The sequence below is a fragment of the Sinomicrobium halophytocola genome (genome assembly GCF_052983395.1).
In genome coordinates, this window is sequence record NZ_JBRKIT010000013.1 from 1 (window position 1) to 82,752 (window position 82,752).

At 42.5% G+C, this 82,752-nt stretch carries 90 protein-coding genes and 1 pseudogene; 58 read left to right on the forward strand and 33 right to left on the reverse strand.

Annotated elements, in window-relative coordinates:
- Positions 1–14: 14 nt before the first annotated feature.
- The 4 genes from ACVBDY_RS05045 to ACVBDY_RS05060 all read right to left on the reverse strand — a co-directional run bounded on the left by ACVBDY_RS05045 (position 15) and on the right by ACVBDY_RS05060 (position 7,458).
- Positions 15–893, reverse strand: coding sequence for an IS982 family transposase (locus tag ACVBDY_RS05045; protein ID WP_447174384.1), 879 nt, complete (start codon positions 891–893; stop codon positions 15–17).
- A gap of 219 nt (positions 894–1,112) precedes the next feature.
- The gene (locus tag ACVBDY_RS05050; protein WP_447174386.1) at positions 1,113–2,642 is read right to left on the reverse strand and encodes a hypothetical protein; all 1,530 of its coding nucleotides are present in this window, start codon (positions 2,640–2,642) and stop codon (positions 1,113–1,115) included.
- Positions 2,643–2,731: 89 nt separating this feature from the next.
- On the reverse strand, positions 2,732–4,165 hold the full coding sequence (locus tag ACVBDY_RS05055) for a SusD/RagB family nutrient-binding outer membrane lipoprotein (protein WP_447174387.1): 1,434 nt from the start codon (positions 4,163–4,165) through the stop codon (positions 2,732–2,734).
- Positions 4,166–4,179: 14 nt separating this feature from the next.
- The gene (locus ACVBDY_RS05060) at positions 4,180–7,458 is read right to left on the reverse strand and encodes a SusC/RagA family TonB-linked outer membrane protein (protein ID WP_447174388.1); all 3,279 of its coding nucleotides are present in this window, start codon (positions 7,456–7,458) and stop codon (positions 4,180–4,182) included.
- A gap of 587 nt (positions 7,459–8,045) precedes the next feature.
- On the opposite strand from ACVBDY_RS05060, the gene rpsL reads away from it, so the two are divergent.
- The 40 genes from rpsL (at position 8,046) to ACVBDY_RS05260 (ending at position 33,277) form a co-directional block, all read left to right on the forward strand.
- The gene (gene rpsL, locus ACVBDY_RS05065; protein WP_072318088.1) at positions 8,046–8,426 is read left to right on the forward strand and encodes a 30S ribosomal protein S12; all 381 of its coding nucleotides are present in this window, start codon (positions 8,046–8,048) and stop codon (positions 8,424–8,426) included.
- 97 nt (positions 8,427–8,523) lie between these two features.
- Positions 8,524–9,000 (forward strand): 30S ribosomal protein S7, encoded by a 477-nt coding sequence (rpsG, locus tag ACVBDY_RS05070; protein ID WP_447174389.1) that lies wholly within the window; start codon positions 8,524–8,526, stop codon positions 8,998–9,000.
- A 22-nt stretch (positions 9,001–9,022) separates the two neighbouring features.
- Positions 9,023–11,149: an elongation factor G gene (gene fusA / locus ACVBDY_RS05075; protein ID WP_447174390.1), complete on the forward strand. Its 2,127-nt coding sequence runs from the start codon at positions 9,023–9,025 to the stop codon at positions 11,147–11,149.
- A gap of 11 nt (positions 11,150–11,160) precedes the next feature.
- Positions 11,161–11,466, forward strand: coding sequence for a 30S ribosomal protein S10 (gene rpsJ / locus ACVBDY_RS05080; RefSeq protein ID WP_072318085.1), 306 nt, complete (start codon positions 11,161–11,163; stop codon positions 11,464–11,466).
- 262 nt (positions 11,467–11,728) lie between these two features.
- Positions 11,729–12,346 (forward strand): 50S ribosomal protein L3, encoded by a 618-nt coding sequence (rplC, locus tag ACVBDY_RS05085; RefSeq protein WP_447174391.1) that lies wholly within the window; start codon positions 11,729–11,731, stop codon positions 12,344–12,346.
- Positions 12,346–12,975 carry a 50S ribosomal protein L4 gene (rplD, locus tag ACVBDY_RS05090; protein ID WP_447174392.1) on the forward strand — a complete coding sequence of 210 codons (630 nt, stop codon included), beginning with the start codon at positions 12,346–12,348 and terminating at the stop codon, positions 12,973–12,975. Before rplC ends, rplD begins: the two co-directional genes overlap by 1 nt.
- A 7-nt stretch (positions 12,976–12,982) precedes the next feature.
- A complete protein-coding gene (rplW, locus tag ACVBDY_RS05095) occupies positions 12,983–13,273 on the forward strand; it encodes a 50S ribosomal protein L23 (protein WP_447174393.1) in 291 nt (96 codons plus the stop codon).
- A gap of 12 nt (positions 13,274–13,285) precedes the next feature.
- A complete protein-coding gene (gene rplB, locus ACVBDY_RS05100) occupies positions 13,286–14,110 on the forward strand; it encodes a 50S ribosomal protein L2 (RefSeq protein ID WP_447174394.1) in 825 nt (274 codons plus the stop codon).
- A 12-nt stretch (positions 14,111–14,122) separates the two neighbouring features.
- Positions 14,123–14,401, forward strand: coding sequence for a 30S ribosomal protein S19 (gene rpsS, locus ACVBDY_RS05105; protein ID WP_008613595.1), 279 nt, complete (start codon positions 14,123–14,125; stop codon positions 14,399–14,401).
- 9 nt (positions 14,402–14,410) lie between these two features.
- The gene (gene rplV / locus ACVBDY_RS05110; RefSeq protein ID WP_447174395.1) at positions 14,411–14,818 is read left to right on the forward strand and encodes a 50S ribosomal protein L22; all 408 of its coding nucleotides are present in this window, start codon (positions 14,411–14,413) and stop codon (positions 14,816–14,818) included.
- A gap of 7 nt (positions 14,819–14,825) precedes the next feature.
- Positions 14,826–15,536 (forward strand): 30S ribosomal protein S3, encoded by a 711-nt coding sequence (rpsC, locus tag ACVBDY_RS05115; protein ID WP_447174396.1) that lies wholly within the window; start codon positions 14,826–14,828, stop codon positions 15,534–15,536.
- A gap of 19 nt (positions 15,537–15,555) precedes the next feature.
- Positions 15,556–15,975 carry a 50S ribosomal protein L16 gene (rplP, locus tag ACVBDY_RS05120; RefSeq protein WP_447174397.1) on the forward strand — a complete coding sequence of 140 codons (420 nt, stop codon included), beginning with the start codon at positions 15,556–15,558 and terminating at the stop codon, positions 15,973–15,975.
- Positions 15,976–15,988: 13 nt separating this feature from the next.
- Entirely contained in the window at positions 15,989–16,180 is a 192-nt protein-coding gene (gene rpmC, locus ACVBDY_RS05125; protein WP_268223429.1) for a 50S ribosomal protein L29, read from the forward strand.
- A 17-nt stretch (positions 16,181–16,197) separates the two neighbouring features.
- Positions 16,198–16,458, forward strand: a complete 261-nt coding sequence (gene rpsQ, locus ACVBDY_RS05130; RefSeq protein WP_072318077.1) for a 30S ribosomal protein S17 — start codon at positions 16,198–16,200, stop codon at positions 16,456–16,458.
- 2 nt (positions 16,459–16,460) lie between these two features.
- A complete protein-coding gene (gene rplN, locus ACVBDY_RS05135) occupies positions 16,461–16,829 on the forward strand; it encodes a 50S ribosomal protein L14 (protein ID WP_447174398.1) in 369 nt (122 codons plus the stop codon).
- Between the two features lie 11 nt (positions 16,830–16,840).
- The gene (gene rplX / locus ACVBDY_RS05140) at positions 16,841–17,155 is read left to right on the forward strand and encodes a 50S ribosomal protein L24 (protein ID WP_447174399.1); all 315 of its coding nucleotides are present in this window, start codon (positions 16,841–16,843) and stop codon (positions 17,153–17,155) included.
- Between the two features lie 2 nt (positions 17,156–17,157).
- Positions 17,158–17,709, forward strand: a complete 552-nt coding sequence (gene rplE / locus ACVBDY_RS05145; protein ID WP_447174400.1) for a 50S ribosomal protein L5 — start codon at positions 17,158–17,160, stop codon at positions 17,707–17,709.
- A gap of 2 nt (positions 17,710–17,711) precedes the next feature.
- Entirely contained in the window at positions 17,712–17,981 is a 270-nt protein-coding gene (gene rpsN / locus ACVBDY_RS05150) for a 30S ribosomal protein S14 (protein ID WP_447174401.1), read from the forward strand.
- Between the two features lie 58 nt (positions 17,982–18,039).
- Positions 18,040–18,438, forward strand: coding sequence for a 30S ribosomal protein S8 (rpsH, locus tag ACVBDY_RS05155; protein ID WP_447174402.1), 399 nt, complete (start codon positions 18,040–18,042; stop codon positions 18,436–18,438).
- 19 nt (positions 18,439–18,457) lie between these two features.
- Complete coding sequence (rplF, locus tag ACVBDY_RS05160; protein WP_447174403.1) at positions 18,458–19,000, forward strand: 50S ribosomal protein L6; 543 nt, start codon at positions 18,458–18,460, stop codon at positions 18,998–19,000.
- 11 nt (positions 19,001–19,011) lie between these two features.
- Positions 19,012–19,368, forward strand: a complete 357-nt coding sequence (gene rplR, locus ACVBDY_RS05165; RefSeq protein ID WP_447174404.1) for a 50S ribosomal protein L18 — start codon at positions 19,012–19,014, stop codon at positions 19,366–19,368.
- 6 nt (positions 19,369–19,374) lie between these two features.
- The gene (gene rpsE / locus ACVBDY_RS05170; protein ID WP_447174405.1) at positions 19,375–19,899 is read left to right on the forward strand and encodes a 30S ribosomal protein S5; all 525 of its coding nucleotides are present in this window, start codon (positions 19,375–19,377) and stop codon (positions 19,897–19,899) included.
- Between the two features lie 13 nt (positions 19,900–19,912).
- On the forward strand, positions 19,913–20,092 hold the full coding sequence (gene rpmD, locus ACVBDY_RS05175; protein WP_447174406.1) for a 50S ribosomal protein L30: 180 nt from the start codon (positions 19,913–19,915) through the stop codon (positions 20,090–20,092).
- Between the two features lie 14 nt (positions 20,093–20,106).
- The gene (gene rplO / locus ACVBDY_RS05180; protein ID WP_447174407.1) at positions 20,107–20,559 is read left to right on the forward strand and encodes a 50S ribosomal protein L15; all 453 of its coding nucleotides are present in this window, start codon (positions 20,107–20,109) and stop codon (positions 20,557–20,559) included.
- A gap of 13 nt (positions 20,560–20,572) precedes the next feature.
- Positions 20,573–21,916 carry a preprotein translocase subunit SecY gene (secY, locus tag ACVBDY_RS05185; RefSeq protein ID WP_447174408.1) on the forward strand — a complete coding sequence of 448 codons (1,344 nt, stop codon included), beginning with the start codon at positions 20,573–20,575 and terminating at the stop codon, positions 21,914–21,916.
- 93 nt (positions 21,917–22,009) lie between these two features.
- Entirely contained in the window at positions 22,010–22,225 is a 216-nt protein-coding gene (gene infA, locus ACVBDY_RS05190; protein ID WP_123216423.1) for a translation initiation factor IF-1, read from the forward strand.
- Positions 22,226–22,280: 55 nt separating this feature from the next.
- Positions 22,281–22,397 (forward strand): type B 50S ribosomal protein L36, encoded by a 117-nt coding sequence (gene ykgO, locus ACVBDY_RS05195; protein ID WP_074978891.1) that lies wholly within the window; start codon positions 22,281–22,283, stop codon positions 22,395–22,397.
- A 2-nt stretch (positions 22,398–22,399) separates the two neighbouring features.
- Complete coding sequence (gene rpsM / locus ACVBDY_RS05200; protein ID WP_447174409.1) at positions 22,400–22,774, forward strand: 30S ribosomal protein S13; 375 nt, start codon at positions 22,400–22,402, stop codon at positions 22,772–22,774.
- Between the two features lie 13 nt (positions 22,775–22,787).
- Positions 22,788–23,180 carry a 30S ribosomal protein S11 gene (rpsK, locus tag ACVBDY_RS05205; RefSeq protein ID WP_447174410.1) on the forward strand — a complete coding sequence of 131 codons (393 nt, stop codon included), beginning with the start codon at positions 22,788–22,790 and terminating at the stop codon, positions 23,178–23,180.
- 88 nt (positions 23,181–23,268) lie between these two features.
- Entirely contained in the window at positions 23,269–23,874 is a 606-nt protein-coding gene (gene rpsD / locus ACVBDY_RS05210) for a 30S ribosomal protein S4 (protein ID WP_447174411.1), read from the forward strand.
- Positions 23,875–23,895: 21 nt separating this feature from the next.
- The gene (locus ACVBDY_RS05215) at positions 23,896–24,888 is read left to right on the forward strand and encodes a DNA-directed RNA polymerase subunit alpha (protein WP_447174412.1); all 993 of its coding nucleotides are present in this window, start codon (positions 23,896–23,898) and stop codon (positions 24,886–24,888) included.
- Between the two features lie 71 nt (positions 24,889–24,959).
- Entirely contained in the window at positions 24,960–25,535 is a 576-nt protein-coding gene (rplQ, locus tag ACVBDY_RS05220) for a 50S ribosomal protein L17 (RefSeq protein WP_447174413.1), read from the forward strand.
- 206 nt (positions 25,536–25,741) lie between these two features.
- Positions 25,742–26,860, forward strand: a complete 1,119-nt coding sequence (gene carA / locus ACVBDY_RS05225; protein ID WP_447174414.1) for a glutamine-hydrolyzing carbamoyl-phosphate synthase small subunit — start codon at positions 25,742–25,744, stop codon at positions 26,858–26,860.
- Positions 26,861–26,923: 63 nt separating this feature from the next.
- Positions 26,924–28,213, forward strand: a complete 1,290-nt coding sequence (eno, locus tag ACVBDY_RS05230) for a phosphopyruvate hydratase (protein WP_447174415.1) — start codon at positions 26,924–26,926, stop codon at positions 28,211–28,213.
- A gap of 374 nt (positions 28,214–28,587) precedes the next feature.
- Positions 28,588–29,871: a citrate synthase gene (locus ACVBDY_RS05235; RefSeq protein ID WP_447174416.1), complete on the forward strand. Its 1,284-nt coding sequence runs from the start codon at positions 28,588–28,590 to the stop codon at positions 29,869–29,871.
- A 113-nt stretch (positions 29,872–29,984) separates the two neighbouring features.
- Positions 29,985–30,899: a dimethylarginine dimethylaminohydrolase family protein gene (locus ACVBDY_RS05240; RefSeq protein ID WP_447174417.1), complete on the forward strand. Its 915-nt coding sequence runs from the start codon at positions 29,985–29,987 to the stop codon at positions 30,897–30,899.
- 2 nt (positions 30,900–30,901) lie between these two features.
- On the forward strand, positions 30,902–31,852 hold the full coding sequence (ctlX, locus tag ACVBDY_RS05245) for a citrulline utilization hydrolase CtlX (RefSeq protein ID WP_447174418.1): 951 nt from the start codon (positions 30,902–30,904) through the stop codon (positions 31,850–31,852).
- A gap of 69 nt (positions 31,853–31,921) precedes the next feature.
- Positions 31,922–32,338 (forward strand): RrF2 family transcriptional regulator, encoded by a 417-nt coding sequence (locus ACVBDY_RS05250; protein WP_447174419.1) that lies wholly within the window; start codon positions 31,922–31,924, stop codon positions 32,336–32,338.
- Between the two features lie 67 nt (positions 32,339–32,405).
- Positions 32,406–32,645, forward strand: a complete 240-nt coding sequence (locus ACVBDY_RS05255; protein ID WP_447174420.1) for a DUF2061 domain-containing protein — start codon at positions 32,406–32,408, stop codon at positions 32,643–32,645.
- 2 nt (positions 32,646–32,647) lie between these two features.
- Positions 32,648–33,277 (forward strand): phosphoadenosine phosphosulfate reductase domain-containing protein, encoded by a 630-nt coding sequence (locus ACVBDY_RS05260; protein WP_447174421.1) that lies wholly within the window; start codon positions 32,648–32,650, stop codon positions 33,275–33,277.
- Positions 33,278–33,427: 150 nt separating this feature from the next.
- Here the strand turns inward: ACVBDY_RS05260 and ACVBDY_RS05265 are convergent, their stop codons facing one another.
- The 7 genes from ACVBDY_RS05265 to ACVBDY_RS05295 form a co-directional block, all read right to left on the reverse strand.
- On the reverse strand, positions 33,428–34,369 hold the full coding sequence (locus ACVBDY_RS05265) for a hypothetical protein (protein ID WP_447174422.1): 942 nt from the start codon (positions 34,367–34,369) through the stop codon (positions 33,428–33,430).
- 80 nt (positions 34,370–34,449) lie between these two features.
- Positions 34,450–34,872 carry a hypothetical protein gene (locus ACVBDY_RS05270; protein WP_447174423.1) on the reverse strand — a complete coding sequence of 141 codons (423 nt, stop codon included), beginning with the start codon at positions 34,870–34,872 and terminating at the stop codon, positions 34,450–34,452.
- A 3-nt stretch (positions 34,873–34,875) separates the two neighbouring features.
- Positions 34,876–35,544 carry a basic secretory protein-like protein gene (locus ACVBDY_RS05275; RefSeq protein ID WP_447174424.1) on the reverse strand — a complete coding sequence of 223 codons (669 nt, stop codon included), beginning with the start codon at positions 35,542–35,544 and terminating at the stop codon, positions 34,876–34,878.
- A 96-nt stretch (positions 35,545–35,640) separates the two neighbouring features.
- Positions 35,641–37,434 carry a RagB/SusD family nutrient uptake outer membrane protein gene (locus ACVBDY_RS05280; RefSeq protein WP_447174425.1) on the reverse strand — a complete coding sequence of 598 codons (1,794 nt, stop codon included), beginning with the start codon at positions 37,432–37,434 and terminating at the stop codon, positions 35,641–35,643.
- A 35-nt stretch (positions 37,435–37,469) separates the two neighbouring features.
- The gene (locus ACVBDY_RS05285) at positions 37,470–40,856 is read right to left on the reverse strand and encodes a TonB-dependent receptor (RefSeq protein WP_447174426.1); all 3,387 of its coding nucleotides are present in this window, start codon (positions 40,854–40,856) and stop codon (positions 37,470–37,472) included.
- 172 nt (positions 40,857–41,028) lie between these two features.
- Positions 41,029–42,192: a FecR family protein gene (locus tag ACVBDY_RS05290; protein WP_447174427.1), complete on the reverse strand. Its 1,164-nt coding sequence runs from the start codon at positions 42,190–42,192 to the stop codon at positions 41,029–41,031.
- A 147-nt stretch (positions 42,193–42,339) separates the two neighbouring features.
- Positions 42,340–42,909 carry an RNA polymerase sigma-70 factor gene (locus ACVBDY_RS05295; RefSeq protein WP_447174428.1) on the reverse strand — a complete coding sequence of 190 codons (570 nt, stop codon included), beginning with the start codon at positions 42,907–42,909 and terminating at the stop codon, positions 42,340–42,342.
- 135 nt (positions 42,910–43,044) lie between these two features.
- Between ACVBDY_RS05295 and ACVBDY_RS05300 the strand changes: the two genes are divergently transcribed.
- Positions 43,045–44,154: a family 20 glycosylhydrolase gene (locus ACVBDY_RS05300; protein WP_447174429.1), complete on the forward strand. Its 1,110-nt coding sequence runs from the start codon at positions 43,045–43,047 to the stop codon at positions 44,152–44,154.
- A 17-nt stretch (positions 44,155–44,171) separates the two neighbouring features.
- Here ACVBDY_RS05300 and ACVBDY_RS05305 read toward each other — a convergent pair whose 3' ends face one another.
- On the reverse strand, positions 44,172–44,600 hold the full coding sequence (locus ACVBDY_RS05305; protein ID WP_447174430.1) for a hypothetical protein: 429 nt from the start codon (positions 44,598–44,600) through the stop codon (positions 44,172–44,174).
- A gap of 208 nt (positions 44,601–44,808) precedes the next feature.
- Between ACVBDY_RS05305 and argS the strand changes: the two genes are divergently transcribed.
- Positions 44,809–46,590, forward strand: a complete 1,782-nt coding sequence (gene argS / locus ACVBDY_RS05310; RefSeq protein ID WP_447174431.1) for an arginine--tRNA ligase — start codon at positions 44,809–44,811, stop codon at positions 46,588–46,590.
- A 228-nt stretch (positions 46,591–46,818) separates the two neighbouring features.
- Here argS and ACVBDY_RS05315 read toward each other — a convergent pair whose 3' ends face one another.
- Complete coding sequence (locus ACVBDY_RS05315) at positions 46,819–47,730, reverse strand: DUF6607 family protein (RefSeq protein WP_447174465.1); 912 nt, start codon at positions 47,728–47,730, stop codon at positions 46,819–46,821.
- 169 nt (positions 47,731–47,899) lie between these two features.
- Between ACVBDY_RS05315 and ACVBDY_RS05320 the strand changes: the two genes are divergently transcribed.
- Complete coding sequence (locus tag ACVBDY_RS05320; protein WP_447174432.1) at positions 47,900–49,936, forward strand: TonB-dependent receptor plug domain-containing protein; 2,037 nt, start codon at positions 47,900–47,902, stop codon at positions 49,934–49,936.
- Between the two features lie 18 nt (positions 49,937–49,954).
- A complete protein-coding gene (locus ACVBDY_RS05325; protein WP_447174433.1) occupies positions 49,955–50,587 on the forward strand; it encodes an HmuY family protein in 633 nt (210 codons plus the stop codon).
- A 105-nt stretch (positions 50,588–50,692) separates the two neighbouring features.
- Here the strand turns inward: ACVBDY_RS05325 and ACVBDY_RS05330 are convergent, their stop codons facing one another.
- The 3 genes from ACVBDY_RS05330 to ACVBDY_RS05340 all read right to left on the reverse strand — a co-directional run bounded on the left by ACVBDY_RS05330 (position 50,693) and on the right by ACVBDY_RS05340 (position 54,769).
- The gene (locus tag ACVBDY_RS05330) at positions 50,693–53,260 is read right to left on the reverse strand and encodes a TonB-dependent receptor (RefSeq protein WP_447174434.1); all 2,568 of its coding nucleotides are present in this window, start codon (positions 53,258–53,260) and stop codon (positions 50,693–50,695) included.
- Positions 53,217–54,131, reverse strand: coding sequence for a FecR family protein (locus ACVBDY_RS05335; RefSeq protein ID WP_447174435.1), 915 nt, complete (start codon positions 54,129–54,131; stop codon positions 53,217–53,219). Before ACVBDY_RS05335 ends, ACVBDY_RS05330 begins: the two co-directional genes overlap by 44 nt.
- A gap of 125 nt (positions 54,132–54,256) precedes the next feature.
- The gene (locus ACVBDY_RS05340) at positions 54,257–54,769 is read right to left on the reverse strand and encodes an RNA polymerase sigma factor (protein ID WP_447174436.1); all 513 of its coding nucleotides are present in this window, start codon (positions 54,767–54,769) and stop codon (positions 54,257–54,259) included.
- 284 nt (positions 54,770–55,053) lie between these two features.
- Between ACVBDY_RS05340 and ACVBDY_RS05345 the strand changes: the two genes are divergently transcribed.
- Positions 55,054–55,764 carry a hypothetical protein gene (locus ACVBDY_RS05345; protein WP_447174437.1) on the forward strand — a complete coding sequence of 237 codons (711 nt, stop codon included), beginning with the start codon at positions 55,054–55,056 and terminating at the stop codon, positions 55,762–55,764.
- Positions 55,765–56,087: 323 nt separating this feature from the next.
- Here ACVBDY_RS05345 and ACVBDY_RS05350 read toward each other — a convergent pair whose 3' ends face one another.
- Positions 56,088–57,377: a beta/gamma crystallin family protein gene (locus ACVBDY_RS05350; protein WP_447174438.1), complete on the reverse strand. Its 1,290-nt coding sequence runs from the start codon at positions 57,375–57,377 to the stop codon at positions 56,088–56,090.
- 244 nt (positions 57,378–57,621) lie between these two features.
- On the opposite strand from ACVBDY_RS05350, the gene ffh reads away from it, so the two are divergent.
- On the forward strand, positions 57,622–58,959 hold the full coding sequence (gene ffh / locus ACVBDY_RS05355) for a signal recognition particle protein (RefSeq protein WP_447174439.1): 1,338 nt from the start codon (positions 57,622–57,624) through the stop codon (positions 58,957–58,959).
- 118 nt (positions 58,960–59,077) lie between these two features.
- Positions 59,078–59,971 (forward strand): bifunctional 5,10-methylenetetrahydrofolate dehydrogenase/5,10-methenyltetrahydrofolate cyclohydrolase, encoded by an 894-nt coding sequence (locus tag ACVBDY_RS05360; protein ID WP_447174440.1) that lies wholly within the window; start codon positions 59,078–59,080, stop codon positions 59,969–59,971.
- Between the two features lie 97 nt (positions 59,972–60,068).
- Here the strand turns inward: ACVBDY_RS05360 and ACVBDY_RS05365 are convergent, their stop codons facing one another.
- The 3 genes from ACVBDY_RS05365 to ACVBDY_RS05375 form a co-directional block, all read right to left on the reverse strand.
- On the reverse strand, positions 60,069–60,302 hold the full coding sequence (locus ACVBDY_RS05365; protein WP_447174441.1) for a hypothetical protein: 234 nt from the start codon (positions 60,300–60,302) through the stop codon (positions 60,069–60,071).
- Positions 60,292–60,594: a hypothetical protein gene (locus ACVBDY_RS05370; RefSeq protein ID WP_447174442.1), complete on the reverse strand. Its 303-nt coding sequence runs from the start codon at positions 60,592–60,594 to the stop codon at positions 60,292–60,294. The genes ACVBDY_RS05365 and ACVBDY_RS05370 overlap by 11 nt, the downstream gene beginning before the upstream one ends.
- Before the next feature lie 106 nt (positions 60,595–60,700).
- The gene (locus tag ACVBDY_RS05375) at positions 60,701–61,264 is read right to left on the reverse strand and encodes an RNA polymerase sigma factor (RefSeq protein ID WP_447174443.1); all 564 of its coding nucleotides are present in this window, start codon (positions 61,262–61,264) and stop codon (positions 60,701–60,703) included.
- A gap of 394 nt (positions 61,265–61,658) precedes the next feature.
- Between ACVBDY_RS05375 and sigZ the strand changes: the two genes are divergently transcribed.
- Entirely contained in the window at positions 61,659–62,201 is a 543-nt protein-coding gene (gene sigZ / locus ACVBDY_RS05380) for an RNA polymerase sigma factor SigZ (RefSeq protein ID WP_447174444.1), read from the forward strand.
- Positions 62,202–62,209: 8 nt separating this feature from the next.
- Here sigZ and ACVBDY_RS05385 read toward each other — a convergent pair whose 3' ends face one another.
- The 6 genes from ACVBDY_RS05385 to ACVBDY_RS05410 all read right to left on the reverse strand — a co-directional run bounded on the left by ACVBDY_RS05385 (position 62,210) and on the right by ACVBDY_RS05410 (position 67,042).
- On the reverse strand, positions 62,210–62,959 hold the full coding sequence (locus ACVBDY_RS05385; protein WP_447174445.1) for a LytR/AlgR family response regulator transcription factor: 750 nt from the start codon (positions 62,957–62,959) through the stop codon (positions 62,210–62,212).
- Complete coding sequence (locus tag ACVBDY_RS05390; RefSeq protein WP_447174446.1) at positions 62,940–63,989, reverse strand: sensor histidine kinase; 1,050 nt, start codon at positions 63,987–63,989, stop codon at positions 62,940–62,942. Before ACVBDY_RS05390 ends, ACVBDY_RS05385 begins: the two co-directional genes overlap by 20 nt.
- A 211-nt stretch (positions 63,990–64,200) precedes the next feature.
- The gene (locus tag ACVBDY_RS05395; RefSeq protein WP_447174447.1) at positions 64,201–65,187 is read right to left on the reverse strand and encodes an NAD-dependent epimerase/dehydratase family protein; all 987 of its coding nucleotides are present in this window, start codon (positions 65,185–65,187) and stop codon (positions 64,201–64,203) included.
- Between the two features lie 4 nt (positions 65,188–65,191).
- Positions 65,192–65,983, reverse strand: coding sequence for an SDR family NAD(P)-dependent oxidoreductase (locus ACVBDY_RS05400; protein ID WP_447174448.1), 792 nt, complete (start codon positions 65,981–65,983; stop codon positions 65,192–65,194).
- The gene (locus ACVBDY_RS05405; protein WP_447174449.1) at positions 65,983–66,411 is read right to left on the reverse strand and encodes a DUF2062 domain-containing protein; all 429 of its coding nucleotides are present in this window, start codon (positions 66,409–66,411) and stop codon (positions 65,983–65,985) included. Before ACVBDY_RS05405 ends, ACVBDY_RS05400 begins: the two co-directional genes overlap by 1 nt.
- Positions 66,412–66,436: 25 nt before the next feature.
- On the reverse strand, positions 66,437–67,042 hold the full coding sequence (locus tag ACVBDY_RS05410) for an SRPBCC family protein (protein ID WP_447174450.1): 606 nt from the start codon (positions 67,040–67,042) through the stop codon (positions 66,437–66,439).
- Between the two features lie 293 nt (positions 67,043–67,335).
- On the opposite strand from ACVBDY_RS05410, the gene ACVBDY_RS05415 reads away from it, so the two are divergent.
- Positions 67,336–68,850: a choice-of-anchor I family protein gene (locus ACVBDY_RS05415; RefSeq protein WP_447174451.1), complete on the forward strand. Its 1,515-nt coding sequence runs from the start codon at positions 67,336–67,338 to the stop codon at positions 68,848–68,850.
- A gap of 638 nt (positions 68,851–69,488) precedes the next feature.
- Here ACVBDY_RS05415 and ACVBDY_RS05420 read toward each other — a convergent pair.
- The 7 genes from ACVBDY_RS05420 to ACVBDY_RS05450 form a co-directional block, all read right to left on the reverse strand.
- The gene (locus ACVBDY_RS05420; protein WP_447174452.1) at positions 69,489–69,830 is read right to left on the reverse strand and encodes a hypothetical protein; all 342 of its coding nucleotides are present in this window, start codon (positions 69,828–69,830) and stop codon (positions 69,489–69,491) included.
- Between the two features lie 77 nt (positions 69,831–69,907).
- The gene (locus ACVBDY_RS05425; RefSeq protein ID WP_447174453.1) at positions 69,908–70,948 is read right to left on the reverse strand and encodes a hypothetical protein; all 1,041 of its coding nucleotides are present in this window, start codon (positions 70,946–70,948) and stop codon (positions 69,908–69,910) included.
- A 64-nt stretch (positions 70,949–71,012) separates the two neighbouring features.
- Positions 71,013–71,684: a hypothetical protein gene (locus ACVBDY_RS05430; RefSeq protein ID WP_447174454.1), complete on the reverse strand. Its 672-nt coding sequence runs from the start codon at positions 71,682–71,684 to the stop codon at positions 71,013–71,015.
- A 165-nt stretch (positions 71,685–71,849) separates the two neighbouring features.
- Positions 71,850–72,536, reverse strand: a complete 687-nt coding sequence (locus ACVBDY_RS05435; protein WP_447174455.1) for a response regulator transcription factor — start codon at positions 72,534–72,536, stop codon at positions 71,850–71,852.
- Entirely contained in the window at positions 72,533–73,312 is a 780-nt protein-coding gene (locus ACVBDY_RS05440) for a sensor histidine kinase (protein WP_447174456.1), read from the reverse strand. Before ACVBDY_RS05440 ends, ACVBDY_RS05435 begins: the two co-directional genes overlap by 4 nt.
- A complete protein-coding gene (locus ACVBDY_RS05445; protein ID WP_447174457.1) occupies positions 73,282–73,917 on the reverse strand; it encodes a hypothetical protein in 636 nt (211 codons plus the stop codon). The genes ACVBDY_RS05440 and ACVBDY_RS05445 overlap by 31 nt, the downstream gene beginning before the upstream one ends.
- A gap of 8 nt (positions 73,918–73,925) precedes the next feature.
- Positions 73,926–74,699, reverse strand: a complete 774-nt coding sequence (locus tag ACVBDY_RS05450; protein WP_447174458.1) for a hypothetical protein — start codon at positions 74,697–74,699, stop codon at positions 73,926–73,928.
- Between the two features lie 839 nt (positions 74,700–75,538).
- On the opposite strand from ACVBDY_RS05450, the gene ACVBDY_RS05455 reads away from it, so the two are divergent.
- From ACVBDY_RS05455 to ACVBDY_RS05495, 9 genes and pseudogenes are all read left to right on the forward strand, one after another.
- The gene (locus tag ACVBDY_RS05455) at positions 75,539–76,483 is read left to right on the forward strand and encodes a site-specific integrase (RefSeq protein ID WP_447174459.1); all 945 of its coding nucleotides are present in this window, start codon (positions 75,539–75,541) and stop codon (positions 76,481–76,483) included.
- On the forward strand, positions 76,480–77,283 hold the full coding sequence (locus ACVBDY_RS05460; RefSeq protein WP_447174460.1) for a hypothetical protein: 804 nt from the start codon (positions 76,480–76,482) through the stop codon (positions 77,281–77,283). The genes ACVBDY_RS05455 and ACVBDY_RS05460 overlap by 4 nt, the downstream gene beginning before the upstream one ends.
- Positions 77,284–77,425: 142 nt before the next feature.
- Positions 77,426–77,731 carry a helix-turn-helix domain-containing protein gene (locus ACVBDY_RS05465; RefSeq protein WP_447174461.1) on the forward strand — a complete coding sequence of 102 codons (306 nt, stop codon included), beginning with the start codon at positions 77,426–77,428 and terminating at the stop codon, positions 77,729–77,731.
- Between the two features lie 79 nt (positions 77,732–77,810).
- Positions 77,811–78,152 (forward strand): helix-turn-helix domain-containing protein, encoded by a 342-nt coding sequence (locus ACVBDY_RS05470; RefSeq protein WP_447174466.1) that lies wholly within the window; start codon positions 77,811–77,813, stop codon positions 78,150–78,152.
- Positions 78,149–78,910, forward strand: a complete 762-nt coding sequence (locus ACVBDY_RS05475) for a P-loop NTPase family protein (RefSeq protein ID WP_447174462.1) — start codon at positions 78,149–78,151, stop codon at positions 78,908–78,910. Before ACVBDY_RS05470 ends, ACVBDY_RS05475 begins: the two co-directional genes overlap by 4 nt.
- A gap of 203 nt (positions 78,911–79,113) precedes the next feature.
- On the forward strand, positions 79,114–79,704 hold the full coding sequence (locus tag ACVBDY_RS05480; RefSeq protein ID WP_447174463.1) for a BfmA/BtgA family mobilization protein: 591 nt from the start codon (positions 79,114–79,116) through the stop codon (positions 79,702–79,704).
- A 588-nt stretch (positions 79,705–80,292) separates the two neighbouring features.
- Positions 80,293–80,599: pseudogene (locus ACVBDY_RS05485) on the forward strand (site-specific integrase); the annotation flags it as partial.
- A 199-nt stretch (positions 80,600–80,798) separates the two neighbouring features.
- Positions 80,799–81,353, forward strand: coding sequence for an RNA polymerase sigma factor (locus ACVBDY_RS05490; protein WP_447174464.1), 555 nt, complete (start codon positions 80,799–80,801; stop codon positions 81,351–81,353).
- Positions 81,354–81,558: 205 nt separating this feature from the next.
- A partial coding sequence (locus ACVBDY_RS05495) for a FecR family protein (RefSeq protein WP_123218451.1) occupies positions 81,559–82,752 on the forward strand: 1,194 nt, incomplete at its 3' end.

Genomic DNA, 82,752 nt, shown 5'->3' on the forward strand with positions numbered 1-82,752 from the left:
ACCCGTTGTGCATTTTAAACAATGCTGATCTTAATATTATTGATATTTCTGTTGAAAATGAATTTATTGATGTACTGAATCACAGTAAGTGCCGTTATTTTTGACAACACCCTTGTTTTGAGCCCTTCGAAGGATTTAGCATAGTTCCTGCGGATCATAAACTGGTCACATAGCTGTGAAAATAAAGTTTCTATGCGTTTTCTGGATTTTTTAAATACAAAGGGCTGCTCTCTGTAATCACCTTGGTTCTTGCGCATCGGGGTACTCAATTCAATTTGGTGGTTCTCAAAGAGGTTCAACTGGACTTCTGCCGAAAGATACCCCTTGTCCCCGAGCAGGACACAATCAGACAACTGCATCTTGATATCATCGAGGTAATTAATATCATGTACAGAGGCCGGGCTCAGGTCAAAACTTTGAAAGACCCCACCTATAGAGCACACCGCATGTAACTTATACCCATAAAAATAAAGGTTTTGAGAGGCGCAGTACCCTTTGTCGGGGAAAGCATAATCCTCTTCCCTGCATACCTTGCTGCGGGAGGAGCGGGAAAGCTTGCATACTTCCAAAGGCATACTGTCCACTACAAAGTAATCTTCAAACTCATTGAAATGCTTGGCCAATGATCCCCGTATCTTATCCAAATAGGGCATTAAACGTCTACGGCGACGGTTGTACACGCTGCGTTCAATCTTACTGGTAAGATGGTTGGGGAGCATCCGGAAAAGATGGTTTTCGCTGTCAATTGCCATATATTCAGCGGTTAAACATAAGCCAACTACTTCCAAATCACTCATCCGAGGGCTTCGCCTTTGGTAAGGAAGCAGTTGTTCTTCCGATATTTTTCTTAGTACTTCCAATATTCTTTCGTAATTTGCATTTAAGTTGTTCATCGTAAATGTTTTGTGGTAAAAACAATTTACTGACTATCAGTCAAATTGAACAACTTTTTTCTTTTTAAATCATAATGCACAACGGGTTCTTTATATACTCTAATAAAGATTTATTCCCCATTAAAAAGCATCCCTTAGAGATACCGATCTCTAAGGGATGCTTTTTTAAATTTATGGGTAAACTTTTTACATTTAATTTCTGTTGTCTTACCAAAAATTTTAGCCTCTTGGTCTGGGTGGTACAGGAGATTGTGTAGTTTCGGTTTCTGTGATTTCTGATTTAAATGTCTTAACGATGAAAACTTCCGGATCTCCGTTTTTAGGCTTTATTTTGAAGGAAATTCTTACCCCTACTATTGACATGTTCCAATAGCGTACACCTCCGGTATATATATTGGAACCTGTAAAAAAGCTTTGGTTCCCAATTTGTTCTATGGTTGAGTCATTGCCCCAAGGGTCATCTCCGGTCGCGTCTTTAGGTTTTTGAGCAATAATTTCAGTTTTAATGTTCTCAATATCTGCAATTGCAGTAAGTGCTGGATTCCACTTAATCTCATATGAATTTGTAATTATCTTATAGGTGCGATGCTCGTAAGGTAAATATTTTAGAAGGTCATCATCCCAGACCCAGGTTTTATGGACTTCTTTTTTGATTTCAGGATTTTCAGTTAAATAAAATACACCTGGACTTTTGTCATAGGCTATTCCATTCGGAGAAGCACCATAACCAGGGAAGGGAATGTTAGGTCCGCCTCCTCCGTGGCTATTTTCTATGGTTCCGTTCATTTCTATCTCAGTGTTGATATCCAGCTTTACATATTGAACGGTAGGAGTATCTGTCTTTTTGCCAAAGATGCCGCTAAAAAGATTCTTGGCTATACCGCTAATACCACTTTCTATACCTCCGAGAATCCCATCTTTTATAGCTTTTCCTATGTCTTTTAGTATATTGCTATCTTCATCTTCACTTTCATCCCCGGAAAAATTAGCCGCCAGTTTACTTTGGTCATTTGAAGATATATTGTTGTCGGAATTAAAATCCTTACCATCTGATTTTATAGTTCCCTTTATCGTCCCTGTAGAAGTTCCGTTTAGTTTGATAGTGGAAATATTTACAGAACCTATTTTCCATTGTTGCGACAATTGGGAAAAACTCAGGTTTTTAATGTTCTCATCATAAGCCAATTCGTATTCAAAGGCGTACCAACTGGCTCTTTCAAATTGGTAGGGTTGGATCATGGAAGTAACGGTTGAATTTTGTTCCACATCAATTATGGATTGATCAGCAAAGTTCAGTACCGGCGAACTTACATTTCCTCTAAGAGCTAAGGAACTGGTTATGTAACTGGATGATATCTCGGAATCAGCCCTTGTATAATAGTATGTGCGTACAATTCCACGATATTTGTTGTAAAGTGTGAAAAACAAATGTTCTGCCGAAGAGTTTTCTGCAAATGTATTATATAAAAGTTCCCATCCATCTTCTTTTTGATAGTCATGAAGGATATTGTCGTCAATATTGGGAGAGGAAGCTGCCTGCCATGGCATTCTTACTTTGCCATTAGGAGTAGATACTTCACTGACATTTTCCCAATCGAGAGGATAGGATTCAATGGGAAGAGTATTTGCTAAAAGAGCTTCGTGATTGAGTTCCGGATTTATGTCAGATTCTTCAAAATCAGAATCGTTATTACAGGATGTTATGAGTGCCATGCATAATGGTACATAAAGAAATAGTTTTTTATTCATAACTGATTGATTTAGGGTTTAATAAATTCTTTGTTTAAAGAGAAAAAACCTGTGTCTCTTACAGGAAACACAGGTTTTTCAAAATATAATTAATTTACATCCCAGAAAATAGGAGTTTGTTGTTCGTCTCCTCCGATGGCGGAAGCAGCAGCAGAAACACTAGCTTCATTAAGCGTATACTCCCTTACAGGATAAGTAAACCTCAGTGGTATAGGGTTTCCGGTTGACACAGGTAGACGAAGTTCCGGAGAACTAAACCTTCTCCATACATTCCATGCTTCAAAACCTCTGTTGTACATAGCAATCCAAAACTGCATACCAATTTTTTCTTGCCACGTGCCCGGTGCAGTAGCATAATCAACTTCAGGTTTAGCAAGATATGAATCGATTTCGTCAGAACTCAATCCCCAATACTCCATGCTTGCCGTAACACCTTGAGTATAATATTCTTCTGCGCTTCCTGTTACATTATAACCACCTCTTTCAGCAGCTTCGGCTAGAAGAAAGGAAATTTCTGCAAAATCCAACAAATCTCCGGGTAAATCCGGTTCATAAAATGCTCCCCCTATATGAGTAAAGGATGCATAACTATTAAAGTCCCCATAAACTCCTCCAACATAAGTATCTTCACCTAGATTATCATCTAAAAACACAGATTTACGCGGATCTTCTAAATCATTTAAATAATCTACAAAAGTATCTGCAGGAACAAAATCTTGTCTACCACTTAATACTAAATCTGCATATAAGGGATGAGCATTCGTATTACTAGGCTCATACGGAAGTGTAAAGTTGTCGTTATTTGATGCTATTAACCCCCAGCCTAAAGCTTCATTCGCATGTTGTTGGGATAGAGAAGGGTTTACATCAGCAAGCCTCATAGCGAGTTTAAATTTAACGGATGCAGCGAGTTTTTGCCATTGGCTTATATCGCCGTTATAAATAAAATCGTCATCCAAACCTTCAGATCCTGTGTCCAAATTGTTATACGCGGATGTTACACGCGCTAATAGATCTTCATAAATAGTTGCCGCATCATCATAAGTGGCAATAGTATTTCCTGTTCCTTGAAGAGCTTCTGTATAAGGTATATCCCCAAAAGTATCCACCATTTGTTGCCAGGCGTAAACCTCTACTATACTAATTATAGATGCCTGGTTTGCTCTTACACCATCTAACAGATCTGGGTCTTCTTGGACAGATATTTTGGCCTGCTGTAAATCGTATAAAGCAGCATAAATATTATTCCAATGAGCAGAAGGTATAGACCTGTTTGTGAGATCGTAATTAGTCTCTGTAACATACTGGCATTCCGTCCATTGCTGAGCAACTAACCTAAATATGTTATCATTTACGCTAGTAGACCCCATCTGATCAAAAAGAGACTTGACACCACTGGTAAAAAGAAAACTACCAGGAACAGATGTAGCCCCTTTTGGGTCTTGATTTAGTCTTGCATAATCCTCATCAGAACATGCTGATAAAATTAAGACTAAAGTTAATATGAATACTAATTTTCTCATTGTCTTTATCTTTTTTAGAATTCAATTTTTAAACTTGCTCCTATTTCTCTGAAACTTGGGTGTACTCCATTTTGCAAGCCCAATACATTTCCTGCCGACATAGCAGACTCCGGATCTGCATATGGTAAATTCTTATGAATAATCCACAGGTTTCTTCCTATTAGAGAAAGTGTCATATTATCAATTGGTGACCTATCTCCAAAGAAATCCTTGGGCATATTGTAAGATAAGGATACATTTCTCAACTTAACATAAGAAGCATCGTAAACATGCATTTTTTCCGGAGCACTTACTCCTCCAGAGCCACCATTATATCCGTATGGATTATTAGAATTAGAAAAGTCAGCTCTAATGTCATTTCGAGTACCATCTTCTTTAACTCCGGGGAGAAGAACTCCACCACCTGCGGAAACAGGATCTCTTTTTGGATTGCCTAACTCGTTAGGACCGGCAGTTTCGGGATACACACCAGAAGAAAGACCAAATGCCATATCTTGTGAATAAACGTCGCCACCATGTTTAATATCTATCAGGAAACTTAAATTGAGGTTCTTATAAGTAAAAGAGTTGTTCAAACCTGCGATCCAGTCGGGATTGGCATCACCGATAACGGATGTAGGATCGTCATTACGTAAATATTTACCATCCGTGCCAACAACTCTTTCCCCGGTAGCTTCATCGTAAACAAAATCATAACCCCTGATAGTTCCTGTAGATTCGCCAACTTGAGCCCCAACACTTGTATTCCACATCGAACCTAAGAGAAGGAATTCGTTATCACCGAATATTCTTGTCACTTTATTCTCGTTTTTAGCCCAGTTTGTTGTCATTTCCCATCTGAAATCTTCAGACTGTATCGGAACTACCGTAATTCTGGCTTCAATACCTTTGTTCTCTATATCTCCGGAGTTCACCCAAACACCTGTGAATCCACTGGAACCTGAAACTTCAGTATTAGTAATAAGATCAAAAGTTTTACGCTGATATACGGAAAGATCAAAACTTAATCTGCTGGCAAAGAAATTCATCTCAAGTCCTGCTTCAAACTCCTCCATAGTTTCCGATTTTAAATCAGGGTTATTTGAAATGTCAGGAGCAGTGGCATTATATGCTCCACCGAATCCGGGATTAAATGTATAAGTATTTAAAAGTTGGTATGGATCCGTATCATTACCTACACGAGCGTAATTAAATCTAAACTTACCAAAGTTAATAGTTTCTCTGGAATTCAAAAGTTCTGAAAACACAAAACTCACTGATCCTGAAGGATACCAATACCTGTTATTCTCAATTGGCAGGGCAGACGACCTATCTGTTCTCAACGATCCACCCAGATATACCATATTACGCCAACCTAAGTTGAATTGGCCGAAGTAACCATCTACTTTTTTATTCGTATTAAAATCTCGCATGTCTTCCTCTGTCAAAGGATTGGCAGTATTTGTTATGGAATATAAGTTTGGTACTTTAAGCCCTCCATTGGTGACAGCCCAATTTCCATACCTTTTATTCGCTCTTAAGTTCCATCCTACGTTAGCATTTAGATTAAGATCTTCTGTTAAATCTTTATCGATATTGAGTATCAAATCGTAGTTATACTCGCTCACCGTATGATTCATAAAGTAGTATTCTCCGTTACCTCCATGGTCAGATCTCCCAATACCAGAAGTGGACCCCATAGCGACTCTTTCTTCTCTTAACTCGTCAAAAGTGTCGAAGGTAAATCTTCCCATTATCCCCATCCAGTCATTGATTTCATAGTTTAAACCAAAATTACCATAGAATCGATTTTTTCTGTCTGTTTGATAGTTATTATCTCTGGAGAAGTAATAGTTATCCGCATAACCCACATTTTGGGTTTCCCAATCTGCTATATTCCAAGTCATATTTTGCCCCGTAGCCAAGTATGCCTCTTTTTGCTTGGCCATATCTACAGAAGTGTTCCACCATTGCCTAAAACCTTGCATTGGGTTTCTTGCCTCATATCCTGTTAAAACACGACCTTTCCCCCTTGTGTTGGTATAAGTAATATTTCCAAACGCACTTAATTTATCCGTTAAATTATATGTTGAAGAAAAGTTGATGGTATTTCTCGTTATATCGCTATTACGCAGCGCACCTTCCTGCATGAAGTTAGTATACGCCATTCTGTACGTCCCTTTGTCGTCGCCTCCGTTAAAAGAAACAGAATTCACATAAGTTGTTGCAGTTCCCCAAACGTCATTAGGAGTAGAGGCTCCTGCCACAAATGGAGTCGGTTGCAGATAACCCGGTAGCTGGGGATATTGAGAATCCCAGTTATAAACCATTCTGCTTGGATCAAACCTATCACCAAAAGAAGCATCGTCGTAAGTATATACTATATTATCATCAGCTACACCATCCCCATTTATGTCAGGTGTGTTATTATTTGAATTGATTTCGTAAAAAGAAGAACCGCTATAACCACCACCATATTCATTCTGATATTTTGGCAAGGTCTTTTTATTCACGGATCCTACAGTGATCGCACTGTTAAACTGCACTCCGATTTTTTCCGTTGCTTTTCCTTTTTTAGTGGTAATCATTATTACCCCATTCATACCTCTAGAACCATATAACGCAGTTGCAGCAGCCCCTTTTAACACGTTTATGTCTTCAATATCGTTTGGGTTAACATCTGAAAGACCATTTCCATAGTCATAAGCACCGGCCCCTGAGCCAATATTACTGTCGTTATAAGTCTCGTTATTGATAGGTGTACCATCAATAACAATCAAAGCCTGGTTATTACCAACCAATGAACTCATACCTCTCAATATGATATTGGTAGATCCACCCATTGTTCCGGATTGCGTAATATTTAACCCGGCAACAGTACCGGACAGCGCATCGCTCATGTTGGCTACCGGGACCTGAGCAAGCTTCTCGCCACTTACTTCTTGGGAAGCATAACCTAGAGATTTCTTTTCCCTTTTAATACCCAGGGCAGTAACCACAACTTCTTCCAAGGCTTGAGCATCCTCCTCCAATTGTATATTAATAGTAGAGGAAGAACCAACAGTAACCTCAGCAGTTTTCATTCCTATATAAGAAACCTGCAGAGTTTCCCCTTCACTAACATTGATAGTAAAGTTGCCGTCAAAGTCGGTTTGGGTTCCGGTGCTTGTTCCTTTTATAATCACATTCGCCCCGGGCAACGGCATACCCCCTGTATCCGTTACCGTGCCGGAAACCGCTTGTTCCTGTGCAAGACCAATTTGCACCATTAACGCCAAAAACAGCGTCAAGATTCCGCTTAATTTTGTTCTCATGTTTTGAAAATTATTTTGAATTAGTGCCCCAAATATGTGGAAAAAACCTAACGGTAACAATTTATTAACAGAAATGTAGTTGGCATGCTATAGTATTATAATTATTATTTTAAGTTAAAATGTGTTTTGTTTTTCGACTTTGACTTTTTAATAATGATATTTTTTCATTAAAAAGTCAATAATATCGAATATAATGTAAAAATAGCCCTTTTTAGTTAATGTGTTAATTTCTCTTTATTTAATAGGAAAAGTAATCGGTTATTGTGAATTTTTTGTAAAAAAGAGGGGTGTTGTGAGAGTTTTATATTTTGCACGGAAGTGAATAATGTTTTGTAACATTGGACAGGGCAGAAGAATCTTTGTGTTTTTTAGCTTTTTCACTGAAAGCGGACCATCGTTTGAGTCGTGATTATTTATGACTGTTTATCGTTGGTGTTTACTTCCTTTGGTTTCGGGAAAATAAAAAATGGGCTACTTTGAAGAAAATTAATTGTTTATGATTTGAATTGTTGGAAAATATTTCTACCTTTGCCACCCTCTTAAAAAGAGGCTTTATATCAATTTAAACATTTATTGTAAAGTAAATTATGCCAACAATTTCACAATTAGTACGAAAAGGAAGAGCCAGAATTACCAAGAAGAGTAAATCGGTTGCTTTGGATTCGTGTCCTCAAAGAAGAGGGGTTTGTACGCGTGTTTACACTACTACACCGAAGAAACCAAACTCAGCGATGCGTAAAGTTGCTCGTGTGCGTTTGACTAACGGTAATGAAGTGAATGCCTACATCCCTGGTGAAGGACATAACCTCCAGGAGCACTCGATAGTATTGGTAAGAGGCGGAAGGGTAAAAGACCTGCCGGGTGTAAGGTACCACATTGTTCGTGGTGCGCTTGATACTGCCGGTGTGCAAGGAAGGACGCAACGAAGGTCCAAATACGGTGCAAAACGACCTAAGGATAAGAAATAGTCGTTTTTGTGTTTTAAGGTGTGTTGAGCACCTTGCTGTGTAGAAGACGCGTTCCGTCTTTGATGAAAAAATGGTCAAATACAATTAAAGAAAAGAAATGAGAAAAAGAAAGGCGAAAAAAAGGCCTCTTTTGCCGGATCCAAGATTTAACGATCAGTTGGTGACCCGCTTTGTGAATAACCTGATGTGGGACGGTAAGAAGTCGGTAGCGTTTAAGATCTTTTATGATGCTATTGATATCGTTGAAGAAAAGAAACAAAACGAAGATAAAACAGGTTTGGAGCTTTGGAAAGATGCGTTGTCCAATGTTATGCCGCACGTAGAGGTTAGAAGCCGCCGTGTAGGTGGAGCGACATTTCAGATTCCTATGCAGATAAGACCGGATAGAAAAGTGTCTATGGCTATGAAGTGGCTTATCGGGTTTTCCCGTAAGAGAAACGAGAAGTCCATGGCGCAAAAGCTCGCGGGTGAGGTACTAGCTGCAGCTAAAGAAGAAGGAGCGGCGGTTAAGAAAAGGGTGGATACGCATAAAATGGCCGAAGCTAACAAAGCATTCTCGCACTTTAGGTTTTAATTGCTAAGAACATAGATAAGAAATGGGAAGAGATTTAAAATATACGAGAAATATCGGTATTGCCGCACATATTGATGCGGGAAAAACAACGACCACAGAGCGTATCTTGTTTTATACCGGTGTTAGTCATAAAGTAGGAGAAGTGCATGACGGAGCGGCTACTATGGACTGGATGGAGCAGGAGCAGGAGCGTGGTATAACCATTACTTCGGCGGCTACAACTTGTACCTGGAATTTTCCAATGGAAAATGCACAGCCTACTCCGGATACGAAGCCGTATCACTTTAATATTATAGATACTCCCGGTCACGTTGACTTTACGGTGGAGGTAAACCGATCGTTAAGGGTTCTTGACGGATTGGTTTTTTTGTTTAGTGCAGTAGATGGTGTTGAGCCGCAGTCTGAAACTAACTGGAGACTTGCTGATAACTATAAAGTCCCGAGAATGGGATTTGTTAATAAAATGGACCGTCAGGGTTCTAACTTCCTCAATGTTTGTAAGCAGGTGAAGGAGATGTTGGGGTCTAATGCGGTGCCGATTGTACTTCCTATCGGTGAGGAAGCCGATTTCAGGGGTATTGTAGATCTTATTAAAAACAGGGCTGTTGTATGGCATGAGGATAATTTCGGTTCTACCTTTGATGTGGTGGATATACCGGAAGATCTGAAAGAGGAAGTGGATGAGTATAGGGCAATGTTGATCGAAGCTGTTGCTGAGTACGATGAGAGTTTGATGGAGAAGTTCTTCGAGGATGAGGATTCTATTACAGAAGATGAAATTCATGCTGCGCTTCGTGCTGCGGTAATGGATATGAGTATCATACCTATGGTGTGTGGTTCTTCTTTTAAGAATAAGGGTGTTCAGTTTTTGTTGGACGCTGTTTGTAGGTATTTGCCTTCTCCTATAGATAAAGATGCTATTGTGGGAACGAACCCTGATACTGGTGAAGAAATTTCCCGTAAACCGGAAGTGACTGCACCTTTTGCTGCCTTGGCATTTAAAATTGCAACAGATCCTTTCGTGGGTCGCTTGGCATTCTTTAGAGCGTACTCCGGAAAACTGGATGCAGGTTCTTATGTTTTGAATACGCGTTCCGGTAAAAAGGAGCGTATCTCACGTATTTATCAGATGCACTCTAACAAGCAGAATGCGATAGAGTCTATTTCTGCTGGTGATATCGGGGCTGCTGTTGGTTTTAAGGAAATTAAAACCGGAGATACGTTATGTGATGAGAAGCATCCTATAGTGCTGGAGAGTATGGATTTCCCGGATCCGGTTATCGGTATCGCTGTGGAGCCTAAAACAAAGGCCGATGTGGATAAACTGGGTATGGCACTTTCTAAACTGGCTGAAGAGGATCCTACATTCCAGGTTAAAACCGATGAGGCTTCAGGTCAGACTATTATATCCGGAATGGGTGAGCTTCACCTGGATATTATCGTGGATCGTTTGAGACGTGAGTTTAAAGTAGAAGTGAATCAAGGTCAGCCCCAGGTAGAGTACAAAGAAGCTATTACTGCTTCTGCGGACCACAGGGAGGTTTATAAGAAGCAAACCGGTGGACGTGGTAAATTCGCGGATATCGTGTTTACTATGGAGCCTGCTGAAGAAGGGAAAACCGGTCTTGAATTTGTTAATATCATCAAAGGTGGTAACATCCCTAAAGAATACGTGCCTTCTGTAGAGAAGGGCTTCAGGGAGGCTATGAAAAACGGTCCTTTGGCCGGATTTGAAATGGATGCTATGAAGATTGTTCTGAAGGACGGATCTTTCCACCCTGTGGATTCGGATTCGCTTTCTTTCGAACTTGCTGCCAGGATGGGTTATAAGGTTGCTGCAAGAGCGGCAAAAGCTGTCCTGATGGAGCCTATAATGAAGCTGGAAGTTCTTACTCCCGAAGAAAACATGGGAGATATCGTAGGGGACCTTAACCGTCGTCGTGGCCAGGTAAATAACATGGACGACAGGGCCGGTGCCAAGGTTATCAAGGCGGTAGTTCCGCTTTCCGAGATGTTCGGTTATGTGACTTCGCTGCGAACGTTGTCTTCCGGTAGGGCAACTTCTACTATGGAATTTTCTCACTATGCGGAAACTCCTGCGAATATAGCTGAAGAAGTGATTAAGAAAGCAAAAGGAGTTGAAGCTTAAATTTTACGAAAATGAGTCAGAAAATAAGAATAAAATTAAAATCATACGATCATAACCTGGTAGATAAATCTGCTGAGAAGATCGTAAAAACGGTAAAAACTACCGGGGCAGTGGTAACTGGTCCTATTCCGTTGCCTACCCATAAAAAACTTTTTACGGTATTGCGTTCACCTCACGTTAATAAAAAGTCCAGGGAGCAGTTTCAGTTGAGCTCTTACAAAAGGTTGCTCGATATTTACAGTTCCTCGTCAAAGACTATCGATGCTTTGATGAAACTCGAATTGCCGAGTGGAGTTGAAGTGGAGATCAAGGTGTGATGGGAGTTGCGATTTGGGATTTTCGGACGCAATAAAAATGTGTCATTTGTAAATCCGAAGTCGTAGTTTTAAATCATAGAAGACATGTCCGGAGCGTTTCGCAAAGGAAAAACGGAAATAAAAATATATTCAGGGTTGAAATATGTTTTTTGACCCTGAATTTTTTGGAATAGTAATTTAATTAATAACGAGGGTTTGGGTTTTATTTGGTCAGTTTGAAATACTGAAATCTAAAATCTAAAATCCAAAATCTAAAATCAGTATGTCTGGGTTAATTGGTAAAAAGATTGGCATGACCAGCATTTTTGACGAGAATGGGAAGAATGTTCCTTGTACCGTTATTGAAGCAGGTCCTTGCGTAGTTACCCAAGTCAGAACCAAAGAGGTTGACGGGTATGAGGCTCTTCAGCTTGGTTTCGATGACAAGGCAGAAAAACGTGCTAGTAAGGCCGAAGTAGGTCATTTTAAGAAAGCAGGGGTTTCGCCTAAGAAAAAGATCATCGAGTTCCAGGGCTTTGAAGGGGATTTTAAATTGGGTGATACCATTACGGTAGAGCACTTCCGGGAGGGAGAATTTGTCGATGTGACAGGTACATCCAAAGGAAAAGGGTTTCAGGGTGTTGTGAAAAGACATGGCTTTGGAGGTGTAGGTCAAGCTACGCACGGTCAGCATAACCGTCTCAGAGCACCCGGATCTATAGGTGCGGCATCTTATCCTGCCAGAGTATTCAAAGGAATGCGTATGGCCGGTAGAATGGGTGCTGAAAGAGTAACAGTTGAAAACCTGAAAGTGTTGAAAGTGGTTCCGGAAAAAAACCTGATAGTTATTAAAGGTTGTGTTCCCGGGCATAAGAACGCTTACGTAATAGTTCAGAAGTAATGGAAATAGCAGTATTAGATATAAACGGAAAAGAAACAGGTAGAAAGGTTAGTCTTTCTGATGCTGTTTATGCAATAGAGCCAAACAATCATGCTGTTTATCTCGATGTGAAGCGTTACCTGGCAAATCAGCGTCAGGGAACCCATAAGGCCAAAGAAAGAGGAGAGATTACCGGTAGTACCAGGAAGATTAAAAAACAAAAAGGTACCGGTACTGCACGTGCAGGTAGTATAAAATCTCCCATTTTTGTAGGAGGTGGACGAATTTTCGGCCCGAGACCTAAAGATTATACGCAAAAGCTTAATAAAGGACTAAAGCGTCTTGCTCGTAAATCGGCTTTAAGTATTAAGGCGAAAGAAGAGGCGATCGTGGTTTTGGAAAATTTCAATCTGGATACTCCGAAGACCAAAGATTTTACTTCTGTCCTGAAAGCCTTGGGATTAGAGAATAAAAAATCGTTGATTGTATTGGGTGAGCCAAATAAAAATGTATATTTGTCGTCACGCAATTTAAAGGCATCTGAGGTTATAAATGTTTCAGAATTAAGTACTTACAAAATACTTAATGCTAACAATGTGGTGCTTCTGGAAGGTGCCTTGGAAGGAATTGAGTCGAATTTAAGTAAATAAATGGACCATGAGTGTGTTAATTAAGCCTATAATTACGGAAAAAGTGACCGCTGACAGCGAGGTGAATAATCGCTATGGTTTCATTGTGAACGGTAACGCTAATAAGCTGGAGATCAAAGATGCTGTTGAGACTGCTTATGGAGTTTCTGTAGAGAAAGTTCGTACAATGAATTATGGTCCGAAGAGAAGTGTGCGCTATACTAAAGCCGGTATACAATACGGTAAGACCAATGCTTATAAGAAAGCCATTGTTCAGGTAGCGGAGGGAGATACTATTGATTTTTATAGTAATATATAAGGAAAGACAAAAATGTCAGTTAGAAAATTAAAACCGATAACCCCGGGGCAGCGTTTTAGAGTAGTAAACGGATTTGACGCGATTACTACTGATAAGCCGGAGAAGAGTTTGCTCGCTCCGTTAAAAAAGTCCGGGGGGAGAAACAGTCAAGGGAAGATGACCATGCGCTACAGAGGTGGTGGTCACAAAAGAAAGTATCGTGTTATAGACTTCAAGAGAGAGAAGGTTGGGGTTGAAGCTACAGTGGAGTCTATTCAGTACGATCCGAACAGAACAGCGTTTATTGCTTTGCTGAAATACAGTGATGGTGAAAAACGATATGTTATAGCTCAGAACGGTTTAAAAGTTGGTCAGACTGTAGTTTCCGGTCCAGGTAGTGCGCCTGAGATCGGTAATGCTATGCCTTTGTCTGATCTTCCATTGGGTACAGTGATTTCTTGTATAGAACTGCGTCCGGGACAAGGAGCTGTTATGGCTCGTAGTGCCGGTGCCTTTGCTCAGCTAATGGCGAGGGAAGGGAAGTATGCTACGGTTAAGCTTCCTTCCGGAGAAACCAGATTGATTTTAGGGGCTTGTTTCGCTACCGTTGGGGTAGTGTCTAACTCCGATCATCAATTGATCGTGTCTGGTAAAGCGGGTAGAAGCAGGTGGCTTGGCAGAAGGCCGAGAACAAGGCCTGTGGCTATGAACCCGGTAGATCACCCGATGGGTGGTGGTGAAGGAAGGGCTTCAGGAGGACATCCGAGGTCTAGAAACGGAGTTCCTGCTAAGGGATATAAAACCCGTACACGCACCAAGGCAAGTAATAGGTATATTGTAGAACGTAGAAAGAAATAAAAGAAATTACAGATGGCACGTTCGTTAAAGAAAGGACCTTACGTTCACTATAGTCTCGAGAAAAAAGTACAACAAAATGTAGAGTCAGGGAAAAAGACGGTTATTAAAACCTGGTCCAGGGCTTCTATGATAACACCGGATTTTGTTGGGCAGACTATAGCGGTACACAATGGTCGTCAGTTTGTTCCTGTTTATGTTACAGAAAACATGGTGGGACATAAGTTAGGAGAGTTTTCACCGACAAGATCCTTCCGAGGGCATGCCGGTGCGAAAAATAAAGGAAAAAAATAATAGGAAGCTATGGGAGTTCGCAAAAGAGAAAGAGCAGAGCAAATAAAAGCAGCTAAAAAAGAATTAGCGTTTGCAAAGTTGAATAACTGCCCTACTTCCCCCAGAAAGATGCGTCTTGTTGCGGATCTGGTTAGGGGAGAGAAAGTAGAAAAAGCGCTTGCTATTTTGAAATTTAATCAAAAGGAAGCATCCCGTCGTTTGGAAAAACTGTTGTTGTCTGCAATAGCCAACTGGCAATCCAAAAACGAGGATGCAAGCATAGAAGAAGCAGACCTGTTTGTAAAAGAGGTTCGTGTGGATGGCGGAAGTATGCTGAAAAGACTTCGTCCGGCACCCCAGGGCCGTGCTCACAGGATAAGAAAGCGTTCCAACCATGTGACATTGGTGCTTGGAGCTAATAATAACACACAAAGTTAGGAGATAAATGGGACAAAAGACAAATCCAATCGGAAATCGCCTTGGTATTATCAGAGGATGGGAATCTAACTGGTATGGCGGTAAAGACTACGGTGATAAGATCGCCGAAGACGATAAGATCAGAAAATATGTTCATGCTCGTTTGTCAAAAGCTAGTGTTTCAAGGGTGATTATTGAGCGTACCTTGAAGCTTGTAACCGTTACTATCACCACAGCGCGTCCCGGAATAATCATCGGGAAAGGCGGTCAGGAGGTAGACAAGCTGAAAGAAGAGCTTAAGAAAATTACCGATAAAGAGGTTCAGATTAACATTTTCGAGATTAAAAGGCCGGAATTGGACGCTAATCTCGTCGCTGCAAGTATTGCACGTCAGATAGAGGGCAGGATCAGCTACAGACGTGCTATTAAAATGGCTATTGCGGCTGCAATCAGAATGAATGCAGAAGGTGTTAAAGTGCAGATTTCAGGCCGTTTGAACGGTGCGGAAATGGCGCGTTCCGAATCTTATAAAGAAGGAAGGATACCTTTGTCTACCTTCAGAGCTGATATCGATTATGCACTTGTCGAAGCACATACCACTTACGGTAGGCTTGGTGTAAAAGTGTGGATCATGAAAGGCGAAGTTTACGGTAAGAGAGAATTGTCTCCGCTGGTGGGTATGTCCAAAAAGCAGCAGGGAGGAAAAAGCGGTCCGAAAAAACCTCGTCGCAGAAAGTAATTTTTTAAAGTAAGGAAAAATGTTACAGCCAAAAAGAACCAAATATCGCAAACAGCAGAAGGGGCGTATGAAAGGGATATCCCAGAGAGGACATGAACTTTCAAACGGAATGTTTGGTATAAAATCTATGGATTCTTCATTTATAACTGCACGTCAGATAGAGGCAGCGCGTATAGCGGCTACCCGTTACATGAAAAGGGAAGGGCAGTTGTGGATAAAGATATTTCCGGATAAACCTATAACCAAGAAACCTCTTGAAGTACGTATGGGTAAAGGTAAAGGTGCAGTGGAATATTGGGCTGCAATTGTTAAACCAGGCAGAATTATGTTCGAAGTCGGAGGTGTGCCGTTAGACGTAGCAAAAGAAGCATTGCGTCTTGCAGCTCAAAAGCTTCCGGTTAAGACCAAATTCATTGTGGCAAGGGATTATTCAGCTTAATACTTGAGGAATTATGAAACAGTCAGAAATTAAAGAATTATCTGTTGCTGAGCTACAAGAAAAGCTTGGTGAATTCAAAAAGAATTATGCAGACTTAAAAATGGCTCATGCTATCACGCCACTGGAAAATCCGCTTCAGCTTAGAAAAGCAAGAAGAACGGTTGCAAAGTTAGCCACTGAGCTTACTAAAAGAGAATTACAATAATTCTATGCTGCTTTAAGATGGAAGAAAAAAGAAAATTAAGAAAAGAAAGAATAGGTGTTGTGACCAGTAATAAAATGGAGAAATCCATTGTCGTTTCCGAAGTGAAACGGGTAAAACACCCTATGTACGGAAAATTCGTGTTGAAGACTAAAAAATATGTCGCGCACGATGAAAAGAACGATTGCAACATTGGCGATACCGTAAAGATAATGGAAACCCGTCCGTTGAGTAGAACCAAGTGTTGGAGGTTAGTCGAAATCATTGAAAGAGCTAAGTAATTATGGTACAGCAAGAAAGTAGATTAAAAGTAGCGGATAATACCGGGGCTAAAGAAGTTCTGACTATCCGTGTTCTCGGTGGTACAAAAAGAAGATATGCTTCTGTAGGTGATAAAATCGTGGTTACTGTAAAGGAAGCCACTCCGAACGGAAGTGTTAAAAAAGGACAAGTATCCACTGCTGTGGTAGTTCGTACCAAGAAGGAAGTAAGAAGACCAGACGGTTCTTACATCCGTTTCGATGACAATGCTTGTGTGCTGTTGAATGCTGCCGGTGAAATGCGTGGAACACGTGTTTTCGGTCCGGTTGCCAGAGAACTTCGCGACAAGCAATTTATGAAGATCGTATCATTAGCGCCTGAGGTGCTGTAATAGATTGCAAAATGACAAAGCTAAAAATAAAATCAGGAGATACTGTAAGGGTAATTGCCGGAGATCATAAAGGTTCGGAAGGTAAGGTCCTTAGAGTAGATCGTGAAAAGAATAAAGCGATCGTTGAGGGAGTGAACACAGTTCACAAACATCAAAAGCCGAGTGCTAACAACCCTCAGGGAGGAATCGTTGAAAAAGAAGCTCCTATTCATATATCTAACTTGTCTTTGATCGATCCTAAGTCGAAAGAAACGACAAGGGTGGGGTATGAAGTGAAGGATGGTAAGAAAGTGAGAGTTTCCAAGAAATCTAATGAAGTAATTTAGTTATGGCTTACATTCCGAGATTGAAACAAGAGTATAAGGACAGGATAGTTACTGCTCTTACAGAAGAGTTCGGGTACAAGAACATAATGCAAGTGCCTAAACTGGAAAAGATCGTAGTTAGCCGTGGTGTTGGAGCTGCTGTTGCCGATAAGAAGCTTATAGACCATGCCGTAGATGAGCTTGGCAGGATAACCGGGCAAAAAGCGGTGTCTACCCTATCTAAAAAGGACGTTGCTTCTTTCAAATTGCGTAAAGGGATGCCTATCGGGGCTAAAGTTACCCTTAGAGGAGAGAGAATGTATGAGTTTCTGGACAGATTGGTGACAAGTGCATTGCCAAGGGTTAGAGACTTTAACGGTATCAAAGCCACTGGTTTTGACGGAAGAGGAAATTATAACCTTGGTGTTACCGAGCAGATTATATTCCCGGAGATTGATATCGACAAAGTGAATAAGATTTCCGGTATGGATATCACTTTTGTTACCTCTGCCGATACTGATAAAGAGGCAAAATCATTGTTAAGCGAATTAGGATTACCTTTTAAAAAGAATTAAGTATGGCTAAAGAATCCATGAAAGCCCGCGAGGTGAAGAGAGAAAAGCTGGTTGCAAAATACGCCCAAAAACGTAAGGATCTTAAAGAAGCCGGAGATTATGAGGCTTTGCAAAAATTACCTAAAAACGCTTCGCCGGTAAGATTGCACAACCGATGTAAACTTACAGGCAGACCCAAAGGGTATATGAGAGTTTTTGGTTTATCTCGTGTTACCTTCCGCGAAATGGCTAACCAGGGATTGATTCCAGGTGTTAAAAAAGCAAGTTGGTAGATTTTAACTGGTGGTAAGTTCAGGTTTGCCTGAAAACTGCAACCGCAAATAAATACAAATGTATACAGATCCTATAGCAGATTATTTGACAAGAATCAGGAATGCTAACAGTGCCGGACACCGTGTAGTAGAAATTCCTGCTTCTAATTTGAAAAAAGAAATAACCAAGATCTTGTTTGATCAGGGATACATCCTCAGCTATAAATTTGAGGATAACTCCGTGCAGGGGACTATAAAGATAGCTTTGAAATATAACAAAGTTACCAAGGAGCCCATTATCAAGAAGATACAACGTGTGAGTAAACCCGGGTTGCGTAAGTATGTTGGTTCTGATGATCTCCCCAGGGTCCTGAACGGTTTGGGAGTAGCTATTGTCTCTACTTCTCATGGGGTAATGACCAGCAAGCAGGCCAAGCAGGATAATGTTGGTGGTGAAGTGTTGTGTTACGTTTACTAACAAAATAAAGACAAAGAAAATGTCAAGAATAGGAAAAAGTCCAGTTAATATACCTGACGGAGTTACCGTAACCATAGACGGTGATAACGTAATTGTAAAGGGTAAATTAGGCGAATTAACTCAAGAAGTTAAAGACATTGCTGTAAAGCAGGAAGATGGACAGATTATATTGGAAACTAAAGAAGAAAGCAAAGACCAAAATGCAAAGCACGGACTTTACCGAACGCTGATCAATAATATGATTTTGGGAGTTTCTGAAGGGTTTACCAAACAATTGGAACTGGTAGGTGTGGGATACAGAGCCAGCAACCAGGGTCAGAAACTTGATCTTGCTCTTGGTTTTTCTCACAATATAGTTTTGGAACTGGCACCGGAAGTTAAGGTGGAGACCATTTCTGAAAAAGGGAAGAATCCTGTTATTAAACTGACATCGTTCGATAAACAATTGGTTGGCCAGGTGGCGGCTAAGATTCGTTCGTTCCGTAAACCGGAACCTTATAAAGGGAAAGGTATTAAGTTTGTCGGTGAGCAATTGAGGAGAAAAGCAGGTAAATCAGCTTAATAATTAGCATTATGGCATTATCAAAGACGGAAAGAAGAATACGTATAAAAAACAGGATCAGAAAGGTGATCAGCGGAACGGCTGAGAAGCCGAGACTGGCTGTTTTCAGAAGCAATAAAGAGATTTATGCACAGCTGGTAGATGATGTACAGGGAGTTACTTTGGCATCGGCATCTTCCAGAGATAAGGACATTGCTGGCGCTAAAGCAACCAAGATAGAGGTGTCTGCTTTGGTTGGAAAGGCTATCGCCGAGAAAGCATTGAAATCCGGTATAGAAACCGTTTCTTTTGACAGGGGTGGGTATCTGTATCACGGAAGAGTAAAATCATTAGCAGAAGGAGCTAGGGAAGCAGGACTAAAATTCTAAGAAATTATGTATCAGAAATACAAAAACGCAGAATTGGTAAAACCCGGCGGGCTGGAACTGAAAGACCGTCTGGTTGGCGTACAGAGAGTTACTAAGGTTACTAAAGGAGGTAGAGCATTCGGATTTTCTGCTATTGTGGTAGTTGGAGATGAAAATGGTGTTGTAGGTCACGGACTGGGTAAATCCAAAGAAGTTGCCGACGCTATTTCCAAAGCTGTCGAAGATGCTAAGAAAAACATGGTTCGTATTCCTTTGAACAAAGGCACACTGCCTCATGAACAAAAAGGAAAATATGGCGGTGCAAGAGTATATCTGCAACCGGCTTCTCACGGTACTGGAGTTATTGCCGGAGGTGCGGTTCGTTCCGTACTGGAGGCCGTAGGAGTACACGATGTATTGTCTAAGTCTCAGGGATCGTCTAATCCTCACAATGTGGTGAAAGCTACTTTCGATGCTTTGTTGCAGTTGAGGGATGCCGGTACCATAGCTGCTCAGCGGGGTATTTCTCTGGAGAAAGTTTTTAAAGGATAAACAAGGATTAAAAATGGGAAAGATCAGAGTTACACAAGTAAAGAGCAACATTAAGCGTCCTCAGGATCAAAAGAGAACCTTAGAAGCTCTTGGCCTGAGAAAGATAGGACAGGTTGTAGAACACGATGCTACATCGAATATCCTTGGTATGGTAAATAAAGTTAAACACTTAGTTTCTGTAGAAGAGGCTTAATTAACAATATAGTTATGAACTTAAGTAACTTAAAACCTGCAGAAGGTTCAGTACATAAGGACGGGAAAAGAGTTGGCCGTGGAGAAGGATCTGGAAAAGGCGGTACCGCTACAAGAGGTCACAAAGGGGCTAAGTCTCGTTCCGGATACTCTAAGAAAATCGGTTTTGAAGGTGGGCAGATGCCACTTCAAAGGCGTGTTCCTAAATTCGGGTTTACAAACATAAACCGTAAAGAATACGTAGGGATAAACCTGAGTAAATTACAGGAGATGGTAGACAAAGGTGTTGTCACCGATACTGTGGATATGGATATCTTGGTAAACAACCGGGTAGTTAAAAAATCTGACCTGGTTAAAATACTGGGAGGTGGAGAACTAAAGGCAAAGCTAAAAATATCTGTACATAAATTTACTGCTAGCGCTAAAGCTGCCATAGAAAAGGCAGGAGGAGAAGCGGTAACTTTATAAGAAAAAACCGACCATGAAGAAATTTTTAGAGACACTTAGCAACATTTGGAAGATAGAAGAGCTGAAAAGCAGAATAGTGGTGACCCTGGGGTTGCTGCTGGTGTACCGGTTCGGTACGCAAATCGTACTTCCCGGTGTTGATTCGGTACAACTGGCGGAACTGTCGAGCAAAACAGACACCGGTTTATTGGGAATTCTTAATGCTTTTACGGGAGGGGCCTTTGCCAATGCTTCCGTTTTCGCTTTGGGTATTATGCCCTATATATCGGCCTCTATTGTTGTGCAGCTTATGGGAATCGCTATCCCTTACCTGCAAAAACTGCAAAAAGAGGGAGAAAGCGGCAGGAAAACCATTAACCAGATCACGCGTTGGCTGACTATTGCCATATGTGTGGTTCAGGCGCCGGCATATCTGTACGGGCTTGGGGCGTTAGGTGTACCAGACAGTGCTTTCCTCCTGGGGAAAGGGTTCGATTTTATCATTCCGTCGGTTATTATTTTGGTGACCGGTACAATATTTGCGATGTGGCTCGGTGAAAAGATTACGGATAAAGGTATCGGTAATGGTATTTCACTGCTCATCATGGTGGGGATTATAGCCCGGTTGCCTCAGTCTTTTGCCCAGGAATTTGCATCCAGGGTATCCGAAAATAACGGAGGACTGATGCTGATCCTTATTGAACTTGTGATCTGGTTTGTAGTTATTCTGGCCAGTATTATGCTGGTTATGGCGACAAGACAGATACCCGTGCAATATGCAAGGAGAACAGCTTCCGGAGGTTATGAAAAAAACGTATTCGGATCAAGGCAGTATATTCCTTTGAAGCTTAACGCTTCGGGTGTAATGCCTATAATTTTTGCACAGGCCATTATGTTTGTTCCGGGAGCGCTGGCAGGATTGTCTGATTCCGAAGCTGCACAATCAGTGAAAACAGCTTTTATGGATATCTTCGGTTTCTGGTATAACCTGGTCTTTGCATTGCTGATCATAGTTTTTACATATTTTTACACCGCCATTACGGTACCTACCAATAAAATGGCAGACGATCTTAAAAGAAGCGGAGGGTTCATACCCGGTATAAAACCCGGAAAGGAAACGGGGGATTATCTGGACAAAATAATGTCTTTGATCACTTTCCCCGGATCGATATTCCTGGCCATTATAGCTATTTTGCCCGCTTTTGTAGTAAAGATCGTTGGAATGCAGCAGGGATGGGCCTTGTTTTATGGCGGTACATCATTGCTTATTATGGTCGGTGTGGCAATAGATACGATGCAACAGGTAAACTCATATTTGCTGAACAGGCACTATGACGGGTTGATGAAAACGGGTAAAAACAGAAAAGTAGTTGCCTAGTATGGTAATAGCTTATGGGTAGGGTATCGTCGACATTGTAAATCGTAAACCTATCTGCCCTACAGGCAGGTTAAAAAACTGAGAAGTATATAAATGGCTAAACAAGCAGCAATAGAGCAAGACGGAACGATAATCGAAGCATTGTCAAATGCTATGTTTCGTGTGGAACTGGAAAATGGTCATGTGGTTACTGCTCATATATCCGGTAAAATGCGTATGCATTACATAAAGCTGTTGCCTGGCGATAAGGTAAAACTGGAGATGAGCCCGTATGACCTTTCAAAAGCGAGAATCACTTATAGATACTAAATGGTTCGGAATTCAAAGTTAAACTTGAACCTTGAACCTTGAATATTGAATTATCATGAAAGTAAGAGCATCATTAAAGAAGAGAAGTCCCGAGTGCAAGATTGTGCGTCGTAAGGGGAGATTGTACGTAATTAATAAAAAGAATCCTAGATTTAAACAAAGACAAGGGTAATTATGGCAAGAATCGCAGGAGTAGATATACCAAAACACAAACGAGGGGTTATATCGTTAACCTATATTTTTGGTATTGGAAAAAGCAGGGCCAAGGAAATTTTGGCTAAAGCGGAAGTGAATGAAGATACCAAAGTGTCTGAATGGACTGATGACGAAATTAACCGTATTCGTGAAGCCGTAGGTGTTTTCAAGATTGAGGGAGAATTGCGTTCTGAAGTACAGCTACACATCAAACGATTGATGGATATCGGATGTTACAGAGGTATCCGCCACAGGATTGGTTTACCGCTGAGAGGACAAAGGACCAAGAATAATTCAAGGACTAGAAAAGGTAAACGAAAAACTGTTGCCAACAAGAAGAAAGCAACTAAATAATACGTAGGATAGTATGGCAAAATCAAATACAAAATCTTCTAAGAAACGCAAGGTCGTTGTAGAATCTGTAGGTGAAGCGCATATTTCTGCATCATTCAACAATATCATCATATCTCTGACTAACAAAAAAGGAGATGTGGTATCCTGGTCATCTGCCGGGAAAATGGGCTTTAGGGGGTCTAAGAAAAACACTCCTTATGCCGCCCAGGTAGCTGCGGAAGATGCTGCTAAAATAGCGCAGGAATCTGGTCTTAGGAAAGTGAAGGTCTATGTAAAAGGACCGGGTAACGGAAGGGAATCAGCCATCCGTACCCTCCACAATGCTGGTATAGAAGTAACCGAGATCATAGACGTTACACCATTGCCGCACAATGGATGTCGTCCACCGAAAAGAAGAAGAGTTTAAGTAAATTAATAATTGCATAACGGGGATAGTTAACGATTATCGAAGGATAAGCCTTAATTCATAATCATCCTCAAAAATATTTAAAAACATGGCAAGATATACTGGTCCAAAAACGAAGATCGCGAGGAAATTCGGAGAGCCGATCTTTGGAGACGACAAATCTTTTGAAAAGAAAAACTATCCTCCCGGACAACATGGTAACAATCGCAGGAGAGGAAAAAAATCAGAATATGCTATCCAGTTAATGGAGAAGCAAAAAGCAAAATACACCTACGGAATCCTTGAAAAACAATTCAGGAACCTGTTTGAAAAAGCGAACCGAAGCAAGGGAGTTACCGGTGAGGTGTTACTGCAATTATGTGAATCCCGTCTGGACAACGTTGTTTACAGAATGGGAGTTTCACCTTCCAGAAGCGGTGCAAGACAATTGGTGTCACACCGTCACATTACCGTAAACGGGGAAATCGTAAACATTCCTTCTTATGCTTTAAAACCCGGCGATGTTGTTGGAGTTCGTGAAAAATCCAAATCTCTCGAGGTGATTGAGAATTCTTTGGCAAACAACTCCAGCGTGTATGAATGGATTACATGGAATACAGAAAAAAAAGAAGGTTCCTTCGTAGCTGTTCCGGAAAGAATACAAATTCCGGAAAACATCAAGGAACAATTAATCGTCGAGTTATACTCTAAATAATAATCAGACAGCTGTCGAATTATGGCAATATTTAATTTTCAAAAGCCCGATAAAGTTATAATGATCGATTCTTCCGATTTCGAAGGGAAATTTGAATTTCGTCCTTTGGAACCCGGATACGGATTGACCGTTGGTAACGCATTGCGAAGAGTCTTACTGGCTTCTTTGGACGGTTTTGCTATTACATCAGTAAAAATAGAAAGTGTGGAGCATGAATTCTCCACCATATCCGGTGTAGTAGAAGACGTTACGGAAATTATCCTCAATCTGAAGCAGATCTGTTTTAAAAGACAGATAGAAGATGTGGATAACGAGACGGTTTCCGTATCCATTACCGGTAAGGAGCAATTGACAGCAGGAGACTTTCAGAAATTCATTTCCGGTTTTCAGGTACTGAACCCGGATCTGGTTATCTGTAATATGGAGCCCAGCGTTAACATCAACCTGGAGCTTACTATAGAAAAAGGAAGAGGTTATGTTCCTGCTGAAGAGAACAAAAAGCCCAATGCTCCTATAGGTACTATTTTTACGGATTCTATCTTTACTCCTATAAAGAACGTAAAGTATAGTATAGAGAACTATCGTGTGGAACAGAAGACTGACTATGAAAAACTGGTTTTTGAAATTATCACCGACGGTTCCATTCATCCTAAAGACGCCCTTACCGAAGCAGCTAAAATACTGATTCATCACTTTATGTTGTTCTCCGATGAGAGAATAACCCTAGAAGCTGATGAGATCGCACAGACGGAAACCTATGACGAGGAGTCTCTGCACATGAGACAATTGCTGAAAACCAAACTGGTAGATATGGACTTGTCCGTACGTGCATTGAACTGTCTGAAAGCTGCCGAGGTAGATACCCTGGGAGACCTGGTGTCCTTTAACAAGAACGATTTAATGAAATTCCGAAACTTCGGCAAAAAGTCTCTGACTGAACTGGAAGAACTGGTAAGCGTGAAAGGACTGAGCTTCGGGATGGATTTGTCAAAATATAAATTAGATAAAGATTAATCTTTTCCTTTTTCGAATGTATTCCCCTTCAGGGGAGTGCATTTCCGGAAAAGAACAATTAGGGAATTAAGATGAGACACGGAAAGAAAATAAACCACTTAGGGAGGAAATCGGCACACCGAAAGGCTATGTTGGCAAATATGGCGTGCTCTTTAATAGAACACAAACGTATTAATACAACAGTAGCAAAGGCTAAAGCTCTGAAGCAATTTATCGAGCCTTTGGTGACCAAGTCCAAAGATGATACAACCCACAACCGAAGAATAGTTTTCACCAAGCTGAGAAATAAATATGCCGTAACTGAACTTTTCAGAGATGTAGCGGTTAAGGTTGCAGATCGTCCGGGAGGATACACCAGGATTATTAAACTGGGTAACCGACTTGGAGATAACGCGGATATGGCTCTTATAGAACTTGTAGACTATAACGAAACTTACGATACAGGTAAAGCAGCTAAGAAGAAATCTACCAGAAGGGGAAGAAGCAAAAAATCTCAGGAAGAAGAAACGGCAACGGCTGAAACTGCAGTAAAAGAAGAAAAAGCTGCCGAAGAGAAAAAGGCGGAAGCTCCAAAGAAAGAACCTAAGGCTGAAAAGGCCGATAAAGCCGAAGAAGGAGAAGATAAAAAACCTTCGACGGAGGAATAACAAATGATAACGAAATCATTACATATCAAAAGGATAAACATTTTAGTTTATCCTTTTTTTTATGTTATTTTGTAAAACTTTTTAAAGTTCTTCGGAATGTCAGGAATGAGGAGGTACGACAGATGGTCTAAATGTTTCTGAAACACCAGGTAAGCCCTTAAATCTAAAAGGCATCGGAAGAATTTTTTTTAAATACTTATCCGTACATGAAGTATCAATCAAGAAAGAAAGCGGTCATTATCCTTGCGGATGGGACCATTTTTTATGGAAAAGCAGTAGGTAAAGAAGGAACTGCCTTCGGTGAAGTGTGTTTTAATACCGGGATGACCGGTTATCAGGAGATCTTTACGGACCCGTCATATTTCGGGCAGATTATGGTTACGACAAACGCGCACATCGGTAACTATGGTGTGAACGCGGAAGAGGTAGAATCGGATTCGGTTAAAATAGCCGGACTGGTTTGCAAGAATTTCAGCTATGATTATTCTCGCGTAGATGCGAAAGGTTCCCTGAAAGATTTTCTGGAGGAAAATGATCTGTTTGCGATTTCGGATGTAGATACCAGGGCGCTGGTAAGCTACATCAGAGACAACGGGGCCATGAATGCCGTTATTTCTACGGAAGTGGACAAAATCGACGAATTGAAAGCACAACTTGCAGGGGTTCCGGAGATGAAGGGACTGGAGTTGTCCTCCAAGGTATCCACAAAAGAACCTTACTATTTTGGTAACCCGGATGCTACGTACAAGATAGCAGCACTTGATCTGGGAATCAAAAAAAATATCCTGAGAAATCTTGCGGCAAGAGGGGCTTATGTTAAAGTTTTCCCTTATGATGCCGGTTTTGAAGAACTACAGGCCTGGAATCCTGATGGTTATTTTCTGTCAAACGGCCCGGGTGACCCCGAACCACTTGATAGTGCCATAGCAGTGGCCAAAAGGATAATTGACGAGGACCTGCCTCTTTTCGGTATTTGTCTCGGACACCAGGTTATAGCCTTGTCTCATGGGATATCTACATATAAAATGCACAATGGGCACAGGGGGATTAATCACCCGGTAAAAAACCTGATATCCGGTAAAGGGGAGATCACTTCTCAGAATCATGGATTTGCGGTCAACCGGGAAGAAGTAGAGAGCCATCCCGATGTGGAAATTACACACCTGCATCTGAACGACAATACCGTTGCAGGTATCCGCATTAAAGAAAAGAACTGCTTTTCGGTACAATATCACCCGGAAGCCAGTCCCGGACCTCACGATGCTTCTTATCTTTTTGATCAGTTTGTGGAGATGATCGCCCAAAAACCCACGGTAAACAGTTAGTATACTAAACTAATATTCAGACATAACAAACGAAAAAGAAAAAGACTATAACAAAGTAATATTATGAGTATAATTATTAGTGTTCACGCAAGGCAGATTTTAGATTCGAGAGGTAACCCTACCGTAGAAGTAGATGTAGTTACCGAAAGTGGTATACTGGGAAGGGCGGCAGTACCTTCGGGAGCATCTACGGGAGAGCATGAAGCCGTAGAACTTAGAGACGGGGGTTCTTCCTATATGGGCAAAGGTGTTTCTAAAGCAGTTGATAATGTAAACAACATACTTGCGGAAGAGCTTGTAGGAACATCTGTTTTTGAGCAAAACGCTATCGATAAAAAAATGATAGAGATAGATGGTACACCAAACAAATCCAAACTGGGTGCTAATGCCATACTCGGGGTTTCCCTGGCTGTAGCAAAAGCTGCAGCAAACGAACTGGGGATGCCTTTGTATCGTTATGTCGGGGGAGTTAGTGCTAACACACTTCCCGTGCCTATGATGAACATTATTAATGGTGGATCTCACTCCGACGCTCCTATTGCCTTCCAGGAGTTTATGATCATGCCTGTAAAAGCAGAAAGCTTTACGCATGCCATGCAAATGGGGACCGAGATATTCCACAATCTCAAAAAAGTATTACACGACAGAGGCCTTAGTACTGCCGTAGGAGACGAAGGCGGTTTTGCTCCCACTCTGGATGGTACCGAGGATGCGTTAGATACCATTATTAAAGCTATCGGAAAAGCAGGTTACCAAGCCGGTGATGAAGTGAAGATCGCGCTGGATTGTGCTTCTGCCGAATTCTATGTAGATGGCAAGTACGACTATACTAAATTCGAAGGAGACAAAGGGAAAGTAAGAACATCACAGGAGCAGGCAGATTACCTGGCGGAACTGGCAGGTAAATATCCGATAATCTCCATTGAGGACGGTATGGATGAAAACGACTGGGAAGGCTGGAAATACCTTACTGAGAAGGTCGGGGATAAGGTTCAGCTGGTTGGGGATGACTTGTTTGTTACCAACGTAGAAAGACTTTCTCGTGGTATTGAGAACGGTATTGCCAATTCCATCCTGATCAAAGTAAACCAGATAGGTACCCTAACCGAAACCATCGCGGCAGTAAACATGGCGCATAACGCGGGGTATACTTCCGTAATGTCGCACCGTTCCGGAGAAACCGAAGACAATACTATCGCCGATCTTGCCGTGGCACTGAACACCGGTCAGATAAAAACCGGATCTGCTTCCCGAAGTGACCGTATGGCCAAATATAACCAGTTGCTCCGCATAGAAGAAGAACTGGGAGATGTAGCATATTATCCGAAAGAAAAAGCTTTTAAGGTAAAATAAGTATTTCCTCCCGGAAAAATAATAGAATAAGAGAAACCCCGGAAGTCCAGCTTCCGGGGTTTTTTGTGTTTGAGATTTTTTTCTTTTCACGGTTTTCGGGATAAAAAAACGTTTCCTGTAAGCTTTTTAAAGTATAGGAGAAGCCGGTCCGGAAGCACATGCGGAATACGTTGTAATTTCCGGAGAATAACCGATGAGATATCAGTATAAAATATCTGTTTTTTGTACTGTGAAACAAGCAAAAATAGTGGTAATTAACCTTATATTAACACATTATTTTGTATTTTCGCAACTCTCATTCACATCTCTTATTCAGACATCTGTCAGATTATCGAAATGTGGAAATAAGTGAATCTAAAATCTATAGAATTATTATGTCAAAAATTGCTACCTTAGAGTATAACGGTGAAAAATATGAGTTTCCTGTAACTATAGGAACGGAAGATGAAATAGCGATAGATATCAAGACTCTCCGGGCAAAAAGCGGGATCATAACTCTTGATCCCGGGTATAAGAATACCGGATCTTGTGAAAGCGCTATTACATACCTGGATGGTGAAAAGGGAATTCTCCGTTATCGCGGTTATACTATCGAAGAGCTGGCTGAAAAAGCCGATTTCCTTGAGGTTGCATATCTTTTGATCTTTGGCGAGTTGCCTACAAAAAGTCAACTGGAAAAATTCCACGATGATATAAAGGACCAGTCCGTGGTAGATGAGGAAATGAAGAAGATACTCGACAGTTTTCCGAAGTCCGCTCATCCTATGGGAGTCCTTGCATCCCTTACCAGTGCTCTTATTGCATTTAACCCTTCTTCGGTCAATGTATCTTCGGAGGAAGACATGTATAAGGCCATAGTGAAACTGATGGCTAAATTTCCGGTTCTCGTGGCGTGGACATTGCGCAAGAAAGAGGGACTTCCGCTGGACTATGGAGACGATAGCCTCGGATATGTAGAAAACATCGCCAAAATGATGTTCAAAAGACCACACAAGGAGTATAAAAAGAATGAGATTGCAATCAATGCTCTGGACAAGCTGTTAATACTTCATGCAGATCACGAACAAAACTGTTCTACGTCTACGGTCCGGATTGTAGGATCCTCTCATGCAGGTCTGTTCGCATCTATCTCTGCGGGTATTTCTGCACTTTGGGGGCCGCTTCACGGGGGGGCTAACCAAGCTGTTATAGAAATGCTCGAAGGCATTAAGGCCGATGGAGGAGATACTAAAAAGTATATGGCTAAAGCCAAGGACAAAGAAGACCCTTTCCGACTGATGGGATTTGGCCACAGGGTATATAAGAATTTCGATCCGCGTGCAAAGATCATTAAAAAAGCCGCAGATGAAGTTCTCGGAGATCTGGGAGTTGTAGATCCGATACTTGATATTGCAAAAGGCCTGGAAAAAGAGGCTTTGGAAGATCAGTATTTCGTAGATAGAAAACTCTACCCGAATGTGGACTTTTACTCCGGGATTATCTACAGGGCACTGGGCATCCCTACGGAAATGTTTACCGTAATGTTTGCCATGGGACGACTGCCGGGATGGATAGCACAATGGAGAGAAATGCGCCTGCGTAACGAGCCTATCGGAAGACCGAGACAGGTATATATCGGGGAAAACCAACGTCCGTTCGCAGATATCGATAAAAGATAAAAACAAGCAGGATAAAAGACCGGTGATTTTTCCGATCTTTTTTGAGAAAACAAGTAGGGACGCACAGTTGTGCGTCTCTGCTTTTTTTATATTTGTAACAAATCATCATCTTTATGTTGAAGTTGAATGTAAAAGACGAAACTTCCAGGCTAAGGACGTTAGTACTCGGAACGGCAAGAAGTAACGGTCCCGTACCTGCGCCCGAAGACACTTATGATCCGAAATCGCTGGAACATATTTTAGCCGGAACCTATCCGAAAGAAGAGGACATGGTTACGGAAATGGAGGCTTTCGCCAATGTATTGGACAAATATGATGTGCAGGTTTTCCGCCCCGACATCATAGCGGACTGCAATCAGATATTTGCTAGAGATATAGCTTTTGTGATCGATAATCTGCTTATAAAATCAAATATATTGCCCGACCGGGAGAAAGAGCTGAGAGCCATTCAGTATGTCATGGATGAGATACCTTCCGGTAAGATCATCACACCACCCGAAGAAGCACATATAGAAGGTGGGGACGTTATGTTGTGGAACGATCATATTTTTGTAGGGACGTATAAAGGTGACGATTACCCTGACCAGATAACGGCAAGGACCAATATGCACGGTGTCCGGTTTATCGCTGAGCTCTTTCCGAATAAAAAAGTGAAGGAGTTCGACCTGGTAAAGTCCAAAACCGAGGCCAGGGACAATGCCCTGCACCTGGATTGCTGTTTCCAACCCGTAGGCAAAGACAAAGGGATCATTTATAAAGGTGGTTTCCGTACGGAAAAAGATTATGACTATCTGGTAAACCTTTTCGGAAAAGACAACCTGTTTCACATTACCCGGGACGAAATGTATTATATGTTCTCCAACGTGTTTTCTATAGATACCAATGTAGTGGTCTCCGAACGCAATTTTACACGTTTGAACAATTGGCTGAGGGAGAACGGATTTGTAGTGGAAGAAGTAGCCTATGCGGAAATTGCCAAGCAGGAAGGATTGTTTCGTTGCTCAACAATGCCATTAACCAGGAAATAATTATGGAAAAACAAATAACCAATACCATACTGATGATCCGTCCGGTAAGTTTCCGGATGAACGAACAGACTGCGGTAAACAATTATTACCAGAAAGTCCTGGATAATCTGCTACCGGAAACGGTTCAGGCCAAGGCCTTGCAGGAATTCGATACTTTCGTGGAGAAACTGAAAGTTGCGGGAGTTTCTGTTATCGTTGTGGAGGACACCAATGAACCGGATACACCGGACTCCATTTTCCCGAATAACTGGATATCCTTTCATGGTAATGCCACCGTGGCTCTGTATCCCATGTTTGCCGAAAACCGAAGACCGGAGCGCCGGGAAGAAGTCCTTGATATGGTAGAGGAGCAAGGATTCCGAATAGAAACCATTGTAGACTATACCGAGGCCGAAGAAGATGAGATTTTCCTGGAAGGGACCGGGAGTATGGTGCTGGACCGGGTGAACCGCAAAGCCTATTGCGCATTATCCCCCAGGGCGGACGAAGAGCTGTTTATCGAATTTTGTGAAAACTTCGAATACACACCGGTCATTTTCACTGCTTATCAGACAGTAGGAGGAAAAAGAAGGGTAATATATCATACCAATGTAATGATGTGCATTGCTGAGGACTTCGCTGTGATCTGCCTGGATTCCCTGGACGATAAAAAAGAACGAAAAAATATAGTGAAGCATCTTCAGGAAGACGGGAAAGAGATCATCCGTATTACGGAAGACCAGGTCAACAATTTTGCAGGTAATATGCTGCAGGTAGAAGGACAGGACGGCACAAAACATCTGGTTATGAGTACTGCCGCCCGCAATAGCCTGACACCGGAACAAAAGGCCGCAATAGAAAAACATTGCCCGATATTGTCTTCTCCTCTCGATGTTATAGAAGCCTGTGGAGGCGGGAGTGCAAGGTGTATGATGGCCGAGGTATTCCTGGAAAAAGAGCAGACCGAAAAATAATTGTTATATTAGAGCAGAACTTACTTTCGGGATCTGTTTCCGGAGGTATGGTTAAGGGCAAGTTAAGATATGTTATCAAAAAAAACTAAATACGGGCTAAAAGCCCTGGTTTACATGGCCAGGAGAGAAGATAGCAAACCGGTATTGATATCGGAAATTGCGGAAAGTGAGAATATTTCCAAAAAGTTCCTGGAAATTATACTACTACAATTGAAAAACTCCGGCTTTCTCGGTTCCAAGAAGGGGAAAGGCGGAGGGTATTACCTGTTAAAAGATCCCGAACAGATAACCATTGCCGCCCTGATGCGCATACTGGAGGGACCTATTGCCCCGTTACCATGCGTCAGCCTGCATTTCTACGAAAAGTGCAGTGATTGCAAAACCGAGGAGGCATGCTCTCTGAACAGGGTTATGGTGGAGCTCAGGGACAGCATGCTCAGCGTGTTGGAGAAGAAGACACTGGGCGACCTTTCAGTCGAAAGTTAAAAAAAATCTTTTTAAAATCTAGTAAATCTATAGATTAATAGTATATTTGTATCCTATTACCATTATTATGATACTCGATTTGCTAAAAACCCAGAAATTAAAACCGGCTTCAGACAGTCGCAAGGTGTCTGTTTTAAAGGCTGTTTCATGGCGTTTGGTTGGAACAATAGATACTATGATTATTTCCTATATTCTTACCGGTGATATTAAGATTGCCCTGGGGATCGGGAGTATAGAAGTTGTTTCCAAGATGATTCTCTATTATTTACATGAAAGGGCCTGGTTGCGAATCACAAAAAATAAATAATCATGGATTTAAAAAAGATAAACGAATACCTGAAAGACAAATCTCCTAAAGAGATTGTAGAATGGGCGCTGGAAACAGCAAACCGTCCGGTGGTAACCACTAATTTCAGGCCGTATGAAGCGGCGATCCTGCACGCTACCACTGTCGTAAAAAATGATATTTCCGTGATTTGGTGCGATACAGGGTACAATACGCCGCAGACCTATAAACATGCGGAAAGACTTATAGAAAGACTGGATCTTAGGGTTCATTTATTTGTCCCGAAACAAACCGCAGCGCATCGCGATGTAGTGATGGGTATACCGGATATAGATTCTCCTCTACACAAGGAGTTTACGGAACAGGTAAAACTGGAGCCTTTCCGGAGAGCAATGGAAGAACACCAACCGGACGTATGGTTTACCAACCTCAGAAAAGGACAGACGGCATTCCGGGATTCATTAGATATTGTTACCCTGGGAAATGATGGTGTTATAAAAGTTTCCCCGTTTTATTACTGGTCGGATGAGCAACTGGATGAGTACCTGGAAGAAAACGGTCTGGAAAACGAGTTCAGGTATTATGACCCTACCAAAGTCCTGGAGAACAGGGAGTGCGGATTGCACATACCTGCACAAAAGCAGGCCGTATAAAAGGGAGCCATAATAAGTTAATCTTAACATATAAAAAGCCCGGAAGGTACAATGATCCCGGGCTTTTTGCTTCTCTTCTCACTTCGGGTCCAGATCGTATACCGGGTGGGTATTTTCTTCCGATTATTTACGGGAAGAAAACGCTTTTTTTTAATAGGTGATCTGGTTAAACGTACTCTTGGCTTCTGTAAGCTGGTCCTCCCATTCGTCAGACCATCCGAAGGCATCCTGGGCAAGAGGCTTTAGATCTGTTCCGGCAGCGCCGCTCCAGAAGTGAACAAACTCCCCCCAGTTCATTCTTCTGGAATAGGAATCCCCGGCTGCATTTTTAGGAAAATGTGCTGCAAGAAGTTCAAAGAAACCATTGAGAACCATTCCTTCTCCGTGTTGAGAATAAATAGGATAAAACCAATCCTTAAACCACTGGGTATTTTCTTTCGGGAAATTGTCGTATTGGTCCATCATGTCGTCATAAACCTGTTGTGCAAAATCGTCTTTACCTAGATTTTTGTAGACGTCGTAGATAAAGATTTCTGCCCATTTACTGTCTTTCCAGATATCCCAGGCCGGCGATTCCTTAATGCCTTTGGCGGCACCCTCTACAATGTGACCTACCTCATGGACGAGCATGCTGATTCCGCCTGCAGGGGTTTCTTCTGTCCAGGTGTAAGGGCCGCAATCTATCACGTTACGGTAATCGTGACTAGCATCGAAATAAGTAGACGGATGCCCCCCTGAGTATTTCCCCGTATGCAATACGGTGAATAACCTCGGGTCATCACCGAAACTTCCGTAAGTGTTTTTTACATATTCCCATACGTCCGAAAGGAAAACATTGGGCCAGGTGACAGATGGGTCCACATCGTCATCAAAGTAAAGGGCCAGGTGATCGTCAAAGAAAACCCTTTCCACCAGTTGGTTGTGTTCAAACCAGTGTTCCTGCCAGGTTAGCGGCGGGTCAGGATAATCGACTGCCATAGCCAATTCTTCACTATTCAATGCAACGTTTTCTTTGCTCACTGAAGAGCATGATGTTTGACACAAATTCAGCACAGCAAAAGCCATAGCTAATGCGAATTTTGAAAAATTCATAGTTTTCATGATTTTGAAATATTTGAAGGTTAATGAATAAATAGGTTATGGTTTTTGGGGACGGACGGAGGTCCGGCTTATCAGTGATATATAACAAACCGGATTTTGGTACCGTTATCTTTTTCAGGAATATAGGTCAGCGTCGTACTGCCCGATTTTCCTTCCATAATAATTTCGGAAGCCGTGGCTTTCTCGTTTCCCTTTCTTGTCATGGCTTTAAACCTGGAAATACCATTTTCGGGGAATTTTTTCCATACGCATTTCAAGGTTTGGATGATATGGCTTTCCAGGATTTCTTTTTCACCGTTGTGCGGATCGATGACGGTGACGGTGATTTTTTCACCATCCATAATTACCGTAGCGTCTATGGGAACCTCCAGGATCCCGTGATCTTTGATCTCCTGGAACATATGGGATTGTAAAGTCGTTTTTTCGTCACATTGCCCATGGTTCTTTAAGGGAAGTAGAGAAAACACAATAGTTATAAAAAGAAATTTTTTCATCGGTTAAGACAGTTTTGGATTAAGGATGTAAACTTCCCAGAGCATGTCCAGTGAATGATCGGTGTGTTTTTTCCAGAAATTCCCGGAATACGTAGCATTTCGCATCTGTTGGTCCAGCTGAAGGATCAGGTCTTCTTGATATATTTCGGATAGCCATAAGAGAAACCTGGCTGTAATTCTGTAACTGTGGGAATAGTGTTGCCCTTCGGCATAATCCGGAAGGGACCAGCCGGAGCCTTCATTATCCACACCGTATTTATACCGCACGTAGTCGGCAATACCTTCGGTAATCCACCCGGGGCCGCTTCCGGAAGGGTAGGATTGAACAAGGTGCATGACTTCGTGGGTTATGACATCCGTATCTTTTGGTTTTTTCCGAAGCCAGGCGGCACTGATGGTTATTTTGCCGTCATGTGCGTAGGCAACCCCGGTATAAGCCGTATCGATCTTAACTTCTACACGCTTCGGTGATTTGTGATTGAATCTTTTTACCAGTTTTGGGTACACTTTAAAAAAAGTGTTTACCAGGTCTTCTTTTACTTTAGGAACAAGTCCGGGATCTTCATTTACGAATACCAGGGTTTTTCCTTTTTTCCGGAATGTTTCGGATGATTGTGCACTTAGTTGTAGCGTAAGTAGTGTCAATACACTGAATACAAATACGTTTTTCATGGGCATGTTTTTAAATAAATTCGAAAATGGAACCCAAAGAAGGGCGATCCTTCTCCGGGTTCCGGTATATAAAAAGAATTGGGTTCATATCCGGTATTACCACCCGGTATTTTGGACCAGGTTCGGATTGGCATCAATTTCACCTTGCGGAACAGGGAACAAATAATGTTTCTTCTGAAATACGCGTGTTTCAAAGGTTATGACCCTGTAAAAATCTTCTTCGTTCGTCGCATTGATATCCATACTGTGAGCAGGACCGTTCAAGGCGTTTTCTGCTTCTTTCCAGCGGATCAGGTCAAAATACCTAACACTTTCCAACGCCAGTTCAACCCTGCGTTCTTTGTGTATGGCTTCGCGTACGGCGTCCTGACTTGTTGGTTCCGGTAACTCTGATGAGCCATATTCGGGAATTCCCGCTCTTTCCCTGATTAAATTAAGATATTTTAATATGTCCGGATTGCCCGGATCATATTCGTTTAAGGCCTCCGCATAATCCAGGTAGATCTCGGCCAATCTGATCATGGGGATCGCCCTGCTGGTAGAGCCGTCGGGGGCAATGTTTTTTCGCGCTATATAACCCGTAGGTGTATAGTCGTTACCTCCACCCGAACCTTTTCCGGAATTTCCGGAATACCAGGTAGTCGTAATTACGTCGCCGTGATCCCGGTTTAACCATAAGGAATTATTGAAGGTAACACCAACATAGAACCGGGGCTCTCTATGGGCCCATTGTGCAAAAATGGTCCGGCTTTGGTCGTCATAAGGAGTCTGAAAGTCTACAAAACCCGAAGACTGATATCCGGATTCGGGATCATCAATGGGCCGTCCGTTTACGGTGAAAAATGCATCTACCAGTTCCTGTGTAACCCCCAGTCCGCCTGCTCCTTTAACCCTGCTGTCTTCTCCGGCATGATATGGTGTACAATCATAATTGAGATAAAAAGTCCCTCTCGGGCGTTCATAGATCATCTCCTCATTCCAGTCTGTTAACATTACATTCCTGCAGGACAGGTATGCATTGATGGAACCGTCATCATTATACTCTTTATATAAAGAGAAAGTTCCCGGAACAAATTCATCTATAAACGCTTTTGCCGCATCTGCAGCCGTTTTCCATTTGTTTACGTCTACGGACTGCGGAATGAGATTATTTCCCTCATTATCGTTTAAACCGGCATAATCCGTATTTCCGTTAAATATGGGGCTGGCCGCAAATAAAAGGGCTTTTTCCTTAATGGCCAAAGCGAACGGGCGACTCATTCTGCCGGCATTACCTCCTTTGAAATTCACACCGACCAAAGCCTCGGCGCCGGTTTCCAGTTCACGGACAATATAACTTACGGTTTCATCTATAGTATTCCTCTTGAATTGGGATACATCGGAATCCGCATTTGTGGATTCATCCCCGAGTAAAACCACAGGTCCCCAGGAGCGCAACAAGGCATAGTAATAGAAACCTCTTAAAACATGTGCTTCTCCGGTGTATTGTTCAATATTGGCAGCACTGCAATCCCTGCAGTTCTCTATATTTTCAATAAAAGTAGAGCACTCGCGTATGGCCCGGTAAAAATTGCTCCATAGGGTACTTATATTTCCTGTGGTGGGGTTCCAGTCTCCTATGTTCATATAATTGGATAAGGGGAACGACCATACGTATTCGGCTTCATCGGAAGCTCCTGTCCATGGGCCTGAGTTTTCTGTTGTCGAATAACGTTGCGCATATTCGTTAGGGAGTCTTTTGTAGATTCCGGCCAGGTATTCTTCTACGGTATTCCTGGTCGAAAAGGTTTCTTCAAAAGTGAGCCGGTCGTCCGGGACCTGATCCAGAAAATCATCATTACATGAAAAAACAGAAAATACGATCATCAGGAGTGTGACCAATTTTTTCATCTTACTGTATTTTAAGTATTTCATTTTCATTACTGTTAGAATTGTAGATTAACACCCAGTGAACAAACGGAAATATTCGGGTATGCCCCCCCGTTGGAAGTATTTAATTCCGGGTCCCACAATTTGAACTTGGTGAACGTGAGTAAATTTGTGCCCCTTAAATAAAACCGGGTGGTTCCTATATGCCATTTATTAGTGATACTCTTAGGCAAAGTGTAGCCTATTTCAGCAGATTTTAACCGGAGGAAATCGATTTTACGCATCCACCAGGTGCTGGATTGTGTATTGTTGTTCTGTCCTATTCCCGAAGCCCCGAAAGACAGTCTCGGGTACATGGCATACGGATCATCGTTTTCGGGTGTCCAGCGGTTGACGGCAACATCATAGAGGTTTCCTCTTCCCCCGTCACCGTTAAACGGAATAATACTATTACCAGAAATTACGCGCGATGCGTGAAATTGTCCCTGGAAAAATACACTGGCATCAAAACCTTTATATTCGCCACCCAGGCCGAACCCGATAGTCAGGCGGGGGACATCTCCGTCACCGATCAACTGCCTGTCGTAAGCATCTATTTGCCCGTCATCGTTGAGATCTTTATACTTGATGTCTCCCGGTTGTATCTGGCCGTATTGTGAAGGAAAGCCATCGGCAGTTGTGATATAATTGTCACCGTCTTTATCATCTTCCAGAGTAAACAACCGTTCGGCAACCAGTCCGTAAACTCCCAGGATCGGATTTCCCCGGCGGTTTAACCATGTGTAAGGCTGCTCGGGTTGCCCGTTTTGTATAATCTTGTTTTCGTTATAAGAAAACGTTCCCCGAAAAGAGAGGTTGAAATCGTTAATAGGGGTGTAGTATTCTATCGTACCGTCTATCCCTTTATTTTCCGTTTCTCCTATATTGCCGTAAGGGTCTGAGACCAATCCTATATAATTGGGAATATCCTGGCGCTGTAAAAAGGCCCCTGTAGTATGTTCTTTAAAGAAATCAACGGTCATCTTGAACCTGTTGTTGAAGGCATTCAATTCTATTCCCAGGTCCTGTTTCCTGGATTCCGCCCAGGTTACGTCCACGCCCTGGTATGTTTCCCGGATCCCGTCGATAAAACTGGTATTCTCGCCAAAGTCAAATCCATAATCACGATCTTCTTCTACCCTGCTCAGGTAGGCGAAGCGTCCTGCTCCGGAAGATCCCCCCACTTTACCATCGGAATAGCGTAATTTCAGGAAATTGATGGTTTCGCTCAGTGGTTCGAAGAACTTTTCATTGGAGACCACCCAACCTACGGCCACGGAAGGGAAAAAACCGTAACGCTTATCGGGTGCAAAGTTTTCAGAACCGTTATATCCCCCGTTTAATTCCAGGAAATACTTATTGTCGTATGAATAGGTGATCCGTGCGGCAAACCCCTGATTCCTGTACGGAATGGATCCTGTAAGGTCTCCTGCAAAAGCATCGGTATAGTCCGTCCGGTTAAATAAGATCAATCCCCCGAAAGTATGGTCCCCGAAAGAACGGTTATAGTCAAAAGAGGTTTGTATATAAAACCTGCGGTTCCCTCCGTTCTGTCTGTTATATCCCAAGTGGTTCTGTCCCGGAAAAGTTTCCAAAAGGTTAAGTGTTCCGTCTTCATTATAAGGCTGTTCGGTATCTACATAATATGTACTCTCCCTTTTTGATCTCAGGATATTATGTGCATTATAGGCGTCAAAAGCAAACATGCCGTTAAAGGACAATCCTTCGGTCACAAAATCCAATTCCTGGGTAATATTCAGGTTCGAATATATCTGGTTTCGGGTGTCGGTCCTGTACCCGCTCTTTGTTACAAGGGCATACGGGTTTTTCAGGTCTCCGTTGGGACTTATTCCCGGGACTTCTCCTCCGGGGTACATTACCGGATATTCTACGGGCGGTACCTGCATGGCCGCATTGAAAATCTGGTTGACTACGTCTTGTGTAGAATCATCATTTCCTCCCAGGATACCGGGATATCCTCCTTCCGAAATATATCCCTGGATCCCCAGGTTCACTTTAGTGGTCCTGGTGATGTCAACGGTAAGGTTGGAAGTTACATTATATCTCTTAAACCGTGTTCTGGCTTCATCGTTTTCCATTCCGTCGGTGGTGAATAAGCCGGATTCGTCGTAATAGCTCAGAGACACATAGTACTGTGCATTTTCGGCACCCCCGTTTACATTCACGTTTGCCTGCCTGTTTCTGCCAAAATCCTTAAATACCTGGTCCAGCCAGTCTACGTTGGGGTACAGTAGCGGATCGTAACCGGATGCTGTACGGTCTATGGTCTCCTGGGAATACCTGGGTTCTAAACCACGGGTGGTATTGGCCTCGTTGGCCAGGTTCATATAGGTTATACCATCGGCCAGTTTCGGAACTTTTGTAAAAAAGGAAATTCCCTCATTATAATCTACCTGAATAGCGGGTTTTCCGATCTTTCCGCGTTTCGTTTCGATCAGCACCACACCGTTGGCTCCGCGAACACCATAGACTGCGGTAGCAGAGGCGTCTTTTAATATGCTAAACGAAGCAATATCCCGCGGGTCTATATTGTCCATGGACCGCTCTACACCGTCCACTAGTACCAATGGCCCGTTTCCTGCCGAAGTAAATGTAGAAATACCGCGAATCCAGATATCGGCCCCGTCATACCCGGGTAATCCGGAACGTTGCACTCCTGTCAGCCCCGCAACCCTGCCGGCCAGTACGGTACTAATGTTAGACACCGGTTGTTTCAACTCATTTACATTTACGGAAGTTTGGGCACCGACAATACTGATACGTTTTTGCTTGCCATAAGCAACTGATACTTCTACTTCTTCAAGTGAATTGACTTCTTCCCGCAGGGTGACGTTTATTGTGGTATTGTTTCCCGTTACCTGTACGGACTGATCGGCAAAACCGATATAGGAAAACAACAGGGTGTCGCCATCGGCTGCCGCGATGGCGTATTTCCCGTTTTCATCTGTTGTGGTCCCGGTTTGTGTGCCCTCTACAAGTATGGTAACACCCATAAGCGGTATTCCGGCCTGGTCTGTGATGACACCGGAAATTACTTGTTGTGCCGGAATTTCAGCATGATTGACGGGTTTTGTGTCCGGCACGATCTTTCTCGTGAGCACAATCTGGTTTTCGATGATCGTAAAGGCAACCCGGCTGTCTTCGAATAGCCTTTTGAGGATTACATCCACTGTTTCGTTTTCTGCTCTTAAAGAGGTCTTTTTGGAAAGGTCAATGACCTCCCTTTCAAAAAAGAATTTGTAATCGGTTTGTTTTTTGATCTCTCCTAGGACGTCATTTAACGTAACATTTTGAAGATCAAAGATCAGTCTTTTTTGCGCGAGGCCTGAAGAAGCCGTTAGCTGGAGCACGAAAAAAAACATTAAAAACACCGAAATTTTCATTCTTAGGCGATTAATTTTCATAATTTTGATAGAACTTATTCAATGGTTAGTCACTTAATTATTAATAAGTTTTCGAGGGGAAATGTTGGCGCATTTCCCTTTTTTTCGGACATGCCATTCGGATAATGTCTGAAAAAAGATGATGTTATTTTCTATATCATAGGCAATATGGTTAGTTATTTTTGGTTTTATCAGAATCCGGTTTGATCAGGATTGTGTTATTCACTCTTTCGTAGGAAAAAGGTTTTCCCGTAGAAAATATTTTTAATACATCATCTACGGTTTCCTCATTTATGTCAAAGTCCCCATAAAAATGGGCACCCTGTAATCTCATGTTTTGATTGATTATCTTAACCCCGTAACTCCTCTCGATCTTTTTTACGATACTTTCAAAAGGTTCATTGATAAAGCGCATTTTGCCCTTTGTCCATGCTATATGGCTTTCCACCTCAACGGGGTTTACGAAAAGCATTTTTTCTTCTTTGTCATACGAGGCTATTTCTTCCGGCACCAAGGTCTTTTCCTGCATCCCCGAAGTTGCCCGTACGGAACCTTCTACCAATACTGCCCGTGTAAGCCTGTCTTCCCGATATGCGGAAATATTGAACTCCGTTCCCAGTACTTTAATGTCCATATCGTTGGTCTGCACGATAAAAGGATGTGCGGTATCGCGGGTGACCGAAAAATACGCTTCACCGTCAATAATCTCTACAACCCTGTTTTTCCTGTCCCGGAAGGTCTCCGGGTATTTTATCCGGGTCCCGGAATTCAGATAGATATGAGTACCGTCCGAAAGTGTAAGCTGAAACGTTTTAGCATAAGGGACAGTCAATAAATTATTTCTCACGGAATCCGTTACCGGCGTATGCTCCCGGTCATATCGGAGTGTGTTTTTTTCCTGGGAAACCACTTGTCTTCCATCTGTTCCGGTAATGATCAGCACCTTTTTCTCATCCAGTTCACGTACAGTCCCGTCTCCCAGTTGCAGTGTTATCTTCGGTAGTCCCGTCTCCCGGTTGCTCCGGGATGTATATATGCCGTATCCCGTGGCTACTATTCCAAGGAAAACGGCAGCGTATTTCAACCATGAGCGGAGGGGAACAATTCGTTTCCGGGGAAATTTCATCCGTTTTTTTAAGGCCTGGAGCGCCTTCTTTTCATCCAGATCACTTTCTTCAAAGGAATAAGCGGCATTGCGGATATCCCGAAGGTGCCGGAGAAACGGCTCCAGTTCCGGGTCTTTTTCAATACGCTCTTTCAATAACTGTTCTTCTCGAAAATTGAGGGGATGATTGAGAATTACTTTAATGTATATTTTTTCAATTTCGGGAGTCATTCCGATATATATTTTGTTAATAGAGTTAAAAAAGTGGAAATGATGTGAACTTATTTTTAATTTTTTTTGAAATTTTTATAGACAAGGTTCCGGTACCGGCTATATATGTGCTGAAAAAACCGCTGATTTCCGGGGTTTTTACGTGGATTATGTCAGTACAAAATTGTCTTTTTTTGTCAGCAAAAGAAAAAAGAGGGACGGATGCAGCCGCTCCCTGAGTAATTTGAAGGCCCTGGTCATATGTGTCCTGACTGTATTGATAGAGACTCCGAGGTCCTCTGCTGTTTCTCCATAGGTTTTTCCATAGATACAACAATGGGTAAAAACCTCTCTGCACTTGTCGGGAAGACTGTTTATCGCCGTATAGATGATTTCCTTACGGTCCAATTCATGATATGGTAAATCCTCCTGCATATTGTCTTTAATAACCACTTCAGAAACGGTTTTTTTCTTTTGGTCTACATGTTTCAGGGCGGAATTTCTCACCGTTCGGAATACATATGCCGAAAGGTCGGAAGTAATGGAGAGATAGCGTTTTTTTTGCCAGAAGTCCAGGAAAAAATCCTGTACGATATCTTTGGCGGTATCCGGGTCTTTAACGATGCTGTTGGCCCACAGAAGAATATGATTGTAATAATAAGAAAAGAAGATCTCGAATGATTGCTCATTACTTTCATGCTTCAGGTCGTATAAGATATCCTTTGGCGATTTTTTCATCGTTTAAAGTTGGCATGATGACAAATATAGTTATTTTAGTTACGCTGCAAATATGGAGGTATATTCAACTGTGGTGAAAAAAGATTTATTTTTTAAGTGAAACGATATGAATGTCATAATAAAAATACAATTACCATGAAAAAAATGCTGTTCCTGTTTTGTTTGGTTTTTACCTGTTTTTCCACATTTTCTCAACAGAGTACAGGCCGTATTTTGCCGGTAAGAGGGCTCGCTATAGCTGCTCCCGATCCGGACGGACTGGACCGTTTTTTGCGTTTTGTCGATGAGGAACTTACCTTTTATGAAGTGAATACACTGATCCTTCGGGTGGATTATAACTACCGGTATACATCCCATCCGGAACTGGTTGATGATAAAGCCCTTTCCCGGAAAGAAGTGAAGCGTATCGTAGAGGTTTGTAAAAAGCACGATATCCGTATTATTCCCCAGATCAATCTTTTGGGGCACCAATCCTGGGCGGGTTCCTTGGGTAAGCTTCTCCAGGTATATCCCGAATTTGACGAAACGCCCCATGTAAAAATACCGGAAAACTACGAATGGCCAAATGAAGACGGATTGTATTGTAAAAGCTACTGTCCGTTACACCCGGAAGTTCACAAGGTGGTCTTTGCATTGGTCGATGAGATAACAGAAGTGTTTGAAGCTGATGCCTTCCATGCGGGAATGGATGAGGTCTTTTATATAGGTGAGGAAAAATGTCCGCGTTGCGGAGGAAGGGAGAAGGCCGAACTTTATGCCAGGGAAGTCACGAAAATCCGTAATCACTTGGCGGAAAAGGGGAAAAAACTCTGGATATGGGGAGACCGGCTTATTGATGGCAAAACTACCGGAATAGGGATGTGGGAAGCCAGTATGAACAATACGCACCGGGCCATAGACCTCATTCCCAAAGATGTTACGATATGCGACTGGCACTATGAACGTGCCGATCCGACTGCGGCCTATTTTGCTATGAAAGGTTTTGATGTGGTAACATGCCCCTGGCGCAAGGAAGAAGTAGCGATAACGCAATTGAATCAAATACTGGATTACCGGGCAAACTCCACACCGGAAATGAAAGAAAGGTTCCGTGGGATGGTACATACCGTATGGACCGGTGCCGATAATTTTCTGGATTTGTATTATGAAAAAATAGAGAATAAGGATAAACAGGGAGACCAGGCAGGTTGTTTCAAAGCCTTGTTTGAAGCTATAAAAGAGGAGCAAAACGATAGGGGACGGTAATTCGGATTCTTTGTTTTTTATAGGTCGTCGACAAAAGTAGGGTAGCTGTCCGATTTGGATTTGAGTATTTTCTTGATAAAATCACGGCCCTCTTCACTTTTGACATCTAGTTTTACGTGATAATCATCTTTGTGGATCGCATAAATATTGGTGTTTATCTTGTGGATAGAAAGTTTGTAATAAGGAATAACGAGGATATATTTGTCCAGGATAGCATAAAACCGCAGAATAATTCCCCCGGGCCTCAGCTCTATGGTACACGATGTGCTGATCGCCTTGTTCAAGATGAGCAGATTGTGGAGTTGTACGGAAGACGATACAATATCCATTTTCGGGGAGTGTACCCCTCCGATCTTCACTCTGTCCGCAATAGTACAGGGTTTGCCTACTACTTTTTCAATTTTTTTCTTGTTTTTGGTCTCATTATAGGAAGCGTAGAGAAGCATGGGAAATTTTTTATAAAGATACTCTTTTTTTAGATACAAGATATTAGATATGAGACGTGAGATAGGGGATCGGATCACGGTCTTTGGGAATAGAGATAATTGTTTTTATGCTGTGATCCTTTAATTCCGAAAGCAAATCTGAAATCCGACATTTAAAATCCAAAGTCTTTTTATCTTTGCACGCCTGTACAGGACAAAAAATATGTAGATGGACATACAAGACCTTATTATTACCAACGTAAAAGAAGCCGTAAAAAAGATATTTGATGCCGAACTCGAAACGGTAGAACTACAGCCAACCCGAAAGGATTTCGAGGGAGATGTAACGGTAGTTGTATTCCCTATGCTTCGCCGGGTTAAGGGTAACCCGCAGGTTATCGGGGAGCAGATCGGGACATACCTGGAGGAAAATGTAGAGGAAGTGGCACGCTTTAACGTGGTTAAAGGTTTTTTGAACCTGGTGATAAGCGACAGGTATTATCTGGATTTCTTTCATGAGATAAAAGACCGGGAGAATTACGGATACGTCACTCCCGACCCGGAAGGAAAAGCTGTTTTGGTAGAATATTCGTCCCCCAACACGAACAAACCGCTACACCTGGGACATATACGCAATAACCTGCTCGGATATTCGGTTGCGGAGATACTCAAAGCGGCCGGAAAAAAAGTATATAAAACCCAGATCATAAATGACAGGGGGATACATATATGTAAGTCCATGCTGGCCTGGCAAAAATTCGGGAACGGTGAAACTCCCGGATCTACGGGTCTCAAAGGAGACAAATTGGTGGGGAATTACTATGTAATTTTCGATAAGGAATATAAAAAGGAAATAGAAACCCTTGTTTCGGAAGGCATGGCCAGGGAAGAGGCGGCCAAAAAAGCGCCGCTTTTGCTGGAAGCCCAGGAAATGCTAAGGAAGTGGGAAGCGGGAGACGAAGAGGTTGTCAGCCTTTGGAAAACCATGAACCAATGGGTATATGACGGATTTGAGATTACCTACAGGAACCTGGGGGTGGACTTCGATTCTTACTATTACGAAAGCAATACCTACCTTTTGGGTAAAGATGTAGTGGAAGAAGGCCTGGGCAGAGGAGTATTTTATAGAAAAGAGGACGGAAGCGTATGGATAGACCTTACGGACGACGGTCTGGACGAAAAGATCGTATTGCGGGCAGACGGTACTGCTGTTTATATGACACAGGATATCGGAACGGCGATCCAGCGGGTAAAAGACCACCCGGATATCGGGGGCATGGTATATACTGTGGGGAACGAACAGGACTATCACTTTAAAGTACTTTTCCTCATATTGCAAAAACTCGGTTATGACTGGGCACAGAGTTTGTACCACCTGAGTTATGGAATGGTGGACCTGCCCGGCGGAAAAATGAAGAGCCGGGAAGGAACAGTCGTGGATGCCGATGATCTTATTGTGGAAATGACAGATACCGCCGAAGATATTTCCAGGGAACTTGGGAAACTGGATGGTTATTCGGAAGAAGAAAAAAAGGAATTATACCGGATTATCGGTCTCGGGGCCTTAAAGTACTATATTCTTAAGGTAGACCCTAAAAAGCGGATACTGTTCAACCCGGAAGAGTCTGTGGATTTTGCAGGGAATACAGGGCCATTCATTCAATATACGTATGCGAGGATCCAATCCATATTAAGAAAAGCGGAAGGGACGGATTTCAGCCGGGAGACAGGAGAAATTGAACTGCATGAGAAGGAAAAAGAATTGCTGAAACAACTCGAAGCCTTCCCGGAGATTCTTGGTAGTGCAGCCGAAAATTACAGTCCGGCAGTCATTGCCAATTATACATATGATCTCGTAAAGGAGTTTAACTCTTTCTACCAGAATGTTTCCATATTGGGAGCAGAAGAAGAAACCCGTAAAGGATTCCGGGTTCAGCTCGCTAAAAAGGTGGGAGAAGTTATCGCGTCCGGCCTGCGCATGTTGGGTATTGATGTGCCGGAAAGAATGTGATGATGACGTTAGAGGTACGAGGTTAAAGGTATGAAGTGAGAAGTTGGAAGCGTGGAGTACGGAGCATGAAGCGCGAAGTTTGTAAAGTACCTGGTTGGAAGTCGGGGGTGAAGAGGAATGAGTTTTTTAGTTTTGGAGTTCCGGAGTTATATAGCCCCTCCATAACTCCCAAACAAAAAAACCGCCTTGCTTGGGACAAGACGGTTCATAGTTAACCATAGATGAAAACTAATCCCGATAATTATCGGGAGCAATAAAGGGCACTATTGCATCTTTAATATCTTGGGCGGAAGCATTGGTATCCATATCAAACAATACTTCGTATAATCTTTTGTCGTTTGCTTTGGGGAGCAGTTTTAAAGTGGTTTTCCTTGCGAAGATCTCATCCCATTCCGCACGGACTTTAGCCCAGTAATCCTGGTTTTCTTTCCACCATTTTTTGGCGGGGTCACATTTGGAATCATCTACTTTCCTGTAGTAGTTCATGCCTTTTTCCTGTGCGAGGACCGTATCTTCACCCTTATCATCTCTTATCACCTTATCATTATCCTGCTCGTGTAACCAGCCGTAACCGGTGATTTCCTGGCGATTGGTTCGGCTGGTAACATTATAATCGTTTCTTTTGGTGTGTTCCCTTCGGGGCAGGGGAGCGTCCGTGGTGTTTTCCCAGTAATCCTTACCATCTACATGTACCCAGGTTGCCGAACCTTCGTACCGGGGACTGTCATCCACCTGGTATACTTTCTGTGTCCATTGTCCTTTTACGTCATCAGGGTCGAGTTTTGTGTAGTTCCACTGGTTGTCTTTATAGAAGGTATACAGGTCGGTATTTTCATAAAGCCAGTCTTGTCGCCAGTGTTTGATGATCATGGTATCGTTTACAATGAGAAGATGTTGCAGAACAATCTTGTTGTTGTCTTCTTCTACCGGGGTTACCCATTCCAGGGCCCCTGCTTTATAACGATCGTGAAATTCGTAGTCCTTGTCCGGGGCAAAAGTCTCGGCGAAATTAAAGGTTATTTCATAGCACCCGCACATGTCTTTGATAGACTGGGCATCCTTTTCCCTTGCAGTCTGTGCATAACCCAGGGTACTGAACCCGAATGCTAATAGAGCCTGAAGCAAAACGGAGTTTTTCATCATAATTAGTGGTTTAGTTTAAAATATTACGACTTGTTGTCCCGGAAATCATCCGGTGATCCGTGGACAAATTTAGTAATTTAATTTAGATTAAATAAAAATAAATTATATATTTGCTTCAAAGTTATTGAGAATGGTTCTAAATAGAAAAGTTTTAATGGTAACTTTTATGATGACCGCCACAATTTTTGCGCAACACAAGGAAAAGGATACGCTAACGACACAAGAATTAGAGGAGGTGGTTGTCAGTGCTACGAGAAATCTGAGGCAATTATCATCCGTTCCCCTTCCCGCACAGTTAATATCCAGGGAGCAGATACAAAATTCAGGGTCGTTGCGGTTATCCGATATACTGGAAGAACAGACCGGGCTTATAACCGTTCCTGATTTTGGGGGTGTAGAAGGCATTCAGATCCAGGGATTGGATGCGGCCTATACATTGATATTAATAGACGGTGTGCCATTGATAGGCAGGAGCGCGGGTACTTTGGACCTTAATCGTATTACAGTGGCCAACATAAAACAAATAGAGATCGTAAAAGGGCCGTCGTCCAGTCTCTTTGGGTCGGAAGCCATGGGAGGAGTGATCAATATCATTACTGAAAAACCTGTGTCCAATACCATAAAAGGGGAATTTAGCTATCGTTATGGAACCTTTGACACACACGATGTTTCTTCCTCTGTGTCTTATGGAAAGTCTAAATACGGATTTTCGGCCTATACCAATCTTTATAAAAGTAACGGTTATGATCTCACTCCCGGGGATATATACAATACCGTAGAGCCTTTTCAAAATATAACCTCGGGATTGCAGTTTCGGTACCGGCCGTCAGAGAAGTGGAATATAAATGTGTCTTCTCGCTTTTTTAATCAACAGATAGAAGCAAAAAGCGAAGTTTCGGAAGAACTGTTATCGGGAAAAGGGACAACTGATGAATGGAACCTGCATGCTACAGTAACACAAACCCCGGATGAGCGCTGGAAGATGGAATACGAGTTTTATACCACCAGGTTCAAAACCGAACAAAAGCTTTACACCACGACAAACAGCCTGTTTGAACGTAGTTATTATAATGAAAGTATAATAAGGCCAGAGGTGAGGATGTATTATACTGCGGGGAACAAAGGTATACTGACCGTAGGTGCCGGGGCAAACTTTAATACGCTAAACCGCACCTATTTTAGCGATAATGTAGATTTTAATGCCATATATGCCTATGCGCAATACGACTTCCGGCCGATAGAACGGTTGAATGTCATAGCAGGAGTAAGGTATGATGCACACAACATATACGAGTCGGCTTTTAGCCCGAAGCTTTCCGCCAAATATGATATTTCCGAAGCGATTAGTATCAAGGGTTCCGCCGGAGTGGGATTTAAAGTGCCCGACCTTCGCCAGTTGTACTTCGATTTTGAGAATTCTGCGGTAGGATATATTGTATTGGGATATAACGTTGTCTATGACCGTTTACAGGAACTGGACAAACAGGGACGGCTGCGCAATTATGCCATGGATCCGGAGATTTATAACAAAGACCTGAAAACCGAAAATTCCGTTGGCTATAACCTTGGAGTTACCGCCAGGTATGACCAACTGAAAACTGAAGTCAATCTTTTTTATAATTCCATTGAAAACCTTATAGATACCAGGGCGGTGGCACAATTGAAAAACGGACAAAATGTTTTTAGTTACTATAATGTGGGAGAGGTGTATACCTATGGTGCAGAAATAAATGCCACTTATCAGCTTACTGAAAATCTGAAACTTATTACGGGATACCAACTACTATTTGCCAAAGATAAAGATGTGGAGAGACAATTTGATAATGAAGGCTATTTTGCGCGAGATGCCGAAAATAACACTTTTCGGCTAAAAAAAGCCGATTACTTCGGCCTGTATAACCGTTCCAGGCATACGGCTAATGTCAAGTTGTTTTATAACATACCCCATTGGAAGGCTTCGGCAAATCTAAGGGCTGTTTACCGGAGTAAATTCGGATTGTTAGACAGTAATGATAATCAGATATTGGACAAATACGACGATTTTGTGGATGGCTATGTACAACTGCACGCTTCTTTTACAAAGGATATTTACAAAAACGTAAAAGTGCAACTTGGTGTAGACAATATTCTGGATCGTACAGATACAAATATTAGCAATCTTCCCGGGCGGATCGTTTACGGGAGGGTACAGTTTCAATTTTAATTTTAAACACGGATGACTATGAAGTTTACACACAAGAATTTTTTAATCGCTTTGTTTTCTGTGGCGTTTCTAACGTCCTGCAGCAGTGATGACGACAGCCCCAACGAAGAACCGGAACCGTTGGAGGTAGAGACCGTAGAAAATTTGTATGCCCCTTCAGAAGGAGAACAGGGGCAGGAGGCAGGACCGTTTGTTAAATTCAGCTTCTCCGCCGGGACAACAGTTGAAGGAGATGACTGGGATATAGCCTTCAGGGCAACTACCATTATTGTGAATGGCGGTACTGGCTTTGGTGATGAAGATGAACCCGGACGTACAGGCGATGCGGCTATAGCCGTGGAGACAGGCACTTTTAATGAGATAACCGAAGCCCCGGACGATACGGAATTTGTGCAAGACAGTGTAGAAGGGTATGCTTTGCCTACGGGGAGCGGCAATGGATGGTATAGTTACAGTGGCGCACCTAATCACGTTATCTCTCCGATCGCAGGGAAGATATTGGTCGTGAGAACTCACGATGGTAAATACGCCAAAGTGGAGATTCTGAGTTATTACAAAGATGCCCCGGCCGACCCGGATCTGGAGAGTGAATTGAGATATTATACCTTTAACTATATATATCAACCGGACGGTAGTAAAAGTTTTGAATGATCGTGTTCAATTATTTTGAAGTTAGTTAGTTTTTAAGTTTTTTATTTTTAGTTGCAGAAACCCCGGTAATTGTGCGTTACCGGGGTTTTGTATTCGGGTAATTCCTTAAAAGAAAACACGGAAGGTCATGTTGGGGGTTATGCCGAGTGAAAGGTTTTCCACCCGTTGTATATCCGTACTCCGGTCGTCTTCGAGCCGGTAATAGATATCGAGGGTGTTCTTTTTGTTGAATACGTTTAATATGGCTATACCTACGGTAGCATTTACTTTTTCGCTTATGGAAAAATTGTAGGTAGAGGACAGGTCAGCACGCAGGAACTGGGGAAGTCTGTCGCTGTTGGAACTGTTGTAGTTAATGGTATTTCCTGTTTGCCTTTCTATGACTTCATTGCCTTCCTGCGGCATGGTAAAAGGCCGGCCGGAGTGCCAGTTAAGCCCGAGGGCGAGTTTCAGATTATTTATGATGTAGGTTCCGGCGAAGGAAACGGAATGGCGGATATCGAGGTTATTCGGAAAAGAAGCCGGATCGAGCGCTTCAAACTCGTAGTCGTTCATGGAATAGGTATAGCTCAACCAGGTACTGTACCTCCCTGTTTTTTTGTTGATGAGGAATTCCAGGCCCTTGGTCGTATAACTCCCCGCTGTTCTCAGGTATTGCCCTTCGTTCTGAAATTCCTGACCGGATGTGGTGATACCGTCCACCGTTTTGTAAAAAACTTCCAGGCCGGTATAGAAACTGCTTCTGTTATAATTGATCCCGATAGAGGTCTGTTTGCTCCTGGTTACCGGCAGGTCGTCATTATTGGATAATATCCACCGTCTTTTTTCTACTCCGAGAAAATCCCGTTGCAGGTCGATGACCTGATTCGTGACCTGGCTCCTCATTTCCCCTTGTAGTTCCAGGGCGAGCCGGCGGTTGAGTTTTTGATGTATGTTTAATCGCGGTTCGTAAATGTATTTTTCAAATTTTCCGATGTGGTTTACCCGGAGACCAGCCCTTATGTACGTCTTTTTCTGTGGCGACTGGTAGCTGACTTCCGAGAAAAAGGCATGGTTTTTAATCACATCCTTTTCTTTTACACGAAACCTCGGGGTGTTTATATCGTCCGTATTGGTAATACCTACTTCGTAAAACTGGTACCCGTTCAGCAGGTTTATGGTGTTCGTTATCTTGTAATTGGTTTGGAGCCTTATACCGCTTTCCAGTACCTCGTTGTTCAATATGAGGCGTTGGTCCGTAAAAAGGGTATAATTTGCGGCGTCGAGATTGTATTTGGTGTAATAGGCATTTACGGAAGACGTAAACCTGGCAGACCATTCGCTTTCCACGCTGGCACCGAAAGCGAGGTTTTGCTGGTCCAGCGTGCTCTGTTTGGATTCGGATGTAGAAATTGTACTTTCATCATACAGAAGACTGTTCTTGAATATAATGGCATTTGCCCGTATTTTGTGTTTTTCGTGCGGATCGTACAGGACTTTCAGGCTGGCGTCATAAAAGAAGAAATTTTCATTTCGCTGAATATCTTCGGAAACTTCCTGGTTATCTATATCGGTTATTTTGGAGTCCTGGAAAACCCGCTCAAAATAGGAATTATACGTGGGGGTAGAAACAAAATCGGTAACGGAACGCCTGGCGGAGATATGTACGGCCAGCTTTTTGTCCAGTGGTATACGTGCAAAAGCATCTGCCCCGATGAGATTAAACCCGCCGCCCCCGGAAAAGACATCATTGATCTCATTGGCGGAATGCATATCTATGGTGCCACTTACCCCGTCGCCATACAGGGCGCTTGCCCCGTTCTTAATTACCGATACGTTCCGGGTGAGATAAGGATTGAAGGCGGAGATCAATCCGAAGAAGTGGCCGGACTGGTACATTTTTATACCGTCCCAGAGGATGAGGTTCTGATCGTGGGAACCACCCCGGATGTTGATATTGGATACGGTTTCATTGACGCTTTTTACACCCGGAAGGGCCTGTATGGTGTGGAGAATGTCCGGTTCTGCCAGCCCGGGAAGAATTCCGAAACTTTCGGTGCTGATCCCTACGCTTCCGTCCATTTTCTTTTGAAGCCCTGTCGTAAGGTACTGTTTTACCACTACTTCTTCCAGTTCCTGGTATTCGGGCTGGAGCAGCAGGGTCTTGCAGGGAGTGTCTGCCCATTCGGCTGCATAGATGTTCGTAGTCTTGTATCCCATGGACCGGATGAGGAGCTCCTTATTGCCGGAAATGTCCGAAAAGCGAAAATTCCCCAGGGTGTCGGTCACGGCAAACCGGTTATTCCCGGTAATCTCCACAGTGGCGCCTACAACCGGATCGCCGCTCAGGGCGTCTTTTAATGTAATACAGAGTTCTGTTGTTCTTTGGGTAATGGCATAGTACCGGCTATCCAGTTTTTTGAAAGCCAGTGAAGTGTTGGCCTCTATTTCTGTCAGGATCTCCGGAAGTTGTTTCTCCAGGTCTGGGGGGGGGACCCGGTATGGGGCGATATCTTCGTCGGCATAGGAAAATTTTATATGAAAATGGTTTTCCAGCGCAGGTAAAATACGGGTAAGCGATTGCTTTTCCTGAGCAAAAAGGCCTGGAGAAAAACAAAGGAAAAAGAGGGGTAACAAGGCCCCGACCAATCTAATCTTTATCGGTGTATATGGTGATCTCGTCCTTTTTGCCATCCGTAAACTTATACTTTAGACGGAATGGCAAGGTAATACTTTTTAAAGCGGTTTCTATGTCCTTATTGCTAAAACTTCCGGTAAAATCGAGGTTTGTTTCTGCCCGAACATTAATATGAACGTTATATTGTCTTTCGAATTCCTTCAAAACCAAGGTGTAAGGGACGCTTTTAAAAGAGCTTTCGTCACGTAGCCATGAGGGTTCGATTTCTATGGTATTTTCTGTTTTTGCTTTTTCCCCTTCCAGTGCCTTAAAGGTCTCGCCGGGTATGAGCTTTATGATGTCTTTCCGATGGATAACCATTACGGACCCCTTATAACAACTTACTTCAAAATAGTTTTCCCGGTTCTTCACATTGAATTCCGTACCCAGGACAGAGACCGTTCCGGCAGAGGTTTTAACGTCGAAAGAACTGCCGTTGACCACTTTGAAAAAGCCTTCTCCTTCCAGTTGTACTTCTCTTTTTTCATCCCATTTTTTGCGGTTGTACGTCAACACGGACCCGGCGTTCAATATCACCCGGGATTCATCCGGAAGTACAAGGTTTGTCTTTTCTGCGTTGGCAGTGGAGATGACGGTGTTTTCTTTGCGAAGGAAAATATAAGAGACCAGAGCAATGCTGATTACGGCGGCTATCTGCGCAAAACGTTTCCAGGGATAAATTCGCCGGATCCCGGAAGAAGAATGCTGACTGGCCTGCTGTATTTTTTGCAAAACGGCTTCCTTGTCAAAGGGCGGGGCCTTTAACCTGCCGGCATATGTGGCGATTTTCTCGTAAGCATGCAAATCCCCGGATTTTTTCAGGATTTCGAGCTCTTCTTCAGAAATCTCACCACTCAGCCATTTTGCTAACAGGATATCGTTCTTCATTTCTGGTATTTAGTCATTTAACAGTTTGAAGGGTAAAAACCCTACCTTTCAGGTTTGTTATTATCATCGGAAAAGAGATGCGAGTGCTTTCCTGTTTCTCTTTTTTCGTCATCAGGATATTCCGTCTAAAATCCTTCTATTTCACTTCTGAGACTTATCAGGGCCTTGTGTATCCTTTTTTCCACAGCCTTTACCGATATGCCGAGAGTCTTTGCTATTTCCGCATATTTCATACCATCTATTCGGTTCAGGAGGAAAGCCGTTCGTTGCGCTTCACTGAGGTTGGCAATGGCCGTTTGCAGTTTAATCATATATTCTTTCTCTTCCAGGACAAACTGCGGACTTTCCCGGTCTACATCACCGGTTTTTTCTTTGGCATAATGGAGTATTACCTTTTTGTGGGCCACTATATTCAGAAATAAATTATTGGCTACCGTAAATAAAAAAGACCTGGCCTTTTCAAAAGGCACCTTGTTACAGTTTTTCCAGAGTCTGATAAAGGATTCCTGTACAATGTCCTCCGCTTCCTTGCTGTCCCCGCATTTGTAATAAACAAAGTTGTTCAGCGTTTCCGCATAGGCATTGTATAGAGAAGTATATGTCTTTTCCGAGCATACCGGGCTGTCTTGTCGTAGCATAGATCTAACATCTGTCTAGCAACAAAGATATTTATTTTGAAAATAGAAGGAAAGCCCGCGGTACGTTAAACCGAAGAAAAGTGTTGGTGTTTGGAAAAAGTAATATTTATTTTATTCCCCTTTTGGGACTTGTATACTGTAAACTGTCTGTGTACATTGCAGTCACATAGGGTAATAACGAATGTTAAATCTGTATCCTGTAAGTGTTCTTTCAGGCTATTTTCATGAAAAAAAATAAAAAAAATAAAATGAGGGGTAGGGTATTTGGAATTATAACTGTTTTAATGACGAAATGCGCCGGGAAAATAGAGAGAAGTTTTTCGGGGAGCCTTCGGGTTTTGTGGATAACGTTCTTTTTATTTTTTTCCTGCCAGAGCGAAGTGAGTGAAATGATAGGGGAAGATCCGGATTTGGTTATTACCGACGGTTCGGAAATGGTTATGTGGATTCAGAGAGCTACCGCCAACAACGGAAGATCGGATGATTTTATGGACGGGTATAGCTGCGGAACAATAAAGCTTCCGGTAGCAGTGACCCTCAACGGAGCCGTACGGATGATAAACAATGAAGGAGACCTGAGCATTGTGGAACGGATAGTGGAAGAATTGCAAATACCTGTGACATTGCAATTTCCTGTGACGATAATATCAAAGGAATATTCGGAGATAACAGTGAATTCTAATGAAGAGTTTGCTGTACTGAAAGAAATGTGTGCCGATACTCCGGAAGATCGCATTACTTGTGTAAATTTTCAATATCCACTGGAAATGCTGACATATAATGCGAATAACCAATCCAATGGTAGCGTCACCATAGATGGTGATGAAGATTTTTATAAGTTCATTGACCAGATCGGTAATCTGCATACCAGTATAAATTACCCTTTGGTAGTAGAATATGCTACAGGGGAAGAAGGGGTGGAGATAAATACGAACAGCGAACTGATCTCCGCAGTGAAGGAAGGCAAAAGTATATGTGACTCCAATGGAGGATAAATAACAGGTAGCCGGATGTATGTATAGAGAAAATGATGCCGGATTTGGAGAGGAAGATAAAAAACGGTTACCGGATTTAAAGTAATAAACTTAAAAATATACAGTATACAGTTGATGTTTTGGTTTAACAATCTGTCTATTATTTTTTACCAATAAAATTATCAACTGTTAAATTTAGGTTGTTTGGATTGAGCTGTCAGGTAGGGGTGCCTGGCAGCCAGAAAAGAGGCCATAAGGCCTCTTTCTCTTTTTATAATAGTTTTGGAGTTGATCTCTCTCCGGAAATGTTTACCATAACTCCCCAACTTTTCTGCCTGCTCCCTCTATAATGCTGATATTCGGACAGAGCTTACTTCATCATTAAACCCGTCGTCTCCCAGGCATTCGTCAGATACCGTTTTTGTCAGGGAACTACCGTTCAGGTTGTTGTCCCAATACAGGATCACCCCGTATCCGTTTTCCAGTTTTAAAGAAGAAATATCATCATTGGAAATACCGCGGGACTGCAAATCGGTAAGTGTATAATCTCCCGGACGGAGAGACACGGCATAACCTTCATAATTGCAATGTTCATAGAATGTAGCAACCCCTCCGGAAGCGCTGTCATAAGAATTGTTGAGATATACATGCGAAAAATCGCCCAGACCGTAGAAATAATTGTCCGTAAGCTTGGCCGGGTCCGTGGCCATTTCGCCCGATTGTACCAGGCCGTCATTCCCATCATTCCACGCCCAGGGGGCATTTGCTCCCCCGTTACCAAAATTATTTCCCTTGAAGCCGCCTCCTGCGTTGAAAAACAGTTCGGTATTTGCCCGCTGGTCCCATAATCCTCCGGTTTCGAAGATGTCTACAAGTTTATATTCCACATGAGTGTCATAATTATCCGCAGGTGCCTCGGCATTGTCTGTCATGGAAGGATAGTAGATGATACCGTCACCGTTTATGTCATACTGGGGCCATGCCTTCAGACCGTGACCTTTGGCTTCCTGGGCGGTTACCGGGTGCTGTTCTCCCTGGTATTCCACCGTTTGTAATACACCGTCCACACTTTCCGGTCCGCTATATAAAGGACTATCTGCCGTAGTATATGAATAGAAATCGGAATGGCTAACAGTAACGGCCCCTTGTAAAGATCCATAAGCGGACCCGTCTTTTTTTACGATCATCATTACGCCTTCCAGATCATTTTCGTGCTGGTCGAGCTCGTAAAGGAAAAAAATGTCCGTCCAGTCCCTCGGGTGAAAAAATGCGTAGATGATAAACCAATGTGTAGTGGTTTCTACCACAGAATAATAGCAGTGAGCGTACAGGGCATCGCCGTGGGCAGCCAGGTTTTCCCAGTTGTTTTCCGCGTTCCAGTCGCCATCGTAATCTATTGCGGTAAGGTAATCGGATTTACCACCTTCGGAATACGTCCCCGTGGCATCGACATCCATGTAGTGTACAGGCGCCCATCGTTTGGCAAGGCCGGAACTCCCGGAGGCGTAGGTCATGGCTTCTTCACCGGGTAGGGTAAAATCTTCCGTTTCGGGATTACTACAGGCAAACAAAGTGCATAAGACTAATAAAACCGGGATTTTTCCGGTTAGCAAAAGCAGGTCAGATTTTTTCATAAGTTTTTGATTTGTGGTTTATAAGAAGGTTAAGTTACCATTTTGGAAGCATTCGGACCGTATAGACAGATTATAAAAAAGAAAAGTTTTTGTTAAAGAGACTGAGCTTTTCCGGTTTTGTGGTGCTGTAAATGGAAAATGTTTAAAATTAGGGCTTCAGCCTGGTTGTCTTCGGTACAAATTCTTAAATTTGCACCTGCCGCAAAACGAAGTGGTAATCTTGTAAAAAAAGAAGCAGGTAATTATGTTTGACAATTTAAGTGAAAAGCTGGATAAAGCCCTTCACGTCCTCAAAGGGCACGGGCAGATTACGGAGATCAATGTAGCGGAGACCCTGAAGGAAGTGAGAAGAGCGCTTCTCGATGCCGACGTTAACTTCAAGATAGCCAAGGATTTTACCAATAGTATCAAGGAAAAGGCTCTTGGCCAGAATGTATTGACTACATTACAGCCCGGACAACTTATGGTAAAGCTCGTCAAAGACGAACTTACCGAACTTATGGGCGGGGATGCCGAAGGGATTGATCTTTCCGGAAACCCTTCCGTGATCCTTATGTCGGGATTACAGGGGTCCGGTAAAACCACTTTCTCCGGAAAACTGGCCAATTACCTTAAAAATAAAAAGACAAAGAAACCTCTTCTTGTAGCCTGTGACGTGTATCGCCCCGCGGCGATAGACCAGTTGCATGTGGTTGGAGAACAAATAGGTATTGAAGTTTATTCCGACCGGGATAATAACGACCCGGTGGCCATTGCCAAGGCGGGTATACAACATGCCAAAGCCAACGGGCACAATGTGGTTATCGTCGATACGGCCGGTCGTCTTGCAGTGGATGAGGAGATGATGATCGAAATATCCAACATTCACAAAGCTATTACTCCCGAAGAAACCCTGTTTGTGGTAGATGCCATGACCGGGCAGGACGCGGTAAATACGGCCAAGGCATTTAATGACAGGCTGGATTTTGACGGGGTGATCCTTACCAAACTTGATGGGGATACCCGTGGTGGAGCGGCGATTTCCATTAAATCCGTAGTGAACAAACCTATCAAGTTTATAGGTACGGGAGAAAAAATGGATGCTATCGATGTATTTCACCCTTCACGTATGGCCGACCGTATCCTGGGAATGGGAGATGTAGTGTCGCTTGTGGAACGAGCCCAGGAACAATACGATGAAGAAGAAGCGCGAAAACTGCAGAAAAAGATAGCCAAGAACCAGTTTGGTTTTGATGATTTCCTTTCGCAGATACAGCAGATCAAAAAGATGGGGAGCATGAAAGATCTCATGGGGATGATTCCCGGTGCAGGTAAAGCCCTCAAAGATGTGGATATAGACGATGACGCGTTTAAGCATATAGAAGCCATTATCCATTCCATGACCCCGGAGGAACGCTCTGTGCCGTCCATGCTGAACGCATCCCGTAAAAAAAGGATAGCCAAAGGTTCCGGTACATCCGTACAGGAGATTAACCAGTTGCTGAAACAGTTTAACCAGATGAGCAAGATGATGAAGATGATGCAGGGAGGCAGTGGCCGTAAAATGATGCAGATGATGAGCGGAATGAAGGGAATGCGTTAATGAGATAATTGGATAATAAGTTAAAAAGATTATAGGCTCCCCAAAGGGGAGATGCCAAAGGCAGGGGAGGATACTCCTCAGTTCCAAAACCAATAAACTACAAACCACAAACGATAAAATGGAATTACTCGACGGGAAGAAAATTTCCAATCAAATTAAGGATGAAATAGCTGCGGAAGTAGCGGAGATGAAGAAAAAAGGAGAGAAGGTACCGCATCTTGCAGCCGTACTGGTAGGAAATGACGGAGCCAGTCTTACTTATGTGGGAAGTAAAGTAAAAGCTTGTGAAAGGATAGGGTTTGAGTCGACTCTCGTGAAATTGCCCAGTACCATCAGTGAAGTGGAATTACTGAAAAAGATCAAAGACCTCAATGAAGATGATGGCATAGATGGTTTTATCGTACAGTTACCGCTGCCCAAGCAGATAGATACCCAAAAGGTGCTGATGGCCGTGGACCCGGATAAGGATGTAGATGGTTTTCACCCGGTGAACTTCGGTAAAATGGCGTTGGATATGACTACTTTTATCCCTGCTACACCTTTTGGTATACTCGAACTTCTGGAGCGTTATAATGTAGAGACCAAAGGAAAGCACACTGTGGTAATAGGACGGAGCCATATCGTGGGAAGGCCAATGAGCATCCTTATGGGAAGAAAAGGATTTCCCGGAAATTCCACGGTGACCCTTACACACAGCCATACCAGGAATATAACCCAGATCACCTCACAGGCCGATATTATTATTACTGCCCTGGGGCGACCTAACTATCTGAAAGCAGAAATGGTAAAAGACGATGCCGTTATTATCGACGTGGGGATAACCCGGGTCCCGGATGAATCCGCAGCCAGGGGATATCGTATTGTCGGGGATGTGGATTTTGAGAACGTAAGTAAAAAAGTCAGTTATATTACCCCGGTGCCCGGAGGTGTGGGACCTATGACCATAGCAATGCTCCTGAAAAACACCCTTCTGGCCAGGGAAAGACATATGATAAGAAAAGAAGACAAATAGGCAGCAATAGCTATATTTTCCAATACCGGATTCCGGACGTTCCCTTAGCTGTGATCTCTTTATTTCAGGGAATTTCCGGAATCTTTGTTTTTGCAGGCTACATCAGTGCTTTGCATTGTGTATTCCGATACATAAGGATACTTTCTACTTCTTCCTCCGTGATCCCGCAGGAGACGATACGGAGAATATTATCCACATCTTCCAGGTCGAAATTGGCCTGTTTTACACCTTTGTGAAGCAATAGCGCTTCCAGTATGGCATTGGCTTCATTGGTGGAGTTTATGCTGGTGGCAAATACCAGCACTTCCAGAGTGACGGTTCTATTGTTCATTGTCGTTTTCTTGACGGTTGCACAGTTTTTCTTTCCATTTTTGTTGGAATCCGGATTTCCATTGGCGTTTGGCATAGCCGGGAGGGCCGTATCTTCTTCTGTAGTTCCAGCCGCTTCCCAGGAATAACAGTTTACACAACAGTAAAACGCCCAGGGTTTGCCAGAAGGTAAGTGCGGTAATACCAAATACATATGGCATTAACCAGTTCCATAATTGCATTACCACAAATACATAAAGAGCAATGCAAGCCAGTTTTACGACTACGAGTCCTATGATCTTTAATACTTTCATCTGTTTATTTTTTATTGTTTTTATCGGTCATACATAACCTTTGATGTTTAAAATAATTATTCTCCTGTGTGTCATATCATTATTTAGAACATGCCGGTTTCATGGGTCAATCATTTAACTCGTTATACAAGAGTTGCAGTTCTTTTTTAAGCCGCACCACGGCATATCGCTTTCTGGACAACACGGTATTTACCGAAACTTTCTGTTTCCGGGCGATCTCGGCAATGGGAATACCTTCTAGTTCATGGAGTGCAAAGGCATCCCGCTGCTCTTTAGGAAGGGTTCCCAGGGTGTATTCCACTATCCGGTATACTTCTTCCTGCCACATTTCCGTTTCCTGGTGGGGCGGGATATGTTCCTGGAGCCACTCAAAAATACCTGTCTCGTTTTCGTCCATGTCCGAAGGTCTTGCCAGTTCCGATTCCGGCGTAGGTCTCTTTTTACGTAAAAAGTCGATGGCCTTAAACCTGGCCGTACTGTAGAGCCATGAAGAAATCTTGTCGAGGTCCCGGATCTCTTCAAAACCAAGCACCAGGTTGTAAAAAACATCCTGTACTATATCTCTGGCATCTTCCCTGTTCGGTATCCATTGTTTCAGAAAGTGGATCAACTTGCCTTCCTCGGAGATTGTTACCCGTTGTATGACAATATTTTTTTCCTGTTGGTCCATGCAATGAAGATGCGTTATACTTATATAGTCGGAATAGCCGGAGAAATATTTTATCCTTTCCCGGATTTTTTTAAATATTTTTTTCCGGGGTGAACCACAACTGAAAAAAGAGTAAAAAAATGCGTCTTTTCACAGAATCTTCCGTCTTAATAAATGTAATCGAAAATTATATACTATGGAAACAACACATGATTGTAAATGCCAGTGTACATCCTGCAAAGAAGGAAATTGTGCGGGATGCACCTGCGAAAACTGTACCTGTGCTCATTGCGAGTGCTAGGAAGCGGGATGTAAAAAACAGAAACTTCCGGGAGTCTTTTTGTGGTGATAACCATAAGTAGCTCCCGGTAATTTATGACATGAACTTTTTTTAATTTTTCGTATATTGGGGATTATGGAGACAGCAACGATATGGGAACGCTTTTCCGGAGAAATCAAAGGGTATATCCGTAACAGGATTGATAACCCCGAAACAGCAAAAGATCTGTTACAGGAAGTATTTGCCAGGGTACACTTGCACCTGGATGACCTGGAGGATGAAGGAAAACTCAAATCGTGGATATATACGATCGCTCGCAATGCGGTAACCGATCACTACAGAAAAAACAGGGCGGAGGTATTATTTCCGGAGGACGGAATATCTGTAGAACCCGAAGAGGGGGAAGAAATGACGGAAAAGGATTGTCTTTTGCCTCTTATTGACAAATTACCTGAAAAGTACAGGGAAGCGTTACTGCTTAGTGAAATACAGGGAAAAAAGCAGGCAGAAGTTGCCGGAATATTGAAAATCTCTGTCTCCGGGGCCAAATCGCGTATACAAAGAGGACGAAAATTATTGCAATACGGGTATATGGATTGCTGTGATTACAAATTGAACGAACACGGACACCTGGTAGGAGAACACCAGGATGATTGTAAGGTTTGCAACCCGGAATAGACTTTGCCTTACTGGTCCAGCCAGGCTTTAAAATACCGGACACGGTCCCTGCTTACAATAATATCTTCTTCTCCCGGTACTTTGAGATCTATTTTCAGACGATTTCCGAACCACTGCCGGATAGAGGCTATGGCCGATATATTCAGGATGAACTTTCGGTTTATCTGGAAGAATGCTAACGGGTCCAGCTCTTCGGCCAGTTTGTTTACCGGGGGGTCAACAAAATGTCTTTCTCCCGAAAAAGTATGCGCCGAGGTAAGTCCGTCTTCCGATTTAAAATAGGCAACCTCTTCCGTACGGACGGCTTTGTAAAAGTCGCCCAGTTTTACCAATAACCGGTTTCTGGACATATGGGCGCCAAGAACATCCCGGAGTATTTCCTTTTCGGGTGGACGGAATATATTTTTCATCCGGTCCAGCTTTTGAAGCGCCCCGGCAATATCTTCTTTACCGTAGGGTTTGACAATATAGTCTATACTGTTCAGGGCAAAGGACTTCAAAGCGTAGTTACTGTATGCCGTAGTGAAAATTACGGGCGCCGTTACCTCTACCTGGTCGAATATCTGAAAACAGTTACCATCGGTAAGTTCTATATCCTGGAATACCAGGTCGGGCATATTATTGTTGCGATACCAATTTACCGCAGTCTTGTTCGACCCGAGAATAGCCGCAATTTCTATGGTCCCATCATATTGAAGCAGGAGGTCCCGGAGCCGGTCGGCCGTAAGTGTTTCGTCTTCAATAATCAATATGCGCATGGTCTGTGTTTTTGAATATGATTGGCAAACGAACTATGAAATTTTCTTCTACCATACCGAAACCGATATCCTGCCGGCATAACAAATGAAACCTTTTGGATAAATTCGTAAGCCCTATCCCGGTGGACTCATACGAATGTTCTTTCGGGATTGTATTATTACTTATGTATATGGACTTCTCATCGTTATAAATCCGGACCTCCAAAGGTTTTTCCGGGCTGTAACCATTGTGCTTAATCGCATTTTCCATAAGGGTCTGTAAAGTGCCGGGAGGTAAGATAATATCCTGTCTGCCTGTTAGCCGAAGATCATCTTTCAGGCTTACGGAGTTTCCGAAGCGGGTTTGAATAAGAAAGAAATAGTCCTTCATAAAATTGATCTCTTCATCGATAAAAACATACATCCGGTCATTCCTGTCTATGGAAAAACGCAACATCCGCGATAATTTCAGAATGAAATCAGATGCGAGATCGGCATCCTTATGTACCAGTGAAGACAACACGCTGAGGCTGTTGAACAAAAAATGTGGTTCTATCTGTGCCTTTAACAGTTTGTAATGTGTAATGGCATTTTCTTTTTTTAACTTTTCCGTCAGCAACTGGTTTTCCTTTACGGCCAGTTCCGTCTGAAAATACTCGTAAAAGCTCAGGGCAGAAATAAAAAGAATAAGGATGCCGAAAATGAGCACGGGGTTAAAATATCCGATATCGCCCCAATCCGTTCCGAAATGGTGAATATCGGTATACCTGTAAACCACATTTGTTATGAGTGCAAAAACATAACCGTATACTATACAGAAAAACAGGTAGGGAAAAGGTTTTTTCCGGGGAGTGAACCACTTATTTTTTATATAATCTAACAGATACAGGCACAGCATCCAAAGGCTTATGACAAAAACGGAGAAATAAATCCCCCTACGGGTAAAATCAAAGAAATGATGGAAAGTCTCATCTCCCCATTTTATAATAAGATGTAGCCCGTAAATAAGGAGCAGACGTGCAAAAAATATATGTATGGTCTTACTTTTCACAGAGATGTATTATGAACTCGTTTAAACTTTTTCCAATTGGCTGCAAAATGATCTTTTTAGCCCATATTTCGTCTTTTTCTCACCACATAGCTACGGCTATGCTCCCGATAATCATTGGGATCAAAAAAGCCTGCATCTGGACTAAAAATCTCTGTTTTTCGCTTCAATCTAAAAAGTTTAAATGAGTTCTTTGCTAATCCTAAAGTAGGGCTTATTTTTTTAAATAACCTTCTTCAGTAAACCAGTTTACGGAATTTTTTATGGCTTCATCTATGTCGGTATCGGGCATATGTAGTTCTTCTCTGGCCTTGGTATTATTGAAATAATTGTCGAGGGACAACATCCGCATATGTGTTTTCAGCAGTCGTATTTTTTGATGGGGAAAAATACGACAAGCTACACCAAAGATATTTTCGAGTTGCTTTGGTATTAGGATCATTTGTTTTCGACGGAGGGTTAGTTCCTGTATTTTTATGAAATATTCCTTATAGCTCAGGTTCGCCCCGGAAAGCAGGTAGCATTCTCCTGTTCTGCCCATGGTAAGGGCATTTGCGGTGGCAATGGCAACGGCACGGACATCAACAAAGCTTTTGCCGCCCTTCGGGCAAAACAGTATTTTGTTCTTCAGGGCATATAGCAGTAATGCACCACTGGAGGGTTTAATGTCATACGGGCCTACCAGGAAGGTGGGGGCAACGACGATACCCGGGAAATTTTCCTCCCTGTTTTTTTGAAGTACGTGCTCCTGGGCCAGGTATTTACTGTAAGCGTAACCGGAATGCCGGAGCCAGGGCATAAACCCGGAATTTTCGTTTCCAGGCTTTTCGATAGTGCCATTGGTAAAACAATTTGCCGTACTCACCAGGACAAAACGCCGGATATTATGTTTTTCACAAGCTTTTACCAGTAATTCTGTAGAAGCGAGATTGACTTTTTTATAAAGATCGAGGTTTGTGCTGTTCGGCGAGGTCATGGAAGCGCAATGGATGACATAATCCGACTCCATGACCAGCGGACCGATGTCCTCGGGATTGTGCAGTTCCCCTCTTCGTACAGTACAATCCAGTCCATTCAGACTACGGATATCGCTGCCGGGGCGGACCAGGGCAATGACCCGGAATTTTCGTTGCAGAAGTATCCTTACGATATGATTTCCCAGGAAACCATTGGCGCCTGTTACCAAAACGGTGTTTGTCATTATGCTATTGTTGTAATTCGCGTTGTAATTTAGTACTGAAAATCCGTAACTGGAGATCCACCGGCATAAATTTTTGTAAGATTGAGCTAAACCTGTTCATTTTTCCCGGGATAATGATACTCTCCTTCTGAAGCAGCCTTGCCATGCAAATGGCAGCTGTCGTTTCGGTCGAAAGTATTGAAAAGCGTATAAATTTTCCATGAGAGCTTATTCGTTTGGTCGTATCCCTGTTGGTAGCCATTCCTCCCGGATGAGCGACGGCTACGTGGATGTTGCTTCGTTTCAATTCCGCATGAAGTCCCCGGGAAAAAGAATAGACGAAAGCTTTTGTGGCGGGATATACGGTCTTATAGGGCATAGGCGAAAAGGCTGCCAGGCTGGAAATATTGAGTATGTAAGATTGTTGCTGTTTTTTGAGAACGGGAAGTAACTGGTGTGTCAGGATCACCAGTGAACGCATGTTCAGCAATAATATATGGTCAATATAAGCAAGATCGGCATCCATAAACTTCTTTGTTCCGCCTATTCCCGCATTGTTGATAAGTATATTTATATTGTATTTTTTAATGCGGGCAACCGTTTTCGATATATTTTCTTCTTTGATCAGGTCGGTTTCATGGCAAATGACTTCCACGGCATATTGTTGCATGAGTTCTTTGGCCGTATGGTGTATATGTTCACCCGGAAGGGAGATGAGGATGAGGTTCCGGCCCTGTCGGGCACACACCCCTGCCAAGGCTTTTCCCAATCCCTGACTGGCCCCTGTAATTACTGTGAATGTATTTTGATCGTACATTAGCTATGTGTTTTTTTTCGGAACCAGAGCAAGACCAAGCGATGGCTTATCCATGCAGAAAACATACCTGTAATGCATCCGCCTGTTAACAGGGAAGGAAAAACATTTTTCCCGGAAGTCATCATTATGTATATGAAGTCCAAACCGATCTTATCCGGAAAGACAAAATCGGAAGATAATCCCAGAAGGGTCTTGCCCAGCCAGTAGTTAAATGCAAATATGAAAGCCCCGGTGAAGAGGTTGGTATTGAAAACAGCAAGACAGGCGGCTTTCTTATTTACACCGATACAGGACGCTAAGCCCAGGGATACAAAAAGTTGCAGACCGGGAATGGGCATCATGCCTATAAAGGAACCCAGAGCAAATCCCCCGGCAATTTGCTTTGGACTGCCTTCCAGTGCAAAAATCTTAGTTTTTAATATAGTCAAAACTCCCGGCATAAAAAAATACTTTTCAAATTTGTAGTCGCAATCGCTCTACGGATTCTATGAATTTATCCTGTATAACAGGATCCGCGAGTATCCTCGGGAATTCCGGAGGGTCGTAAGTGATGACCCGGTGGATTATCATCGTCTTTCCTCCGGAAATTCCGGAAAATTGCCAGGTAGCGAGATAGGATTCTATCCGCTTTGTACCGGGCAGTTCCGGTCTTGCTTTTGGAATGCTGTTCATTTTAAGGATGATGGTATTTCCGGAGGTGATCAGTTCATTTCTTGTCACCAGGTCCCTGGACCGTAAAGGCCAGGGGAAGCGTAACTCAATATGGGCTTCCCATAATTTATCGTTTTTTAGCTGTATATCGCAGTTGCTGGCAGTTACCGACCATTGCCGGAACTTACGGCCATCCCTGAATTGAGAGATCACGGAGTTCACATTAGAATCTACGGTAAATACCGCTTTCATCTCCCGTGCTTTTCTTCCTTCCGGGGCCGGCACCCACCGGTAACTGATGATAATGCCCTTTTCGTTCCTGGCCATTTTCCAACCCTGTTCCTGCGGGTTTGCTATATTGAAGAAAACCAGTGTACAAAAGAGTGTGGAAATAGCCGATCGGTTCATATGCTCCCTGTTTGCTGACAAATGTATGCCCCCTAATGGCGGAGGCCATGCACATTCTCATGGGAGGTCATTTTAGGGGCTGAGTCGTATAAATCTAATATTGGACCGTAAGAGGTGCCGGATGTTAACATTAATTTCTTTTTTAAATAACCTCTGTTTAACCGCCCGGCACTTTCTTTGGGAAAATTAACACAGCCCCTGACGTAGTCCGGCTGATAGTCATAGAACTCAAGATGAGTTCATAGCCTTATTTAAAGGCATAGCGCCTGTCGAACAAATCAATAAGATAACAGATGAGACTAAAGAACTTACCCTTTCTCCTTTTACCTGCCGTGTTTTTAATATCCTGTAACGGTGATGATAACCATGGTGGCGACCCGGGAGAAGTCCCGGCAGATGTAAATTTTCAACACCTGGCTACGATTAATGCCGGGGGGACCACGGAGATAACCGCATTTGACCCGCTTACGAATAAAATGTTTACGGTGAACCCGGACGGCGATGAGGTCATGGTATACGATATATCCGATCCTTCTTCTCCGGTCAAGGGAACTTCCATATCGATAGGTGTGGGTACGCCCAACAGTGTTTCCGTATACGGGGAACAACTTGCTGTAGCCGTAGAGGCCCCGGACAAACAACAAAATGGCAATGTCCTGGTTTACAATACCGATACCCAGGAACAGGAAGATGCCTTTACGGTAGGTGCATTGCCCGATATGGTCATTTTTTCTCCGGACGGTAAATATATTGTCACTGCCAATGAGGGTGAACCCAGTGCTGACTACCTGAACGACCCCAAAGGAACGATAAGTATTATAGATACGGAAACCGGTACGGTGACCACTCTTGATTTTGATGCGTTCAATAGCCAGGAAGATGCCTTGAAGTCGCAGGGGTTCCGGGTATTCGGCCCCAATGCAACGCTGTCAATGGATGTGGAGCCGGAATATGTAGCCATATCCGATGATTCGCAAACGGCCTGGATTACCTTACAGGAAAATAACGCTATGGCCCGGGTAGACCTGGAGACCAAACATATAGATGCCATATACCCGTTAGGGTTCAAAGATCATTCCGTACCCGGGAACGAGCTTGATGCCAGTAACAGGGACGATGTGACCGAACTGAAAAACTGGCCGGTATACGGTATTTATCATCCGGATGCGGTTGTATATGTCAACCTGGACGGCACAGGTTACCTGATAACAGCAAACGAAGGTGATGCGCGCGATTATGATGCCTTTTCTGAAGAAGCGCGGATCAAGGACATTACGCTCGACGAAACAGTGTTCCCCGATGCGGAAACATTACAGCAGGATGAAAACCTGGGTCGCCTGAAGATAACCACTACTTTGGGAGACACGGATGACGACGGTGATTTTGAAGCGCTTTACGCTTACGGGGCCCGTTCCTTCTCCGTTTGGTCAACAGGTGGAGAATTGGTGTACGACAGTGGTAACGAGATCGCTGCCAGGACCCTGGAACTGACCCCGGGAAGTTTTAATGCTGACGAAGGTGAAGTGGACGGAAGGAGCGATGACAAAGGGGCCGAGCCCGAAGCCGTGGAAAACCTGAAGATAGGGGATCGCACCATCCTTTTTGTAGGACTGGAACGAAATAGCCAGGTCATGGTCTATGATATCAGCAATCCCGTTTCACCCGAATTCATCCAGATACTGGAAAGGTCCGGAGATATGGCGCCCGAAGGCGTCCTGGCCATCCCGGCAGAAGACAGCCCGTCCGAGAAGGACCTGCTGATCGTTACCCACGAAGACAGTGGTACGATTTCTATTTATCAGAATTAAAATATAAAGACCGGGAATACGTTTTTTGCAGATGATTATCCGCTGAAAATCTCAGTTTTAGAGTTGTAAAGGGAAAACGGAGACTACGCTGCTGAAACCCGGGAAGGTCTGTTCATAACTTGTTGTATGTGTTTTTCTTTACGTATAATACCTTTTGTTGTACATATCCCGGGGCAGGTGGGCGGAACGGAAGAGCACAGGGGCTTACGTTGCGCCGGGGGATGCTTACTTTCGTTATGGAGATATCTGCTTTAGGAATGAAGAGACTTTCTTATAGGGGTGTCTGTTTTATATGGAGGCTGCGGACTTTGTAACCAGGGCCTGTTAGCACGACTCAAAGTGGCTTTTTGGTCTGTTTACCACCACTCTTCGTTATTTTTCACTCATCTGGCGCTGCCAGACTCATTAAAAATGCCTTTGATAGACAAAAAAACACCCTCTAAATCCATCTTTTCCGGGTCCTGTATGCGATCCGGACCATGCTTCAACCGGTGTTTGTTTAGCCCGGGTGAAGTTGTTCCGTGCTATCTGTATAAAGGAGTTTCATACGGTAGGGAAACTGGTGGCGGACCATATTCGGGAAATAAGGGGATGTACGGAGTATGGTCCGGCACCAGGTTCCGTAGACCGGGCCCCGTTTATGGATAAAGGTAAACGTGGAAATTAAACATCAACGGGGTTCTGTCAATTAATGTGACATTGACGCTGTCGGGATGCTCGCGGTTTGTACCCCTGAAACCGAAAACCCAGCCGCCGCCGGGATGGGTTATGCACCATATCCGGAGGTTATCGGTATCGTTCCGGTTCATTTGATAACCGGCAAAACCGCAGTTAAACCGGGTACCGCTTATGGCACATTGAATGGTGACATCTCCGTCGCCGGTAGTATGGCAAACGATGTTCCCCGGAGTACCGGTAAGGTACTGATTATACGCAACCATAATGCATTCTTCAACGGATTGTAAAGTTAAATTTTTCATGATCTTCGTTTTTTAGATAAGGTATATGTTTACCTTGCAGGAGGTTTTTTGGGTCAGGTCTTCTTTTTGAGGACCATTTAGGCCCACTTAATAGTATACAGTTCGGCTATATTGACGGGCCGGGTTTCTTTTCCTTCGGATTCGTCATTGGTTTTAGAGGAAGACAGGACGTCAATGATGGTTGCGGAAACTTTGTCACCGGTCAGTACCTGTTTATTAATAGAAAAATCAAGGCCGTGGTTGTGTTTCAGAAAAATATCTTTTTCCAGTGTGCTTACGTGGTCCCCTTTGATTTTTCCGTTGCCCGATGCTGATCTGTCCCCGGCATCCGGGTCGGTCCCGGAACCATTGTCCCATGCACGGCTGAAATAGCCTCCCATATTAATGAGGTACGGATTGCCCGTAGCATCGTTGATCCCGAATTTATTGTTAATAACCGATTTGAGCCTGGTGTACTGGTTGTCCAGTTCCTTCAAGCCGTTACATAAAGACAGTTCTTCTGCGGGTGGAGTTTCCGTAGCAATATATTGCTTCCGCTCACCAATAACCCCCTGAACTATGCAGGGCAGGTGTTTCAGGGCAACAAGACCTGCGTTTGCATAACAATAACTGATATTAAGCGTTATAAACGGTTCTGTGGTAGTTATGGAGAGGGTGAGCCCGGTGGCCGATAGGGCTACGGTTAATTGCAGGTCAAATATCATTTGGCCCTTATCGGATTTGGTTACGGTATTTGAATTTACCCCGTCCGAAACCGTTACGCTTACATGGCCTTCTTTCCCGGTATTCAGAATCACCCCCGCGGTAACTGTTTCTCCGGAGAGTATCTGTTGCCATCGCGGAAATTCGTGGAGTGCCTGTTTGAATTCCATCAGTTCGCTGCCACCACTTTTCTGAATAACACATTGTTTGGTGGTACTGTCAAAATTAATGGTGCCGTTACTGCCGTTATCCCGGTACTGCCAGCCATCGGGAATTCCGTATTCGGTAGTGCTACCGTTTATCTTTCGGTTACTGAAATATCTGAAATCGTGATTGTAGACAAGATTTCTTTGCTGCAGGGCATATACATAATGTTCAACGGGAACGGTCCTTTCCATGGGATCCTTTTTTTTCATCGTGAGTTCATTTAATTTAACGGGCTGTTGCGAAACAGCCCGTTAGTGTTAAACATTTCTATGCCTACAGGGCAGCTTCGTGAAAATGAATGATCCCCTGGGCAAGTTTTGCCTGGCCGGAGTTTATAAATTTACCGGACGAGGAATCGTACTTCACAGAAATCTTATCGGTTCCGCCACCGAATCTCAACTCCGTCATGGGGGAGGTAACATTCGTCACTACCGAATTACTTACCACTTGCGATTGAAGCCATATGTAAACCGTAGTGTACGGGGTCATAAAAGCCGTACTGGATAACAGTGTCGGAACTGCGGAAATGGCGTTTCCCGTAATTTCTGTTCCGTTTACATTGGCATCCTGGTACAGTCCAACAGTCATCAGGGGTTGTTGATCAAATTTATTCAGCAACGCAAAAGCATTGGGTTGACCACCATCATCGGGTCCTGAGATGGTTGAATTGGGCTCCAAGGTATATAATTTGTCCATAGCGGCACCAACGGGTACATTGGACAGTTGTACGAGTTTGGCCCCGTTAGTAACTCCGGAAGTAGAGGCATAAATACCATATTCTTCGCCCCAGCTTAAGGTGTTTGCCTGCATGGGCTTAAAAACCTGCCATGCCACATTCGGGTTGGCATTACCACTGGGTTTTGCAACGACCACATTTGATCCTGCAGTGTAAATTGCTTTTAACTGATCGTCTGTGAAATGGACGTCTAAACTATAATCAGCCATTGTTTTAAGATTTTGGGTTTTTTCTTACTCTTTTATTGGTTTTTCAGATTACACCATAGTTCATTAATCTGGGGTTGAAGCTTCAATTGCAATGAACTGGATCAAAGTAACGAAGGAATCCGAGGGGATTTTAGCGTAGAAATTACCAAATTGTATTTTCCGTATTTATACGGAGCCGAAATGTTGTGGGGGTGTGTAGATCTCGTGGGCTATGGCGTAGACTACCAACCCGACGGTATTACGGGCACCGATCTTTTCCAAGATCCTTTGCCTGTGGCTTTCTACCGTTCGCTTACTTATATATAGATTGTCCGCGATTTCCTGGTTGGTAAGCTCCGTACAGATAAGCTTAACGACCTCTATTTCCCTTTCGGACAGGTCCTCTTCAGAAATAAGTTTGCCTTTCCGGGATTTATTCTTAACATATTCCATAAGCATTTTATGGTCTCTCTGCGAAAAGAACACCCCTGTTTCATTTACGGCATGTATGGCGGTTAACAATTCGTCCCTGCTGGAATTTTTTGGTAAAAATGCGGAAACCCCCAGTTTGATCATATGCCCGAATACGGTATTCCTGTAATGCGAGGAAAGTATTATGATTTTTAGGTCCGGGTACGTCTCTTTTAACTGTTCTACCAGTTCGAACCCGTTCATGCCGGGCATCTGGATGTCTGCGAGTATAATTTCGGGGAAATCCTTCGTAGTTATCTGGGATAATTTTTCTAAGAAAAGGTTTCCGTCGGTTGCGGTGATGGTAACGATGATTTCCTTTAAGCCGGACAATAATCTTGTAAGTCCTTCAAGAAAAAGAAACTCATCGTCTACCAGGGCGATTTTTACTGGGGTGTTCATGGTTTGGGGATTATGAGTATTAATCGGCATCCTTGATTATCAGTGCTTTTCCATTTATGTGACGCGTGAAGCGTTCTGATGCGTAAAGCTATATTTTGCAGCCCCATTCCGCTTTTCCGGGAATTCAGGTCGAAACCGATACCGTTATCTGAAAGGATGACAGCTAATGACCCGACCGAATCCCTGAGATAAATACTCATTTCGGACGCTTTGGAATGTTTTATGACATTACCGGTGAACTCCTGTATGATCCGGTAAAGCTGTACTTCGAAGGCAGTTTCCTTTTTTTGGTATTCATGGATGGTTATTAAAAGGATACGCAATGATTCCCCCACGTGGGAGATCATTTCTTCCAGGGTAATTATGAGGCCGAATTTTTCCAGGTTTACCGGATATAGGGAATGAGATATATTCCTTGTGGCATCTATCAACTCCGGAAGCTGGGAGTTTATAATTTCCCTGGACCGCTCGCTATTCCACATATCGGGGTCGCGAAGCCATACCGAAAGGATGTTCAGCCTGTTACCAACGTCATCATGCAGTTGTATGGCTATACGTTCCCTTTCGCTTTCCTGTACCCGGATCTGTTCGTTTAAAATGTTTTTCTGGTATTCGATCTCCAGTTCGTGCTGAATACTTTTTTCTTTGATTATTTTTTGGAGAAAAGTCCTGTACACCAGTAACGAGAAAGAAATTATAATGGCCAGTACAATAACCATGATCACCAGGTAGGCTGAGCTTATTGTTATTTCTTTAACCGCAAAAAAGTATAGCATGACGCACCGTAAAGAATAGATGATAATATATTGTTCATACCCCAGATTACGGATGCACTCCCGGGACTGAGGTCCCGTAACTGGTTCAGTACTAAAAAAAGGCACAGCGAAGTGGAATAATACAGGAACAAACACCCGTAGATCAGTAAAAACCGGTTCGCTTTTCTGAAATCTTTCAGTCCTTTTAATAAAGCATACCCTGCGAAACATGCTATGGACAGGTGTGAAATGACCTTTCCGTATCCTGCGGCGGTGACATCTTCTTTATTGAACCATAACACGGAGGCTTCCGTAAACATAAGAATTGCCATTATTACGATTGCTATATGCCATTTTTGTGAAAGGTCCTGCGCTGTTGCAAAAAAGGACAGTAGTATGAAAAACTCACCGCTTACATAAAAGGGATATATAAAACCGGTATTTTGTATGTAAGAAAGCATGATCAATCCCTGGTTTATCAGTTCTATGGCGAGAATAAAACCCAGATAGTACAGATAAGACTGCTTCCGTTCTTTTTTAAGCACCACCCATCTCAAAATTCCTAGTACAACCGAAAGGATCAATAGGCAATCGGAAAGGACCAGGGTACCGTAGTAAAAATTCATGGCCCTGTTTAACTGAAAGTGCTGTTCTTTTCCGGCTCATCCCTGCAAAACGGAGGGCAGGGCCGGGCCCAGTCGTATGTATTGGTCATTTCCGTATTCTGATCCCCGGCTCCCGAATGCATCAGTTGTGCCACCATGGTTGTATTGTTGACAGCGACAAAGATCAATGTTGGTATTGTCCTTTGATAAATGACTGAATCTTTAAGGGCAAAGAGCGCGATCACTTTATTGTAATTTTTACTGCTTTTTATCAGATCGGCAAACGGAACCATAAATGTTTTAAAGATCCTTTTTCCTTTGAAACCGGTACATTCGTAGTAGAACCAGTCCAGGCAACTATTTGCCCATGTTTCAATATCATTAAGAGAGTTTCCCTCGTTAATAGCCGGCGTATTATAAGTAGGTAACTCTGTTTTTTCACTGGCATGAGTGATTCTCAGGTTTTTGGAAAGCGTGGTTTTTTTTGTGATTACGGTCTGCTCTTTTTCGGTCAGAATGATGTCTTTTGTTAAAGGTTCCAGAGGAATGGCCGGATAAGAAGCAAGTTTTGTCTCCTTTCCGTTTTTATCTAAGGGTACGACAATTAAGACAAGGTGTTCGTTATGTACGCCGATATAGGTATAAAAGTATTTGTTTTTATTGTGCTTGTTGACCCAATTACAGGCCGCCCGGTCAAATTGAAATACATAAGTGGGGTCGATCAAACGTTGAATTTCGGAATAATGCGGCCTGGCGCTGTCCCAGGCCAGTATGGCATGTTCGCATTCTTTTTTTGTGAGCATAATGTAATAGGTTTGTTCATAGTTAGGTTTAAATGGGGACTAATAACACAATGTATTATTGCTTAAAATTAAGCTTTTTTTATAAGGTGTTGTATAATAAGGGGTAGAAAAGTATAATATCTGAAACTGAAGTATAGCCCGATGTGAAATAAATAATTCTGATAATCAGTATATTAATGCATAATAGGGCAGTCTTTTTCTATTTTCCTGGTACTGAAGGAAGGAAAAGGAACGAATGGAGAATAAATTACGATTTTCCGTAAAATCGGAGGTTTTTTCGGATTGATCCTGGTTTTTTATTTGCTTTATGTGTTAAGCAATGTTCTGAAAAATAAAAAACCCTGTAAAATAAATACTTTACAAGGCTTTTCTGTACTCGGGGCGGGAGTATCATATAATTTTAATATTTTAGAACCTGTTATAATCCTTTAATACTTAATATAAATAGTTTAAATAATTTTATTTAAATTTGTCTAAACATTTTTTCATTTAAATTATGTCAGTATTTTTGTCAGTGATTTAATCTCTTTAAATTCACTTAAATAGATATGCAAGTTTCATTTTACTTAGATAAAAGCAATAAAAATAAAGAAGGTTACGCTCCTGTATTTTATAGCTTAACATTTGATAATGATAGAATAAGGAAACGCGTAAAAGGAGTTTCTTCAAAGGAAAGTGATTGGAGTAAAAGGCAACAAAGAATAAAAGCCCCTTTAAAATTTCAGCCCTATAATAATCATATTGAATATAATAAAATTCTTGATGAATATGAAAATAGGGCAAAAAAACTTTTCCGATATATTTTGTTAAACGAAATTACGGCTAATAAGTCTTTTATAATGGAAAAGATGGAAAGCGGTGAAAGGTTAAATTTCTCCCACGAATTTTTGCCTTCATTTGATGAGTTTATAGAGAAGGGTAAAAGTACAAAGGCTGGACGAACTTTAATCAGGTATGGAACTGCAAAAAACTTTATCGAGAATTTCTCGATAGAGAAGGATTATCCGCTTCGATTTGATACAATTACGATAGATTTTTTCGAGAATTTCAGGGACTATGCCTTCCAGGAAAAGAAAATCCTTGTAAACTACTTTGCCAAGATCATAAGTATACTGAAAACCTTTATGAACTGGGCCCATGAGAGAGGTTACCATGATAATCAGGACTTCAAAAAATTTAAAACCACAGAACAGGAAGTCGAGGTCATATATCTTACTATGGAAGAGTTAATGACACTGTATAATCATGAATATGAGTCTAAAAAGTTAGAGCACGTAAGGGATACATATTGCTTTAGTTGTTTCACAGGGTTGAGGTTTTCTGACGTAAGACAGCTGAGGCCATCGAATATTTTTGAAGATCATATTAAGCTGAATATTCAAAAGACCAAAACCATTGACCATATTATTCCTTTAAACAATTATTCAAAGGCATTGTTGGATAAATATAAGGACACTATTTATGAACCTTTACCGGTGATCTCCTCCCAAAAGTTTAATGAATATATTAAAAAATGTTGTGAGGAAGCCGAGATAGACGCCCCAACTACTATTACCCGGTATATCGGCCAGAAACGGATTGATAAAACCGTTCCCAAACACGAATTGATTACCAGTCATACCGCCCGGAAAACCTTTGTTACCAATAGCCTGATCCTGGGGATGAAAGAATTGGTCGTCCGGAACATTACGGGCCATAAGAAAGAAAGCTCTTTTAAGCGCTATGTGAAAATCGCCGAGGATTTTAAGCAAAAGGAAATGGAGGATACCTGGAATAAAGTATGAATCGTTTTTTTGAACATATCGGGATACTGTTGATGAAAATCGATCGTGCCATTAACAGGTTCACCCAAAAATTCAAACATTTCTTCAAAATATATCTCTACCTTATATTCTTTGTTTCTCTTTTTATCCTCTTTACTTTTCTGCTTATACACTTTTTCTCGGATGATTCATACGGATCGTTCTGGCGTTTTTCTTTTGCCGTAATTTATATCCTGTTCACGGCAATTAGTGGAACAGCCGTATATTTTTACATCAAAAAACGGCGGGTCAAATATATAGACGGCTCCTGGAAAGTAGTTGACTATAAAGAAAAGCCCGAAGAAGTACCTGAAAGATCAAACATAAAACAAAAAGATCATCTTTTTGTCCCGGTTTCATCTGTACCCCTAAAATTAAAGCTGCGGCCGCAGGGATACCACGGAAAAGAGGGGATAGGGCAGAAAGACCTGGTCAATTATCTGAATGACTTTTATAACCATCAATACGAGGATGAAATCCGGTATTTTGTATATATGTACTTTGAAACTGAAAAAAAACACCAGCGCCTCCGGAAAATAAAAGGTCCTTTTGAGGCCCCTCCCATAGCTGATAAAATAAACTTTATTGAACTATTTTGGGTGTTGTACAAAGAGGAGATCATTATCAATTCATTTTCGGATGTTTCCACGTTTTTAAATACCGTTTATCCCTGGCTGGGGGATTCGATAGAAAAGATTCCCAGCGAAATGAAATTTTCAGAGCACTATAAAAACACTCCCAATATCCGAACCTTCCTTGACCGGATTAAAAGAAAGCGATAAAGATAAAAACGCTTTATTGTTGCATACACTTGACTTATTTTCAATCCCTTGCCCTTCCAATTAGGCGAATGTTTAACAAACCTTCCCTTTTTTAAGCCAACTTTGAACTGTTGAAACGGAAGTTTAACCTTAAAACAGTTCGATGATGAGCAATGTATTGTTTTATACCCACAACAAGGAAGATTTAAAAAGAGTAGTGCGGATGGTTGTGGAAGAGATTCGGAAAACAGAAATAGTTTCCCATACTCCCATGAACTCGGAAGAAGACCGGTTAAGCCAAAAGGAAGCTGCCCGGTTCCTGGGGATTTCGGTAACAAGCCTGATCAGTTGGAAGAAAAAGGGATTAGTACCCTATTTCCAGATTGGCCGGTCTATTTTCTTTTCCAAAGCAGAACTTTTAGAATTGGCCCGGAAGAACCCCGGTTTAATTAAACCGAGCAGGAAATAATGCAAAAAGAACAACCGTCATATTATTCGATTCTCCCTGCACCGGTCAGGTATGACAAAAGACTGACCCGAATGCCAAAATCCTGTATGCCGAGATCACTTCCCTAACCAACCAGTTAGGCTTTTGCTATGCCACTAACCGTTATTTTGAAGAATTGTTCCAGGTATCTACCCAATCCATCAATTTCTGGTTAAAACAGCTGGAGGATCTGGGGTATATCCAGAGGCACCTGTACCGGGATGAGGGTACTAAAGAAATCCTGAATAGGTATATCAGCATTTTTGAGAAGCCTATACAAGAAAACTTGAATAGGCCTATACAAGCATTCTTTAAGGATAATACTAAAGAAGAAATATTAAATAGTAATAATTATAAAAAGAAAAATTTTAAAAAAAGAAAAGTAAACCCGAGGAAGCCATGAAAGGGAAGACAAAGTATAGAACCGAACCCGAAACCACCCCTCAAAAGGATAAGGAAGGTAAAAATGACATGGCTGATGAAAAGAAAAAGGTTTTTCCGAATGGTGTATCTCCTTGTGTCCCTCAAAAGTCGCCAAAGTCTATAATAACCATAGCGCAATTCAAATCCCTTTTATGGAAGGAAGGGCAGCTCTATTTCGGAAAGATGAACCGTCCCTTTATCGTTGACCAGCATAACCGGGAATTTTTAAACCTGATTTCCAAATACTGGGCTAATGATATAGCATTTGAAAAAGAATCCAATGGAGAACTGCGAAAAGGACTTCTAATCTATGGCCCCTGCGGGACAGGTAAAAGCTCCATCTTTGATATTATCCAGGGCATAAGCAGGAAATATCACCTGATGCGGTTTTGGTTTAGCAGTATATCCGTCCATGATGTGGTATCCCAGTATAATAAGGAAGGGGAGTATGTCATCGAGAAATTCGCCAAAGGGAAAGTACATTTTGACGATCTGGGAACAGAACGCCTGGCCAACGCATGGGGTGTAAAAGAAAAACTTTTGGGCAGGATTTTAGAACTCCGCTACAATGAATTCAAACATAAGGGCACCAAGACCTTTGTCACTACCAATCTTACCATTGACGAACTGAAAACCTTTTATGGAAATCAAATGGAAGAACGAAGAAACCGGATAGCAGACCGGCTTTATGAGATGTTTAACTTTATGTATTTAGGTGGGCCGTCCAGGAGGTTTTAGTTACAATGAGAATTGTAAGCGAAAAAAGGCTGTAAAGCAAGAGGGTAATGCGCTGCCGCGACATTACGAATTATATTTGTGTATAATGTATTGAAATTCAATGTTTTGATATAGTGTAGTTTTATTGTTATGGAATAAAATTTTTCATTTTTATAACAAAAACACGCTCAGCCCAGTAAAACCGGTAAATTTTTTATGAAAAAATGGATATAGGATACGAAAAAGAAGCCTTTGAAGGATTGAAGATTAAAACTTCGGTAGCCCAAAAATTCCGGAAGTATTGCAAAAAACTGTCCCAATCCCAATCCATGAGTCTGTTGCTCATGCTGGAATTTTTTGAGTACAATGAAGTCTCTCCAAAGGATGTCATAGGGCCAAATATGCAGACTTTGGAAAGTGTGTTGGAAAAGCGTATTAATGCTGTTGTTTCCATAGTAAAGGATATAGAAAAACACCAAACCCAGCCTACTGTGGAGATGTTACAATCCCTGTTTGAAAATACTTCTCCCGCGCGGGAACCTAAGAAAAAACTATGGCAGGAAAAGAAGACTTTTCCAAAGCAAAAAGATGGGAAACCTTTACCCTTAGACTTGCAATTGGAAGAAACCAGGGAAGAACGAGACTATTATAAAAACTGCTATTCCCGATTAGAAAGGAAATTTTCCGTCACCCAACAGGATTTAAAAAAAGTATTGAATAATATAAAACTCGTCCGCCCTCCTCTTACAAAATCTTATTTCCGGGTGGAGATTACACCCAAAGAGCTGAAGTACATAAAAGAAAATCTTTATTGAGATGATATAACTATCCATAGCATGCTTTAAGGTGTTGTAATATTACAGTCAGTTATCGTCGAAGATAACGGCAAGATGTCCGGTTGTGTCACAACCGATGTTTTGGGCTGTATGCGCTCGAATCTCGGCAGCCCTGCTGATTTTAGGATTTTAGGTTTGATCGATAGAGAAAAGAAGGGGATCATGGAGAAGATAGTTATGATAAAAGAGATGTTAAAGAATAGAGCTTATGATCATGTTTGCTTTTGGTTTTAGCAAGTCTTGTGCTATAAACAACAAACCAACACGCTCCCGGGACAACAGAAGCGGTTGGCCTTACAGTGTGTCCAGGTCAAATAATTTTCCGCATAAAGCCGCTGTCGCTATTTATAGGAAAATTATTTAAGCATGCCCCTGCTGCGGAGTATCCTCGCAGGGACAGCGACCTGGGCACATCTGTTGTTTGATGGCGTAACCGAAAGGGAAGGCTGAATGGCACGCGACCTGCTAAAACCAAAATGATAAAAGATGTATAATATAGAGGGGCGATGGTGATTTTTAGTAACCTCCAACTGTCAGATCAAATAGTGACTATTACAAATACACCGAGGATTTGTATTTCCATTTTTGCGTGATGTGGACCTCAAAAACCCGGAGGATGTTTTTGAAAAACAAGGAATGCTGCAAGCCTTCTCAATAAATACCTTGAACGTATTGCTACCCAATGTGGTATAGAAAAGTCGTTGTCGAATCATATTGCCCGTCATAGTTTTGGTAATATTGCAGGGGAAAGGATACACCCGTTAATGTTACAGAAATTATATCGGCATAGTGATTAAAAACAATCCTGAACTACCAGGCTAATTTTATTCATAAGGAAGCAGACAAAGCTCTTGATGAGGTAATCAATTTCTGAGAACTCATAACAAAAGGATTTTTTTTCTTCCGGTCATACCTGGATTTTCTTTGAATAAGGGGGAAACCTCGGGAGGTGCTATTGCTGATTCGCATTATTTTAGTTAATTTACGCGCCATTATAGGGGAATTTTTCTCTATAATTGTTTTTGATACTCCGAAAATAGCTTTGGAGATTAATTTGTTGTGGCAATATATTTATGGGATTAAGAGATCTGACTATCCTGGAAAAACTTAAAAATGGAAACCCCTCGGGCTACAAAGAGTTGTTTGACCTTTACTATGAGCCGTTGACTAGCTATGCTCTGAAATATTGCGATTCCTTTTCTGTGGCTGAAGATATTGTCCAGGAATTATTTATAAAGATCTGGGATAAAAAATTGTATTTGGAATTTGAAGCGCCCATAGGTCCATATCTATTTATGGCTGTGAGGAATAATGCCTTGTTGGCTGTTAAAAGAAATTCCCGGTATTACTTTGAGGAGATTGAAGATGAGGTCAATACACTTATGGAAGAAGAACAGAGCTCCCGCGAAGTTTCAGAACAGGAAAAAGAGAAACTTTATAAGGAGATTGAAGCCCTTCCGGAAAAAGGTAAGGAAGTTTTTAAGGCCATCGTACTGCAAAATATGAAATACAAAGAAGTAGCTGAGCAAATGGGTATATCCATAAACACGGTAAAGACTCATTATTCCAGGGCCCTGAAACAACTTCGCCAATTGCTTGCTATCATGGTCCTGTTATTATTGCTTTAACAAGAGGTTTGATTTTATGTCTTTTTTCTCAGTTCTTGAAAAAGTTTGATATATAAAATTTTAGCACATGACAAAAAACAATTAGGACATAAGACATTTAAAATGTTAAAGGCTGATATATCAGTCTTACGTCTTAAGTCCGGAAAGTAATGAATTTGGATTTTTTGTTATGTACTCATAATATAAATATAGGATAGATACGGTCATGGATAAGATCACTGACGATATATTGGAGCTGATAGCGGCCTATACCACGGGAGAGATCGGGGCGGATGAATTCCGGACCTTGACATCATGGATAGAGGAGAGCGAGGAGAACAGGCGTGCCTTTAAGTCTTACCTGTATGCATACAAGACATGGCAGAAGGCCGGCTTTGAGGATAACCTGGATAAAGGAGCCTCCTGGGACCGGCTGATTTCCAGACTGGAAAAGCCGTTCGAACCTGTGCAGGTACATAAACAGCCTGTGGATCACCCCGGGAAGCCACGCTTTATTTCCCGGTATATAAAATATGCAGCAGTAGCAGTTATCCTGCTATTGTTGTCCATAGGATTCATCTTTAAAGAAAGCATTTTTAACGGTTCTTCGGTTAAGGACACGGAGATGGTTACCCCGATTACCTCCGGAGGGAATAAAGCGGTCCTTACCCTGGAAGACGGAGAAGATATAGTTCTTGAGGAAGGCCGTCCATACACTACAGGCAAAGCGAAAAGCAATGGCAAACGTCTGGTGTATAGGGAGGGGGCATCGGTTTCCGAGGCGGAGACAGTGTATAATTATCTAACAGTTCCGAGAGGGGGGCAGTTTTACGTACAGCTCTCTGACAGTACGGGGATATGGTTGAACTCGGAGACCCGGATAAAATACCCTGTATCGTTTGCAGAGGGCCGTCCCCGCGAAGTGGAGCTGGTCTACGGGGAGGCTTATTTTGAGGTATCTCCTGCTGCCAGACACGATGATACGCCCTTCAGGGTACATACCCGGGAACAGGTGGTAGAAGTGTTGGGCACGGAATTTAACATTAAGGGTTATCGTGAAGAAGGCCGGGTGTTGACCACTTTGGTAGCGGGGAAGGTCAGCGTAAGCAATGGGGCTTTAACAAGGACAATTTTTCCGGGGCAACAGTCCGTAGTAGAGGATGGTAAGGAAACTCTGGAGGTAACAGCAGCAAATGTAACCAACGAGATCGCCTGGAAACACGGCGAGTTCAGGTTTGAGGATATGAGGCTGGAAGCGATGTTGCGTATTCTTTCGCGCTGGTATGACCTGGAAGTGAAGTTTGATGACGCCGGTAAAAGGGATATGATATTTTCGGGGGTTTTGAAGCGTTCGGAGAGTGTCACCGTTTTGCTGGAGAAGATAGAGCGTGTAGGCGGGGTGAGTTTTCAGATAAAGGAT

Coding starts and splice junctions, on each gene's coding strand:
- rplO (WP_447174407.1), top strand. CDS start 20,107: ATGAACTTAAGTAACTTAAAACCTGCAGAAGGTTCAGTACATAAGGAC.
- ffh (WP_447174439.1), top strand. CDS start 57,622: ATGTTTGACAATTTAAGTGAAAAGCTGGATAAAGCCCTTCACGTCCTC.
- ACVBDY_RS05275 (WP_447174424.1), bottom strand. CDS start 35,544: ATGAAAAACGTATTTGTATTCAGTGTATTGACACTACTTACGCTACAA.
- rpsC (WP_447174396.1), top strand. CDS start 14,826: ATGGGACAAAAGACAAATCCAATCGGAAATCGCCTTGGTATTATCAGA.
- ACVBDY_RS05490 (WP_447174464.1), top strand. CDS start 80,799: ATGGGATTAAGAGATCTGACTATCCTGGAAAAACTTAAAAATGGAAAC.
- infA (WP_123216423.1), top strand. CDS start 22,010: ATGGCTAAACAAGCAGCAATAGAGCAAGACGGAACGATAATCGAAGCA.
- ACVBDY_RS05320 (WP_447174432.1), top strand. CDS start 47,900: ATGATGACCGCCACAATTTTTGCGCAACACAAGGAAAAGGATACGCTA.
- ACVBDY_RS05295 (WP_447174428.1), bottom strand. CDS start 42,909: ATGAAAAAATCGCCAAAGGATATCTTATACGACCTGAAGCATGAAAGT.
- ACVBDY_RS05420 (WP_447174452.1), bottom strand. CDS start 69,830: ATGAAAAATTTAACTTTACAATCCGTTGAAGAATGCATTATGGTTGCG.
- ACVBDY_RS05285 (WP_447174426.1), bottom strand. CDS start 40,856: ATGAAAATTTCGGTGTTTTTAATGTTTTTTTTCGTGCTCCAGCTAACG.
- rpsH (WP_447174402.1), top strand. CDS start 18,040: ATGTATACAGATCCTATAGCAGATTATTTGACAAGAATCAGGAATGCT.
- rpmD (WP_447174406.1), top strand. CDS start 19,913: ATGGGAAAGATCAGAGTTACACAAGTAAAGAGCAACATTAAGCGTCCT.
- ACVBDY_RS05385 (WP_447174445.1), bottom strand. CDS start 62,959: ATGCGCATATTGATTATTGAAGACGAAACACTTACGGCCGACCGGCTC.
- rplN (WP_447174398.1), top strand. CDS start 16,461: ATGGTACAGCAAGAAAGTAGATTAAAAGTAGCGGATAATACCGGGGCT.
- ACVBDY_RS05370 (WP_447174442.1), bottom strand. CDS start 60,594: ATGAAAGTATTAAAGATCATAGGACTCGTAGTCGTAAAACTGGCTTGC.
- rplP (WP_447174397.1), top strand. CDS start 15,556: ATGTTACAGCCAAAAAGAACCAAATATCGCAAACAGCAGAAGGGGCGT.
- fusA (WP_447174390.1), top strand. CDS start 9,023: ATGGGAAGAGATTTAAAATATACGAGAAATATCGGTATTGCCGCACAT.
- ACVBDY_RS05455 (WP_447174459.1), top strand. CDS start 75,539: ATGGAAAAGATGGAAAGCGGTGAAAGGTTAAATTTCTCCCACGAATTT.
- ACVBDY_RS05055 (WP_447174387.1), bottom strand. CDS start 4,165: ATGAGAAAATTAGTATTCATATTAACTTTAGTCTTAATTTTATCAGCA.
- rplD (WP_447174392.1), top strand. CDS start 12,346: ATGGAAATAGCAGTATTAGATATAAACGGAAAAGAAACAGGTAGAAAG.
- ACVBDY_RS05215 (WP_447174412.1), top strand. CDS start 23,896: ATGGCAATATTTAATTTTCAAAAGCCCGATAAAGTTATAATGATCGAT.
- rpmC (WP_268223429.1), top strand. CDS start 15,989: ATGAAACAGTCAGAAATTAAAGAATTATCTGTTGCTGAGCTACAAGAA.
- ACVBDY_RS05255 (WP_447174420.1), top strand. CDS start 32,406: ATGATACTCGATTTGCTAAAAACCCAGAAATTAAAACCGGCTTCAGAC.
- argS (WP_447174431.1), top strand. CDS start 44,809: ATGGACATACAAGACCTTATTATTACCAACGTAAAAGAAGCCGTAAAA.
- ctlX (WP_447174418.1), top strand. CDS start 30,902: ATGGAAAAACAAATAACCAATACCATACTGATGATCCGTCCGGTAAGT.
- ACVBDY_RS05480 (WP_447174463.1), top strand. CDS start 79,114: ATGGATATAGGATACGAAAAAGAAGCCTTTGAAGGATTGAAGATTAAA.
- ACVBDY_RS05315 (WP_447174465.1), bottom strand. CDS start 47,730: ATGAAAAACTCCGTTTTGCTTCAGGCTCTATTAGCATTCGGGTTCAGT.
- ACVBDY_RS05325 (WP_447174433.1), top strand. CDS start 49,955: ATGAAGTTTACACACAAGAATTTTTTAATCGCTTTGTTTTCTGTGGCG.
- rpsK (WP_447174410.1), top strand. CDS start 22,788: ATGGCAAAATCAAATACAAAATCTTCTAAGAAACGCAAGGTCGTTGTA.
- rpsL (WP_072318088.1), top strand. CDS start 8,046: ATGCCAACAATTTCACAATTAGTACGAAAAGGAAGAGCCAGAATTACC.
- rpsM (WP_447174409.1), top strand. CDS start 22,400: ATGGCAAGAATCGCAGGAGTAGATATACCAAAACACAAACGAGGGGTT.
- rpsQ (WP_072318077.1), top strand. CDS start 16,198: ATGGAAGAAAAAAGAAAATTAAGAAAAGAAAGAATAGGTGTTGTGACC.
- rplW (WP_447174393.1), top strand. CDS start 12,983: ATGAGTGTGTTAATTAAGCCTATAATTACGGAAAAAGTGACCGCTGAC.
- ACVBDY_RS05465 (WP_447174461.1), top strand. CDS start 77,426: ATGATGAGCAATGTATTGTTTTATACCCACAACAAGGAAGATTTAAAA.
- ACVBDY_RS05045 (WP_447174384.1), bottom strand. CDS start 893: ATGAACAACTTAAATGCAAATTACGAAAGAATATTGGAAGTACTAAGA.
- ACVBDY_RS05435 (WP_447174455.1), bottom strand. CDS start 72,536: ATGAACACCCCAGTAAAAATCGCCCTGGTAGACGATGAGTTTCTTTTT.
- ACVBDY_RS05260 (WP_447174421.1), top strand. CDS start 32,648: ATGGATTTAAAAAAGATAAACGAATACCTGAAAGACAAATCTCCTAAA.
- ACVBDY_RS05290 (WP_447174427.1), bottom strand. CDS start 42,192: ATGACTCCCGAAATTGAAAAAATATACATTAAAGTAATTCTCAATCAT.
- rplB (WP_447174394.1), top strand. CDS start 13,286: ATGTCAGTTAGAAAATTAAAACCGATAACCCCGGGGCAGCGTTTTAGA.
- ACVBDY_RS05330 (WP_447174434.1), bottom strand. CDS start 53,260: ATGGCAAAAAGGACGAGATCACCATATACACCGATAAAGATTAGATTG.
- ACVBDY_RS05265 (WP_447174422.1), bottom strand. CDS start 34,369: ATGAATTTTTCAAAATTCGCATTAGCTATGGCTTTTGCTGTGCTGAAT.
- rpsD (WP_447174411.1), top strand. CDS start 23,269: ATGGCAAGATATACTGGTCCAAAAACGAAGATCGCGAGGAAATTCGGA.
- ACVBDY_RS05460 (WP_447174460.1), top strand. CDS start 76,480: ATGAATCGTTTTTTTGAACATATCGGGATACTGTTGATGAAAATCGAT.
- ACVBDY_RS05235 (WP_447174416.1), top strand. CDS start 28,588: ATGTCAAAAATTGCTACCTTAGAGTATAACGGTGAAAAATATGAGTTT.
- ACVBDY_RS05335 (WP_447174435.1), bottom strand. CDS start 54,131: ATGAAGAACGATATCCTGTTAGCAAAATGGCTGAGTGGTGAGATTTCT.
- ACVBDY_RS05270 (WP_447174423.1), bottom strand. CDS start 34,872: ATGAAAAAATTTCTTTTTATAACTATTGTGTTTTCTCTACTTCCCTTA.
- ACVBDY_RS05305 (WP_447174430.1), bottom strand. CDS start 44,600: ATGCTTCTCTACGCTTCCTATAATGAGACCAAAAACAAGAAAAAAATT.
- ACVBDY_RS05360 (WP_447174440.1), top strand. CDS start 59,078: ATGGAATTACTCGACGGGAAGAAAATTTCCAATCAAATTAAGGATGAA.
- rpsS (WP_008613595.1), top strand. CDS start 14,123: ATGGCACGTTCGTTAAAGAAAGGACCTTACGTTCACTATAGTCTCGAG.
- ACVBDY_RS05340 (WP_447174436.1), bottom strand. CDS start 54,769: ATGCTACGACAAGACAGCCCGGTATGCTCGGAAAAGACATATACTTCT.
- rpsN (WP_447174401.1), top strand. CDS start 17,712: ATGGCTAAAGAATCCATGAAAGCCCGCGAGGTGAAGAGAGAAAAGCTG.
- rplR (WP_447174404.1), top strand. CDS start 19,012: ATGGCATTATCAAAGACGGAAAGAAGAATACGTATAAAAAACAGGATC.
- ACVBDY_RS05280 (WP_447174425.1), bottom strand. CDS start 37,434: ATGAAAAAATTGGTCACACTCCTGATGATCGTATTTTCTGTTTTTTCA.
- ACVBDY_RS05400 (WP_447174448.1), bottom strand. CDS start 65,983: ATGTACGATCAAAATACATTCACAGTAATTACAGGGGCCAGTCAGGGA.
- rpsJ (WP_072318085.1), top strand. CDS start 11,161: ATGAGTCAGAAAATAAGAATAAAATTAAAATCATACGATCATAACCTG.
- ACVBDY_RS05445 (WP_447174457.1), bottom strand. CDS start 73,917: ATGAATTTTTACTACGGTACCCTGGTCCTTTCCGATTGCCTATTGATC.
- ACVBDY_RS05240 (WP_447174417.1), top strand. CDS start 29,985: ATGTTGAAGTTGAATGTAAAAGACGAAACTTCCAGGCTAAGGACGTTA.
- ACVBDY_RS05345 (WP_447174437.1), top strand. CDS start 55,054: ATGACGAAATGCGCCGGGAAAATAGAGAGAAGTTTTTCGGGGAGCCTT.
- carA (WP_447174414.1), top strand. CDS start 25,742: ATGAAGTATCAATCAAGAAAGAAAGCGGTCATTATCCTTGCGGATGGG.
- rplF (WP_447174403.1), top strand. CDS start 18,458: ATGTCAAGAATAGGAAAAAGTCCAGTTAATATACCTGACGGAGTTACC.
- rplV (WP_447174395.1), top strand. CDS start 14,411: ATGGGAGTTCGCAAAAGAGAAAGAGCAGAGCAAATAAAAGCAGCTAAA.
- ACVBDY_RS05425 (WP_447174453.1), bottom strand. CDS start 70,948: ATGAAAAAAAAGGATCCCATGGAAAGGACCGTTCCCGTTGAACATTAT.
- sigZ (WP_447174444.1), top strand. CDS start 61,659: ATGGAGACAGCAACGATATGGGAACGCTTTTCCGGAGAAATCAAAGGG.
- eno (WP_447174415.1), top strand. CDS start 26,924: ATGAGTATAATTATTAGTGTTCACGCAAGGCAGATTTTAGATTCGAGA.
- ACVBDY_RS05365 (WP_447174441.1), bottom strand. CDS start 60,302: ATGAACAATAGAACCGTCACTCTGGAAGTGCTGGTATTTGCCACCAGC.
- ykgO (WP_074978891.1), top strand. CDS start 22,281: ATGAAAGTAAGAGCATCATTAAAGAAGAGAAGTCCCGAGTGCAAGATT.
- ACVBDY_RS05050 (WP_447174386.1), bottom strand. CDS start 2,642: ATGAATAAAAAACTATTTCTTTATGTACCATTATGCATGGCACTCATA.
- ACVBDY_RS05060 (WP_447174388.1), bottom strand. CDS start 7,458: ATGAGAACAAAATTAAGCGGAATCTTGACGCTGTTTTTGGCGTTAATG.
- rpsG (WP_447174389.1), top strand. CDS start 8,524: ATGAGAAAAAGAAAGGCGAAAAAAAGGCCTCTTTTGCCGGATCCAAGA.
- ACVBDY_RS05350 (WP_447174438.1), bottom strand. CDS start 57,377: ATGAAAAAATCTGACCTGCTTTTGCTAACCGGAAAAATCCCGGTTTTA.
- ACVBDY_RS05415 (WP_447174451.1), top strand. CDS start 67,336: ATGAGACTAAAGAACTTACCCTTTCTCCTTTTACCTGCCGTGTTTTTA.
- ACVBDY_RS05395 (WP_447174447.1), bottom strand. CDS start 65,187: ATGACAAACACCGTTTTGGTAACAGGCGCCAATGGTTTCCTGGGAAAT.
- ACVBDY_RS05440 (WP_447174456.1), bottom strand. CDS start 73,312: ATGCTATACTTTTTTGCGGTTAAAGAAATAACAATAAGCTCAGCCTAC.
- rplE (WP_447174400.1), top strand. CDS start 17,158: ATGGCTTACATTCCGAGATTGAAACAAGAGTATAAGGACAGGATAGTT.
- ACVBDY_RS05250 (WP_447174419.1), top strand. CDS start 31,922: ATGTTATCAAAAAAAACTAAATACGGGCTAAAAGCCCTGGTTTACATG.
- rplC (WP_447174391.1), top strand. CDS start 11,729: ATGTCTGGGTTAATTGGTAAAAAGATTGGCATGACCAGCATTTTTGAC.
- ACVBDY_RS05300 (WP_447174429.1), top strand. CDS start 43,045: ATGAAAAAAATGCTGTTCCTGTTTTGTTTGGTTTTTACCTGTTTTTCC.
- ACVBDY_RS05375 (WP_447174443.1), bottom strand. CDS start 61,264: ATGGACCAACAGGAAAAAAATATTGTCATACAACGGGTAACAATCTCC.
- ACVBDY_RS05430 (WP_447174454.1), bottom strand. CDS start 71,684: ATGGCTGATTATAGTTTAGACGTCCATTTCACAGACGATCAGTTAAAA.
- ACVBDY_RS05450 (WP_447174458.1), bottom strand. CDS start 74,699: ATGCTCACAAAAAAAGAATGCGAACATGCCATACTGGCCTGGGACAGC.
- rpsE (WP_447174405.1), top strand. CDS start 19,375: ATGTATCAGAAATACAAAAACGCAGAATTGGTAAAACCCGGCGGGCTG.
- ACVBDY_RS05410 (WP_447174450.1), bottom strand. CDS start 67,042: ATGAACCGATCGGCTATTTCCACACTCTTTTGTACACTGGTTTTCTTC.
- rplQ (WP_447174413.1), top strand. CDS start 24,960: ATGAGACACGGAAAGAAAATAAACCACTTAGGGAGGAAATCGGCACAC.
- secY (WP_447174408.1), top strand. CDS start 20,573: ATGAAGAAATTTTTAGAGACACTTAGCAACATTTGGAAGATAGAAGAG.
- rplX (WP_447174399.1), top strand. CDS start 16,841: ATGACAAAGCTAAAAATAAAATCAGGAGATACTGTAAGGGTAATTGCC.
- ACVBDY_RS05475 (WP_447174462.1), top strand. CDS start 78,149: ATGAAAGGGAAGACAAAGTATAGAACCGAACCCGAAACCACCCCTCAA.